This window comes from Muribaculum sp. An289 (assembly GCF_002159555.1).
Taxonomy (GTDB): Bacteria; Bacteroidota; Bacteroidia; order Bacteroidales; family UBA932; genus Merdivivens; species Merdivivens faecigallinarum.
This window is the reverse complement of record NZ_NFIV01000006.1, coordinates 115343-207501: the sequence shown is the minus strand read 5'-3', so window position 1 is coordinate 207501 and position 92159 is coordinate 115343. Positions and strand designations below refer to the sequence as shown.

General features: G+C 49.6%; 68 protein-coding genes and 4 tRNA genes (1 of these 72 cut by a window edge). 27 read left to right on the top strand and 45 right to left on the bottom strand.

The features are described 5' to 3' along the window. Positions 1-198 precede the first annotated feature (198 nt). Positions 199-1581, top strand: coding sequence for a tryptophanase (locus B5F83_RS06870; protein ID WP_087278733.1), 1383 nt, complete (start codon positions 199-201; stop codon positions 1579-1581). 138 nt (positions 1582-1719) lie between these two features. Here B5F83_RS06870 and B5F83_RS10565 read toward each other — a convergent pair whose 3' ends face one another. From B5F83_RS10565 to B5F83_RS06835, 7 genes are all read right to left on the bottom strand, one after another. Continuing rightward, a complete protein-coding gene (locus B5F83_RS10565; protein WP_143822487.1) occupies positions 1720-1911 on the bottom strand; it encodes a hypothetical protein in 192 nt (63 codons plus the stop codon). 410 nt (positions 1912-2321) lie between these two features. Next, positions 2322-2561, bottom strand: coding sequence for a hypothetical protein (locus tag B5F83_RS06860; protein WP_087278739.1), 240 nt, complete (start codon positions 2559-2561; stop codon positions 2322-2324). A gap of 159 nt (positions 2562-2720) precedes the next feature. Beyond that, positions 2721-4451 (bottom strand): ABC transporter ATP-binding protein, encoded by a 1731-nt coding sequence (locus tag B5F83_RS06855; RefSeq protein WP_087278742.1) that lies wholly within the window; start codon positions 4449-4451, stop codon positions 2721-2723. A gap of 13 nt (positions 4452-4464) precedes the next feature. Continuing rightward, positions 4465-5085: a class I SAM-dependent methyltransferase gene (locus B5F83_RS06850; protein WP_087278745.1), complete on the bottom strand. Its 621-nt coding sequence runs from the start codon at positions 5083-5085 to the stop codon at positions 4465-4467. A gap of 7 nt (positions 5086-5092) precedes the next feature. Next, the gene (locus tag B5F83_RS06845; RefSeq protein ID WP_087278748.1) at positions 5093-6895 is read right to left on the bottom strand and encodes an ABC transporter ATP-binding protein; all 1803 of its coding nucleotides are present in this window, start codon (positions 6893-6895) and stop codon (positions 5093-5095) included. Between the two features lie 8 nt (positions 6896-6903). After that, positions 6904-7725 carry a class I SAM-dependent methyltransferase gene (locus B5F83_RS06840; RefSeq protein WP_087278751.1) on the bottom strand — a complete coding sequence of 274 codons (822 nt, stop codon included), beginning with the start codon at positions 7723-7725 and terminating at the stop codon, positions 6904-6906. Between the two features lie 153 nt (positions 7726-7878). Next, complete coding sequence (locus B5F83_RS06835) at positions 7879-8490, bottom strand: TetR/AcrR family transcriptional regulator (protein WP_087278753.1); 612 nt, start codon at positions 8488-8490, stop codon at positions 7879-7881. A gap of 788 nt (positions 8491-9278) precedes the next feature. Between B5F83_RS06835 and B5F83_RS06830 the strand changes: the two genes are divergently transcribed. Continuing rightward, positions 9279-10382, top strand: coding sequence for a hypothetical protein (locus tag B5F83_RS06830; RefSeq protein ID WP_087278755.1), 1104 nt, complete (start codon positions 9279-9281; stop codon positions 10380-10382). 644 nt (positions 10383-11026) lie between these two features. Here B5F83_RS06830 and B5F83_RS06825 read toward each other — a convergent pair. The 9 genes from B5F83_RS06825 to rlmN form a co-directional block, all read right to left on the bottom strand. Then, positions 11027-11422, bottom strand: coding sequence for a YbaN family protein (locus tag B5F83_RS06825; RefSeq protein ID WP_087278758.1), 396 nt, complete (start codon positions 11420-11422; stop codon positions 11027-11029). A gap of 115 nt (positions 11423-11537) precedes the next feature. After that, positions 11538-12968: a hypothetical protein gene (locus B5F83_RS06820; protein ID WP_087278979.1), complete on the bottom strand. Its 1431-nt coding sequence runs from the start codon at positions 12966-12968 to the stop codon at positions 11538-11540. Between the two features lie 46 nt (positions 12969-13014). Beyond that, positions 13015-15918: a TonB-dependent receptor gene (locus tag B5F83_RS06815; RefSeq protein WP_239383837.1), complete on the bottom strand. Its 2904-nt coding sequence runs from the start codon at positions 15916-15918 to the stop codon at positions 13015-13017. 81 nt (positions 15919-15999) lie between these two features. Beyond that, a complete protein-coding gene (locus B5F83_RS06810) occupies positions 16000-17637 on the bottom strand; it encodes a fumarate hydratase (RefSeq protein WP_087278763.1) in 1638 nt (545 codons plus the stop codon). Between the two features lie 9 nt (positions 17638-17646). Then, positions 17647-18730 (bottom strand): peptide chain release factor 2 gene (gene prfB, locus B5F83_RS06805; protein ID WP_143822485.1). Its coding sequence is split into 2 segments (ribosomal slippage): positions 17647-18666 and positions 18668-18730, totalling 1083 coding nucleotides; the frame shifts between segments, so codons are not numbered across the junction. Between the two features lie 14 nt (positions 18731-18744). After that, positions 18745-19191: a ribose 5-phosphate isomerase B gene (gene rpiB / locus B5F83_RS06800; RefSeq protein ID WP_087278769.1), complete on the bottom strand. Its 447-nt coding sequence runs from the start codon at positions 19189-19191 to the stop codon at positions 18745-18747. 105 nt (positions 19192-19296) lie between these two features. Further along, complete coding sequence (locus tag B5F83_RS06795) at positions 19297-19785, bottom strand: regulatory protein RecX (protein ID WP_087278772.1); 489 nt, start codon at positions 19783-19785, stop codon at positions 19297-19299. Then, positions 19760-22093, bottom strand: a complete 2334-nt coding sequence (locus B5F83_RS06790) for a patatin-like phospholipase family protein (protein ID WP_087278775.1) — start codon at positions 22091-22093, stop codon at positions 19760-19762. The genes B5F83_RS06795 and B5F83_RS06790 overlap by 26 nt, the downstream gene beginning before the upstream one ends. 19 nt (positions 22094-22112) lie before the next feature. Further along, entirely contained in the window at positions 22113-23126 is a 1014-nt protein-coding gene (rlmN, locus tag B5F83_RS06785) for a 23S rRNA (adenine(2503)-C(2))-methyltransferase RlmN (RefSeq protein WP_087278778.1), read from the bottom strand. Positions 23127-23218: 92 nt separating this feature from the next. On the opposite strand from rlmN, the gene recA reads away from it, so the two are divergent. From recA to metG, 6 genes are all read left to right on the top strand, one after another. Further along, entirely contained in the window at positions 23219-24250 is a 1032-nt protein-coding gene (gene recA / locus B5F83_RS06780) for a recombinase RecA (protein ID WP_087278781.1), read from the top strand. Positions 24251-24255: 5 nt separating this feature from the next. Continuing rightward, on the top strand, positions 24256-25248 hold the full coding sequence (trpS, locus tag B5F83_RS06775) for a tryptophan--tRNA ligase (protein ID WP_087278784.1): 993 nt from the start codon (positions 24256-24258) through the stop codon (positions 25246-25248). Further along, a complete protein-coding gene (dnaG, locus tag B5F83_RS06770) occupies positions 25248-27251 on the top strand; it encodes a DNA primase (RefSeq protein WP_087278786.1) in 2004 nt (667 codons plus the stop codon). Before trpS ends, dnaG begins: the two co-directional genes overlap by 1 nt. 40 nt (positions 27252-27291) lie before the next feature. After that, positions 27292-28671, top strand: coding sequence for an MFS transporter (locus B5F83_RS06765; RefSeq protein WP_204207343.1), 1380 nt, complete (start codon positions 27292-27294; stop codon positions 28669-28671). An 11-nt stretch (positions 28672-28682) separates the two neighbouring features. After that, positions 28683-30098 carry an MFS transporter gene (locus B5F83_RS06760; protein ID WP_087278788.1) on the top strand — a complete coding sequence of 472 codons (1416 nt, stop codon included), beginning with the start codon at positions 28683-28685 and terminating at the stop codon, positions 30096-30098. Positions 30099-30178: 80 nt separating this feature from the next. Then, positions 30179-32365 (top strand): methionine--tRNA ligase, encoded by a 2187-nt coding sequence (gene metG, locus B5F83_RS06755; RefSeq protein WP_087278791.1) that lies wholly within the window; start codon positions 30179-30181, stop codon positions 32363-32365. A gap of 63 nt (positions 32366-32428) precedes the next feature. Here metG and B5F83_RS06750 read toward each other — a convergent pair whose 3' ends face one another. The 3 genes from B5F83_RS06750 to B5F83_RS06740 form a co-directional block, all read right to left on the bottom strand. Next, a complete protein-coding gene (locus B5F83_RS06750) occupies positions 32429-33211 on the bottom strand; it encodes a hypothetical protein (RefSeq protein ID WP_087278794.1) in 783 nt (260 codons plus the stop codon). 53 nt (positions 33212-33264) lie between these two features. Next, a complete protein-coding gene (locus tag B5F83_RS06745) occupies positions 33265-35208 on the bottom strand; it encodes a hypothetical protein (RefSeq protein ID WP_087278797.1) in 1944 nt (647 codons plus the stop codon). Positions 35209-35433: 225 nt separating this feature from the next. Continuing rightward, positions 35434-35507, bottom strand: a tRNA-Asn gene (locus B5F83_RS06740). Positions 35508-35771: 264 nt separating this feature from the next. Between B5F83_RS06740 and B5F83_RS06735 the strand changes: the two genes are divergently transcribed. After that, entirely contained in the window at positions 35772-36221 is a 450-nt protein-coding gene (locus tag B5F83_RS06735; protein ID WP_087278800.1) for an Hsp20/alpha crystallin family protein, read from the top strand. Between the two features lie 707 nt (positions 36222-36928). Here B5F83_RS06735 and B5F83_RS06730 read toward each other — a convergent pair. Both B5F83_RS06730 and B5F83_RS06725 read right to left on the bottom strand, forming a co-directional pair. Next, positions 36929-37002: transfer RNA gene (locus tag B5F83_RS06730), tRNA-Lys, on the bottom strand. Positions 37003-37024: 22 nt separating this feature from the next. Then, positions 37025-37097: transfer RNA gene (locus B5F83_RS06725), tRNA-Lys, on the bottom strand. Positions 37098-37190: 93 nt separating this feature from the next. Here B5F83_RS06725 and B5F83_RS10555 point away from each other — a divergent pair. The 4 genes from B5F83_RS10555 to B5F83_RS10790 are packed head-to-tail and all read left to right on the top strand — an operon-like array spanning position 37191 to position 42625. Continuing rightward, entirely contained in the window at positions 37191-37721 is a 531-nt protein-coding gene (locus tag B5F83_RS10555; RefSeq protein ID WP_143822484.1) for a hypothetical protein, read from the top strand. A gap of 57 nt (positions 37722-37778) precedes the next feature. Next, the gene (locus tag B5F83_RS06715) at positions 37779-40199 is read left to right on the top strand and encodes a TonB-dependent receptor (RefSeq protein ID WP_087278985.1); all 2421 of its coding nucleotides are present in this window, start codon (positions 37779-37781) and stop codon (positions 40197-40199) included. 57 nt (positions 40200-40256) lie between these two features. Then, positions 40257-41648, top strand: a complete 1392-nt coding sequence (locus tag B5F83_RS06710) for a DUF4374 domain-containing protein (RefSeq protein ID WP_087278806.1) — start codon at positions 40257-40259, stop codon at positions 41646-41648. Next, a complete protein-coding gene (locus tag B5F83_RS10790) occupies positions 41645-42625 on the top strand; it encodes a PepSY-associated TM helix domain-containing protein (protein ID WP_087278808.1) in 981 nt (326 codons plus the stop codon). The genes B5F83_RS06710 and B5F83_RS10790 overlap by 4 nt, the downstream gene beginning before the upstream one ends. Before the next feature lie 214 nt (positions 42626-42839). On the opposite strand, the gene B5F83_RS06700 is transcribed toward B5F83_RS10790, so the two are convergent. Continuing rightward, a complete protein-coding gene (locus B5F83_RS06700) occupies positions 42840-43235 on the bottom strand; it encodes a hypothetical protein (protein WP_087278811.1) in 396 nt (131 codons plus the stop codon). Positions 43236-43664: 429 nt separating this feature from the next. Between B5F83_RS06700 and B5F83_RS06690 the strand changes: the two genes are divergently transcribed. Continuing rightward, positions 43665-44564, top strand: coding sequence for a hypothetical protein (locus B5F83_RS06690; RefSeq protein ID WP_087278817.1), 900 nt, complete (start codon positions 43665-43667; stop codon positions 44562-44564). Here the strand turns inward: B5F83_RS06690 and B5F83_RS06685 are convergent. Then, positions 44482-47172 carry a calcium-translocating P-type ATPase, PMCA-type gene (locus B5F83_RS06685; protein WP_087278820.1) on the bottom strand — a complete coding sequence of 897 codons (2691 nt, stop codon included), beginning with the start codon at positions 47170-47172 and terminating at the stop codon, positions 44482-44484. The two genes, B5F83_RS06690 and B5F83_RS06685, sit on opposite strands and share 83 nt — an antisense overlap. A 104-nt stretch (positions 47173-47276) precedes the next feature. Here B5F83_RS06685 and B5F83_RS06680 point away from each other — a divergent pair, with 104 nt between their 5' ends. Then, positions 47277-48413: an AI-2E family transporter gene (locus tag B5F83_RS06680; protein ID WP_087278823.1), complete on the top strand. Its 1137-nt coding sequence runs from the start codon at positions 47277-47279 to the stop codon at positions 48411-48413. A 60-nt stretch (positions 48414-48473) separates the two neighbouring features. Here B5F83_RS06680 and B5F83_RS06675 read toward each other — a convergent pair whose 3' ends face one another. The 7 genes from B5F83_RS06675 to B5F83_RS06645 form a co-directional block, all read right to left on the bottom strand. Then, positions 48474-50090 carry a fimbrillin family protein gene (locus B5F83_RS06675; protein WP_087278826.1) on the bottom strand — a complete coding sequence of 539 codons (1617 nt, stop codon included), beginning with the start codon at positions 50088-50090 and terminating at the stop codon, positions 48474-48476. Then, positions 50087-52045 (bottom strand): hypothetical protein, encoded by a 1959-nt coding sequence (locus B5F83_RS06670; RefSeq protein ID WP_087325286.1) that lies wholly within the window; start codon positions 52043-52045, stop codon positions 50087-50089. Before B5F83_RS06670 ends, B5F83_RS06675 begins: the two co-directional genes overlap by 4 nt. 34 nt (positions 52046-52079) lie before the next feature. After that, positions 52080-53054 (bottom strand): BACON domain-containing carbohydrate-binding protein, encoded by a 975-nt coding sequence (locus tag B5F83_RS06665; protein WP_087278835.1) that lies wholly within the window; start codon positions 53052-53054, stop codon positions 52080-52082. Between the two features lie 120 nt (positions 53055-53174). Beyond that, complete coding sequence (locus B5F83_RS06660) at positions 53175-56132, bottom strand: UvrD-helicase domain-containing protein (protein ID WP_087278838.1); 2958 nt, start codon at positions 56130-56132, stop codon at positions 53175-53177. 1 nt (position 56133) lies between these two features. Continuing rightward, positions 56134-58947 (bottom strand): PD-(D/E)XK nuclease family protein, encoded by a 2814-nt coding sequence (locus B5F83_RS06655; RefSeq protein WP_158094176.1) that lies wholly within the window; start codon positions 58945-58947, stop codon positions 56134-56136. A 61-nt stretch (positions 58948-59008) separates the two neighbouring features. Further along, complete coding sequence (locus B5F83_RS06650; protein ID WP_087278844.1) at positions 59009-60358, bottom strand: glucose-6-phosphate isomerase; 1350 nt, start codon at positions 60356-60358, stop codon at positions 59009-59011. Between the two features lie 11 nt (positions 60359-60369). Beyond that, positions 60370-60825, bottom strand: coding sequence for a DUF2147 domain-containing protein (locus B5F83_RS06645; RefSeq protein ID WP_158094175.1), 456 nt, complete (start codon positions 60823-60825; stop codon positions 60370-60372). 159 nt (positions 60826-60984) lie between these two features. Here B5F83_RS06645 and B5F83_RS06640 point away from each other — a divergent pair, with 159 nt between their 5' ends. Further along, the gene (locus tag B5F83_RS06640; protein ID WP_087278850.1) at positions 60985-61740 is read left to right on the top strand and encodes an isoprenylcysteine carboxylmethyltransferase family protein; all 756 of its coding nucleotides are present in this window, start codon (positions 60985-60987) and stop codon (positions 61738-61740) included. Here B5F83_RS06640 and B5F83_RS06635 read toward each other — a convergent pair whose 3' ends face one another. From B5F83_RS06635 to B5F83_RS06615, 5 genes are all read right to left on the bottom strand, one after another. Next, positions 61741-61974, bottom strand: a complete 234-nt coding sequence (locus tag B5F83_RS06635; RefSeq protein WP_087278988.1) for a helix-turn-helix domain-containing protein — start codon at positions 61972-61974, stop codon at positions 61741-61743. A gap of 78 nt (positions 61975-62052) precedes the next feature. Next, positions 62053-62128 (bottom strand) — tRNA-Met (locus B5F83_RS06630). Between the two features lie 136 nt (positions 62129-62264). Then, on the bottom strand, positions 62265-63653 hold the full coding sequence (hisS, locus tag B5F83_RS06625; protein ID WP_087278853.1) for a histidine--tRNA ligase: 1389 nt from the start codon (positions 63651-63653) through the stop codon (positions 62265-62267). A gap of 10 nt (positions 63654-63663) precedes the next feature. Beyond that, positions 63664-65055, bottom strand: coding sequence for an NADPH-dependent glutamate synthase (gene gltA / locus B5F83_RS06620; RefSeq protein WP_087278856.1), 1392 nt, complete (start codon positions 65053-65055; stop codon positions 63664-63666). A gap of 15 nt (positions 65056-65070) precedes the next feature. Beyond that, entirely contained in the window at positions 65071-65925 is an 855-nt protein-coding gene (locus B5F83_RS06615; protein ID WP_087278859.1) for a sulfide/dihydroorotate dehydrogenase-like FAD/NAD-binding protein, read from the bottom strand. 107 nt (positions 65926-66032) lie between these two features. Between B5F83_RS06615 and sppA the strand changes: the two genes are divergently transcribed. Next, a complete protein-coding gene (sppA, locus tag B5F83_RS06610) occupies positions 66033-67826 on the top strand; it encodes a signal peptide peptidase SppA (RefSeq protein WP_087278862.1) in 1794 nt (597 codons plus the stop codon). 137 nt (positions 67827-67963) lie between these two features. Here the strand turns inward: sppA and tilS are convergent, their stop codons facing one another. From tilS to proS, 3 genes are read right to left on the bottom strand one after another with little or no spacing between them, the layout of a single operon-like run. Then, a complete protein-coding gene (gene tilS, locus B5F83_RS06605; protein ID WP_087278865.1) occupies positions 67964-69463 on the bottom strand; it encodes a tRNA lysidine(34) synthetase TilS in 1500 nt (499 codons plus the stop codon). Between the two features lie 32 nt (positions 69464-69495). After that, positions 69496-70521 (bottom strand): DUF3078 domain-containing protein, encoded by a 1026-nt coding sequence (locus B5F83_RS06600; protein WP_087278869.1) that lies wholly within the window; start codon positions 70519-70521, stop codon positions 69496-69498. A gap of 54 nt (positions 70522-70575) precedes the next feature. Then, entirely contained in the window at positions 70576-72054 is a 1479-nt protein-coding gene (gene proS, locus B5F83_RS06595) for a proline--tRNA ligase (protein ID WP_087278872.1), read from the bottom strand. 87 nt (positions 72055-72141) lie between these two features. Here proS and B5F83_RS06590 point away from each other — a divergent pair, with 87 nt between their 5' ends. Next, positions 72142-73536 (top strand): hypothetical protein, encoded by a 1395-nt coding sequence (locus B5F83_RS06590; protein WP_087278875.1) that lies wholly within the window; start codon positions 72142-72144, stop codon positions 73534-73536. 15 nt (positions 73537-73551) lie between these two features. Further along, complete coding sequence (locus tag B5F83_RS06585) at positions 73552-75201, top strand: hypothetical protein (RefSeq protein ID WP_087278878.1); 1650 nt, start codon at positions 73552-73554, stop codon at positions 75199-75201. A gap of 1269 nt (positions 75202-76470) precedes the next feature. On the opposite strand, the gene B5F83_RS06580 is transcribed toward B5F83_RS06585, so the two are convergent. From B5F83_RS06580 to lpxD, 4 genes are read right to left on the bottom strand one after another with little or no spacing between them, the layout of a single operon-like run. Then, the gene (locus B5F83_RS06580) at positions 76471-77472 is read right to left on the bottom strand and encodes a WbqC family protein (RefSeq protein ID WP_087278881.1); all 1002 of its coding nucleotides are present in this window, start codon (positions 77470-77472) and stop codon (positions 76471-76473) included. Positions 77473-77476: 4 nt separating this feature from the next. Next, positions 77477-78283, bottom strand: a complete 807-nt coding sequence (lpxA, locus tag B5F83_RS06575; RefSeq protein WP_087278884.1) for an acyl-ACP--UDP-N-acetylglucosamine O-acyltransferase — start codon at positions 78281-78283, stop codon at positions 77477-77479. A gap of 22 nt (positions 78284-78305) precedes the next feature. Next, the gene (gene lpxC / locus B5F83_RS06570; RefSeq protein ID WP_087278888.1) at positions 78306-79226 is read right to left on the bottom strand and encodes a UDP-3-O-acyl-N-acetylglucosamine deacetylase; all 921 of its coding nucleotides are present in this window, start codon (positions 79224-79226) and stop codon (positions 78306-78308) included. A gap of 42 nt (positions 79227-79268) precedes the next feature. Next, entirely contained in the window at positions 79269-80267 is a 999-nt protein-coding gene (lpxD, locus tag B5F83_RS06565) for a UDP-3-O-(3-hydroxymyristoyl)glucosamine N-acyltransferase (protein ID WP_087278891.1), read from the bottom strand. A gap of 219 nt (positions 80268-80486) precedes the next feature. Between lpxD and rimP the strand changes: the two genes are divergently transcribed. The 3 genes from rimP to infB all read left to right on the top strand — a co-directional run bounded on the left by rimP (position 80487) and on the right by infB (position 85155). Further along, on the top strand, positions 80487-80960 hold the full coding sequence (gene rimP, locus B5F83_RS06560; RefSeq protein WP_087278895.1) for a ribosome assembly cofactor RimP: 474 nt from the start codon (positions 80487-80489) through the stop codon (positions 80958-80960). A 15-nt stretch (positions 80961-80975) separates the two neighbouring features. Continuing rightward, on the top strand, positions 80976-82229 hold the full coding sequence (gene nusA, locus B5F83_RS06555) for a transcription termination factor NusA (RefSeq protein ID WP_087278898.1): 1254 nt from the start codon (positions 80976-80978) through the stop codon (positions 82227-82229). 61 nt (positions 82230-82290) lie between these two features. Continuing rightward, complete coding sequence (infB, locus tag B5F83_RS06550) at positions 82291-85155, top strand: translation initiation factor IF-2 (protein ID WP_087278901.1); 2865 nt, start codon at positions 82291-82293, stop codon at positions 85153-85155. A 21-nt stretch (positions 85156-85176) separates the two neighbouring features. On the opposite strand, the gene B5F83_RS06545 is transcribed toward infB, so the two are convergent. Both B5F83_RS06545 and tmk read right to left on the bottom strand, forming a co-directional pair. Beyond that, positions 85177-86361 carry a DoxX family protein gene (locus tag B5F83_RS06545; protein ID WP_087278904.1) on the bottom strand — a complete coding sequence of 395 codons (1185 nt, stop codon included), beginning with the start codon at positions 86359-86361 and terminating at the stop codon, positions 85177-85179. 3 nt (positions 86362-86364) lie between these two features. Further along, positions 86365-87045 (bottom strand): dTMP kinase, encoded by a 681-nt coding sequence (gene tmk, locus B5F83_RS06540; protein WP_087278907.1) that lies wholly within the window; start codon positions 87043-87045, stop codon positions 86365-86367. 52 nt (positions 87046-87097) lie between these two features. On the opposite strand from tmk, the gene folP reads away from it, so the two are divergent. Together folP and purB are read left to right on the top strand one after the other, a co-directional pair. Beyond that, entirely contained in the window at positions 87098-87901 is an 804-nt protein-coding gene (gene folP, locus B5F83_RS06535) for a dihydropteroate synthase (RefSeq protein ID WP_087278911.1), read from the top strand. A gap of 47 nt (positions 87902-87948) precedes the next feature. Further along, a complete protein-coding gene (gene purB / locus B5F83_RS06530) occupies positions 87949-89283 on the top strand; it encodes an adenylosuccinate lyase (RefSeq protein WP_087278992.1) in 1335 nt (444 codons plus the stop codon). Between the two features lie 35 nt (positions 89284-89318). On the opposite strand, the gene B5F83_RS06525 is transcribed toward purB, so the two are convergent. After that, positions 89319-89627, bottom strand: a complete 309-nt coding sequence (locus tag B5F83_RS06525) for a septum formation initiator family protein (RefSeq protein WP_087278913.1) — start codon at positions 89625-89627, stop codon at positions 89319-89321. Positions 89628-89680: 53 nt separating this feature from the next. Here B5F83_RS06525 and B5F83_RS06520 point away from each other — a divergent pair, with 53 nt between their 5' ends. The 3 genes in view from B5F83_RS06520 to B5F83_RS06510 are tightly spaced (at most 52 nt apart) and all read left to right on the top strand, a layout consistent with a single transcriptional unit that may run on beyond the window. Next, positions 89681-90625: a sugar phosphate nucleotidyltransferase gene (locus tag B5F83_RS06520; RefSeq protein WP_087278916.1), complete on the top strand. Its 945-nt coding sequence runs from the start codon at positions 89681-89683 to the stop codon at positions 90623-90625. Positions 90626-90677: 52 nt separating this feature from the next. Beyond that, complete coding sequence (locus B5F83_RS06515) at positions 90678-91547, top strand: CPBP family intramembrane glutamic endopeptidase (RefSeq protein ID WP_087278919.1); 870 nt, start codon at positions 90678-90680, stop codon at positions 91545-91547. Further along, positions 91544-92159, top strand: partial view of a class I mannose-6-phosphate isomerase gene (locus B5F83_RS06510; protein WP_087278922.1) — the 5' portion only. Its footprint extends 437 nt past the window's final position; the window shows 616 of its 1053 coding nt (coding positions 1-616); it begins with the start codon at positions 91544-91546; the stop codon falls past the right edge of the window. The genes B5F83_RS06515 and B5F83_RS06510 overlap by 4 nt, the downstream gene beginning before the upstream one ends.

The window sequence follows — 92159 nt, the reverse complement described above, 5'->3', positions numbered from 1 at the left end:
AGCATTATTATGCCATGGCATGCACGGGTCCGGAAGCGGCTGCAAATATTTTTTTCGCGCATCATTTTTCCTACCGGAAATTTTCAAGATGAATTTTCAAGCGGTTTTTTATTACAATTATTCGGATTTTTCGTAATTTTACAGATAATTTTCAATTTTTGATGATAATTTCAATTATTTACATTTAAAAAATTTTATATGGAATTACCTTTTGCTGAATCTTACAAGATTAAAATGGTCGAGAACATCCGCAAATCGACCCGCGAAGAACGCGAAAAATGGATTGCCGAAGCGAAGTACAACCTGTTCGCGCTTAAAAGCCAGTATGTTTACATCGACCTTCTGACCGACTCCGGAACCGGGGCGATGAGCGACAAACAATGGGCAGCCATAATGGAAGGTGACGAAAGTTATGCCGGAGCAACTTCTTTCTACAAGCTGAAAGATACGATCAAGGACATCACAGGACTCGACTATGTGCTTCCTACGCATCAGGGACGCGCCGCTGAAAACGTTCTGTTCTCGGCAATTGTGAAAGAAGGCGACATCCTTCCAGGCAATTCGCACTTCGATACGACAAAGGGACACATCGAGTTCAGGAAGGCGCATGCAATCGACTGCACGATAGACGAGGCTTCCGACACAGAACTCGAGATACCTTTCAAGGGCAACATGGACCTGAAAAAACTCGAAGACGTCCTCAAAGCAAACCCTAAAGAGAAAATTCCGGCAATCGTGCTGACTATCACCAACAATACCGCCGGCGGACAGCCTGTTTCCATGGAAAACATCAAGGGAGTTTCCGCTTTGGCAAAGAAATACGGTGTAAAACTGCTCATCGACTCCGCACGTTTTGCAGAAAACGCATATTTCATCAAGACACGCGAGGCCGGTTATGCTGACAAAAGCATCATTGACATCTGCCGTGAGATCTACTCTCATGCAGACTACATGACTATGTCGGCAAAGAAAGACGGTATCGTGAATATAGGCGGTTTCCTTGGCTTCAAGGACGAAAAGGACATGCAAAAATGCCAGATGTACAGTATAATGTTCGAAGGCTACCTTACTTACGGCGGTATGGCAGGCAGGGACATGAACGCCCTTGCACAGGGACTCAGGGAAAGCATGGAGTTTGACTACCTTGAAACAAGGATCAAACAGGTCGCTTATCTTGCTTCAAAACTGGACGAGTACGGAGTGCCTTACCAGAGGCCTGCCGGCGGACACGCAATCTTCGTTGACGCGAAGAAAATCCTGACCAACGTGCCGAAAGAAGAATTCCAGGCACAGACACTTGCAATAGAGCTTTACCTTGAGGCCGGCATCAGGGGAGTCGAAATAGGCGCACTCCTTGCAGACCGCGACCCTGACACGAAAGAGAACCGTTATCCTCGTCTTGAGCTGCTCCGGCTCGCAATCCCACGCAGGGTTTACACAAACAACCACATGGATTACATCGCGGCTGCCTTGAAAAACGTTTACGACCGTCGCGAAAGCATCACCAGCGGTTACAGGATTACCAAGGAACTCCCTATCATGAGGCATTTCACGATTGAACTCGAAAAAGTGAAGAGGTAATATCTCGTTTATGAGGAGAAAATCCGTGGTTGCCGAAAGGCCTATGGAGAATATCCCATGACAATTTCCAAAGCCGGGTCCAAGGTCGGAAGACTTCAGGTCCGGCTTTTTTGAATTGCAATCATTATCCTACATATACTATGGAATAATGTATGGTATCTTAGGAGCAGTCACAGGACAAGTAATCCTTATGAACGGAAGTTCGCCATACAGAACGGCATTGTGTAATTCATCATCATGAATAACCAATATTTTCAAATCAGTCCTGTCTCCGTCAGGGTTGCTCCGCACCGTTATAGAATGGCTATTGTCGAACTTCGTAATGGTCATTTCGCTAAGGATTCCCTTACTTGCCGAACCTTTATAAATGAAAGATTCGTTTTGTATGTTAAAATTTCCATCAAGCCGTCCGCAATACAAATTGACACGTATGTCCAGTTTCCAATTACGATTATTGCCGAACGTTGAATTTTTAGTAAGATTCCTGCTATAGTGCCAATTACCATGCATCACACCGTTACGGTATTCACATTCAAATGATTCATACCCATTCAAATATATCCATCCTTCACCCCATCCGGACCACCATCTGTAGTCGTTATAATTATGTTTTGCTGAATATTTGCCATGTTTCACTTCCTCCCCGTCCTTCATATAATAACTGTATGTAATCTTTGCTCCGTAACTATTGGTGAAAGACTTTGTTTTTATCGGAGAATCCGGCTGGTGGAAGTCCGGAGTTATGCTTGCCGGGCATTACGCTCATCCTCTTTCCATTGGCGTTCCTGCTCAGCATTAAGCCTGGCATAATAAGCAGCCCTTTCCTTATCTATGGAGTCCTGCACAAACTCCCTCCTCGCCCGCGCCAAACTATCAGCATATTGCTCATGGAGATAATTCAAATGATAAACGGCATCGCCGTACAGTTTTTTCAACTTGTCTGTAAATTTGGCGTGCTCGCCGGCAATATATTCCGACATGGATATAGGCTCTATTGATTAAATGTTTATACTATTGTGATTGTTTCCTTTTCAGATTTTCTGACAATTATAATGCTGACTTCATACAGTAAGCCAATGCCACCGCACATTCAATACAGAAGTGATGGTAACGAAGTTTGCAATTTAACACATCTTTATCTACAGTTTCCACCCCGAAATACTTTCCTGTATATTCCACAAATGGGCATATAGCCCTTCTTTTCGGACAAGCTCATCGTGTGTGCCCTCTTCCTCTATCCGTCCGTTATCCAAAACGATTATCCGGTCGGCATCCTTGATTGTTTTGAGCCTGTGGGCAATGGCAATGACGGTACGTCCTTTAATCAACGAGTCGATGGCTCGTTGTACCTCCACTTCGTTTTCAGGGTCGAGCGAGGCGGTAGCTTCATCCAGCAGGATGACTTGTGCGTCTTTCAGCATGGCACGGGCAATGGATATGCGTTGTTTCTCGCCTCCGGACAATGTACAGCCTCCTTCGCCAACCATCGTGTCGTAGCCTTGCGGCAAGTGCATGATGAAGTCGTGGCAACAGGCTTTCTTGGCGGCGGCAATGATTTCCTCGTCCGTCGCATTCGTCTTGCCGAAACGGATGTTGTTGCGTATGGTGTCTTGAAACAGATAGACATCCTGGAACACCATAGAAATGTGGCTCATCAGACTTTCGGGAGCTATCTCGTCCATCGGTACACCACCAAAGAAGATGCGTCCCTGCTGCGGGTCGTAGAAACGGGCGCAAAGTTTCATCACGGTGCTTTTCCCACTACCCGAAGGGCCTACAAGAGCTGTCAAGGAGTTTTTGGGGAGCGTGACGGTTATGTCGTGCAGCACTTCCTTGTCCTGATAGGCAAACGATACGTGCTCAAACCGGATGTCGCCTGCCTCTGGGGATTGCCGTTCTCCTTTCATTTCCGGCTCGTTCATTAAGGAAAGGATACGTCCTCCTGCAATGGAAAAGTATCGGAACTCGGTGAAATTGGTCAGGGCGGAAGTCAATGGGTCGAACACACGGGAACCGACTACGAGAAACAGCACGAACACAAGGATAGAAAGTTGTCCTCCCAGCAAGAGGTAAGTGCCGCACAGTACCATCATCGTCAGCCCGGCACGTACCAGAGTAATGCTCAACAGAACAAACGGGCCTAACAAGGCTTCCTGACGGATGCAAGCACGGCGAAGTTCCGCAAAAGCATTGCGCAACCTAACAAAGCGGTCACCTATCAGATTGTACGCTTTCATTACACGAATACCCTGTAAGTATTCTTCCAACCGATTTCCAGCATTTATTTTTGCTTGAATTTGCCTGCCGCTCAGACTTTGCTGCGCCTTTGTGCTTGCCCATAAGACGAGCAAGGCAAGCGGCAAGGCGGCAAACATACTGACCGCCATCCTCCAGTCTATCCATATCAATGAAGCAAAAGCCAGCACTGGCATTACCACTGCGCCCATCAATTGGGGCAGATGGTGAGAGATTCCCGTTTCTGCCATCATGAAATCCGTAATAAGCATGGAGGACAAGTCGCCGGGGTCACGCCTTGAAAGGAAGCCCAACGATAGTTTCCGCAGATGTTCCGCCAGCGACAAGCGTCCCGAAGCACTCATTTCGTATGCTCCACGGAAATTGGCACGGTAAGATGCCCTTTCCGCCAAAGCCATGACCAGCATATAAATGGCCATAACGGCGAATATCCACCACAAGCGGGTCGTATCGAGTGGCTGTCCGCTTCCGTCAAACGCATTGAAAATGATGCGTATCGCCTCTATGGAAAGGCAAAACGGCACGATATTCACCAAGTTGGCAAGCATGGTATAACCCACAGGCTTGTAAAGCCGTTCGGTATGTCCTATTGTAATGTTTTTGATTGCGTTCATATTCTAAATTCTTTCATTTATGTGCTATAATATGTATTTCTTCTTTTTTACGGATTGTTCTGATAGATGAGAATCCGGCTTCATACAACCATTCTTCCAATTCTGCCGGAGTATAAACCACCATTCCGTCTATCCGTTCCGTCCACATTTTTCCAAGTTCGGGGTCGCTCGCTTCCAAACTGATAAGAAAACAGCCTCCTTTTCGGAGCACACGCGCCACCTCAGACAACGCCTTGTTCACAGGCGACCAAAAATAGACCGTTTCAAAAGCTGTGACAGCATCAAACGCTTCCTCTTTATAGGGCAAGGAACAAACATTCCCTTGTTGTATGAAACATCTTTTATTCAAGTCTTTTTCGTTGTACTTTTGGGCGAATGAAACACTTTCTTCTGACAGGTCTATGCCGTAGATATTTCCTTTCGGACATAAATTCAATAAACGTTTCAAATTCGCACCGCCACCGCAGCCTATATCAAGCACATTCCATTCAGGCTGCCATTCCACTTGCTTCATGCCACGATTGGCTAAAGATGCATGAAAACGATTCATCCCTCGCAAAATCATCCGTCCCCAGAATCCTTGCGGACAGCTTGTGTTTTGCAAGACCTTGTTTAAGAAGTTCTTTTTTCTCATATTGCTTTTAGTTTTTGTTCAACGTCCAATGGTATGCGCTCGTATAGGCATCCCACATATTTTTATATACGCCCTCGGTCACGGACAGTTGTTCATGCCTTCCGCACTGTACGATGCGCCCTTCTTTCATTACGACAATCTGATGAGCGGAAATGACGGACGAAAGGCGATGAGCAATCACGATGACCGTCTTGTCCTTTATCAGTGACTGTAAAGCCATCTGCATTTTATGCTCGTTTTCAGGGTCGGCGAAAGCTGTCGCTTCGTCCAGTACCAGTATCGGCGCATTCTTCAATATGGCACGGGCCACACATATCCGTTGGGCTTCGCCGCCGGACAAGAATACGCCTTTGTCGCCTATCCGTGTTTCGTAGCCTTGCGGCAGACACTCTATGAAGTCATGGCATTGGGCGGCTTTTGCGGCAGCTATCACTTTTTCTTTCGTGGCATCCGAAGAGCCGACGGCAATGTTCTCATACAGCGTGTCGTAGAAAAGGAAGGTGTCTTGAAATACGAATGAAACCATGTCCATCAGCTTTGCGGTAGCTATCCGGCGTATATCCACACCACCTATGCAGATTTCCCCTTGCTCCACATCCCAGAACCGGGGTATCAGGTTGGCAACCGTTGATTTTCCGCTTCCAGACGGACCGACAAGGGCGGTTATCTTTCCCTGCGGAGCTATGAAACTGACATCACGCAGGGCTTCCGTCCGTGTTCCCTGTTCCGTGTTTTCGTAGGAAAATGACACGTGACGGAACTCAACATCGTAAGCGGCAGGCACTTGCGGATGTTCCGGTTCCGGCACAGGCTTCTTTTCCAATATGCGGTCAATACGGCTCACCCCTTCGTTGATGTCTCGTGTATTGCCTCCTAAAAAGGTCAGTTTGTAAACGGGTGAAGCCATGCCCGGCCCCATGATGATGAAGAACAACCACACCACAGCCAATGAAAGCGATCGCGGACTGGCTTGCAACAGCAGGATGCCCATCGGTAGGATGAACGTCACCATCGAATTGAGCAGGACGGTAAACGCTATCATCCCGTTCTGATAGGTGTCGCAACATTTCAAGGCGAATGTCTTGTATGCCTGAATTTCGGCGTTGAACTGGCGGAACGAGCGGACACTCTGCCCGAAAATCTTGACGACAGGCATTCCACGCACATATTGCACGGCGGATGCGCTCATCTTTTCCTGTGCATCATAATAGATGGACATGAACTCCCTTGCCCGTTTCCCCATGAAGTTGGAGAATTGCAGGAAAAGGCTAATCACCACGACCGCCAGGCAGACCACTGTCAGCCACACATCCAAAGAGAAAAAGATGACCAGCATTACCGCCACTGTTGCCACTACATTGACCAAGTCCGGAATAGTGTGGGCGATGAAGCCCTCTATCTTTTCGATGTTCTGGTCCATCGTTTTCTTGATGGCTCCCGTGGAAGTGTTGTTCAAATATCCCAAAGGTAACTTGCCGATATGCTCGGACAGGCGGACACGCAACCCATACAGAATGCGGAAAGCAGCCACATGCGAGGACATCAGGGCGGCATATAGCAATACCAATCCGCCAACAAGCCCCCCGAAGGCTATCCATCCCCAACGCATCATGCCCACTCCGTCCGAAGCGGCAGGGTTTACGCCATGAGATAACAGCTCTTTTAAGATTTCATAAACAGCCCAATAAGGCACAAGCATACATACTGCGCTGCCAGCCGACAGCAGACCTGCCAATATAAGCAGCCACTTTTTCTGCCCGGCTATCTCGAACAGGCGGGACAAACCTTCTTTCTTTTTTGATTTCTTCATATATGATGTTATTTTGCAATGATTCTATATCCAAGCAACGAACTAAACTTGTAGCACAGCCGTGTCATCCGCCCCAGTATCTGTCCGAAAAAGAATCCCCAGCGCGGGCGGAAGAATTTCATGTAGTTGGCTTGCTCGATGAGTTGCAAGGCCGGTTCCCATTGTTCCACCACGTGTCCGTCGCTCAGTCCGGAACGGATTTGCGCCTCGTGCTTGCGCAGCGAATCGGGCTTCACGCCGTGCCGGCTCATCATCGTGCCGCACACGTCGAACCACAGTTCCCCGCCTCCGAAGCGGCTCGCCACGTGGTGCAGGAAGCTCTTAACCTGTTTCTCGTAGAAATACATCAGCACACCCTCCACAATGAAGATAAATTCCCCGTCGGGATGCCTGCGGCGCAGGTCGTCCATCCAGTCAGTTTCCAGCAAAGATGCCGCGATATAAGGATTGCCAGGCTGTTCGGGTATCAGTTCCCGGCGAAGGGCGATGACTTCCGGCAAGTCCATGTCATAGAAGATGGCTTTCTTGCCTCCGATGCGCTGGAAACGGGTGTCCAGCCCGCAACCTACATTGACCACGACGGGATTGGGGTGTGTCTCGATGAACCGCCGCACGGCACGGTCGAAATACCAGCCGCGCACCACGCATCCCACTTCGCTCAGTTTTGCCCCGTCAAATTGGGAGTAATCGTATTCCAGACTGTCCGCCAACCGCTCCGCAGCCTTGTCATACAGGATGGGATTATCCCGGCGGCTTTCTTTGGCTCTCATGTATAGCGGAATAAGCAGTGTTTCCGCTACGATGCTCTTAAACTTGTGTTTCTGTTTCATATTTTGAGTATTTAATAGTGAACGTGAGAAAGGCGCGCAATAGCGAACGATATTCAGATTTGTTCATAAAAAAAGGAGGAAACCTCCGTGAAGATTTCCTCCTTGCCAGCCGTCCTGACGTGGCTGATTGTCTGTATGTGCATTGCCTGTATCTCATATCTTGATAATTGCCCTCCAACCTTGAATTTCAAACAGTATGTAATCGTGCAAGATAGCCTCCATTTCCTGCCGGGGCACGGAATGCATCAGCAGTTCCTCGAACATCGTGAACATCCATACCGTATGCAGGTGGATGATAAAATCGGACACTGCCGTATTGATTTCGGGATGCTTCTGCTGCATGGACGCGAACCACGCCTTGACCAATTCTGTAGAACGGTCGGTATAATTCTCGCGGAAGCGTTCCAACGAAGAACCTTGCGCACGGAACAACAGGATTCCCATCAGTGCGCGGTGCTTGTCAATCAATGAAACATATTCGTCTATGCAGGATTTCAGGTATGTTTCCGACCTCATCATCATAATATCCTCGCCCCGTATGCCGTGGTGTTCCTGCAGCATAGCTTCCAAAGCGCACAAGACAGGACGGACTACCTCACGGAACAATTCATCTTTGTTCGTGAAATAGTTGTAGATGTTCCCGACACCGACACCTGCCAACTCCGCTATTTCGCGCATGGAAGTCTTGGAATAGCCTTTCCTCTCGAATTGTTGTCTGGCAACCGTCAATATGCGACCTCGTATGTCCTCTTTCAGCACTTGCATTTATAGTGAACAATGTCTGTTTTTAATTTTTCTGCAAAGGTACAAGGCTTGAAATTGTCGGGCAATACCTATTTTTAGGGATTTAATAATACTCGGATAACAAGATATCTATATAAGCTATGTAGTGGTGCAAATTATTAATGTGATTTCGTTTTAGACGGGAACTTTGCGGTATCAAATTACAATGAGTATTGAATGTATAATTTGATAATCAGAAAGATATAGAATGTTATCCAGTTCAAGTGTGGAGTCATCCGGTTCATCTGACGTGAGGCTCTGGAATGCCCAATAACAAATAAACACAACTCCACACCCGTACGAATATGGAGCTGCACAATAGTGCTACACCTTTATCGATACAAGGTGACGAGTGCTTGCTTATCCCTGTTATTGTCGAAATTTGCCAGATTTCACGTCAAGGACAAAAGCCGAAACACTTTCATCAAATAATATGTAACTATTCCGTGGAATAGTATCGCAAATATAGGAAAAACATTATAATTATATGCATAATTATTCTCATATAATTACTCCTTTTACAACCGCATTGCGAAGTCATCTTTGACCGTAACCCCGCCGCGTTCCCGGTAACGTTTCAGGTAAGGGCCGAACAGGGCTGCGTTTTATCCTGCATTCCGGGATAACAACGCTGTCTTTTTTCACCAAATTATTATTTTCAGACCTTTTGAAAAATTTTTAAACTGCTCCTGACATTCCTTTTATGCAGAAATATCCTTATTTTTGCCGCCTGTTTAAAAAAGACATACGAAAATTCAAAGAAAACAGTCATGAATATCAAGGCCACTGTCCTAACCATAATCCTGACCGCAGCCGCATACATCAGTTCTTCAGCGGCGGCAGACACACTCATTGCCGGCTCAAATGAACCGAAAAGCGGCAAACTTCTCCGCTTCCTTTCGGAAAAAGTAAGTGTCAGCGGCTACGCCCAGGCAGGATATCAATACGACACCTACGACATGGCGCATGAAGGGGCATTCAACAAATTCAATCTCACCAGGGCCATGATAATCGCAGACATCGAGCCGATCAGTCATATTGACCTCTATTTCATGGCCGACCTGGTCAAATTCAGGCTTCATGAACTGTACGTCAGATACTGCCCGGCAGAGGCATTCTATATCCGGATAGGACAGTATAAGACACCGTTTACCATCGAGAGCAATATGTCTCCCTCCGTCCTTGAAATAATAAATGGAGCCCAGGCCGTCCAATACCTTGCGGGCATCGACGGCTCTGACATCTGCTTCGGAGGAGGAGCCGGCAGGGACCTGGGGCTGGAAGTCGGAGGCGCATTTTTCAAAATAGGCCAGGACCGCCGTAATCTCTTTGAATACCGCATCGGCGTGTTCAGCGGAGAGCCATACAATACTGCCGAGACCAACAACAGAAAAGACGTTGTCGCAAGCCTGGCTTTAAGGCCGGCGAGTATTCTCAAGCTGCACGGTTCCGCCTACATCGGAGAGGGTACTGCAAAGGCCGACAATCCCTACGGAGCTTTTATGGCCGGAGACACCTACCGCAGGAACAGATGGAGCGCGGGATTGGAAATAAAAACGGGGCCGGCGTATCTCCGGAGCGAATACATGGAGGGTACTGATGCATCGGTAAAAAGCCGAGGAGCATACGCAACACTGACCGGTTCTCCCGCAAAGTTTCTGGACATAATAGCCTCAGTGGATTACTTAGACCGGAATATCGCCCTCAACGACTGGCAGTGCAACTACATCATCGGCCTACAATGGAACATTTACCGCAAATGCAGGCTCCAGGCGCAGTACGTCTACCAGCAGCGCTCCCGGGGCAGCAAAGGTGTCTACAGCGGCATCCCCTCCTCGCATTTGTTCATCACCCAGCTTCAGGTCGGCTTCTGAAACACATGGATTGGCACGAATCCGGGACACTTTCCGGAACTGACAAGGTAATTTTGCGGAAATTCGCGACAAACTGGTTCACTTTCCCGGCTGATAAGTGAATGTAGTGGAAGACCGGGTGCAGGCTATTTTGTAACAAACTGAATATCAATACGATAAAAATTTATGTGCACATTTCGGTCGTTTAAAACTTTTGAAATGTGCGCCCGTTTTACTAATCAATTGGCTATCAATAGATTCGAAAATTGCCATGCACCGACTGTTCCAAAATTACATGGAAAACTTTCCCCAGAAGTGCGGATGAGGAATAGCGATAGGGACAATATTCCCGGAGGGTGGCATGTGTGGCCATTGTATTGAATGTAGCCCGGGAAAGTGCCGCAGATTCGTGGAAATTTGGTTCACTTTCCCCGGAAAAAACGGCGAAAATGGCGATAAAGCCAATATTTCGAGGGGAAAGTGCCTCAAATTCCCGGCAGATTGGTTCACTTTCCCCCATCAGGCCGAACCCCCATTAGGGCGAACCGTCACGGATAAACGGGATAATAACGTGATAATGGAAAACCGGGAAACAGGGAAAACAAGAAACAGGAAAACCGGAAACCGGACAGATGGACTGGACGTATTTGCAACGGCTAACGATTTTACAGATGGCGCCCATTGCAAGAGGCTCCCGGGACGAAGAATATGACACAGACTGCGCCGGCGATGCCTGCGGAAACGACAATGAGGCGGAGCACAGGCGATTCAAGGAAGAAGATGCAGGAAACCGCGACTACGGAAAGCATCAGAATGACAATCATCGCTTTTCCTTTGACTGTAACTCCGCCGCGTTCCCGGTAACGTTTCAGGTATGGGCCGAACAGGCGGGAAGACTCAAGCCGGGCACAGAGCGAAGGCGAACTTCGGACGAAAAGCCATGAAGCGAGCAACAGAAAAGGCGTTGTCGGCAAACCCGGCAGGACGATTCCCGCCAAGGCAAGAAGAATGCAGATTGTTCCGCACACGATATACAATGCTTTACGTACGCCTTCACCCATAAAATATCATTAACATCAGCTTCTTAGGGAAAGTGCCGCAGATTCGTGGAAATTTGGTTCACTTTCCGGGATAAATCACTTTCCCGGTAAATCACGGCAAAACCATAAGAACCGCCTACCCAAAGAACGGAGCCACGCATTCCGAGGATTTGTTCTCAACGATTATCCTGTTCATGTTGTATGTGATTGTGACCTCCTTGGCAGCTTCGTCCATCGTAAAGTCGTCCATACCCTGGTTCAAGGGGATGAATGGGGGAATCACGGCATCAGTATAACCTGCCGCGGACGGGTTATTGGCGGCCTCAACCTCGCATACGGGCAGACGGATGCCCAAATCCGCGGCACGCCTTCCTTCCGCAAAGAATATCTCCTGCCGCATCAGATAAAGCAGTTCAAGTGTCCCGTCTATGCCGGAAGCATTGTCAATCATCTCATCCGTCACCGAAGTGCCTGAAATATACGGTATGGATATAAGAGCCGGTTTGCGGCGGTCGAGCACCAGACCTTCACGGAACGGTTCGCCAGCAGAGGCGGCCACCTTGTACTCCGGACTGTCCGGATAATGTTTGAAACCTCCGTTGAAGCGTCCCTCCAGCTGGTCATTGATACCATCCTGTACCGGGCGGGACTTCACTAAGGCAAGCAGTTGCCGCATATAATCCTTCGCCCCGGCCTCGTCCATGGCAGCCAGGCTCGCCTCGGCCAGAATAAGATAATTTTCCTCCGCCTTGGCGATATTGATGGGACGCTGCTCGGTTGCGGAGAGCTGGAAATATTTCGGGTCGAGAAAATCAAGTCGCGGAAGAGGCTGGAACCATGTACCCCACACGGCTTCCTGGATAGGATTGTTTACGGCGTTGTCCCCATCAAACTCCACCTGCCGGACAAAATCGGAAGAAAGTCCCAAGGCCACGACGGCCTCGGCAGAAGCGTTCTCCCTATCGCCCAAACGGTAATACACCCGGGCCTTCAGCGTGTGTACGAAGGCCTTTTCTTCGTCCGTGCCGGCATATTCCAATGTCCTGTCCAGCACCTCCAAAGCCGTATGGAGATACTCCTGCCAGGTCCTTATCTCCCCTCCCTCCGTATCGGGAAGTCCGCGGAAATGTTCGCCTCCCAAAATAAAGGAAAACGCCTTGATATAATACAGATTGAACAAATCTTCCTGCGTAGTGGCCGGATCAGCATCGGCGACAGGGCCGAGGCCGTAATCGGCAGTTTCGCGCAACATTCCGACATACCTCTGCAAATCAGCCACATCCGTATCCGTATAGAGGATACGTGGTATATCGAATACCTGGCTGCTCCGGGAATAATTGTTGAAATAATTGTCGGAAAGTATTTCCATCAGCATACAATAGTTGCCCACTGCCACGGCGAAAGAACGGTTGGCCCCGTTTACCCATGCCTGCATCGCATTGTCCGACTCCAGAAACGTATCATCGCTGACATTAGGATTTACAATGCTGCCAGGAAGCAACAGGTCGCATGAACTAAGCGACAGACAGGCGAAAACCGACAAGATTATGTATTTCAAATTCTTCATTTTCATTTTTAAAGTCCGGAAAACGATTCTTCCAAAAGCAATTTTCCTATAATTGTTTAAACAAGATTTTCACACTAAATATGTACTGGCGCGGCGTGGAATAGGTCGAATAGTTGATTCCTCCCGTAGTCACGGCCCCTTGCGACAGACCTCCGGACAAAGTGGCCTCGGGATCCACCGATGAAGCCGTGAATGCAAACGGATTGTAGACATTGAACCCTACAATGACTTTCTCCAGCAATTTACGCGGACTGAATGCATAGCTGATACCGATATTGCGTATTTTCAGAAAATCGGCCTTTTCGACAAAAAAGTTTGTAAAATCGAGCCAGGCCTGGGACTGGGATATCCCCTCAAGGGCCTGCTCCGGAATACTGTCGTCTTTCAGACCTTTTGAAAAGCGGAACTGACGGTCGAAAGAGTGGACATACGAACCGGCCTGATAATCCCCGCTCATGAAGAATGACAGGTTCTTGTAATTCACATTAAGCGAGAAGTTCCCGTAGAACACAGGCAAGGTAGAGCCCAAATCCTGTAGTTGCAGCACTTCCTTCAGGGTCCCGTCAGGATTAAGGACAGCCTTGGAACCCCGTATGAACCCTACAGGCTTCCCTTCCTCCACGACAGTCTGCACGGTACGCGAAGAGAAACCTCCGATGGCAAACGGGACTGTTCCGCCGGCATCGAGCACCTTGTTGTGATTGGTGTTGAAAGATGCGTTCAGCCTCACATACCAGTCACGGGTATCCACAAGCTGGAAAGAAGTGGTGATTTCCACTCCCTTGTTCTCGATTTCCCCGACATTTTTCAGATAGCTGGCTTCCTGACCAGACGAAGGGAGAGACGGCACGCTGAACAATGCGCCCTTGGTAAGCGCATAATAGTATGTGAATCCGATGTTCAGGAAATTGTCGAAAAGCACGGTGTTAAAACCGGCCTCGTAAGAATGTTTCTTCTCCGGTCCGAGGTCGGGATTCCCGTACTGACCGAACGAAGCCGCCTGCTGCCCGAGGAATGAATTGACGTCTATGGTTTTCTGATAAGCGAATGCCGGAGGATAATTTCCGGCGACACCGTAATTCGCGAAAATTTTCAATGACGTCAAGACACGGCTTTCGATAACCGGCCGCATGAATTTTTCATCCGACAACAGGTAAGACAGTCCCACCTTCGGGTACAGCTGCCAGCCTACATTGTCGCCGAAAGCTGTGTTATAGTCGGCACGCAAGCCCAAATCTATGTAATACTTGTCTTTGAATCCTATGTTTTCCTGCACGAACACACCGTAATTGTAAAGAAAGCTCAACCATTCGTCAGATGTCTGGACACCCGCGCCGGTAATAATCTGGGCCCCGTCCCTCACATTGGAACCGTTGTAGACGGACTGATGGTCGTAAGTACTGAAAAATTGGAATCCCGCCGTCGTGAAAGAGCTCAGCAGGTCCTCGTAGCGGTATCTGTACTGGGCGTTCAGGTCTACGGTGACACCCATGTATTTACGGTCAAAATTATTGATGCTTCCGGCATCCGACGTGCCTGCCGGTTTCTGTTGTGTATGAATCAGAAATTCATTGGTAGTAATGACCTTGTTGTTGTTCAGGCGATAGTCCAGGCCGACCGTCCCTTTGAGTGTCAGATTACTCAACGGGGTCAATTTTATCGAATGGGAGGTCTGGAAACGGCGTACCGATTCTTTGTTATACTGCAACGCCTCGGCCTTATCGACAAATGCCTTCATCTGGCTGTATTCGTATTCGTCCGCAGCATCGATGTCGGGATTGTAACTCACGACATCCCCGTCAGGGGTCGTATAAGTAAAATTGGCAGCCGCCGAACCTTCGGTAAACCACAGGCCCGTATATCCGCCCTCATTGCCGTTACGGCTACGCCCGAAATCTTCGAGTGTCATGCCGAAAGAATTCTGGTATTCTATCCACTTGTTTATTTTGAGGCGCGACCCAAAACGCAAATCGTATTTTCTGTCTTCATTGGCATTGTGTATCAACGTACCGGTGTCGTCACTCATGCTGAAACCAAGGCTGAAACCGTATTTTTCGTTTCCAGCGTCCATCGCCAGCCTGTATTTCTGATAAAAGCCGTTCTGATGCAGCAAATCCTTTGTGCGTTTGAAATGATAGAACTGCGAGGAAGCCACCTCTGCACCCAACTGCGCCTCGAAAGAGATGTTCATGCCTCCATAGCCGCCCTTTTTCGTAAAAATCTGAATCACACCGTTTGCAGCATCGGAACCGTACAGCGTAGTAGCCGCACCCCCGGTCACATATTCGATATGGTCGATGTTCTCCATGGGGATGTCGCCGATAGAACCGCTCATGGCAGTATTACCGTCCAACGGATTGTTCAATGCCGCACCGGTATTCATATTGTCAACACGTACACCGTCCACATAGATTACGGGGGTGGATGACGAATAGGCCGATGACAGGCCACGGGACTTAACCAGGGAAGTTGTCCCCGGCTGCCCGTTGGACATGGTTATCTGCACATTGGGAAGTGCGTTCTGCAACATCTGATCGACACGTCCCTGAGGCAGATTTTCCAGTTCCGCTTCGTCCACGGTAGCGACATTCGAAGACAGTCGCCGTCTGGAGATTTCCGCTCCCTGGCCGGTGATAACGGCTTCATCCAGCCTGAAGTTGTCCCTGTCCATCTCAATGACCAGCGGCCATGTTACCGAAGCAAGGTCCACCTCACACGATTCGTAACCCAGATATATGACTTTCAATACTTCCTGCAAATCATCGACAGGAAGCGAGAAGTCTCCGTCCGCATCCGTAATAGTGCCCACCATCGGGTTGTCCCTCAGGATAATGGTAACCCCGACAAGAGGCTCCTGTGTCTTGCTGTCCACGACTTTTCCTCCGACCTGTCCATCAGGCGCGGAGAAAGAAAAGCCGGTCAGCATGAATAATAAAAACAAAAATTTCATATATCGGATATTCAAGCCCGCCGCAGGCATTGCCGTTAAGCGAGTGCGCAAATATAGCGTACAATGACTTGTCCGTCCGGACTATTTCCCGCAAGTGCAGACAGGCCTGAGCTGTTTGAAGAAATCGTTGCCCTTGTCGTCCACAAGGATGAATGCAGGGAAATCGACTACGTCTATCTTCCAAATGGCCTCCATGCCGAGTTCAGGGTATTCCACGCACTCGATGGACTTGATGTTGTTCTGCGCAAGGATTGCGGCAGGGCCGCCGATGGAACCGAGATAGAAGCCGCCGTGTTTCTTGCAGGCATCCGTAACCTGCTGGGAACGGTTGCCTTTGGCAAGCATCACCATGCTGCCTCCGTGGCTTTGGAACAAGTCCACGTATGGGTCCATACGGCCGGCCGTAGTAGGCCCCATGGAACCGCATGCCATCCCGGCAGGAGTCTTGGCCGGTCCGGCATAATATACCGGATGGTCTTTAAGGTACTGAGGCATTTCCTCGCCACGGTCGAGACGTTCCTTGATACGGGCATGCGCTATGTCGCGGGCCACGATGATGGTACCGTTAAGGCTCAGCCTAGTAGAAACCGGATATTTGGTAAGTTCCTTGAGTATCTCGGACATAGGGCGGTCAAGGTCTATCCTGACGGCATCCCCTTCACCTGCGTTGCGGAGCTCCTCAGGAATCCAGCGACCAGGATTGTCATCGAGTTTTTCAATCCAGATACCGTCCTTGTTTATCTTGCACTTGATGTTCCTGTCGGCTGAACAGCTTACGCCGAGTCCTACAGGGCAGCTCGCGCCGTGACGCGGAAGACGGACAATCCTCACGTCGTGGGCGAAATATTTTCCTCCGAACTGGGCACCGAGACCTATTTTATATGCCTCTTCAAGAACCTGTTTTTCAAGTTCCACGTCCCTGAATGCGCGGCCGGTAGCATCCCCTGTGGCAGGAAGGCTGTCATAAAAATGGGCGGAAGCCAGTTTTACCGTCAGAAGATTGCGCTCGGCAGAAGTACCGCCTATGACGAAGGCAATGTGGTAAGGAGGGCAGGCTGCCGTCCCGAGAGTCTTCATCTTCTCTACAAGGAAAGGAACGAGCGTACCGGGGTTCAGTATAGCCTTGGTCTCCTGATAGAGATAGGTCTTGTTTGCCGAGCCGCCGCCCTTGGTGATGCAGAGGAAACGGTATTCCATGCCTTCGGTCGCCTCGATGTCTATCTGCGCCGGAAGGTTGCATTTGGTATTCACCTCTTCGTACATGGTAAGGGGGGCATTCTGCGAATAACGGAGATTTTCTTCCGTATATGTCTTGAAAACTCCGAGCGACAGGGCTTCTTCATCATCGTATCCGGTCCATACCTGCTGGCCTTTTTCGCCATGTATTATAGCTGTTCCGGTATCCTGGCAGAGAGGGAGTTTCCCCTTGCATGAAATCTCCGCATTCCTGAGGAAAGTCAACGCTACGTATTTGTCATTGTCGCTCGCCTGAGGGTCGGCCAGTATCTTGGCGACCTGCGCATTATGCTCGGGACGAAGCATGAAGGAAACATCCCTGAAAGCGGCATTCGCCATAGCGGTAAGGCCTTCCCTGGCAACCTTCAGTATCGGTTTTCCTTCGAATTCGCTTACGGAAACATAGTCTTTTGTAAGCAGATAGTATTCAGTCTTGTCTTCTCCAAGCTGAAACATCGGTGCATATTTAAACTCCATAGCCATAATTATATTTTACTGTTTATTTCCATTTCCCATCAGATAAACTTTCATGAATTCGTTCAAATCCCCGTCCAGAACGGCCTGGGTATCCGAAGTTTCATAACCGGTACGCAAATCCTTGACCATCTTGTAGGGATGGAGGACATAACTGCGTATCTGGGAGCCCCACTCTATTTTCATTTTCTTGCCTTCGAGCTCCGCCTGTTTTTCCTGGCGTTTCTTCAACTCCAAATCGTACAGACGGGACTTCAATATACGCAGGGCCCTCTGCCGGTTGTCCAGCTGAGAGCGGGTCTCGGTATTTTCAACGACTATCCCTGTCGGGATATGGCGCACGCGGACTCCGGTTTCGACCTTGTTGACATTCTGACCTCCGGCACCGCTCGAACGGTACGTGTCCCATTCGAGGTCTCCGGGATTGATTTCTATCTCAATGGTATCGTCCACAAGAGGATAAACGAAGACAGAAGAAAACGTAGTCTGCCTTTTTCCCTGGGCGTTAAAAGGGGAAATGCGGACAAGCCTGTGCACTCCGCTCTCCGCCTTGAGATAGCCGAAAGCGAAATCCCCTTCGAATTCCAGGGTTGCGGATTTGATTCCTGCTTCTTCTCCGTCAAGCACATCCGTAACCGTGACCTTGTAACCGTTCCTTTCGCCCCAGCGGGCATACATGCGCATGAGCATGGCCGACCAGTCGTTGCTTTCCGTACCGCCGGCTCCTGAATTGATAGTCAGAATAGCTCCGAGGTTGTCGCCTTCCTCGCCGAGCATGTTCCGCATTTCGAGGGCTTCGAGCTTGTCCCTCAACTTATCGTAAGTTTCATTGACCTCTGCCGCGGATTCTTCGCCGAATTCGGCAAGAACCTGCAAATCATCGGACATCGACATGAGTTCATCGTATGATGCCACCCAAAATTTTAAAGGGGCCACCTCCTTAAGAAATTTCTCGGCAGCCTTGGGGTCATCCCAAAAGCCCGCTTCCTGCTCCTTTTCAGCGGCCTCCTTTACCTTGTCACGCTTGGATTCGATGTCAAAGACACCTCCCCAGCGTCAGTATGCGCTGCTGCAAGGCAGTGATTTCTTCATTTGATATCATAGCCTTCCAGTATATTAACGGTTTTGCTCGTATTCGGTAATGGTAGCCACCCTATTGGCATGGCGGCCTCCCTGGAACTCGGCAGCAAGCCACTCGTCGACAATCATTTTGGCAAGCTCAATCCCCACGATGCGGGAACCGAAAGCCAGGATGTTCGAATCGTTGTGCTCACGGGACATCTTTGCCGAAAGGGGTTCGGAACATACCACGGCACGTATACCGTTCACCTTGTTGGCGCTGATTGAAATACCTACGCCAGTACCGCAAATGAGTATCCCTTTCCTGAATTCCCCGCTTGCCACCGCCTTTCCTACAGCAATGCCATATTCGGCATAATTGCAACTGTCAGCCGAATACGTACCGAAATCCACGCATTCATAGCCTTTCCCTTTCAGATAATCTATGATTTTCAATTTCATTTCATACCCGGCATGATCCGAGCCTATTGCCAATCTTTCCATATCTTTGCCTTATCATTTACAAAGGTGCAAAGATACGCATTAAAAGGGATAACGGCAATTTATAATGGGGAACTTACCGTCATTACAAAAACAAAATACAAAAAATCACGACTTATTGCGTTTCAGGCTTTCCATCACCTCTCCATAGGAATAGCCGCGCCCTGCCGCAAAGCGAAGGAGACGGGAAAGGCACTCGCCGCGGGAAATCCCGGGATGGCTACGCCGGATTTCAGCCAGCTTTGAAGAAAGGACGGCATCCATCCGCCTGCACGCTGCATCGGAATCTATTTGGGACAAGGCTTCGTCAATGACCGGACCCGGGATGCCTTTCAAGCCGAGGGCATAGCGGATTTTCGCCTCTCCCCAGCCGGACAGACCGGACTTGTCCCGGCAATAGGCCCGCGCATAACGGCCGTCATCGAGATATCCTTCCGACTTCAACGATGACAATATTTTTCCTGACAGTGCTGACGGGGCTCCCGCTGCCGACAGCTTCCGCCTGATATCGGCCGAACAGTACTCACGCCGCGAACAAGCCCGGCGCATCCTGTCCAACAGCCTGTCATAATCAGAAGTAATATCCGATGCTGACATACACACCTACGTTTTTTGTATAATTCGACCAGAAGACGGAACCCGAGATAGGCCCGATCATGGATTTGAACGAATATTCCAGACCAGCCCCTATATAGCCGTCCCCGTTCAGATAATATTTCAACCGCTCGCAGTCCCTGGCATAATTCACCATCAGCGACAGGTAATGGTTGCCGTAGACATTGGCCCTCAGGTCGCACCTCACGGCCGTAAGGTAATTCCGGAAAACGTTCAGATCCTGCGTTCCCACGAAAGCGAACTGCTGGTCGAAATACCTGCCCGGCTCAAGTCCCCCCATGACATTCATATAAGGGAAAGGGATGTTGTTCCCGAAAAGGAAACGTCCGTACAGGGAAGGAATCAGAGTGAAAATCCGTGAAAGCGGGACGGCGACACGGGCATCGAAGCTCACCGAATGGAAAGGATTGAAACTTTTGTAGAATCCTGTAAAATAATAAGAATAATCCAGCCCGGCAGTAAAACCGCGCTTAGGAAAATAGGCATCATCCAGATTGTCAACCCGGAATGAAGCGAAAGCCGAAAGATAACTGTTCAGATTCTGTGTTATATCGTAGTTTCCGACGATATCCGACGAAGTAAGGAACGAGCGGATATAAAAACCGTCCGTCCTCACCCCGAGTTGCATGTCTATATTTTTAAATGAAATATTGGAAATGAAAGCGGAAACATCGAATTTGTAGAATTTCAGGTCCGCACCCTTCTTCCCGTTGCTTATGATATCGGCGCTTTCCGAATAAAGCCCGAGCGAAAAATTGAGCCTCGGAATCTTAGGCGCCATGTATGAATAATCGAACCTGAAATAAGGGTTCATGCTCAGCCTGAGTGTCAGATCGTATTTCGACCCGGTGAGTTTCTTGCTGTTGAAACCTGCATTCAGGAGCACGGCCGCCACTTCTTCCGTATCGAAACGGGCCCCAAGCCCGAGTTTGTGCGCATTGCCCTTCGTGCAGAATATCCTCATTTCGTACGGACTGGTTTTCCCCACAAGCTCGTATGTGACCGAACTGAAGGCCTCCGTACTGTAGATGCTGCTTATCGCGGCATCGATATCATCGCTTGTTATATTTTGATACAAAGGAAGTTCTATATTTTTCTTCAACCATGCGCGCTCGGCCTTGTTCACCCCATGTATCCTGACCGATGCGAGCATGATCGAGTCTGAATAGAGATTGACTGCCGGCGGGGCGTTCAAACGCTGTCCCCCGGAATAATTTTCAGAATAACCCTTGGCGCGCCTTATGTCGGCAAGCATTTCCTTAAGTTCCTTTTCTTTCAGTTTGGCGGCACGGTATCCCCTGTCCACAATCGTGTCTATGCTCGCATCATCGAAACTCATCGTCCCGTACCCTGAAAGCTGGGGCCGTATGTATATGTCCGTATCATCGACATTTCCCTGATATTTCGTATCCCCCATCAATGAAATCACGCTGCCGAGGATGTCCGCGATATTGTTAATCTCCGAATAATCCGATTTTTCGCCGCTGACATCGACACCTATTATAATATCCGCACCCATTTTCTTGGCGACATCCACCGGATAATTGTTCAGCGTACCGCCGTCAACCAGCACGCGGTCTCCGGAACGCACCGGGGCGAAAAACACCGGAATGGCCATGGACGCCCTGACCGCCGTAGGAAAATGCCCCTCATGGAAAACTATTTCGTCCCCCGTAACCAAATCCGTCGCCACGCAGGCGAAAGGGATTGGCAAAGTATTGAAATCCAGCGAATCCTGATAACCTACGGACAACCCGGTAAAAAGATTGAATATATTCTGTCCCGCGACCAAACCCGAAGGAAGGGTACGGAAAAACGCATCGCCGATTACGGGACTGTCCTGATTGGCGACCCCGATGAGCGTATCCAGACGGTCCTTGAAATCGAAAGAAATGGAAAGGAGATATTTTTCCCTGTACTTCTTGCTCGCATAGGACAGATACTTCCTCGGGGTCCTGTCGTTCATCAGCACCGACCAGTCCTGGGCCTTTATCAGCGAATCGATTTCGGTCCCGGTATAACCGAGGGAATAGAGCCCGCCTATTATGGAGCCCATGCTCGTGCCGACCACCATGTCGAAATCATAGCCGAGGGATTCCAGATATTTTATCGCGCCCACATGGGCCGCACCCTTGGCCCCTCCCCCGCTCAGCACAAGGGCGACCACAGGGGATTCCCCCTTATCGGCAGGCATTGCCGGGCCCTCGGAACCGAAACAGGACCGTTGCGGCACCAGGACGAACGCCAGGGCTGCAAATACAGACAATATGCCGGCTGATAAGTTTTTCATAACAGGGACAAAAATACCATTAATCTTTCTTTCCGGCAAGCATTCCGCAGGCCGCCATTATGTCTTCACCTCTCGAAGCCCTTATCGTACAGATGAATCCATGGGAATTCAACTTGTCGCGGAACCGTTCCATCACGACATCCGGAGACGGCAGCAGGTTGGAGCCGGGGATTTTGTGGAAACGTATCAGGTTAATCCTGCATTCCAGGCCCGAGAGCATAGCCATCAGGGCGTTGCAGTGCCTTCCCGAATCGTTTACACCGGCAAACATCGTGTATTCGAAGCTCACGCGGCGCTGTCCGCTGAAATCGTATTTTTTCAGCAGTTCTATGGTTTCGGACACCGGGAACGCCTTTTCGACAGGCATCATGGATTCCCGCTCGGCCGGGAACGGATTGTGAAGGCTTATGGCCAGATGGCACCTGGACTCTTCGAGAAACCGCCGCAGTGCAGGAAGGACCCCTATCGTGGATACAGTTATCCGCTTCGGGCTCCAGCCGAAACCCCAGTCGGAAACGAGGATTTCAAGACAGCGCATCACGGTATCGATATTGTCCAAAGGCTCTCCCATCCCCATGAAAACCGTATTTGTAAGCATGTCGGCCTCGTCCACCGCGATATACTGCGACATTATTTCGGCAGCATCGAGATTCCCCCTGAAACCGCCGCGCCCGGTCATGCAGAAAGAACAGTTCATCTTGCAGCCGTTCTGGGACGAAACGCACAGAGTAGCACGGTCCGGCTCCGGAATCATTACAGTTTCCACGGAACCGCCGCCCGTCACAGGGAAAACATATTTTTTAGTACCGTCCGAAGACCTGTAAACCGCGGAATATTCAGTCACCCCGATTTCATAATCCTCCGACAGCCTTTCCCTGAATTGCTTCGACAGGTTCGTCATATCCCCGATGTCGCGCACCTTCTTTTTATACAGCCAGTCAGCCATCTGTTTTGCAACGTAAAGAGGCGTTCCGTAAGACGATACGACATCCTGCAATTCATATAGATTTTTCCCCAACAGTTTTTTCTTCATATTCTCAATGCAATCGGATTTATAGTGCAAAATTCGATTTTTTTCGATAACTTTGCAAACTTTGTAACACTAATTAAAAACAGACTTTCATTATGGCTAAAGAAGATGTAGAAGACAGGGCTCCTGAAGTCAATGCCGCCAAACTCAAGGCTTTGCAGGCGACAATAGACAAAATCGAAAAGGATTTCGGAAAAGGGACCATCATGAAGTTGGGCGAACAGCCTAAATGGGAAGTATCCGTGATACCGTCGGGTTCAATATCCTTGGACCATGCCCTCGGAATCGGGGGATATCCGCGAGGAAGAGTAATCGAGATTTTCGGACCGGAATCGTCCGGTAAGACCACGCTTGCCATACATGCCATCGCCGAAGCGCAGAAGCAGGGCGGCATAGCGGCGATAATCGACGCCGAGCATGCTTTCGACCGTACATACGCGAAAAACCTCGGCGTGAACGTGGATTCGCTGCTCATATCGCAGCCGGACAACGGAGAACAGGCTCTTGAAATAACCGACAACCTCATACGTTCCGGAGCAATCGACATCATCGTGATAGACTCGGTGGCGGCGCTCACGCCAAAGGCCGAAATCGAAGGGGAGATGGGAGATGCGAAAATGGGCTTGCAGGCAAGGCTCATGAGCCAGGCTTTAAGAAAACTTACCGCAAATATCAGCAAGACGAATACCTGCTGCATATTCATCAACCAGCTCAGGGACAAGATCGGTGTCATGTTCGGCAATCCGGAGACCACAACGGGAGGAAACGCACTGAAGTTCTATGCCTCCGTCCGCATCGACGTAAGGAAGAGCACTCAGATCAAGGACGGCGAAGAGGCCCTCGGGAACAGGACGAAGGTAAAAATCGTAAAGAACAAGCTCGCCCCTCCTTTCAAGAAAGCCGAATTCGACATAGTTTTCGGGGAAGGAATATCCAGGACGGGTGAAATCATAGACCTCGGTGTCGAATACGACATAATCAAAAAGAGCGGTTCATGGTTCAGCTACGGGGACACCAAGATAGGCCAGGGACGGGAAGCCGTCAAACAGATGCTCATGGACAATACCGAGCTGAGCGACGAGATAGAGGGTAAAATCAGGGAAGTCCTCCAAAACATCAAAGACTGACGGAAATGGAAAAAGTAGTAAGCGGGATACGCTCCACCGGACACCTGCACCTCGGCAATTACCTCGGGGCATTGAAAAATTTCGTAAAGATGCAGAACGGCTACGACTGCTATTTTTTCATAGCCGACCTGCATTCGCTTACGACACATCCGCATCCGGACGATTTTCATGCAAATGTAAAAATCATACTTTCGGAATACCTTGCAGCCGGCCTGGACCCGGAGAAATGCGCGCTGTTCGTACAGAGCGACGTGCCTGAAATCTGCGAGCTTTACGTGCTGCTCAACATGATAGCATACAAGGGAGAGCTCGAAAGGACGGCCTCGTTCAAGGACAAGGCGAGGAAAAACCCCGAAAACATCAACGCGGGGCTCCTTACCTATCCCGTACTGATGGCATCGGACATCCTTGTCCATAATGCTGATTACGTACCCGTAGGCAAGGACCAGGAACAGCATCTGGAAATGGCAAGGGTCTATGCAAGGAGGTTCAACAACCTCTATGGCACGGAAGTTTTCAAGGAACCTCATCCGTTCAATTTCGGAAATGAAAAACCCGTAAAGGTCCCGGGCCTTGACGGAAGCGGAAAGATGGGGAAAAGCGAGGGGAATGCGATATATCTTTGCGACGACGAAGCGACCATAAGGAAAAAGGTCATGAAGGCCGTAACGGATTCAGGCCCCAAGGAACCATGCTCCCCGATGCCGGAGGTCATACAGAACCTGTTCACTATCATGGAACTCGTATCAAAACCTGACACAGTCGCCTATTTCAGGGAGAAATGGAACGACTGCTCGATTAGGTACGGGGACATGAAAAAACAGCTGGCCGAGGACATCTGCAATCTGACGAGGCCTATCAGGGAACACATCGATGCGGTTTCTTCGGACGAAGCCTATCTTTCAAAAGTAGTGTCTGAAGGCAGGGACAAGGCGCGGGCGAGCGCATCCGCGACACTCAGGGCGGCAAGGGAAGCCGTCGGTTTCAGAAAATTTTGATGATAAATCAGGAAACCATACAGAAAATACTCGATGCGACACAAATCGTAGACGTAATCGGCGAATTCGTCTCCCTCAGAAGGAGGGGGGCGAATTATGTCGCATGCTGTCCGTTCCATGATGAAAAGACCCCGTCCTTCTCAGTCTCGCCGAGCAAGGGAATATTCAAATGCTTCGGCTGCGGCAAAGGAGGCGATGCGGTCCATTTCATAATGGAACATGAGCATCTTTCGTATCCCGAGGCCCTCAAATGGCTTGCCGCCAAATACCACATCGATGTGGTGGAAAAGGAAGAGACGGCCGAAGAAATAGCGAGCAGGATGAAGAGCGAAAGCATGATGCTCGTAAACGAATTCGCCGCAAAATATTTTGCCAAAACCCTCCTGGACACCCCTGAAGGACGGGCTGTAGGGCTGAGCTATTTCCGGGAAAAAAGGAGGCTGCGCGAAGACACCATCCGCCTCTTCGGCCTGGGCTACTCCCCCGCAAAAAGGGATTCGTTCGCAAAGGAAGCCATAGCCAACGGCTACAAGCCGGAATTCCTCACCGCCACAGGGCTGTGCATCGAAAAGGAGAACGGAGGCGGACTTTATGACAGGTTTTTCGAAAGGGTGATTTTCCCGATACATTCATTGAGCGGACGTGTCATAGCATTCGGAGGGCGTACCCTGAAAGCAGACAAGACCATAGCGAAATACGTCAATTCGCCGGAAAGCGAAATCTACCTGAAAAGGCGTTCGCTTTACGGAATCTACTTTGCGAAGGGGGAAATAAGCAAAAAGGACAAATGCCTGCTCGTGGAAGGCTATCTGGACGTAATCTCCATGCACCAGGCAGGCATAACCAACGTGGTGGCATCGAGCGGGACTTCGCTTACCACGGAACAGATACGGCTCATCAGGCGCTTTACCTCCAATATTACAATCCTATATGACGGGGATTCGGCCGGAATCAAGGCCTCCCTGCGCGGAATAGACCTCGTGCTCGAAGAAGGCATGAACGTCAAGATAGTGCTTATCCCGGACGGGGACGACCCCGACTCATTCTCCATGAAACACACAAGGGAGGAAGTCGAGGAATTCATCAGCGGGCATGAGCAGGACTTCATAGACTTCAAGGCCTCACTCCTTCTCGAAGAGGCCGGAGACGACCCGAGGAAAAGGGCGGGCCTCATAAACAACATATCGACAAGCATCGCCGTCATACCCGATGCCATAGCGCGTTCGCTGTATGCCGAAAGGTGTGCGGCGATGTTCGGCATAGAACCGGACCTCGTCTTCGAAAGGGTAAGGACATTGCGCGAAGAAAAAAAGGCCAGGGAAAGCACGAAAGCGCAATCCCCGGCGATGTCCCGGACCGTACAGGAGACAAAGGCCGACGAGAGCCGGCATGAAGGGAGAAAGGAGGAAACCTATGGGGAAGACGGGCTCATCAACGACCGTTTTTTCGCCCCGTGCGAAAAGGAAATCGCCTATTATCTTGTCAAGTTCGGGGATGAAAAACTGAAATTCCCTCCGGGTTCGGTAGAATACGATCCGGAAAATCCGGACTATACGGTGACAGTGGCCGAATACATAAAAAATTCCATGTCCGAAGACGGATTGGAAATGCGGAACAGGCTGTATTCGGAAATCTACGACGAATATTTCCGGAACGCGCCTGTCTACGGCAAGGAGATAATAAGCTATTTCCTGCACCACCCGAATGAAAACATCGCCGAAGAGACACTCGACTATGTGTACGACAGGCATGTCATAACCATAAAGGAGTTCGCCGATACCGTTCCGGACGAAACCGCCACGCTCTCGGAAACGGTGCCCAAACTCATGTGCATCTACAAATCGAAGGTGGTGGATGCCATGCTGAGGGAAATAACCGAAGAAATCGCCTCGGCGCAAAAGGAAAACGACAGGGAGAAAATAGAAGGGCTTACGGGAAAATTCATGAGGATTTCAGGGCTTAAAAATTATTACTCCAAACTGCTCAAAAGGCTGACTATTTAGAAAATGTTTATAATTTTGCAACAATTAAAAATTTTACATAATGCAAGAAAAGATTTCCAGAATGCTCAATGACAGTGCGGCAGCACGCTGGGCAGCATTGCTTCTCATCGCTCTGATGATGTTTTTCGCCTACATGTTCGTGGACGTCATGTCCCCTCTCAAATCCATAATCGAGACCGCCCGCGGTTGGGACAGCGGCACTTTCGGGACATACGCCGCATCCGAATACATACTGAACGTATGCGGTTTCCTCATCCTGGCCGGAATCATCCTGGACAAGATGGGAATACGGTTCACCGGACTCCTGTCCGCTTCGCTCATGGTAATAGGAGCGGGAATCAAGTTCGTGGGCATCAGCGAATGGTTCCAGGCGACGGCTTTCTGCGGCTGGCTCGACAGCTGGTGGACATCGATGCCTGGTAGCGCGAAAATGGCATCCCTCGGTTTCATGATTTTCGGCTGCGGCTGCGAAATGGCAGGGACGACTGTGTCGAAATCGATAGCAAAATGGTTCAAGGGCAAGGAAATGGCCCTGGCGATGGGACTGGAAATGGCAATAGCCCGTCTCGGAGTCTTCGCCGTAATGTGGCTGGCCCCTATAATCTCCGACAAGTTCGACCAGTCGGTAGTGGCTCCGGTGGCTTTCTGCACAGTGCTCCTCCTCATCGGCCTGATTAATTTCATCGTATTCTCCGTAATGGATTCCAAATTCGACAAACAGCTCATTGCGGCAGGTATGGAGACGGCCGAAAAATCGCCTGAAGACGAGTTCCACATCAAGGACCTCGGAAAGATATTTTCAAGCAAGATGTTCTGGCTGGTGGCGCTTCTGTGCGTGCTCTACTATTCTGCGATATTCCCGTTCCAGAGATACGCTCCTAATTATCTTGAAGTGACCCTCGGAGTCGACAACGGCACGGCTTCCCAGCTGTTCAGTTTCTTCCCTATACTGGCTATGTGCCTCACCCCGCTGCTCGGAATCTTCCTCGACCGTAAAGGAAAGGGAGCCACCATGCTCATGCTCGGGGCAATCATAATGTTCGCATGCCATCTGTGCTTCGCATTCGTACTGCCGCTATACCCTCAGAAATGGTTCGCGGTAACACTGATAGCGATACTCGGCGTAAGCTTTTCGCTCGTTCCCGCCGCACTCTGGCCGAGCGTTCCTAAAATCATAGACGAAAAGATACTCGGAAGCGCATACTGCCTGATATTCTGGGTGCAGAACATCGGCCTGTGCTTAGTTCCACTGCTGATTGGAAAAGTATTGCAGTCCACCGGAGGATACCTCGCACCTATGCTCATATTCTCTTCATTCGGAGTGCTCGCCTTCCTCTTCAGTTTCTGGCTCAAGAGGGAAGACCGCAAGAAGAAATACGGGCTTGAGCTTCCTAACGTAGCCAAGAAACAGGAAGAATAGGGATTTTCCTGATGGGAAAGAAAATATCGGAATTTTTCAGGGATACGGGCAATCTGAGATGGATTGTGCTCGTATCCCTTTCGCTTCCGATGTTCGCATCGTATTTTTTCGATGACATCTTTTCCACGATAAGCCAGGAGTTCGAAAATCCCGGTAACGTGGCCCTCGGCTGGTCCATTGCGGATTACGGATTTTTCAGAAGCGCATATTCGCTGCTCTGCATCTTCGGAGGCCTGATTGTCTGCGGGATGCTCCTCGACAAGTGGGGTGTCAGGATAACGGGCTCCATTTTCGTAGGCCTAATGGTCTGCGGGGCGGCACTGATAACATATTCGATATCCGGCTCCTTTGCGGCAAGCCGTTTCGCCGGATGGCTTTCCGGACTTTTCGAGAAACCTTCGCTCGCTTTGGCATACGCCGGCTGCGCGATATTCGGCCTCGGCAGCGAAATAGCCGGGGTAGCCGTAAACAGGTCTATTGCCAAATGGTTCAAAGGCAGGGAAATGGCATTCGCCATGGGGCTTCAGCTCGCACTGGCAAGGCTCGGTACGGCGGCCGCCCTCGTCACTGTGCCGAGAATCGTAAACCTTGAAGGCTACATCCCGTTTTCAGAAACATCCAGACCGGCACATCTCGGGCTGATACTGATAATGACCGGACTGATACTGTGGGCATTGTTCATAGCCATCGACTACCGGACAGGGCGCAAAGGACCGGGCAAAGGACCGGGCAAAGGGCAGCAGGACAAAGGACCGGCTGCGGAAGAAAAAAACGGCGGCACCGAGGACAGATTCCGTTTTTCCGATGTCTGGAAAATAATCGGCAACCGGCATTTCATACTGATTTCCCTGCTCTGCGTGACATTTTACTGCTGCGTAATATCCTTCCGGAAATTCGCCACGGCCATACTCATCCCCCGGTTCGGGATAGAAAGCGACATCGCTTCCCTGATGGTCGCCATGATACCATTCTTCACCCTTGTATTCGCCCCGCTGTTCGGAGCGGTCGTGGACATGGTAGGCAAAGGGACGAAAATCATGATACTCGGTTCTGCAATGATTCTGCTGTCCCACCTGATGGTGGCATTCGCCCCGGGAATCCCGGCATTCGGCTTCATTGCAATCTCGATTCTCGGACTCGGATATTCCCTTGTTCCGGCGGCCATGTGGCCTTCGCTTCCGAAAATCATCCCCGAGAGCAAACTCGGGACTGCATTTTCATTGGTTTACTGGATACAGAACATCGGACTTTTCTTCACCCCCATCATTGTCGGGAAAATCATCGAAAACACAGCCGAGCCGGCAATGGCCGAATATTTTTTCATCGCCCTGGCATTGTGCGCCATAGCTATCTCGTGCATCCTGAGCCGGTCATCCGACAGGCATCCGGAGCTTTGCCTTGACAAAAAGGCCAAAAGCAAAGGATAAAAATGCGCACACGCACGTCCTTTCCGCTTTTTTTCGTTAATTTTGCATGTTTTATAAACATATTCTAATAAAATTGTTTTATGGAAAAGAATTTCAAACGCACACTCGTAACATGCGCCCTGCCTTACGCCAACGGGCCCCTTCACATCGGACATCTCGCCGGAGTCTATGTTCCGGCCGACATTTATGTAAGGTACTTGCGAATGCGCGGTGAAAAAGTGCTTTTTGTCTGCGGTTCCGATGAACACGGCGTGCCAATAACGATAAAGGCGAAAAAGGAAGGCTGTTCTCCTCAGGACATCGTGGACAAATACCATAAAATGATAAAGGATTCGTTTTCCGGGCTCGGAATCGATTTCGACATATATTCAAGGACGAGCTCCCCTACCCACCACCGCTTCGCGGCGGATTTTTTCAGAAAACTTTATGACGAAGGGAAGTTCATCGTAAAGGAAAGCGAGCAATACTACGACCCGGAAGCGAAAACATTCCTTGCCGACAGATACATTGTGGGAACCTGCCCGAAATGCGGCAATGAAGGAGCCTACGGCGACCAGTGCGAGAAGTGCGGAAGCACCCTCAGCCCTGAAGAGCTCATAAATCCGCACTCGGCTATAAGCGGAAGCGAGCCTGTAAAGAAAAAGACCAAACACTGGTATCTTCCTTTGGACCAATATGAAGGATGGCTGAAAGAATGGATTCTCGAAGAACACAAGGAATGGAAGCCTAACGTGTACGGCCAATGCAAGTCCTGGCTTGACGGAGGATTGCAGCCGAGGGCGGTAAGCCGCGACCTCGACTGGGGAGTTCCCGTACCCGTGGAAGGGGCCGAGGGCAAAGTACTTTACGTATGGTTCGATGCCCCTATCGGCTATATTTCCAATACCATAGAGCTCCTCCCGCGCACATGGGAGAAATGGTGGAAGAGCAAGGACACGAGGATGATCCATTTCATAGGCAAGGACAACATCGTATTCCATTGCATAGTCTTCCCGTCCATGCTCAAGGCATACGGGGAGTTCATCCTCCCGGACAACGTGCCTGCAAACGAGTTCCTCAACCTCGAAGGCGAGAAACTGTCCACCTCGCGCAACCATGCCGTATGGCTGCACGAGTACCTTCAGGATTTTCCTGGCCAGCAGGACGTCCTCAGGTATGTCCTCTGTTCCAATCTGCCGGAAACGAAGGACAACGATTTTACATGGAAGGATTTCCAGGCCCACAACAACAGCGAACTTGTCGCGATATTCGGCAACTTCGTAAACAGGGCGATAGTGCTCTCGCACAAATATTTCGGAGGGAAGGTGCCTGAAAACCTTTCACCGGCGCCTGTTGACACAGAAACCCTGTCGCAGATTCCTCTTATAAAGAAGAACATCGAAGAAAGCATAGAAAACTTCAAGTTCCGCGAAGCCCTCAAAGGGGCCATGGAAATAGCACGGCTCGGAAACAAATACATTTCCGATACCGAACCTTGGAAAACGGCCAAGACAGACATGGACAGGACGGCTTCGATACTCAACGTATCGTTGCAGATATGCGCCGACCTCGCCATAGCCTTCGAGCCGTTCCTCCCGGACAGCTGCCGCAAATTGAGAAAAATGCTCAACGCCGACATAAACAATTACGGCGAACATACTTCCGATGACAATTTCGACAGAGTGCCTGCCATTCCTGCCGTTCCGGCTATTCCTGCCGATTCGGCCACCGGAGACACCAACGGCAATGACGGCCGCATATTATTGTACTGGGACAGGCTCGGAGAGAGCGACCTGCTTCCGGCCGGCCATCAGTTGTCGGCTCCGGAACTTCTGTTTGCAAAGATAGAAGACGATGCCATACAAAAACAGCTGGACAAACTGGAGGAAGCAAAAAAGGCCAATGAACGTGCCGCCTTGGCTGCCAAACAGTCCGCCGGCCCGGCAGTATCCCCACAAAAGGAAAGCTGCACCTTCGACGATTTCGGGAAAATGGATATCCGCACGGCCACGGTACTGGAGGCCGAAAGAGTTCCTAAGACCGACAAACTTCTGAAACTTACCATAGATACGGGCATCGACAGGCGCACAATCGTATCCGGAATAGCGGAATACTACACTCCGGAACAGATGATCGGCAGGCAAATCTGTGTCCTCGCGAACCTGCTTCCGCGTAAAATAAAAGGAATCGAATCCAAGGGAATGATACTGATGGCACGCCAGCCCGATGGAAAAATGAGATTCATAACTCCGGAAGAAGTCCTGGACAACGGTTCCGAAATAGGTTAGCGAACAAACGGTACGGCCTAATCGGTCAACCGCACGACAAAAAACACAAGAAACAGGGCGGGATCATAAAAGTCCCGCCCATTTCAATATCTCGATTTCCTCTTCCGAGTACAGAAGCCCGTTTATAAAGCCACTGTCGGGAAAGATTCTGGCCGATATCGCGAACAACACCAACGCAAGAACTACTATACCCGAAATCGCCAGCCCCCATTTCCATGCAGGGGCCTTCTTTTTCCCGCTTTCCGGAATCGCTGGGGCTTCCGGGGTCGCCGCTGTTACTGGGGTCTCCACGGTCTCCGATACTGCTGGAGCCGCTGGGGCTACTGGCACCGCTGGTGCCGCCGGAACCTCCGGAGTCACTGGTGTCGCCGATGCTACTGGCACCGCTGGTGTTACCGGAACAGATTCCGGAATGTCTTCGCTCTCGCTGCTCTTCAACGATACCGAAACCAACCCGAAACCGTCGGGGTAAATATCCAAATCCTGGTCGGCCACGAAAAACAGAGTATTTTCCTTTGTCGAGCGCAACTTCCCCAACTCGGGAAATTCCACGGAACGTTTCGACTCAAGCTCCTGCCTTATGTCCGAAACCGCATCCTCGACAAATTTTTCCGCAACGTCCTTATCCACCCCGTTCTTCCCTGCATAAAAGGAAACGAGAAGCCCGTCATCTTCCTTCTTGCTCCTGAAATATATCCTCTTGTAAGGAGGGTTTATGACAAAACCCTTATCGGAAAATGAAGCAGGGACATACTCACAGACGAAAACTCCGAGTCCCGGAAGCGAAACCCTGTCGTTTTCGAGCACAAGCTCCTTAATCATACGGGATAAAAGAAGTACGTCCATCCGTGCGTGAATTAGAAATACAATGCTCTTGCAAAATTAGTCATTATTCGCAATCAAAACAAATCAGCTTTAATTATCTTTCCAGACGAATCTTTGCCGATCGGAGGCAATTCTCCCATATCCAAAGATTCGGACGTATCCGCTACGCAGTCAGGCTTATCCTCCTTATGGCACATTATCTTCGGCATCACGCGTTTTAACTCCTCCGGATATCCTGAATACGGCATGAACTGATTAAAATAATAATCAACATTTTCAGGCGGAGCCACTCCATCTTTTGTCATTGTGTATACCTGATGATACATCTCACCGTAATTTCCATCCTCATCCACTGCAATAGTAGTTACAGTATACGGCTGATCGTACATTAATGCGAAAGTAGGTATGCCCACAATGTTCTGCCCCCACTGCGAGCTTTCCAATGTGGATAAGAACACATCATCTTCGCCATACATGGCGACTACGTCTCCTTGGAAAACGGACACGCACCAATCTACAGCCGAATCGTTAGGCTCATATACGATCGGAACGACAACCATGCCCTGATATCCGCCATAAAGAGGATTGTATTCGGCTATTTCATAACCATCGAAATACTCGTCCACTATGCCTGGAACATACGCGTCGGAAGGTACATGTTGCTCTGTAACAAACGGTACGAGAGCCGGTTCCGATAAGAATACACCCTGTTCATCACATGTGGCCGCCCAAACATAATATTCCGTTTCCGGGACAAGGCATTCAGCAGTAAAAGTCGTTTCGCCTGCAACATAAAATTGTTCCACAATTTCTTCCCAAGTATATCCATAGCCCACATAATCTTGGTATAATTCATCTATGAGCTCATCCGAATACCGTTGCAGAGCGTCCTTGTCTCCGCCATAAGACTCATAAAGAGATTTCTGGATGACATTGTAAAGATAAAACACCGACGCGTCCGAAGGTTTTACGGTAATATCTGCAAAATAAGCACTTATCCTGTCGGCAGATATGTCGAAAGTAACCTTGGTCGGGTCACCCGTATTCAATGTAGTGAAAGGTTCTTTGTGGAGATTCGAAGTATACATGAAAGCACTCGGCTCAAAACCGAAAGCCAATGCATAATAATCCGTGTCAGGCTCTAATCCGGTAAAATTCCTCTCGTTTATCCCATAAACCACATATACCTCTATGAACATGGAATATGCATCGATTATACTTTGGATGATATCCTCGTCTGACAATCCTGCACAGTCGGACTGCATAATCGGAAAGACTACATAATTGGCGGTCATGTCGGAAGGAGTCGTAACAACGAAAGCGGTCCTTGCTTCCGGAACTACATCCATGGTAAACGACAAGTCGGTAAGGGTAAACTCCATCGTAAAAAAATTCGCACCTATATAAAATTCGGTAGTGAAATTACACTCATAGTCAAGCCCCACGGCAAAAACGATATGTTCGGTTTCGGGAAGCAATCCCGTATAAGGATAATCCTCGACACCGCTTATCAGGAAAGCCTTCATAAAATCATAGAAAGTCATACCATAACTGTACGCCATGTATTCGAAGGTCTCCCTCAGCCACTGCTGCGCATTATCCACATCTCCTACCTGATATTCGAAATCAGCCTTGGTCATCAACTGGGACGTATAGGTAAGCTCCATGTCGAGCGGCGTGGTTTTCACTTTGGCGGAAGTCGCACCTATTTCATAAACTTCTATCGTAAAAGGATCGTCGTCCGGCTCCGGAGGAAGATCCCCTGCCGCCTCCTGAACAATTTTGACACCGAACTCCAAAGATTCGCCTTCTGAATATTCATATTCCAGAAATATCACGCTTTCGCGCTTGTCTTTCCCGATATTCTCTTCAACCAGGAATTTCACCTCGCCGAAAACTGAATAATCGAAATCCGTGATCCAATCAGCTTCGGTATGCGCCAATACATCCCCGTTTTCCGATGGATTGACGATTTCGTATGCCACTGAAAAAATACCGCCGGAGCACGGAACTGTCATATCCTCAGAAGATACAGGCTCAAAAACAGGCTTGGGGGGGGGGGGATTTGCTCACATCCGTTGATTACCAGAAAAGCGACGGCGGCTGCCGTAAAATAAAAGAAATGTTTCATTGCATCGAGTTTTAAGTTGTTTATAGAAGTTATCGGTTGTAAAATTAAAAAAAATAAACCTATTTTGCAAGAAACAAAAAAAAAGAAATCCGCTCTTACGAGCGGATTTCTGCTCCTCATCTAGGACTTGAACCTAGGACCCTCTGATTAACAGTCAGATGCTCTAACCAACTGAGCTAATGAGGATTGTAATATAAACCTTTATAAAACTCGCTTTTGCGACTGCAAATATAGAGGTTTTTAATGAAACACCAAAATTTTTAAGCCTTTTTAAGAAAATTTGTCACTTTTCGGGTGAAAAATTGTCGTATTAATGACTTTTTGGCGCAAACAGGGCCGTTTTTACAACGATTTTTCCGCTGGCACATCCTTTGACAAAACATACGTCGAATCCGATGAAGGTCGGGTTCAGAGAATAAAAGTTGAATTTAAAATTTGGAGGATATAATTATGGCACTCGTTAGAAGAAATCAGTATTGGTTACCGTCTATATTCAATGACATATTCGACGATGACTTCATGAGTAACAATGTAGCAAGGTTGAACAGCACTTCACCTGCCGTAAACATCATAGAAAACGAAAAGGACTTTACGGTAGAAGTCGCCGCCCCGGGTCTCACCAAATCCGATTTCAAAATCAATATCGCCAACGATGACGAACTGACAATTGAAATGGAGAAAAAATACGAGAACAAGGAAGGGGAAGGCAAGAAGAAAGAAGGAAAATACCTTAGAAGGGAGTTCTCTTACAGCAGGTTCCAGCAGAGCCTGGTATTGCCTGACAACGTCGACAAGAAAGGCATTTCCGCAAAAATGGAACACGGCGTGCTTACCATAGTATTGCCTAAGAAAGAAGAAGAGAAACCCGAAAACTCTATCCATACGATAGATATCGAATAGTGAATCAAACGGTTAAATTGAAGCGGCCCGTTATTTTGCGGACCGCTTTTATTTTGCGTTAATGGACCGCCGCGCCCCATTTCCTTCTGTTCAATCTCCGGCTTGTCAAAAAGAATAAGGGACCAGCGGATAATTCCGGTCGGAAACTTCCGTGGCCTCATTTCTCGCCCGTGACCGGACAAAATCAACTTTTTCTACCCCACAGCCAGCCTGTGTTCTTGTAAAGTGTTGATAATAAGCAGTTTATAAAAATCACATCTGCGCTTGGGTACTTTCTGAGGCACCCAAAGACAGCTTGTGTTTTTGTAAATTACTGATTATCAATCATTTCAGAAGGAACCGGATGGCTGTGGGGTGAAAAATATGCCGGTAAAATCCGATTCGCCCGCCAGTCCCTCGGCAAAGATGTTGTTTCCCTGATCGCCAGAAAACGAAAGTTTGGAGCGAGTTACATTTTGTTAAATCATTAACAATCAATAATTTATCAAAATTAAGCTCGTTTTTGAGGGGTATGAGGACATGGTTGAAAGCGAGTTGCGTTTTTCTAAATAATTGATAATTAGATATTTGTAAATAATTTACTCGCTTCAAGTAGGTTCGGTTCACATTTCCCGCTCCTGTTTCCCACTCCTTGCCCCTGCCCGCCCGTGCTATGGCTGCCCGAAAACAAAAAGCACCTGCAACATCGCTGCAAGTGCTTTTTGAAGTACTTCCTCTGGGGCTCGAACCCAGGACCCTCTGATTAAGAGTCAGATGCTCTAGCCAACTGAGCTAAGGAAGCATGTCCGGCAAACGCCGTCTTGTGATCCGTCTGGGGCTCGAACCCAGGACCCCAACATTAAAAGTGTTGTGCTCTACCAACTGAGCTAACGAATCCAACCTTATTCCCCTTCGTTTTCCGAACGGGACTGCAAAGGTAAACATATTTTTATTACCCGCAAAATTTCTTTCGAATTTTTAGAAGCTTCTTTGAAGCTGTTTAAAATTTTTCAAAAGTTCTTTCTTTTTACTTTTCACTTACGCCGCGAAACATCAGGAAAAGCGAAGCGCAAAACGCCAGAACAAAAACAACCAGGGCAATCATGGCCGCATCCGCCCTTCCGGTACGGTGAAACTCGACTGCGAAAAGCAATAAGACGGCTGGAAAAACAAGTCCGTCCCCTCCGCCATCCCGCACTGCCAAAGTCCTGGCTTCCCCGCACGACAATACTACAACAAGCCTTACGGCAAATGCCAGTAAAAACAAACCGGACACAACCCATGCTGCATGGAAATACAACCCCGACACGGAGTATTGGACGGAAAAACCCCAGACATTTCTCGACGACAATGAAAAAAAACGTCCTGGCCATGTCGTATGCAGGGATGACTATCGAACAAATTTCAAAACGGCTTTGCAAATCCGTTGAATCCGTGAAAAAAATACAGACAAAGCATTTTTTTAAGCCATTTTCCCAAAATCCGGCTACCGGAACGGTGGATTTTCACCAAAAATGGTGATTGTGCGGGAAACGGGAAGTCTGTTACTTTGCGGGCGAAAACGCAAAAAACACAGATATGACATTTTACGGATTACGACGACTCGCCGCAGTGTCCGTCCTGATATTGACAGGCATTTTCACGGCAAAGGCGCAACCCGGCTCCATATTCGGAAAAATATCTTCCACGGAAGGCGAAATCATCGACTACGCCACGGTACTGCTTAAAGGCACGGAATACAACTGTTACACCGACAGGCACGGCCATTACAGGCTTGAAGCCCCTGCCGGCGAATATACCTTGATTGTCTCCGCTCTGGGATTTGAAAAGTATGAACAGACAGTAGACATCCCGGAGGGAGAAGCATTGAAACACAATGTAAGGCTCAGACACGAAGCCACCCGCCTCGAAGCATCCGTAGTCACCGGAAATGCCATCGGAAGGGTAAAACGTTCCGCATTCAACGCCGTGGCAGTCGAGACCAAAGGCCTCAGGAATTCCGCGAAAAACCTCGGGGACGCCCTCACAAGGCTGCCGGGCATGAAGCTGCGCGAATCAGGGGGAGTAGGCTCGGACATGCAGCTGATGCTGGACGGATTCAGCGGGAAACACGTAAAAGTCTTCATCGACGGAGTGCCTCAGGAAGGTGCCGGAACTGCATTCGACATCAACAACATACCGGTAAATTTCGCGGAACGTATAGAGGTGTACAAAGGGGTGGTTCCGGTATCCTTCGGAACGGATGCAATCGGAGGAGTAATCAACATCGTAACCGACAAGGCTAGGCCGAAATGGCATGTGGACGCCTCGTATTCCTACGGGTCGTTCAACACGCACAAGTCATACGTGAATTTCGGCCAGACTCTCGAAAACGGTTTTACATACGAAGTCAACGCCTTCCAGAATTATTCCGACAACAGCTACTATATCGACAACTGGGTAAGGGAATTCGAAACGGACGAAAACGGGAACGTACACAAGCTCCCAGTGGACAAAAACGACATAAAACATGTAAGGCGTTTCCATGACACCTTCCACAACGAAGTCGTGATGGCAAAACTCGGAGTAGCCGGGAAAGACTGGGCCGACAGGCTCATCTTCGGGGTTTCGTATTCCAATTTTTACAAAGACATACAGACCGGAGTATATCAAGAGATTGTTTTCGGACAGAAACACCGCAAAGGCTGGTCGGTCTCCCCATCGCTCGAATACGTCAAACGCAACCTTTTCGTCAAAGGACTCGACGTCACCGTTGCGGCCAATTTTAATTATAACATTACAAGGAACATCGATACTTCCGCAAGATACTACAACTGGTACGGGGAATATTATATCAAGGACACGAAAGGGGAACAGTCTTACCAGAACAGCGAATCGAAAAACACCAATATCAACGCTTCGGTAAACATCAATTACCGTCTCGGCAAGGCCCACACCTTCACCTTCAACCATATAACCAGCGACTTCCGGCGCAAAAGTCGCTCATACATAGGCACTTCATCGGTCCTTACGGCCTTCGACATCCCGAAAGTGACCCGGAAAAACATCACGGGACTCTCCTACCGCCTTGCACTCTCGCGGAAATGGAACGTGTCGGTTTTCGGAAAATACTACAACCAATACAACCAGGGGCCGGTGTCCCAAAGTTCCGACGGGGTTGGAGACTACATAAGCATGGAGCGGACTACCGATTCGTTCGGATACGGCATCGCCGGGACGTACATCCCGCTGAGGGGGTTCCAGATAAAACTTTCATACGAAAAGGCATACAGGCTGCCTACGACGGATGAACTCTTCGGAGACGAAGACCTCGAAGCCGGGAAAACGGACTTGAGACCCGAAAAAAGCGACAACGTGAACCTCAACCTGAGTTACGGTCACGATTTCGAAGGAGGGCACCGCATCTATGCCGAAGGAAGTTTCATCTTCCGCAATACCAAGGACTACATAAAACGCGGGCTCGGCAAGCACGGAAGCACCCAGTTCGGCATCTACGAGAACCACGGGCATGTCCGCACAATGGGCTACAACATCTCCCTGAGATATTCTTATTCCAAATGGTTCGATGCCGGGGTCACGTACAACGATATCGACACGCGGGATTTCGAAAAGACATGGACCGGCGGTTCGCTTCAGGAAAGCATGCACTACAAGGTCCGGCTGCCGAATATCCCTTACAGATACGCCGGCTTCGATGCCAATTTTTATTGGAACGACCTCTTCGCGAAAGGAAATACGCTGACGGTAAGTTACGACAATTTCTGGCAGCACGAGTTCCCGCTTTATTGGGAAAACATCGGGCACAAGGACTCCAAAAACTATGTCCCTACCCAGTTTTCGCACAATATTTCCCTGACTTACAGCATCAGCGACGGTCGTTACAACATTTCTTTCGAATGCAGGAACTTTACCGACGAAAAGCTTTATGACAATTTCAGCCTTCAGAAAGCCGGAAGGGCGTTTTACCTGAAAATCAGGGTCCATTTCGGAAGCAATTGACTATCAAAAGACAAATAAAGATTTTTCAGAAAAACAATAATTAAAAGCATAAGGAAAATGAAGAAAATTATTTTTAAAGGGATTTCAGCGTCCCTCGTCCTGACAGCGGCGCTTGCGGCAAGTTCCTGCGAAAAAGGGAACATCAATGAAGGGCCGGAAAACCCGACCGATGCCGAAGAACTGTATGTCATTGCGGCTCAGGTAGACGGCGTGAGTTATCTCATAACATCGGAAACTCTGGATTCGGGCGAAGTGACCACCCGCAATTCAGGCACCGAAGTAATCGGGGGCACATACTGGATTTACAAAGACATGAACTATGTATTTTCCCTCGCCTACAATGACGGAGGAAGCGGCACGGGCGCATCATATTATCTGAACGCGAGCGGACTTCCGGAAGAAAAATACATCTACGAATTCAACAGGATTACCACATACGGGCTTTGGGGTGAAAACGTAATCACCGCATCCACCGGGGATTCCAACACCACCGACGAAGAAGGCAACATAGCACAGGCCCTGCTGTTCAACTACCTGAACGCCAACGACGGCTCACAGTACGAAAGCTCGACAAATGCCGAGAATTACCTCGGCAACGGGGAGAAAGTGACCTTTGCCGGCTTCGTGGAGGCTAACGGAAAACTTTACACCTCCGTAGTCCCTATGGGAATGAGCAAGTACGGCATCGGACAATGGCCCGACAAAGTGACCGACCCCGAACTCGTAACCACGCAAGACGGCGGGCAGGGAAGCGGGAGCTACACGGCCGGAGTAATACCGTCCACCCAGTTCCCTGATTCGGCCTTCGTGGCAATCTACAGCGGGGACAGTTTCGACGAAACTCCAGTAATAGCGAGAACAGGAAAAATCGGTTTTGCAAGCGGGCGTATGAGGAGCCAGTACTATCAGACCATCTGGGCAGCCGGCAACGGAGACCTTTATGTATTTTCACCAGGTTACGGGCGCACGGCCGTCTCCACTTCCGACTTGAAGAAAGTCACCGGCACGCTTCCTTCGGGAGTAGTCCGCATCAAGGCCGGGGAAACGGAATTCGACCCTTCATATTACGTAAATATTGAAGAACTCGGGACGGGACATCCTATCTTCAGATGCTGGCACATTACCGAAGATTATTTCCTTCTTCAGCTTTACAAGGACGGGGTGGAGAGCATGATAAACGACGGCCGCAACGCCAACACGAACGAGCTTGCCATATTCAAGGGTGAAGACAGGAGCATCACCCCTGTAACCGGCCTGCCGGACGACCTTGCTGGTTTCGGAGGCGAGCCTTACAGCGAGGGCGGCAACATCTATATCGCGGTGACCGTAACCGGCGGAGAACGTCCGGCATTCTATAAAATCGATGCAAGGACAGGACAGGCAAGCAAGGGACTGTCGGTAGAGGCCGATGCGATAAGCCGCGCAGGAAAACTGAAAGTACAAAAATGAGACGTTTTTTCAGGAAAATACACCTGTGGATTTCCGTCCCGATAGGGCTGATTATCAGCATAACCTGCCTTACCGGGGCAATCCTCGTTTTCGAAAAGGAAATTCTCGCACTTGCGCACCCGCATCTATACAGATGTGAAGTTCCCGAGGGCTCCGCAATGATGTCCGGTGAGGAAATAGCAAAAGCTCTCAATGCCTCGGGCGCCGTTGTTCCAGGTGCGGACGGAGCTCCTGGCATGCCTGCCCCTGATAACGCCGTTTCCGGCGCCGACGGCGACAGGCGGGCCGAAGCAAGCGCCCGGGCCGAGGTGGCCGGGCTGCCGGAAACAGCCGGGTCAGCGGGAGTGGCAAAGCGGACCGAGGTGGCAAACGTCAGGCTTCCGGACAGGGAAAACGGTTGCGCAATGGTTACATTCAAGGGCGGCGGAAGAAAGGCCCTGAGCGTAAATCCCTATACTGGCGAAATCAACGGCTGGGTGGAAAGAAGCGGATTTTTCACAGCGGTACGCCAACTGCACCGATGGCTGATGGACATACCGGCAGCCAAGGGAGAAAAGACTGTCGGGAAAACCATTGTCGGCATAAGTACATTGCTGATGGTCGTAATCCTGATCAGCGGTCTTGCGATTTGGCTGCCCAAAGGTTCCCGGATGCTCCGCGCAAGGCTCGGCCTCTCATGCACCAAGGGCTGGAAACGTTTTCTTTACGACAGCCACGTTTCATTGGGATTCTACAGCCTGATTTTGCTCCTTGTCATGGCCCTCACCGGCCTTACATGGTCTTTCGGCTGGTACCGCGAGGCGTTCTATGCAGTCGCAGGCGCGGAACCGGGCCAACTGAAAGGCCTGATATTCTCACTGCACACCGGCACATGGGGCGGAATCTGGAGCAAGATACTTTATTTCATAGCCGCCCTCATCGGAGGCACACTTCCCCTGACAGGCTATTGGCTGTGGCTTAGAAGATTGAAAAAATGACGGGCACACCCCGATTTAATTTTTCCAATTGTAAGATATTATGAATCAATAACTTATAAAGAGAGCACCGAAAATTACCGTGGATTTCAAGGGGTTCGGAACCCTTTGAAATCCACATTCATAAAATATTATTACAACGATAAAACACTGTACATCAGCACAAAACAGCACACTCAGATTAAGTCGGGGCGTGCTTCAAAGAAGGTGGGCATGGTTATTTTTCAGGCTGATTCCGCGACTCCGAAGAATCCTTGATTGCCAGCAATATAGTCCCGAGCAAAGACAGGACGAAAAGGATGAGCGCCACTACGGCCGCCGTCATATTTTCCCTGCAATAAAACTCGACAGTGAAAAGCAGCAGTATGGCAGGAAAGGCGAATCTTTCCAGTCCCGTTCCACTGTCTTTCATTGCCAGGAATCTTGCTTCCTTGCCAAACAACAGGACAAACATCCTTACAAGGAACAGCAGCAGGAACAATCCGGCCACGACCCACATGACGATATTTAAAACATGCAGGCCTTCACTCCTCATGCAAAGCAAAAGTCCGAATAAAGCACCTATGGAGAAAAACCCCATTGCCCGGTCATTGAACAATTTCATGATTTTCATAACTCCAATTGATTAAAAACGATTGTTGCAAAATACAAAAAAATATGACATTTTGCAATTTTTTGGCGGGACAGGTAAACCTTTTTCAGGACGGGACACTTTTTCCGGGAGGCCTGGGAACCTGTATTTCCGCGCCAGAAAATGCCGGCATATTTTCCAACTTCACAGCCAGCCATCATTCTTACAACGTATTGATATTCAATATTTTACCAAAATCACTCCTACGCTTGGGTACATCGGAAAGTACCCAAAGACAGCTCGCATTTTTATAACACACTGATTGTCAGTAATTTCAAAAACCACCTCATGGATATGGGGTGAAAAATTCCAGTGCGAAACAAGCAGGCAAAATCCGCCGCCAGTTTTTTGACATTTACATTTTATTTTCTAAATTGCGCGGCATTAAAACCATTCTGGAGAAGAAAGACAATGAATTTCAGCGATGAAGCCATAGGATTTTTACGGGAAGCCTGCAAGGAAACGGAAATAACACGTCCCTTGCGGGATTTTCCCGAATATGCGCTTGCCACCTGCACCTTCCGGAACATGGAGGCCGGAGACGGACGATGCGGATTCCTGATTGTCCCGAGGCCTCCGAAGACCGAAAGAGGGGAAATCTTCGCGGCACAGATAAGGTCGGACGCCATCCTTTCCTTCGTGGGCCATTTGCGGAAATCCATGGATGCCGCCGTCATATACGAGGACAGATGGTACAGGGAAAACGGGAACATCAGGCTCAGGATAAAAGCACGAATATCGCATTTCGAACAGATAATGGGGAGGAAATGCACGGTAAGGCGCATAACCGGGCCGGAAGCCGATGATTTTCTCGACAGATACCACAGTTACGGGAGTTCCAAATGCAAATACCGCTACGGAACGTTTTCACAGGAGGGACGGCTCATAGCGGTATCCACATTTTCCGGAGCACGCAGATGGCAGAAGCCGGAAGGTACGGTCTCATCATACGAATGGATAAGGTACGCATCCCTTCCCGGAATACGTATCGCCGGGGGCATGGGAAAATCGCTGAACGCATTCATAGCGGAGACGGCACCTGACGACATAATGAGCTACGCCGACCTCGAATGGTCGGACGGGAGGGTTTACGAAACCCTTGGCTTCGCATTCGAAAACGTCACGCCGCCGCAGTCTTTCATCGTAAGCGAAAACAAAAGAGAGCCCATGAAAAGGCTCTCTGAAAAGTCCGCAACGGAAATCATCGGCAATGACCCCGATGCATATATCATCTGCAACCTCGGGAGCGGGAAGTTCCGATTGAAGAGAAAAGCCGAGCAATCTCCCCTACCCAAAGAACCGCCGAGGTAAGCCCTACAATCTTCAGCCAGTCCAAAGGCCTGATAGGGACTACAGAAAACATTTCGCCGCCGAAAGTCGTTATAAGTATCTGGCCCGCAAGTATCACGACGACCATCCAGATAAAACCTTTCGATGAAAACAGGTGTGAAAAAGCGGATTTTCCCGTCATGAACGCCTTTACATTGAACATGTTCCATAACTGTAACATCACAAAGGCAGTGAAGAACATGGAAAGTTCGTAAGTGGTAAGGCCGTCGCCGTCATTCCTGAAATACAGCAGCAGCCACATCAGCACCGCCACGAAAGCCGCGCCCACTCCGAAAATCAGCGCTGCCATATTCCTGCTTATGATGAAATCGCTCCTGCGGCGCGGCTTCTCTTTCAGGACATCCCTTGTCGGAGGAAGCGAAGCAAGCGCGATGGCCGCAAAGGTATCCATTATGAGGTTCACCCAAAGCATCTGCGTGACAGTCAGCGGGGACTGTTCGCCGATGAAGGCGCCGATAAGCACAATCAACGAGGCAACCACGTTGATGGTAAGCTGGAAGAGTATGAAACGCTGGATGTTCTTGTAAAGGGAACGGCCCCATACTACGGCATTCACAATGCTGTCGAAAGAATTGTCCAGGATTGTTATGTCACTGGCTTCCTTGGCAACTGAAGTCCCGTCTCCCATGGACAATCCCACCTGAGCCGCATTCAGGGCAGGAGCATCGTTGGTTCCGTCCCCGGTCACGGCTACCACCTCTCCCTTTTTCTGGAGGGTCTTCACCAGTCTCTCCTTGTCCAAAGGACGGGCCCGGGATATAACCTTCAAATCCGAGACACAGGCCTCCAGTTCCTCATCCGACAATGCGGCGAATTCAGGCCCCGTAATCTGGAATCTCCTGCCGTTGCCGTCAAAGCCGCTCTGTATCTGTTCGAGAGTCACGTCTTCCGGGACAAGCCCCACCTGACGGCCTATTTCGGCCGCCGTAACCGAGGTGTCCCCCGTCACCATCTTCACATCTATGCCGGCATCGATACAGCTGCGGATTGCCGCCGGCACAGTAGGGCGGACAGGGTCGGAAATGGCCGTCAGCCCTATGAAGGTCAGACCTCCGATGACCGTATCAGGGGATTTCGGATCGAGGGCCCCCTCCGGATACGCATCCGCCGCCATGTCCTTATAGGCAAAACCGAGGGTCCTCATGGCCTTTGCCTGGCATCCCCTCAATATCTCCAGGATTTCTTCACGTGAGGCACCTCCGGCAATCTCCGTACACAGGCCGAGGACTATTTCAGGAGCGCCTTTGATCAAAAGGCGCAATTTTCCTTCATGGCGCACGACTGTCGCCATATATTTTCTTTCGGTCGAAAACGTCAGCTGGTCATATACCTCGAAAGAGGCACGCAGGGCCATCGGATCATCCCCGCGTGATTTCAGCCACAGGAGCAAAGCCCCTTCGGTAGGATTTCCCATGACCTTGTCATTCCCGTCCTCCTCCTTGATGTGGGCCGTGGAATTGGCCGCTATGCTTTGTTCCACCAGAACCTTGTCGTCCACAAGAAACCTGGCCTCGGCCACGGTCATGCGGTTCTGGGTAAGCGTTCCCGTCTTGTCGGTACAGATTACGGTAGCCGCGCCCATCGTCTCGCAGGCATGTATTTTCCTGACAAGATTGTTGGAGGCAAGCATCCTCTTCATACTGAGCGCAAGGCTGAGGGTTACGCTCATAGGCAGGCCTTCCGGAACGGAAACCACTATCAGGGTAACGGCTATCATGAAAGTATTCAACAGGTAACTTCCGAAGCCGCTCCACGAAAACGCATCTCCGGAATGCTGGCCGTCAAGAAAATAGACCGCAAGCCGGCCGACTACGATAAGTCCGGCGATAATATAACTCGCTATGGAAATCACCTTGCTCAGCCTGTCAAGCTGCTGGTTGAGCGGGGTCCTCGTCGAAGAGTCGATTTGCGAAGCCACATAGACCTTCCCGTACTCCGAAGCATCGCCTACGGCAAAGACCCTCATCACTCCGCGGCCCTCCGAGACGGTTGTGCCTTTCATCACATGGTGGTAAGGATATGTCGCCTCAAGCCCCTGCGGAGTATCGGCTTCAACGCCTTTGCGTGCAAGCGGCTCCCCTGTAAGCGTGGACTCGTTGACGGAAAGCGAAACCGCTTCGAGAAGTTCCCCGTCGGCCGGGACTTCCTCACCGGTTTCGAGCAGCACGATATCCCCTACTACCACATCCTTCTTGGGCACTTCCACGAGTTCGCCGCTCCGGTATACCTTCACCGGAGTGTCGTCATTGACCTTGTTCAGTACATCGAAAGCCTTGTTCGCCCTGAGTTCGAGTATAAAGCCGACAAGCGTGGCGAGAAGTATCGCGACAAGAATCCCGGCAGGCTCGAAAAACACATTGGCCCCGGCCCCTTCGGCAAAATAATGATAGGCCGATACTCCGAAAGAGAAGAGCAGCGCTATCAGAAGTATCCTGATAATCGGGTCCTTGAATTTGTCCAGAAATTGCAGCCATACCGGTCTGCGTTTGGGAGGTGTCAGAATGTTGCTGCCATGTTCCGCCCGGCTCGCTTCCACTTCTTCGGGAGTCAGTCCTTTGTAATTTTCCATATTTTTATAAAATCTGTTTTCAAAATGCTTTCACCGTCCAGCAAAAAACATACAAAAAATCAACAATTTGCAAAAATAGGAAAATTTTTGCGTATGTTTGTCACATGGAACGATTGGCAAAATACATTATCATAGCGGCATCCATTGCCCTGATAGGGGCATTCTGCTGGTACTTCAGGGAAGTAATATCATACATACTGCTCGCTGCGGTATTTTCACTTGTCGCAACCCCGATAGCAAGGACATTGAGGAAAATACGCATAAGAAAATTCGTTTTCCCCAAGTGGCTGGCATCCATACTGTCGATAGTGACAGTACTCGTGGTGCTCCTTTCTCTGTTTTCCTTCATTATCCCTATCATCAGCAACGTCATAGTCAATTTCGACACGTCCAACCTGCGCACTACCGGCGCCAGCATAGAACTTCCGCTTATGGAGCTTAACAGATTCCTCATAGAGACGTTCCCGGCTCTCGGGCCAGACTTCAAGATTGAGTCAGCGCTGCTCCACCATCTCGGCAACATACTCGATGTCAGCACTTTCACCTCAATCATAGGCTCTGCGGCAGGGACAATCATCAACATAGGCGTAGGGCTTTTCGCCATCGTGTTCATCTCGTTTTTCTTCATAAACAATGACAATATGTTCAAAAACATCATATTGTCGTTCGTAAACGACAAATACACGCAGAAAACGGGAGAGGCGATAGAAGACATGTACAGACTGCTCAGCCGCTATTTCATAGGGCTCATCATCGAAGTCATCGGAGTGGCGCTCATCAACACGATAGGACTGCATTTCGTTGCCGGCCTGACTTTCAGCATGGCTGTCGGCATAGCCTTCATGACCGGACTTCTCAACATCATTCCATACGTAGGTCCATTCGCAGGAGGCGTAATCGGCACTTTCCTCGGCCTGATACTGAAATACTATTCGGCAAGCCCTATGGGGATAGATGTCAGCTTCTGGGGATATACGGCCATACTTGTAGCCATTTTCGTCTTCGCGCAACTCATTGACAATTACATATTCCAACCTATAATATATTCCAACAGCGTAAAGGCCCACCCGCTCGAAATCTTCATCGTCCTTCTTATGGCCGGCTATGTGGGAGGAGTGGTCGGAATGCTCATTGCCATACCGTCGTATACGGTGATAAGGGTATTCGCCGCAAAATTCCTGTCGCATATAAAATTCGTAAGGATGCTCACGGGCAGTGTGCAGGAAAAATCCCAAAAATGACAGGGGTTGTATCAAAAATTTCATTTTGACACAACCCCCCAAGAAAAGTCTTTATATCTGTCAGAATGCCAACATAGGCCTTACAATCGAAGTAGCATATTTAAAGAAACATATATAGTCCACCCAGCCTCCATCGGCGATATCTATATATCTGTAATATTTGTCAGATGCGGTAGCCGCAATCATAACCCCGTTCTGATAATCGCTATACAGTATTTTATTATTGTTGGAAACTTTCTCCATGGCCTTATTCATGGCCGATGCCAGAGCGCCTTGGCCTTCCCATGCCATACTGCCGTTCGCGACACCCGATGCAACGATACCGGTAATATCCAATTCTACATTGCATAGATTGCGGATTGCATCAAGATACTGGCCTCCCGACGGCATGAACCAACCTGTAGTGACACCCTCTGCCGGGCCTCCCACTTCTGAAGCAAAATCATATACCGCCTTAAAACCGGGATAATATCCCTTTGCGAAATCATCCGCCCTTTCGGTATATATCAAATGAGTGGCTCTATATCCATCCAGATTTTCATCTGCCAACGTATACAGTTCTTGCAGATCGGATGTCATCGGGATATTAGGAAAACCTATTTCCTCCTCGTCCCTTGTATAGCTGGCCTCGAAGTCAGTATTCTGAATAGAATAATCGGTATAGAAACGGCGCATATACCCTAAATTATCTGCGCTTAAAAAACCTGCTACCCGCGTAGCCAGAACAATGGCATGCGCGACACCGCCAAGGGCCTCTTTTTCACCATCTGCTATCCTGTCAGGATCAATCTGGCATACAATGCCTATCACATCGGCCGAGGACACCTCTGATGCCGGAGCGTCCTTAGAAATCAGAGAGCCGTCCGCAAGAAAGAAATCACCGACTTGCAGCAAATGCTCTATCACTTCAGGTTCGCCATAGTCTATAGTCACGCAATTGTCGGCTATCGCCTCGCCGTCCTGTTGCCACGGTGTATCCCCGTAACTGCCAGACAGGCTGAAATTCCCCGGCATGATCAAATAAATGTAAAAGTTGCCATCCGTCCACGGCTTAAAGTCATTGAAAACCACATTGCCGGACAAAGAATAGTCAGGAATCTGCCTGTCCGTATTGGTAAAGCGGTAAGTTTTCTCCGGAAGACTTATTTTCACCAATCCCATCGCATGGGACATTTCAAAATCAAGCCTACCCGATGAAGGAGACGCTGTTCCTACAGACAGGTCATAATCTGCAAAACCGTTGCTCTGGTCATCCGGCAAATTCCATCCTGCAATGAAGTCAGCAAAAAATTCCGAAGCCGTGGTCGCAGCCGGGTCTACAGAGGCCCCGAAATTTTCCTGATACGGATAATATGCATAATAAACCGCATTTTCAGGAAATGTCATGACTGAATCCGAAGAAGACCAGACAATGGACCCTCCATTGGATGAAGCCGTAAGACGAAGATTGTCCACAGCTTCTAACACCGTTCCGTTTTCAACCGCAAACAAACCTATCGCATCCCCGTCCGAGAATTCAGCAGGATATACGGCCGCACCGTCCGATGACAGGAAGCCGTCATCTGACACGGAAACAGTCAAAGGCACCAGAACCGATTCCTGCCCGTTCTTTTCACAACCGGCAATCACAAGGATTGCCGGAATCATTATCAACAAGCTGTATATGTTTCTCATCATTTACTTGCTTTAATTGAAAGACTTTCTGTACCAGCCTCTATTTCATTGATGAGGTCTACCAATTCCTGGATATCTCCTCTTTTCGCATACTCTGGCAGAATCATTGTCCTGCCCACAGGCCCCCACATTCCCTGTGAATCCTTTGCGACAGTAAGCATGGTGTAGTACCATCCCAAATAAGTGTATGCATCATAGAAATCAACCGACACGAAAGCGTAGTGGGTGTTTTCGTCAGCCTGATAGAAATACGGATTGGTAGTTATCCAACTCAACAGGTCATCATCGGTCTTGAATTCTTCATCTGGGTTGGAATAGTCTCCGTTCGCCATGTAATAATAGCATTCCACAGCCTCGGACGAACGTTCGAAATGGAACACTGCAATACCTTTGTCTTTCATCAGATGAGGCGAGTCGGCAAACAAGCCGGCCTCCAATGCCTCATTACCGTCATAAACTTTCACGAAAGTACTTGTGAAAGTCGCTGCCGAAACATCCTCCGAACCTGTGGTAGCCGTGGTAGTCAGAACCTTTGCCGCGATACCTTCATTTGAAACGGATACTGCAGCGACAGTATATTCCGTTTCAGGAGTAAGCCCTGACGGTTCAAACCATCCTTCACCTCTGTCGCATACGGCAGTAACGGCATCCAGCATAGAGTATGTAGGATTAAATTCTACCTGCTGGTTGTAATAATCGACTATCGCCTGCTCGACACTCTCTTTTGCGAGTTCTTCCGTATACTCATCGGTAGGAATTGCGACACAACCGTAAAAGATGCTTTCAAACCCGGCTGCCGGAACCACTCTGGCCGAGATACGCTTCGCTGTCGTGGCATCTATGATTATTTCTGCCTCGAAGTCCTCCGGAACGACGCCCCTTTCGCTCATGAACGACACAAGTTCGCATTTGCTTGAAATACCCACACCCGGAGTATATCCGAAAGCGAAGAAATAGTATTCAGTATTCTGCATTATCGAGAAGTTAGGCACGTCCTGATCACCAGTATAAAGTCCTATTCCGGCATCCAAATAGCTTTTAACGCCATCTACATATCTCTGAGCGATTTCATCCGCATCATCTTCTGTCAGATCAGGGAAATTCGCGGATGGAAGGCAGAGGAATATAAACTGTGCTGTCTTGTTTGAAGGAGTCACTTTCAAATGGACAGTCGTGGTTGTAACGTCAGAGTATTCCAAATCGAATGTAAGTTCCGGAGTTTCAGGCACTGTAGATGTTTCTATCCTTGAAAGAGGGGTCGTAGGGGACGCATCTTCTGAAGACATGCCGAATACCGTCAGCAAATATTCGGTTTCAGGGACGAGTTCCGAAACAACACCGGAATATTCTCCCCTATGGAGATTCTGTGAAAGGTATTCCTGCAACGAAATCCCTGCTGCGGAAGCCGCCTGTGCCGCACTTTCGGCCACGGCTTCATATATGGCTTCATCATCAGAGTCCCCGTAAACGGAAAATTCCAAAGCGGCAACATAATAGTCTACATTGTCCATGGAAGGAACTACCGAATACGATATGGATTTGTCCGTAGCGGAAATCACATCAATGTCAAACGAACAATTCTGCCCCGATGTGCCGAACTCCAGAGTCGCCACCTCAGAATATTCGCCGTTTTCCGAAACAGCCGCAGCCGCTATATGATAAGTTTCACCGGCGACAAGGTCGGAAACCGTCACATCCCCGCCGGGAACCTGTATCTTTGTACCTGCGGTCAATATACCCCTTGCTGAAGGCACTTCCGCCGCATCGTTCAACATCATGTATGCCAATTCATTTGCATTTTCAGAAGTTATGCTAAGCGTAGCCGAAGTCATGCCCGAGGACACAAATTCGACACTTACAGTAGGGACTGTCTTCACTTCGTCCTTTTTACAGGAAAAGACCGACATGGCAATCAGTGCCAACACCGATATTTTCAATAAAGTAAATATATTTTTCATTGTTTTCTTTTTTTATTTAAATTTTGATTGTTTTTTACTGCTCATCTTCGTTTTGTGAAAGTTTCATTCTGTACAAAAGATACCCGTAAGGGCAATATGCTTGAGTTCCGTTGTAATTGGTAACATTGAAACCCAAATAAGGCTTGTCACCCCCGTAATAGTCTGCAATAGTCTCAGGCCACCACATCTTGATGATTCTGAACAGAAGGTAATCCCCGTCCTTTGAGACATGTATGGTTACTTCCCTTTCATAGTTCGTGTTGCTCTTGTCGTTTACCGTAATTATACCGGTGCTTTCATCAAACACGTAAGGCCCTGAAAAATCCGTGACCGCTACACCGCCGACAGGATTAGAAGCCCCGTGGACGAACTCTATCTGATTGCCGCCGAAAAGAACATTGGCGTATGACCTGTACTCCGGAGTATCGATGAATTGAAATCCGAGCGCGTCATCCGGAGATATCGGGCTGTCCGGATTTGCCATATTATAGTCAATCGCATACTGGTCAGCAAATTCCCCTGCGGTTATCGTCTGATAACTCAGTTCATTATATTCCGTCAATAGCCTGAATATGGTAGAATCGCGGTCGAATTCACAAACTTCGGCAGTCCAGAGAGTATTATCCAGATCAGATGCCAGAACTTTGGTCGGATCCGCTTGGATTACCGTAAACACAGCAGGTTCCTCCGCATTGGAATACAGAACGGTTACCTCCGTCCTTCTTTCACCGGGAACCGTATTGGGGTCCACATTGAACGAAATAACGCCCGGTTCGCTGACATCGAATTGATTACACCATCCATCGGTGCATATCGGAGTCTCGATTACGCCATCTTCGGCAGGATCGGTTATCGAATAGCTGACAGTATAAGTTCCTCCCGCAGCCTCGACTTCCACGATTCCGGGATCTATTTCAATCACGGAATCCATTGTAGGAACTTCCTCAGTCCCTTTGGAACATGAAAAAATCCCAACTAATAAAACAAATGGTACTAAAAAACGTTTCATTGATTATAAAATATTTAAATTCAAACACAAAGGTACGAAAAAACCGAGAGATATGCCAATAAATTTTGAACCGATTCTCATTGGCCGGTTTTGACCGTAGCCGGAAGCGGAAGCACTTCATTATTCAAAACCAAGAATGTGACCTTGTTCAACGTACCAGAGGAAGCCTTTTACCCGCAAATAGCCCATCGAGGACAAAAGAGACATGTAGCGTCTTATCTGTCTTTCATGGCCGGCTTCCTGTCTCCCGAATTTATAGTCTATCGCAACGGCTTCGTTTCCGGAGACAAGCACCCTGTCCGGGCGGCTTATCCGCCCTCCGGGTTCGATGATCTCTATTTCGGTCAAAACATCGTATTTTCCGGTAAACCAGCCGTATTTTTCTACGGACGAGACCGCAGAATTTATCTCTTCAAGATATTCCGGCATTTCTGCAAGGCTTATGTCCCCTTCCATCACGGAACGGGACAGGGAACCTTCAATGTCCCCTACCGATTTTATGCGCGACATGATCGTGTGCAGTATTTTCCCCCTACCGCGCCTTTGCGGAGCATCGGTGAAATAATCGAAACTGTCATACGCGAGTTTCAGCCTGTTGCCGAATGACAAAGGACGAAAATACGGCACTATGGCATTTTCCGTTTTATTCTGCCTGTTTCCTGATGAAGCGCGCATCCAATCCCCGAAATCGAAAGACATGCCTTCACCCCGGTTTTCACGGCAGAAAGCATACAGGTATTCCGAGATTCTCGAAGGTTCGGACGGATTGGACATAAAAGCTTTTGAGAGCGGATCACATATAATCACCAGCTCCTCCACGCCGCGCGTAAAGGCCACGTAAGCTATATTGAAATTGTCCACTATGGAAAGCTCCGCCTCCTCTCTGTAATCATCTGCGAAAAGCGTTTTTTCAGACTTAGAGTTCAACACGACCGGCACCAACAATCCGGTACCGAAATCGTCTTCGGGGAGTCTCACCCATCTTTTAGAAGCCTTGTACATCGGCACTTCAAGGTAAGGGACTATCACGGCCTTGAAATCGAGGCCTTTTGACTTGTGCACAGTCATAACCCTCACCGCATAATCGTTTTCCGGGGCAGGTACGGTAAATGACTGCGAAAAAGTCTCCCACCATGAAAGAAATCCATGCGGATCATCGCCCTCGGAAGAAACGAACTCATTGACCTTGTCAAGGAAAGCGTATACATGGGCCGTATCCGGAGCCATGGTTTCCTCTGGCAACTCAGCGACACAAGCTTCGCAAAAGGCATACAGAGACATGGCAGGCATGTCGCCGGGAGCGGTTTTCCGGAGCGTATTTATGACATATTTTACCGCAAATGAATTGCCTACAAGTAACGAATCATCTGAAATTACCGGAATACCATTGTTTTTCAAGAGTTCCACGGCCCTTTCGCCGTCCGAGTTGGAACGGACCAGCAAAGTAATGTCGGAAAATACGTACCCGTTGGCGCGCAAACGCGAAATAGAAGACAGCAAGCATTCATCGGCCGATGAAACATCGTCATCCTTCGACAAAAACCTGATATGCACATGCCCGCCTTCGGCCTTCTGCGCACGGAGGGACGGTACTTCCTGCCGTATATCGGCATATACCTCGGAAAGCATACTGCTTCCGCAACGCTCTACCGCAAAAGAAAAAAAATCATTGTTGAATGAAACTATGTTGCCAAGACTCCTCCAGTTTTCCTTCATGCTTTCAAACAAGGCATCTGGAAATCTTTCTTTAATTTCTCCGCCCAAAATACGCCAATCTCCGGAGCGCCACCTGTAGATACTCTGTTTTACGTCTCCGACCACCAATGTTTCACCGCCCTGTGATACAGAATTGGATACAAGAGGCAGGAAATTGTGCCACTGCAACCTCGAAGTATCCTGGAACTCATCCAAAAGGTAGTCGTCATAACGCGTACCGAGCTTCTCGTACACGAAAGGGGTATCGTCATCGGAAATAATCCCTGCCAAAGCCTGGTTCGTATCGTCCAGCATGACAGTGTTGCGTTCTCTCAGAATGCTCGCTATCGCAGACGCTATGTCTGACACGACACCGAGGCGCAACAGTTCCGAAGAGACAGCAACGGCAGTATTGTACAAAACATGATTGTCTTCATAATAAACCTTCATTTCGTGCAGGCAATCGTTAAGAGACGGATACACTGCCGATATGCGGTCTTTGAAGGCAGATGTCCTTGCGTACCATGCCTCGGATGAGGCATCAATCCTGGCCGTCAGAGAATCGGGGATTTCAAAAAGTTTGCCTTCCGCAATATCACGAAGCTTCCTGAAAGGCGAACGGCCCCCTCCGATAAAATCTTCCGGAGCCAGCATCCCTTCCGAGATGACAGACAGCGCACGGGAAGCATAACCGGACATTCCCTGCTCAAAATCTCCCATAATGCGTCCGCACCGTTCACGCACGAGGGCTATGGATTTTTTCGGCAAAGCCCTGTCGTATGGGACTCCTCCGCTCTTTATGCGGAACTCTTCGCTGAAAATTTCCGTTCCGGAATTTTTAAGAAAATCCTTGACATTCCATTTTCCCCCTCTTTCAAAAGAATCCATCGCCATCTCCACCAACCATCCGATCAATGCCGGATCCGTGCTGTCACCGCCTATGGAGTCCACTACGTCATCTATACCCTCCGAATAAACAGCCATCCTGTCCAAATCAACTGAATAGGAGCCGTAAAGCCCGAGTTCGCGGGCAAAAGCCCTCATCGTCCTTTGGAAGAACCGGTCTATGGTGCTTACGGAGAATGTCGTATAATCATTCATTATGCGTTCCAGGACATTTCTTGCCGTTTCTGCGGTTTCTTTGGCGGAAAACCCGCATGCCGAAGCTATGTCCTCATAGTAAGGGGACTTTTCGGGACAAGACGCAAGCACATTCAACTGCTCAAGGATACGGGACTTCATTTCTTCCGTCGCCTTGTTTGTAAAAGTCACGGCAAGTATGTTCCGATAGGCGTATTCATGCCTGAAAAGAAGCTTTATGTATTCTTTTGCCAACCGGAAAGTCTTGCCAGAACCGGCCGAAGCGCTGTAAACCTTTAACATGTCACACCTCCGTCTTTTTACATATAGAAGCGAAATCGCAATATTCGCATTTTGCCGACGGCCCCTCGGTGAAAGGCACCGCCGGGTCCAGAATCTCTTCAATCAGGGACGCGGTCCCTTTGCGCATTGACGAATAGTCACCGTCAGTAAAACAAAACTCCTGAGGTGACGACCGGAATATCTCTTTTAACGAATATATGACACCGGCCATAGGATACCCCATCGCCATGCTTTGGCCCGCATGTTCTAAAAGATAACGGTAAATGAATAGCTGAAGTATGATACCGGGACGCTTCTGCCTCCCTTTGTCGAAAACTTCCGATACGTCCTTGTACTTCAAATCCACGGCACCTGTCTTATAATCTATTATCCTCAACCGACCGTCGCAAATATCCAACCTGTCAATAAACCCTCCAAGCATCACATGGCGTCCGTCATCCAAGCTGAAAGGGGCCGTGAGCCACCTTTCCAGCCCGGCTATCTTCAACGGTGCAAAACCAGCATCCGCTTCCAATGTCTTTTCCACAAGCCTGAGGATTATCTCTCGATTTATCAGATTTGCGCCGCGTATTTCAGTATTCTGCGTTATTTTGGAAAATGATTCGTCCACCACGGCGGAAAGGGCATCCCTGTCGGAAATCATTTTTTCAATGCACTGCCTGGTCATTTCTCTCCCTACCCACGGACCGTACAATGTCTGCATCGCCAAATGATACCAGCGACCGAATGATGAATAATCCACATCGTCCACCAACTCTTCTTCGGGAATTTCCCGGGCAACATGCGCGTAATAGAATTTCAAAGGGCAAGTCACATAATCATTCAGTGAACTGTATGAAAACGGGGTTCTGTCCTCAAAAAAAATCTTTTCCATCAAGGAACTGATTTCAGGAGTCTTGACGACCTGCCCGGACTGCGGTGCCATTCCGGGGCCCGAAAAGAACGAAACATTTTTTCTCGAAAATACCGCCTTGTCAGAATAAAGATATTCTATCTGCTTGACATACCGGCTCTCGCCTCCTCCTTTCAATCCTTCGACACGAGTATCGGATATTAAGAAGACTTTTTCCGCACGGCTGATCAGACGATAGAAATAATAAGCCCATATGGCATCCTCATATTCGTATGTAGGCAGGCCGAAACCTTTCCTGAGCACAAAAGGAATGAATGAAGAATCGTTTTTGTTCGAAGGGAACAGCCCTTCGTTCATGGATGTAATGATAACATTTTTAAAATCCAGGGCCCTTGTCTCCAAAGGTCCCATTATCTGTATCCCGCTCAGAGGTTCGCCCTTGAAAGGCACCGTGGCACCGGCCACAAGCGTGTCTGTAAGACGGAACCACGTGGCCGGACGTACCGGAAGGCGCATGTCAGCGATTTTGACAACGGCCGAAAGATACTTCTTGATAAACTCCCTGTCAATGCTTGGCGCCGAAACTCCGAGTTCCCACAGCACATCCTTGCAATAATCCGCGAGCTGACCGGTATTTTCCGTACTTTCGAAGTCATCGATTACTACACGGAAAACCGTTTTCAACAAAGGCGACGTCCCGGGGAGTTCCGGCTCAACATAGACCATGTTGCACGAAAAAATGGTTTTTATCGTATCCTGTACCCCCGGCTGCGAACACAGATATCTGTGGTGCAGCAAATCGATCACGTTCCGGTGATAAAATTTCATCTTTCCCGATGGCAGTCTGCGCGAATGCAGATGCAATTCCTTCAACGAACGCATAAACGAATACAAGGCTGAACCTCCCATAGGGCATCCCATTGTCACATTTATCGAAGACACATTCTGAGGAATGGCGCTCAAAAGCGGGGCCAGCAGGGAACTGTCAGGAAGCACAACCGCCGTTTCTCGTCCGATACCGTCTCCAAGGGAAGAGAGGATCTCTCCGGCATATTTCGCTTCCCCCACCGCAGAAGGTACGGATACAGCCTGAATACACGGGGCTGTTACATCACTGTCGTCCAAAACATATCTGGAAGGGAAATCTTTAATGTTTTCCTTCATGAAAAGCGATGCTGCATTCTTTTCGTCCCTGAGCATGCTTCCGCAAAAATCCCAATAGAAATCCGCGCGTCCTTCGTCCATAAAATGCTTCAGCAGGACTTTTTCACACTCGTTGAGCGCATTCAGTCCGATAAACACTACTGTGCCATATCCTTCCAACGGTTCCAAAGAACCGGCGCGCAGCTTTTCCGCGACTTGGCGATACAGCATCCCGTCGTATGCGATGCCTTCTTTCCCGAGTAAAGCCCTGAATCTTTCATAAAGGGGGAACAATATGCGCCAATTGCTGCTGAAATTCTTACGCACGCCATCCGAAACAGAAACCCCGTTTCCAAAATAATGGCCCCAGAAGCCCTTTATGGCTTCCCTCTGTTTTTCTGTAAGATAGCTGAAATCATCTTTCAAAGCGTTCAAATCGGACACATTCATGAACAGGCTACGCGCATCTACCATGTATTTGTCCACATCATTGAAATCGGAGACAAGCATGTCCCCCCAGAAAACGAAACTGTCCAAACTTTCCGGCTCCGGTACTATTTCCGAATAACAGGCATAAAGCCGTTGCAGCAGAGTTATTCTGTCCGCCACACGGAGATCGGAAATCTTACCGAAAAGTTCATTTATGGTAATCAGTTCCGGAGAAAAGAACGGCTTGTCCATTATTTCCGAAAGGTACTGACGGAAAAACACAGTGGAACGCCTGCTCGGAAAAACCAGACAGACCCTCGAATTCCGGTCAAGAATCCTGTCTTTGCATATTTCGGCCACTTGCCGCAAAAAAGGTTTTATTTCTCCCATGGATAGAGATTTTCCTCTGTTTTTTCTTTTGCAAGTCTGCCGGCCGCAAACCTGCGATTTCTCAGAAACCGATTGGAAGCCTTTCGCGCAATGCAACGGCATCCGCCTCGTATCCGGGCTTGCCGAGAAGGGCAAACATGTTCTTCTTATAAGCCTCTACCCCCGGCTGGTCGAAAGGATTCACGCCGAGTATGTAGGCGCTGATTCCGCACGCCATTTCGAAAAAATAGAAAAGCCCGCCGAGGTTGGCCTCATCCACACGCTCTATCGAAACCTGCATCTGAGGCACGCCTCCGTCGATATGTGCGAGCCTGGTTCCGAGCTCCGCCATCCTGTTGCACTCCTCCACCCTTTTCGCAGCAATGAAATTGAGCCCGTCGAGATTTTCGGGATCCGTATTTATCATAAGCTTCCTGCCGGAATTTTCAACAGAAACAACGGTCTCCATAAGGGTTCGTTCCCCGTCCTGGATATATTGCCCCATGGAGTGCAGGTCGGTGGTAAAACTGGCCGATGCCGGGAAAATCCCCTTGCCGTCCTTGCCTTCGGACTCTCCGAAAAGCTGTTTCCACCATTCTCCGAGATAAGTGAGTTTCGGGTTGAACGAAACCAGCATCTCTATCTTATAGCCTTTCGAGTACAAAAGGTTCCTCATCGCCGCATATCTCAATGCAGGATTGTCTTCCGTGGCTTCGGAACAGATTTTCTCCGACTCTGCCGCCCCTGCAAGCAATTTTCGCGCATCATGGCCTGCAAGCACTATCGGAAGCAGCCCTACCGGAGTCAGCACGGAAAAACGTCCCCCCACATTGTCTTCAATGACGAAAGTCCTGTATCCTTCCGTATCCGACAGTTTCTTCAGAGCGCCCTTCGCCTTGTCCGTCACCGCCACTATCCGGCTGGCTGCGGCCTTTTTACCGTAACGGTCCTCTATGAAGTTCCTGACCAGACGGAAAGCTATTGCCGGCTCGGTAGTAGTGCCGGATTTGGAAATGACTACGGTGGCCACGGAACGGCGGAGCATCAGATCGAGCAGCTCGGCCAGATAGTCCTCCGACAGGTTGTTTCCGGCAAAAACCACATCCAGACTGTTTTCCTTGCGCCCCAACCGGGACTGGAACGAATGCGACAGGGCTTCTATCGCGCACTTGGCGCCGAGATAGGAGCCGCCTATGCCTATGACTACCACGGTGTCCACCCCGGCCTGCAACCATTCGTCCCTGATATCTTCGAACTGTTTCAGAAGGGACTCCGGAGTCTGCGAAGGAAGATGTTTCCATCCGAGAAAATCATTCCCCGCGCCCGTTTCCTTATCCAATATGCCGTACGCCTCAAGGGCTTTTTCAAGATAAAAACTGTAATCGCCTTCATAAACGAAAGGCATGCAGCCGTCGAGATTTGTTTTAAACATAATATGAAATTTTAATCGATTCTTTTCCACTTCTGGGTTTCACTGAAAGGGCCGACATAGCCTTTCACAATCAGTATGTCCGGGTCATCCCCGTCCACTTCCATCGTCGTTCTGAACAGTCTGGCCCTGTCGGGGCTGAGTATCTTCCCCTTGAATACGCCGTCCTCATAGCGCAGGCCCTTGGCTATGTCCATACCGATTACCGGTTTGTCCTCGTATTCGCCCGGACAGCCTGCACACAAAGGACTGCCGTAGGCCTCGAATTCACCGAGAAGTCCGGTTATCTTGCAATTGTAGCCGTCATCCACCTTATATATTATGACTTCGGATTGCGGATTGCCGTGTTTGTCGCAGGTCTCCCACTTGCCGAGTATGGCCTCTTCCGGGCCGGGCCCTCCGGCCGCCGCGGCGGCAAAGGAGCTGAGACAGGATGACAGGATGAAAACAGACAGGAACAAAACTCTCATATACACATACGATTTAACCACACGCGCATGCCGGAGCAAAACCGGCATGACATACAAAGATAGCAAGCAGTTTTTGATTTTTAAAAAGTGTTTCCTACTTTTGTGCGATTTTTACTAATTTTTACTGAGATTATTCAAAAACAATTTTTATAACAAACTATGGCACTGCAAGAGACTTTCGAAAAACAGGGCAACTGGCTGTTCAAGCGCAGGGGAGTGCTCCCCATATTCGTTTTGGTAGTAGGACTCGGAATATATCTGCTTACCCTCGAAATGCAGGGGATGATGTTCTCGGCTCTCGCCCCGTACTGGATATACTATGAATTTTTCTGCCTGCTCGTCAGTCTCCTCGGAGTCTTTGTCAGGGTATACACGGTCGGACATACACCGGCCAACACTTCCGGAAGGAACACGGAAAAACAGGTGGCAGACAGCCTGAACAAGACGGGAATCTACTCGACTGTGCGCCATCCGCTATACCTCGGGAATTTCCTGATGTATTTCGGGATAGCCCTGCTCACCTGCAACATTGCGTTCATCCTCATGTTCATCCTCATTTTCTGGCTGTATTATGAACGCATCATGTACGCGGAAGAGCAGTTTCTCCGCAGGAAGTTTTCGGAAGAATACCTCGCATGGTCTGAACACGTCCCTGCCTTCTTCCCGAAATTCAAAGGCTTCGTAAAGCCGTCACTTCCTTTCTCATGGAAGAAGGTGCTGAAGAAAGAGAAGAACGGAGTTTTCTTCCTTTTCCTGATTTTCTGCATATTCAACCTCTGCGGATGGTGGCTCTGCCCGCAATACATCCATCTGAACTGGGCCATAATAGTACTGGCAATCTTCACCGGACTTTCCTACATAGTCCTGAAGATTCTCAAGACGAAGACGAAAGTGCTCGACGAGGAAGGAAGATAATCACTTGCCGGACATATAGGCTTTCGGGGAAACGCCCGACTCCTTTTTAAAATAAGTGCCGAAAAACGACTGATTCGGAAAATTCAGCATGTCACTGACCTGCTGTACCGTATATTTTCCGCTTTTCAGCAGGGCTTTCGCATCCAGCATTACATAGTCCCTTATCCATTCTACCGGACGGACGGCCATATCACGCTTATACCGGTAATCCCTGTCGGATATCTTCTTTTTCATCGCGACGTACACCACGGCTCAGAAATCCAGAATTGGGATGGCAAAACAAAAAAAGCGGCCTGAATGGTCGCTTTGTCTTGGTAGCGGGAGGAGGACTCGAACCTCCGACCTCCGGGTTATGAGCCCGACGAGCTACCAACTGCTCTACCCCGCGGTATTGGACTGCAAAGATAGATATAATTTTCAATTCAGCAAAATTTATTTTCAAAAGCGGGCGGAAGCAGCTGGAAAGTTGGCAAAGCAGTCGGGAAACTGACGGAAAGCAATCAAAAGCCGGCGAAAACAGCTTCTCAATACATGCACGAAACAAGGTCGGCGACACAGTCCATAGGCGCCTCCTTCTGTTCTCCTGTTACGATGTTTTTGATATTGACCGCATGGCGCTCCATTTCATCGCTTCCGGTGATAATCATATACGTGATATTGCGTTTGGCCGCATAATCGAACTGCTTTTTCAGTTTCACTGCATCAGGGTATATCTCACAGGAAATACCGTTGTCCCTCAACTCTTTCACGACCGGCAGCAAATAAGCCGTCTCGGCCGGACCGAGATTTGCGACAAGCACTTTCGGCCCTGAAAGCACGGACGAAGGGAATTTTTCAAGCCCCGACAACACATCATAAATCCTGTCGGCACCGAAAGAAATGCCCACTCCGGAAAGCCCCGGCATACCGAAAATCCCAGTGAGGTTGTCATAACGTCCTCCGCCGCAGATACTCCCTATCGGGAAATCCAAAGCCTTGACCTCAAAAATTGCCCCGGTATAATAATTGAGTCCGCGGGCCAGGGAAAGGTCGAATTCCACAGGAGAGGAAATCCCGGCCGCGGAAATCAGCCCGAAGAGTTCCTCGACCTCGTCCAAGCCCTTATTGCCTATTTCAGAACCGGAAAGGACAGTCCGCATGGCCTCCAGTTTGGAAGCGGTATCTCCGGAAAGCGACAGGACAGGCTCTATGACTGCAATAGCTTCAGGTGTAAGCCCTCGCCCGGCCAGTTCCTGTTTTACCGCCTCTATACCTATCTTGTCTATCTTGTCTATGGCGACGGTGATGTCCGTAATCCTGTCCGGGAAACAGCATGCCTCCGCCAGACCGGCAAGCACCTTGCGGTTGTTGATTTTGACCGAAACCCGGATGCCCAAACGCCTGAAGACAGTATCTACTATCTGGACAAGTTCAAGCTCGTTCAGCAATGATTCCGAACCCACGATGTCGGCATCGCACTGGTAAAACTCCCTGTACCTGCCCTTCTGAGGCCTGTCGGCACGCCAGACCGGCTGGATCTGAAACCTTTTGAACGGGAAAACGATATCGTTGCGGTGCTGGACTACGAATCTCGCAAACGGGACAGTAAGATCGTACCGCAACCCCTTTTCGCATGTCTTCAGGGACAGTGCCTTGCTGTCATACTCCAAACCTTCCCCTTCCGTCCTGTATCGGGAAAAATCAATCCCTGAAAACGCATCGCCAGAATTAAGGATGCGGAAAAGCAGCTTGTCGCCCTCTTCTCCGTATTTTCCGAGCAGGGTGGAAAGGTTCTCCATGGCAGGAGTCTCGATACGGGCATAGCCGAAAGTCTCGAATACGGAACTTATCGTATCGAAAATATACTGCCTCTCGGCACATTGGCGGGGAAGAAAATCCCTCGTACCCTTTGGTATGGAAGGTTTCTGTATCATGTAATCCTAATTATTTTTCCTTGCTTCTGATATATTCGTCTATCGATTTCGCCGCCTTGCGCCCGGCTCCCATTGCAAGTATGACGGTCGCCGCACCGGTAACGGCATCTCCCCCGGCAAAAACCCCCTCACGGGTGGTTTTCTCGTCTTCGGAGGCCACAATGCGGCCGCGTTTGTCGCTCTGGAGCCCCGGGGTCACGCGTGAAAGCAGCGGATTAGGGGAAGTCCCGAGAGCCATTATCACGGCATCGCACTCTATTTCAAAATATGAATCGGGGATTTCGACAGGGGAACGCCTCCCGCTTTCGTCAGGCTCTCCGAGTTCCATCCGTATGCATTTCAGGCCGCGCACCCAGCCTTTCTCGTTGCCGAGTACTTCCACAGGATTCGAAAGCAATTCGAAATGTATCCCTTCATCCTTTGCATGATGCACTTCCTCGGCCCTTGCCGGAAGCTCCTTCTCGGTACGCCTGTAAACGATTGTGACCTCGGCGCCGAGCCTCAATGCCGTCCTCGCGGCATCCATGGCCACGTTTCCTCCGCCCACTACGGCGACCCTGTTGCCCGTATAGATTGGTGTCATGTAGTCGTCGCGGTAAGCTTTCATCAGATTGTTCCTCGTCAGGAACTCATTCGCCGAAAATACCCCGTTGAGATTCTCGCCGGGAATGTCCATGAATCTCGGAAGCCCTGCTCCGGAACCTATGAAAACTGCCTCGTATCCTTCATTGTCGAACAATTCGTCTATGCTTATGGTCTGCCCAACCACGGTATCGGTCTCTATGCGGACCCCCATGGCTTTGATATTGGCTATTTCGCCGGCCACCACGGTATCTTTCGGAAGCCTGAACTCGGGAATGCCGTATTCAAGCACGCCGCCGGCCTTGTGCAAGGCCTCGAACATAGTCACCTGATAACCGAGTTTTGCAAGGTCGCCCGCACAGGCCAACGAAGCCGGGCCGCTTCCCACTATGGCGATGCGGTGCCCGTTGGATGGGGCGCATTGGGTAAAACGGACTCCGTTTTCACGGCTCCAGTCCCCTACGAAACGCTCCAGTTTGCCTATCGAGACCGGCTGCCCTTTCACACCGAGGATGCAGCGGCCTTCGCACTGCAACTCCTGAGGGCAGACCCTGCCGCATACCGACGGCAGTGAACTGTCCTGCGAAATCACCTCGGCCGCCCCCTTGATATCGCCGGCGGCGACACGGGCTATGAACTGGGGGATTTTCACATTGACAGGACACCCTTCCACGCAACGCGGGTTCTTGCAGTTCAGACATCTTGAAGCCTCAAGCAAGGCTTCTTCCATATTATAACCATAGCATACCTCGTCGAAATTGGCAGCCCTGACCTTGGGATCCTGCTCCCTGACAGGTACGCGCGGAATATTGTTTGCCATAATATTTTTATAAAATTATTTTCCCAATCCCAAATGACACTTATGATCTTCCTCTATTTCTTGAGGACGGTACATTCCCTGGCGCCTCATGGCCTCATCGTAATCGACGGCATAACCGTCGAACTCCGGACCTTCGACACAGGCAAAACGGGTCTTTCCCCCGACGGTGACACGGCAGGCCCCGCACATTCCGGTTCCGTCCACCATCAGCGTATTGAGGCTCACGGTAAGCGGGATATTGTATTTTTTCAATGTGAGGGATACGAATTTCATCATGATCATCGGTCCTATCGCGACAGCTTCGTCATATTCATGTCCGCCGTCCAGAAGTTCCTCGGCACAGGCCGTGACCATTCCCTTGAAGCCGGCCGACCCGTCATCGGTGCAGACATAAAGATTGTCGCACAAGGCCCTCATCTTATCTTCAAGGATAACAAGGGAAACGTTCTTAGCCCCCATTATCACATCTACGGCAGCACCGTGGGCCTTGAGCCATTTGACCTGCGGATATACGGGAGCTGTCCCTACTCCGCCTGCAATGAAAAGATACCGGCGGCCTTTCAGTTCTTCCGGGGTCTTCGATATGAACTCCGAAGGCACTCCGAGGGGGCCCACCACATCGGCAAAACAGTCACCGACATTATAAGCGCACATTTCCTTTGTGGATGCGCCAATAGTCTGTATCACTATGTCTACAGTACCGGCCTGGCCGTCATAATCGCATATCGTAAGCGGGACCCTTTCGCCCTTCTCGTTGTCTCTGACAATCAGGAACTGCCCCGGTCTTGCGGCTTTTGCAAGGCGCGGCGCTTCGACCGACATGCGGCATATATTGTCGGCAAGCCACTCTTTCTCAACTATACGAAACATCTGTCTTTTAATTTATCGGAGCGCAAATTTAGAAACAAAGTCCAATTTTTCAAAAAGTATCAGTAACTTTGTAGACAGTTTGAAAATCGCACTAATTGTATACTGTTATGAAATTTTTAAAAACACTCTTGGCTTCCTTCTTAGGATGCGCGATTGCATTGTTCATCGCAATCATGATATGTATCGGAGTCATAGGCTCGCTGGCCTTTCTCGGACAATCCTCGACTCCTGTCATTCCGAAAACGGGAATTTTGAAAATCGATTTTAAAAATGTCATTTCGGAAAGGAGCATCCCCGCCTCCCTCAACCAGATAATAATGGGGGAAAACAGCGGAACGACAACGCTCTACGATGCCATCAAGGCGATAGAGAAGGCCGCAACCGACCCGGGAGTGAAATTCATCTATATGGAACCCGACAATTTTTCCGGCCCGATAGCCGCGATGGAAGAGTTCCGCACCGCCCTTGAAAGATTCCGCGCAAGCGGGAAGGCCATCATATCCTTCACACAGACACCTACGCTCGGAAGCTACTATCTGGCATCCGTTTCAGATAAAATATACATGGCCCCTTATGGAAACGGAATGATACTCGGCCTCGGAAGCCAGATGATTTATTTCAAGGACCTTCTGGACAAGATTGGAATAAACATCCAGCTTATCCGCCACGGAAAATACAAATCGGCCGGGGAACCTTATATCAAAAGTGAAATGAGTCCGGAAAACAGGAGGCAGAACGAGGAGATGCTGGATGCAATCTGGGAGAGCCTCGGTGAAAAAATGGCCTCGGCAAGGGATATCACCATAGAAGAACTTGACGGCATGATCAACGGGCTCGAACTCGATTCGCCCGAGGATTTCATCGAAAACGGGCTGATTGACGGGACCGCTACAAAGGACCAGATGAGCGAAAAACTCTGCACCCTTTACGAGGTCGAGGACGAAAAGGACCTGAGTTTCATCCCATTCGACGACTATGCCGCGAACAATACAGTAAAATCAGTATCGGCCAACAAGATAGCCGTCATATACGCCGACGGTGAAATCGTCGAAGGAAAATCTTCCGAAAATATCGGCGGGGATTCTTTCTCCGGGCAACTTGCCGAAATAAGGAAAGATACGACCATCCGCACCATCGTCTTCCGTGTTAATTCTCCTGGCGGAAGCGTGAGCGCGGCTGAGAAAATCAAGCGCGAAATAGACCTCATGAAGGCCCAGGGCCGTACAATCATCGCTTCATACGGTTCATACGCGGCTTCCGGAGGCTACTGGATTTCTGCCGGCTGCGATTACATCTTTTCGGATGCTACGACACTGACGGGAAGCATCGGAGTGTTCAGCATGATTCCAGAAATAGGAAAGGCCGTGAAAGAGAAGGCGCACCTCAACGTATACACAATCAAGACCCACGAGCATGCCGACATGTTCAATCTCATGAGGCCTCTCGATGCTGCCGAAGAAAGGTACATGCAGGCATCCGTGGATACCATCTACACAAAATTCACGAAATTGGTGGCACAGGGCCGCGGGATGGATGTGGAAGACGTGGATGAAATAGCACAAGGGCGTGTCTGGGCCGGAACCGAAGCCCTTGAAATCGGGCTTGTGGACCAGATTGGAGGACTTTACGATGCAATCGAATATGCAGCGGCCGTTTCCGGATACACCGACTACACCGTGGTACAGTATCCTAAACCTCTGACACAGTTAGAAATGCTTATGGAGCAGTTCGGCGGGATGGGTGCCGTGATAGACGCCCTGTCAGGCACTCCGCTTCCTGAAGGCCTCACCATTGAAGAAGCCATGCTGGGACACCGTATAGAAAGCGCATACGGCAATCTTCAGGAAATCTCCGGAAAAATCTACGCAAGGCTTCCTTGGGACTACGGCTTCACGTTCTGAAGCCGTAATTCTGAGACGTAGTTCTGAGGCCGTAATTCCGGAGCAGCGGAAAATCATAACACTTTAATAACGTGGCCGTCAGCTGGTTTTTCAGACTGGCGGCCACAGTTTTACGGCTCAGGATACTATTTTACAATTCAGGATACTATTACAAGCACCCTGCGGGTTTTCTCCGTTACCCTGAAATCCTCGGAGCTTTTAAGTCCGGCTATGGCAACGACCGCCCCGGAAGCATCTTCGATGACTGGAAGCGTATGCTTTTCGACAAGAGGGATTTTTGCATCCGAGAAAATGTCGCTCAGCTTCTTCCAGCCTTTCATACCGAAAGGCCTCATCCTGTCGGACGGGCGCCATTGCCGTATTTTTACCGGAAATTGCACCTTGTCTGCATCGGCATAGAGGCTGACAGCCGAGAGCCGGGCACCATAGTGACCCGCACCGGCGGAACCGGCATCCGGAACTCCTGCATAAGAGAACCCCGCACCTGCACGTTCCATTCGGGGACCTGCCGTATTGAAGGGCAGCTCAGCCGAATCGGACGGAAGGAACTTCAATGAAAATTCCCTGGAGAAAAACCGGAAAGACAAGTCACTTGCCCCTGCATCGATTTCATCCTGCACAGCCCCGCCACCCAATGAAACGGGGACCTTGCAAAGCGGGTAAAACAGAAGGCGGCCTCTGTCGGCAAGGGCAAAATGCGAACGAGAAAGAAAATATTTTCCCGTAGGACAACCGTCATTATCCGCATAAAGCACCTTCTCCATATCGCGGCACTGTGCCGAAGCAAAGCCATAACGGGAAGCGACAGCGAACAGCGAATAAGAGGACAAACGACTGTTTTTCAATACATTTACAGAATAAGCCGACTCGCAGGCAATACTGTCTGTATCCGCAACTGGCAAGGCCGCAGCACGGATGGCATCCTCAACAGCACGGTCAGCCAAAGCCGATACCTCGGAAAAATAATCCATATCGGAAACAAGGGTTTTCAGAAAAGACGGATTGATTTTGCCCAAAATCGGAAAAACCTCGTTCCTGATGCGGTTACGCTTGTATTCTGAAGAAAAATTCGTACTGTCGTTCCTGTATTGAACGGAATGTGCCGAAGCGAAACACTCTATTTCATGACGGGAAAATATGAGCATCGGCCTCAGAATCCGGCCGCTTCTTGCCTTCATCCCCGAAATGCCCTTTATGCCGGTGCCCCTGAGCAGATTGAGGAACAGCGTTTCCGCATTGTCGTTCATGTTATGGGCAACGAAGACATAATCATAACCTTCCTTCGAAAGCAAATCCATGAACCATGCATACCTGAGCTCCCGAGCGGCCATCTCTACCGAAAGCGACTTTTCCCCGGCGTACCCGACAGTATCGAAACGGATGCGGTAAAACGGGAGTGAATGCTCTTCCGCCCACTTCCGCACCAGAGCCTCGTCACCATCGCTCTCCTTCCCTCTGAGCGAAAAATTGCAATGGGCCACGGCTGATTTCGCGATATACGGGCAGGTCGAAGCCATTTCGGCCATGGTCATTGAATCCACGCCCCCGCTTACAGCAAGAAGTACGCGGGGGCATGTCTCATCCTGTCCGAAAAGTCCTGACAGATTTTTATTGAATCTATACTGTAAATCAGCCATTACATTACAAATCCGTTAAACGTCGGAATCCGTTAGGCCCCGAACGAATAAGTGAAGCCGATTGTGAATATTTCCTTGAACTGCACACGCTGCTTTGCAGGGGCCTCAGGGTTCCTGAAATCGGTTATCATTATATCATCGTCATATATAAGGTATGTCCTGAAATTAATCGAGAAGAATTTGCTTATGTTGAAATCCGTAACCGTATCCCAGTTCACCCTGATATTCTGCGGTTTGTCCAAATAATCCGAAAAGAGCGTAAGATAGGAGGCGAAATCGATTTTCGAACCTATTTTGAGCTTAATATCCATTTTCACCTGGGCACCGAGCTCGAACTTGACCGGCATGGTTATCTTGCTGCCGTCCTCGGCCGTCTTGTAGTTGCCGTATTTTTCCCTCAATGCAGGATCGTTCACGATAACGACACCTCCGGTGAGCGGAGCCACATTGAGACTGAGCCATTTCCAAGGCTTGTAATCGATACCGAGGGCAAGATTGGTATAGCCCGGGGACAGGAAGGCCGACTCTTTCTGGACAATCGTATTCCCATCGTATTTGTAACCGTTTGAGAACTGGGTCTTGAAAGAATACTGTGCCGAAAGATACAGGTTTTTGGATATGTTATACCCGAACTTACTGTCCAACTGGATGTTATCATCTGTTTTCTTGGTAAAGCCGTCATCGATATCGGTTATGATTCCGTATGCAAGCTGCAACCTCGTTTCCCAGATAATCTTGTCCTTGGCATAATTGGCAAAGGCATCGATAAACGAGTTGAACGAAATCGACTGGTTGGCACCGTCGGCCCATTGGGTGATTCCCACCTGCGAGAAACCCAACTGCGTGGACAGTCCCGTAGTCCAGTACTTAGGTTTTTCGACCTGAGGCTCTACCTCCTTTGCCGCCACTACTTCTTCTGCCATTTCGGCAGCCACCTGATACTCTTCGGCCAAAACCGTATCCGCTGCCGCACTGTCGGTTTTCACCGTATCGGCCTGGGCGAATGCACAAACCGGGCAAACGGCAAGCACAGCGAATAAAACAATCAATTTTCTCATAATGTCAAAAATTAGTTAACGGCTATTATATCGTTTTTTGTTTTTCCAACAGCCTTAATATGCTATCGCGAACAACACCCTTCTGTGCGAAGGCCTGCCGGAATAGACACACCTGCCTTCCTCCTCGCAAACGGCAGTATCTATTGGTATGCACCTGATTGTAGCCTTGGTCTCTTCCTTTATGCGCTCCTCGGTCTCGACCGTACCGTCCCAATGGCAGGAAAGGAAGCCTCCCTGGGTGATTTTCTCTTTGAAATCCTCCCACGTATCCACCTTTATTATATTTTTATCCCTGAAAGCCAACGCCTTGGCATAAATGTTTTTCTGAATGTCGTCCAAAAGCACGGAAATCCTTTCGGCAAGACCTTCCTGAGGCACGCTCTCTTTCGTCAGTTCGTCCCTGCGTGAAAGTTCTACCATGCCGTTTTCCAAATCGCGCGGACCGATTGCTATTCTTACGGGAACGCCCTTGAGCTCCCACTCGGAGAACTTGAATCCCGGACGGAGATTGTCCCTGTCGTCTATCCTATAACTTATCCCCATAGCTTTGAGCGATACCGCTATCTCATTCATTTTCGCCAAGATGCCGTTCAACTCTTCTTCGCTCTTGAAAATAGGTACCATCACTACCTGGATAGGGGCGAGTTTCGGAGGAAGCACGAGTCCGTTGTCATCTCCGTGCGCCATGATGAGGGCACCCATAAGCCTTGTGGATACGCCCCATGACGTTGCCCATACGTATTCGAGCTGGCCGTCCTTGTTGGCATACTTCACATCGAAAGCCTTCGCAAAATTCTGCCCGAGGAAATGCGAGGTGCCTGCCTGAAGGGCCTTTCCGTCCTGCATCATGGCCTCGATGCACATCGTATCCACCGCCCCGGCAAAACGCTCGTTCTCGCTCTTGTGACCGACCACGACAGGCATCGCCATATAGTTGCGTGCAAAGTCGGCATAGACGTTCACCATCCTCTTAGTCTCTTCAATCGCCTCCTGCTCGGTCGCATGTGCGGTATGGCCTTCCTGCCAAAGGAACTCGGCGGTACGGAGGAAAAGCCTCGTACGCATTTCCCATCTTACCACATTCGCCCATTGGTTGCAAAGTATCGGCAGGTCGCGCCATGACTTTATCCAGTTTTTATATGTATTCCATATTATCGTCTCCGATGTCGGACGCACGATAAGTTCCTCTTCTAATTTTGCCGATGGATCCACTACCACTCCCGGCCCGTCAGGATTGTTCATGAGCCGGTGGTGCGTAACTACGGCGCATTCCTTGGCGAAACCTTCGACATGCTCGGCCTCTTTGCTGAGAAACGATTTGGGTATGAAAAGCGGGAAATACGCATTGGAATGTCCGGTTTCCTTGAACATCCTGTCAAGTTCATGCTGCATCTTTTCCCAAATGGCGTATCCGTAAGGTTTTATCACCATACACCCGCGTACTGCCGAATTTTCAGCCAAATCCGCCTTTACAACAAGATTATTGTACCATTGGGAGTAATTCTCCGCCCTGCTCGTCACCTCTTTTGCCATTGTATACAAAAAATTTGAAAAAAATATTTAAATTGCACGATTATTGGAATTAGGTGCAAAAGTACAAAAAAATAGGAGATTACAATTATGAGAAAGTATCTTTTCGCGGCAACGTCCGTCATAATGGCTCTGTCCTCTTGTTCGGTACGCTCATATACGGCATACTCGGACATGAAATACGAGGACGGGCTCTATTACCGTAATGAATCCCCTCTGGAAAATGACAACGGCTATCTTGCAGAGCTTACGCAGGAGACCAACGAATCCGACATATATCTTATAGGTACCGGAAGCGGCACGGACACCCTTGCCGTACCTGCAGGAAAAAACGCACAGTTCAGATTCATAGAGGATACGGCGCTGGTAGCTGTCTCTGACGGCTTCCTTTCGGAAGACGGGACAATCAACCAGTTTTATTTTTACAACACCCCGTTTTACAATTGGGGATATTACCACTATCCTTACTGGGCAGACCTGCGCATAGGCTGGGGCTGGGGCAATCTCTTCGGCTACTATGGCTGGTACGGAGGGTTCTACAATTACTGGGACCCGTGGTGGGGCGGCTGGGGATACGACCCTTACTTCGCTTCCATCTGGTGGGACCCTTGGTTCAATCCGGTATTCGGATACAGACCGCTCTACGGATATTATCCGTTCTACCACCACCATCATCACCATTATCCTATCTACGGACCGGACCATCATCATGGACCTGACAGGTATTACGGAAGCAGGAACTCGACAGGCTACGGTTCAGGGTCGAGAGGAGGAAGTTCGTCTTCCATTTCGACAGCCATTACATCCAACCGCAGGGACGCCGTCAGCGCTGGAAACCGCAACTCGACATCCTCTTCCGGCACTTCCGTACAGGGAATGAGGATTACGAGGACGACAAATACGGCCGCCAATGCGACGAAAGGAACGGCTACATCTTCAGGCAGCGTAAACAGGGTATTGCGTACAAGCGGGGCGGCCTCAACGGCAACCCGGACTTCAGGCCTGAATGCAGTGAACAAAGTGACGAGCAGCAAATACGCGACTTCTTCGACAAGAAAACAGGCAATGACCGCCGGGGAGAATCCATCCCGGAACAATACGGCATCAAGAGTGTCAAGGGTTTCAGGTGCAAACCGGCAGGCCGCTTCCATCCGTAGCGGTTCCACGTCCTCATACAGGCAAAGCGCTACGTACAGGCAAAGCGCCACGGTGAACAGTTTCAGGCCTTCAAGGACCACATCGTCCGACAGGCAGTCATACAGCACTTCCTCAAGTAGCAGTTCAAGAAGTTTTTACAATACATCAAGCTCGTCGAACAGGAATAGCGGCAGCACGTTCAGGAAGAGCTCATCGACTTCGCGGCAAAGTTTCACCCCATCGAGAAGCTCGTCATCATACAGACCTTCGGGAGGAACCGTTTCGAGGTCGTCAGGGACAACGAGATCTTCCGGAGGAGGAGTTTCAAGGTCATCGGGAAGGAGATAATAAAAATTCATCGACATGGACAGGAGTAAAATCATTTCAAGCATAATAGCCGCAGGGATTATCGGAGCCGTCACATCGATGGCTCCGGCCACTGCCGGAGCACAAAGCGCATACGACGCCTACAATTATTCGTACACGGATTATTACGGCACGGCAAGAAGCATAGCCCTGGGCAACGCCTTTACCGCCCTCGGAGGCGACATCGGCGGAATAACCGTCAACCCGGCAGGCTCGGGAGTCTACCGGTATTCAGAAATCGAGCTGACCCTCGGCGGAAGTTTTTCACGCACTGCATCCAGCATCTCTGGAGATGGAATAAGCCTTCCTGCCGGCATGGGGAACAGTTTCCGGGACGGCCAGAACAGGTTCACCATGCCTAATTTCGGATTCGTCCTCAATTTCGACACATACCGTTCAAGAGGCCTTAAATCCGTCACTGTCGGACTTGTCTACAACCGCACCCATGATTACAACATGGCCTTCAACGGAAGGGGCATAAATTCGGCGACTTCCTGGGCAGGGGCACTGGCGGCAAATACCATGGGAATCAGTTCGTCGTTGTTGAACGGAGAAGACCCCTATTTCAAGGGGCTTCCTTGGGCATCCGTACTCGGCTGGGAAACGGGAGCGATATCTAATTTCGGCAATGCGCCCGATACCGAATATGCGGGCATAACCGAAAACATCGAGCAGACGGGCGACGGCTACAATATCTACACCGGAGGCCCGCTCGACCAGCGCATTTCATACAGGACTTACGGAAACAAAAGCGACATCATTCTGAACGCCGGCTTCAATTTTTCAGACATTATTTATGCCGGGGTGAATCTGGGCTTCGTAATGATGGACTATACGATGGACAGCAGGTTCTCGGAATTTGCGGTAAACAGTTCCGACTTCCAGACGGGATTCATATCCCTTCATGACAGATACGTGCTGCAAAGTTCGGGAAGGGGATTTTATGCAAAATTCGGTATCATCGCCGCCCCTGTAGCCGGGCTGAGGATAGGCGCAGCCATCCAGACCCCTACCGGGACAACGATATCCGAAAGATGGTTCGAAGATCTGGAAGTGACCACCGAGACCAAAAGGGACGAGAACGGGAATATGACCGGAGGCCGTGTTTCCAGGGGAACACCGGAGGGAAATTACACCTACAGGCTCACCTCCCCGTTCAAGTATAACGTCGGAATAGCCTATACCTTCGGCCGCTTCGGACTGTTGAGCATCGACTATGAAGGCGTAGATTACGGTTCCATGAGGTTTAAAAACACTGATGGCTCCCGTGACGGATTCGAATATGCAAACAGCGACATAGTCTCACAGTACGGCGTTTCGCATAACCTCCGTGCCGGCCTTGAAATCAATGTCACTCCATACGTAGCCATCAGGGGCGGTTTCAACTTCATTACTCCGGGAGAGATTGCGGCAAAGGATGCGAAGGCATATACGTTCGTCTACTCAGGAGGACTCGGCTTCAAGACAAACGGCTCGTTCTATGCGGACGTGGCATTCAGGTACGGAGATTATCCGGACTTGATTTACAGGCCTTACGCTGACTATGTTCCGGACTCCGATAATCCAGACAGATTCATTGCTTCGCCGCAACTCAGAGTAAAGAACTACCTCATGTCGTTTGTGGCGACCATCGGGTTCAGATTCTGAGAAGGGCCGTTCCGGTTGAAGAGACATTCCAGTTGAAGGTCCGCTACGGCTAAAAGCCTGCTCAGGTTGAAGGTCCGCCCCAATTGAAGGTCCGCTCAAGTTGAAGGCCCGCTCCGTTCCGGTTGAAGGTCTGCTCAGGTTTAGGGGCGGGGCTTTGCTACCCGCTGGAGAAGTTATATCGGACCAGCGGATAATTCCGGTCGGAATCTTCTGTGGCTTCATTTCTCGCCCGTGACCCGAACAAAATCAACTTTTTCTACCCCATAGCCAGCCACTGTTCTTGTAAAAGGTTGATAATTAGCAATTTACAAAAACCACATCTGCGCTTGGGTGCTTTCTGAGGCACCCAAAGCCAGCTTGTGTTTTTTGTAAGTTATTGATTATCAGTCATTACGAAGAAATCCAGCTGGCTGTGGGCTGGAAAATGACACGACAAAATCCTATTTTTCCTCCTCATTCCGCTTCCATCCCACTTCCATCCCGCTTCCTGTCATTCTTTAGGCAGAGATGTTGTTTCTCGGGCCACCGGAAGCATAATCGTGGCATGCAAGAATAGTGTCAAACCGGGAACGCCTCAGCTTAACTATATCGCCCATAAACGGCTATATATCAACACATTATCGGAATGTAATCAAAAAATCCTTATTCCCGTTTGTGCAAAATTATCCGCTGATCCGTTATATCCCGTACAACCGTTATTCTGCACAACCGGGAGCAGGGCAATTTACTTGTAAAGTTTTCCATGTAATTTTGGAACAGTCGGCGCATGGCGATTTTTGAATGTATTGATAATCAATTGATTAACAAAAACGGGTGCACATTTCGGCAGTTTAAAACTTTCGAAATGTGCACTTAAATTTTTATCGCATTGATATTCAGTTTGTTACAAAATTGCCTGCACCCGGACTTCCACTACATTCAAAGAAGCCGGGAAAGTAAACCGTATTTCAACAAATTCACGGCACTTTCCCACCGGAAATGTTGATTTTACCGTCATTTTCGCCATTTCTTCCCGGAAAGTGAACCAAATTTCCACGAATCTTGGGCACTTTCCCCCTATGATTCACACACTACAGGGCACTATAGGGGGGGCTACACAGGGTAACTGCCGGAAAACCACAGGGAAAGTGAACCAAATTTCCACGAATCTTGGGCACTTTCCCCGGGAACAGAGAAGACATTATTAACACCGGCACTGCCGTCGGAATATATGGCCTCACCTCCGGCGGCTTACGGCGGATAAGAGGCTGACCCAAATGCTCAGGCGGGTTACTTCAGGAATGAGATGGCGTTGGGGCCTTCGTTGAAAAGCAGGTCTACGGCAGACAAATCCGGAATGAAGCCCAGCCTGTCGGCAAAAACCTGATAGTATTCACCTCCTTTTAAAAATCCCGTAGGAAGAGGCCGTTTCGGATGTATGCAATAACGAAAATCAATTGAAGCCCGGCCATCGTCTTGGAGAACAGTGTCGTCATGAAGAGAAGTGCTGTCCTGCAAAGTAGCGCCAGCATTAAAAGCAGTGTCAGTATGAAGAAGATCGTTAGCATCGGAAGAAGCACCAACATTGGCAGAAACACCAGTATTGGGAAAAGCACCAGCATCGGAAGAAGCAGAAGCGACAACAGCATCGGAAGCAGCGGCAGCATGAACGACACCGGAAGAAGCAGAAGCGGGAACGACACCATGAACGACACCGGAAGAAGCAGAAGCGGGAGCGGCAGCAGAAACGACACCGGGAACGGCAGCAGAAACGACACCAGGAACGGCAGCAGAAACGACACCAGGAACGACAGCAGAAACGACACCGGGAACGACACCAGAAGCAACATCGGCAGGGGCGACGTAACTGTCCGTAAAACGGATCTCGCACCTTATGCCGAGAAGTCCGGCAAGGACACGGGTAAGGCTGGTATTCAAATCGAGTAGAAACCGTGGACGGCTGTCGAGGACGGAAAAAATATCATCCTTATAGTATATATAAAAAGGTGCTGAACCGTAACAGGACATCAAGGCCCGTTTGTGCGACAACACCCAATCGCGCTTATAATCTATTTCTATCTCCGATATGGGCCTTTTATGGCCTTCACCCTTCAATATGGGGACGGAAATGTATTCCGTACCCGAAGAGGAGGCTATGCGGGCCCTTGTACGATAAGACTGTTTCTGAAAATTTTCATAGGCTTCTATCGACACTGCCCCGTATTTCGCCATTACGGTAAAATAACTTACAGGCGGAAGATATGCCGTGGACAACAGCCCTACCCGGTGCATGAAATTATTCGATAGGCCCGTTGGTCGTATGCTTGACTATGCCCCTCTTCGAAGCCCTGATGAATCTCAGGATGATATCGCGCTCTTCGCATGCTGGGAAGTCGGCCTCAATCCGGTCACATGCATCAGAGGTGTTCAGACCGCTGAAATAGATGACATGGTACATGTCCTTTATCATCTGTATGGTCTCGTTCGAAAAGCCTCTGCGGCGCAAGCCTATTACGTTGATACCGCCATAGGCAATCGGAATACGTCCTGCAAGCACGTAAGGCGGGATATCCTGATTGATTCTGGAACCGCCGCCTACCATGGAATGCGCACCTATTTTCGAGAACTGGTGGACTACCGTCCCGCCGCTGACTATCGCCCAGTCATCGACATCGGTCTCACCGGCAAGGCCGACGAAACTTACGAGGATGCAGTTGTTGCCGATTCTACAGTCATGGGCTATGTGAACATACGACATGATAAGTACGTTGTTGCCAATCTTGGTAACGCCTTTTCCGCTTGCATTGGTACCCCTGTTAATCGTGGCGCACTCCCTTATTGTCACATTATCCCCTATCTCGACATACGTCACTTCTCCATTGAATTTGAGATCCTGCGGGGTAGCCCCGACTACCGCTCCCGGATAAACCGTGCAGTTCCTGCCCATTTTCACATACTGGAGAATATTAGCATGAGGGAAAAGTTTGCACCCATCGCCTATCACGACATCGCTCTCGACATAGCAGAAAGGCCCGATCTCGACGTTGTCTCCAATCTTGGCACCCGGATGCACAATAGCTGTAGGATGTATTTTTTGCGCCATTTTTACAATGTTATATTAAATACTACTTATTATCATTTAAAATCTTGTCTCTCAATATACGTGCTGCTTTCGTATTGATTCCGTGGCCGGGCCTTGTCGCAACTACACGGGCCTTCACCCGCCTCCCTACAAGGGCCAAATCGCCCATAAGGTCCAGGAGTTTGTGACGGGCGCACTCGTTAGGATACCGGAGAACCACATTGTTCAGATATCCGTCCGGATTCCGCACCAGCCTCGGCATATTGAAAAGTGCGGCCATCCTGTCCAGTTCGTCCTGCACCACGGGATGCTCCACGATTACTATCGCGTTGTCCACATCGCCTCCTTTGATAAGGTTCTTGCTGAAAAGGAAGGCTATTTCATGGAAAAACACGAAAGTACGGCAAGTACCCACCTCGCATGCATAATCTATTGCCGGATCCCAATGGGCCGTCTGCACGCCGAGAACCTTCGAGTTGTAATCCACGGTAACATCGAAAGATGTCTCCGGAGCCGGATAAAAAATGATTTCCGAACCCCTTTCGGCATCTGTCACATGAATCTCCTCATCGAGATTGTAATATTCCCGCAAAGCCTCCTGTTCCATCAGGCCGTCGGCCGAAATGGCATCTATGTACGGCTTGGCGCTCCCGTCAAGGATAGGCACCTCATCACCGTTTATCTCTATAAAAGCATTGTCGACACCCAGTCCGTACAATGCGGACATCAGGTGCTCTATGGTTATCACGGCCACGCCGTCTTTCTCTATCGTAGTACTCCGCGCCGTAGAGGTAACATAATCTGCCAAAGCCTCGATTATGACACCGCCTTTGTCGGTACGGCAGAATCTTATGCCTGCCCCTTCGGGAGCCGGGTTTATGGCCATCCTGGATATACGCCCCGTATGAAGGCCCTTCCCCTCGAATATATAGCTCCTTTTCAGGGTATGCTGTCTTATATGCATGACTATATCAATTTACTAACAAGTATTGGGGCGCGAAGTTAATCATTTTTTTTGTTTTTCTGCACTTTTTCTGAATAAAGCGTAAGCACGGTAATATTGATGGAAATCTATGGCCGGTGTTCCGAGCAGAGCCTGATCCTCTTTTTTCACAGCCGTAATGACCCCTGCCTGGCCTCCTACCTTGGTTCCGTTGGCAATGGAAATGTGTCCCGATATGCCCGACTGGCCGCCGAGCACGCAACGTTCGCCTACCGTCGAAGAACCGGCGATGGCGCTCATCGCGCACATTACGGTATTGGCTCCCACTTCGACATTGTGCGCCACCTGGCAAAGATTGTCGATTTTCACACCTTTATGGATAATCGTAGAACCCAGGGTCGAGCGGTCCACCGTGGTATTGGCTCCGATTTCGACATCGTCCTCGATTACCAGATTGCCCGTATGCTCAATTTTTTTATAGGTCCCGTTCTCTTCATGAGAATAGCCGAAGCCGTCGCTGCCGAGAACCACATTCGCATGTATGATGCAATTGTCGCCGATGACAGTACCGGGATAAATCCTGACACCGGAATAAATTATGCAGTGTTTTCCTATGGTCACGTCCTCACCTATATATACTTGGGGATAAATTATCGAGAAATCCCCAATCGAAGAACGGCGGCCTATGTACGAAAAATCCCCGAGCGAAACACGTTTTCCTATTTTCGTGGAAAAAAAACGTCTTACGAACCAGCCGCGGTGCCTGCGGTATTTCTTCTTTTTAGCAGACACATATTCCAGCAGTGAGGCTATTGCGCTGTACGCATTGTCCACGCGGATTACGGTCATATCCAAAGGCTGCTTCAACTCGTAATCCCTGTTTATAATCATGATATCGGCCTTGTTGCCGTATAGGAAATGCTCGTATTTCGGATTTGCGAAAAAACACAACGTACCTTTCTTGCCTGCCTCTATGCGGGCGAATCCGCTCACTTTCACATTCGGGTCGCCGCTTATGTCGCCTTTCAAATATTCAGCTATCTCTTTTGCAGTAAATTCCATGATTGAAGTATTTATCGTGCAAAAATAAGAAAAATCAGAAAGCAGAGCAAACAAACTTGGATTACCCGCTTTTTGGCAGAGTCAACGAAGTATCCGATATCCAAAGAATCCGATGAATTTGGATATTATATTAAAAATATTTATCTTTGCGGCGGGATGAGGATAAGGGGACAGAATTTGTCCCCTTACATTTTGTAAAACCTACATGATTTTCTCCGCATGATTAACAAAGAGGACATAAGGCAGTGCGCCGCACAGGCACTGGAAGGCAACGAACGGCTGTTTTTGGTGGACGTATCGGTAAGCAAGGACAACGTTATCGACATAACGATAGAGTCTTCCCGGGACAACGTGACGATTGACGACTGCATGTGGCTGAACGGGAAAATCGAAGAAAAATTCGACCGCGACAAGGAAGACTACGAACTGACGGTGGGTTCCGCCGGAATCGACATCCCGTTCAAGGTTCCGGGGCAGTACGCGAAAGCCGTCGGCAGCAAGGTAGAAGTCCAGTTGAAAGGAGGAAGGAAGCTCACCGGAACGCTCGAAAAAGCAGGTGAAGACGGAATCGAGCTGAGCTACGAAAGGCTCGAAGCCGTCGAAGGGAAGAAAAAGAAGGCCAGAGTGCAGGTTACCGAAAAATTCGGGAAAGAGGAAGTGAATTCAGTTAAATACCATATAACATTCGAATAATTTTAATTTTTATAAATGGAAACGATAGATCTTAAAAGCGCATTCGCGGAATTCAAAGAGACGAAAGGGATTGACAGATCGTCAATGATGAGTGTATTGGAAGACGTTTTCCGCACACAGTTGGCGAAAATCTACGGAACCGCCGACAATTTCGACATCATCATAAACATCGACAAAGGGGACTGCGAAATATGGTGGAACAGGAAAATCGTAGAGAATGTGGAAGATCCGAACACCCAGATTTCCCTTGAGGAAGTTTCCAAAATCGACGATTCATACGAACTCGGCGAAGACTATGTGGTACCTGTAAGCCTCGCAAGTTTCGGCAGGCGCGGCATACTCAATATCCGCCAGAACCTTGCGGGAAGGATAATGGACATCGAAAAAGGGCAGCTTTTCACAAAATACACCGAAAAAATCGGACAGATTATCGTCGGGGAAGTTTATCAGGCATGGAAGAGGGAAGTGCTCGTCCTCGATGAAGACGACAACGAACTGATACTCCCGAAGACAGAGCAGATTCCAAGCGACTTCTTCAAGAAAGGCGACACCGTGAAAGCCATCATAAAGAGTGTTGAAATGAAAGGCAATTCGCCTCTTATCACCCTTTCGAGGACTTCGGAGCTTTTCCTTGAAAAACTATTCGAGCAGGAGGTTCCTGAAATAGCCGACGGGCTCATCACCATAAAGAAAGTGGTCCGCATTCCGGGCGAAAGGGCCAAGGTGGCCGTCGAATCATACGATGAGAGAATCGACCCTGTAGGCGCATGTGTCGGAGTAAAAGGTTCAAGGATACACGGAATCGTAAGGGAACTCAGAAACGAAAACATAGACGTCATAAACTGGACGAACAATGTACAGCTCCTTATCCAGAGGGCGCTCAGTCCGGCCAAGATTTCTTCCATCAAACCGAGCGAAATACCCGGCCATATAAACGTTTTCCTCAAACCTAACGAAATATCCCTGGCAATCGGAAAGGGAGGCTGCAACATCAAGCTCGCCAACATGCTTTCAGGCAAGGAAATAGACATTTTCAGGGAGCTCGATGCAGCTGAAGCGGCAGCACAGGAAGTCGAAGAAGACGTACTCCTTACCGAATTCGAGGATGAAATAGAGCCATGGGTAATAGAAGCCCTGAGAGGCATAGGCTGCGACACTGCGAAGAGCGTACTCGCCCTTTCCGTGGATGAAATCGCAAAACGCGCCGACCTTGAGACGGAAACCGTCGAGGAAGTGCAGGAAATACTCAGGAAAGAGTTTGAAGACTGATTTTAATGGACCTATTGACAACAAAGAAAGCTAACCAACAATTAAACAGCGGAATCAAGATATGGCAGAACAGGGAGATGTAAGAGCGAGCAAGATTTTGAAAAGGTACAACATCGGGTTACAGACCTTGGTGGATTTTCTCAGGGAAAAAGGCTTTGAAATGGAACAGACACCCAACGCATGGGTGCCTTCCGGCGCAATTCCCCTGATTGAAAACGCATTCAAGGGAGAGCACGACATCAAGGAACAATCGAAGAAAGTAGCGACAAAAATAAAGGAAATCACCGACAAGGTAAAGAAGGACAGCCTCGAAGACACCGAGGAGACCGAAGAAGAAACCCTGATGGTGCGCACGACTATTATCGAGAACAAGTCGAATGCCCCTGCCGCTCCCGAGAAAAACGAACCTGCCAGCAATATTCCGCAAAACGAGACTGCCGCCCCTGCCCCTGCCGAAGAGAAGGCATCCGGGCAACAGGCCAATACGGCCGGCAGCCAGCTCAAAATACTCGGTAAAATAGAACTCGACGAAAAGGGGAACGTAAAAAAGCCGCGTAAAGAAAAAGAAGAGGCAAAACCGGTCCCTGCCCCTGAGAAGGTGAAGGAAACGGCTGTCAAGGCAGAGGAAACGCATAAGGAAAGCCCTCAGGCGACAGGAGAGCCTGAAAATGCCGCAAAACAGCAGCCTGCCGCCGAAACCGCAGCACCGGCAACCGAAAGCAAACCTGCTGCGACAGGCATCAAGGAAGGAATCGAAAGGCTCCCTGGGCCTAAAATCATAGACAAGATAGACCTGTCGCAATTCGAAAAGAAAAGCGACAAGAAAAACAAGAACAAGTCCAAGCGCGAAAGAATCCACAAGGGCGTTTCGCCTGCAAACCAGAAAGTGGACATAACCAAGGAAGGGGAAAACGTCAAACGCAACGGTTCCCAGCAACCGAAAGGCGGAAAGCAGGCATTCCAGAACGGCGGAGGCAACAAGAAGAAGAACGAAAAGTTCAAACCTGCCGCAACCGTAGAGATAGACGAAGACGCTATCCAGAAGCAAATCAAGGAAACATACGCCAAGATGACCGAGAGCAGAGGCAAGACCAAGGGGTCCAAGCACCGCAAGGAAAAACGCGAGCATGTATCCCAGAAGCTCCAGGAGGAAATCGAAAGGACGGAGATGGAGAGCAAAATCCTGAAAGTTACGGAATTCGTAACCGTAAACGACCTCTCCACCCTGATGAATGTCCCTGTAACGAAAGTCATCGAAGCGTGCATGAACCTCGGACTCATGGTTTCCATAAACCAGAGGCTCGATGCCGAAGCGCTTGTGCTCGTTGCCGAAGAATTCGGATATGAAGTCGAATTCGTAACGGCGGAAGTCAATCAGGCAATCGAACAGGAAGTGGACAAGGAAGAAGACCTCGTTCCACGTCCTCCTATCATAACCGTCATGGGACATGTCGACCACGGAAAGACATCCCTCCTTGACTACATAAGGAAATCCAATGTCATAGCCGGAGAGGCCGGAGGCATCACGCAGCATATCGGCGCATACAACGTCGAACTTCCGGACGGAAGGAAAATAACCTTCCTCGACACCCCGGGACACGAGGCCTTCACCGCCATGCGTGCCCGCGGAGCGAAAATTACCGACCTCGCCATCATAATCATCGCGGCGGACGATGCCATCATGCCGCAGACGATAGAGGCGATAAACCACGCCCAGGCCGCCGGAGTCCCTATGATATTCGCAATAAACAAGATAGACAAGCCGGGAGCGAATCCGGAAAAGATAAGGGAACAGCTTGCCAACATGAACATACTCGTCGAGGACTGGGGAGGAAAATACCAGTGCCAGGAGATTTCGGCGAAGAAAGGCATAAATGTGGACAAACTGCTCGACAAAGTCCTGCTCGAAGCCGAATTGCTCGACCTGAAGGCCAATCCCAACAAAAAGGCTGTCGGTACCATCATCGAATCGTCCCTCGACAAGGGGCGCGGTTATCTCGCGACAATACTCGTCCAGGGAGGCACCCTGCACGTAGGCGACATAATGCTGAGCGGCAGCTATACCGGAAGGGTCAAGGCCATGTTCAATGAAAGGGGACAGAAAGTCCAGACAGCCGGTCCGTCGACACCTGTTTCCGTACTGGGACTCAACGGAGCCCCTACGGCCGGCGAGAATTTCAACGTCCTCGATGACGAAAAGGAAGCGAGGGACATAGCCAACAAGAGGGAGCAGCTCCTGAGGATACAGGGGATAAAGACCCAGAAACATATCACTCTCGAAGAAATCGGAAGAAGGATAGCAATCGGAAACTTCAAGGAACTCAACATCATAGTAAAAGGTGACGTGGACGGTTCCATCGAGGCCCTTTCCGATTCATTGCTCAAGCTTTCGACCGAAGAGGTGCGCGTGAACGTAATACACAAGGCCGTAGGCCAGATTTCCGAATCGGATGTCCTGCTTGCCGCCGCCTCGAATGCCATCATCATAGGATTCCAGGTACGTCCTTCCGCCAACGCAAGGAAGCTGGCAGAAAAAGAGGAAATAGAAATCAGGCTTTACTCTGTCATCTATGACGCCATAAACGAAATCAAGAGCGGTATAGAGGGTATGCTCGCACCTGTAGAGAAAGAAGAGGTTACGGCGACTGCCGAAGTCCGTGAAATATTCAAGATTTCGAAAGTCGGAACCATTGCAGGATGCATGGTCAAGGAAGGAAAACTCACCCGCACGGCAAAGGTACGGGTAATCCGGGACGGCATCGTAGTATATACAGGGGAACTCGGTTCACTGAAACGTTTCAAGGACGATGTCAAGGAAGTCATGGCCGGATATGACTGCGGCCTCAACATCAACGGCTACAACGATGTAAAGGTAGGCGACATCATCGAGGCATACCAGATAGTGGAAATCAAGCGCACGCTTTAGAAGCCGTTTCCCGGTCAGACATCAGACTATCATCAGGACTATATATGCAAGGGCGACGATACGCATGAACGAATTCCGGCGTATCGTCGCATGCATTAACATCACATCGGGATCTTCCACGGCTATCATGGCCGGGGCCCCGGTTTCCATGAGACGATAAGCCCACTTTCCTACAATCGTAGGATATGAAAGATTGGCCACGTATGTGAATCCACCGTTTGAACGGTTCAAGGTAATCAGGGTCTTGTAATCGCTGTAGCAGACCGGATACCGTATCATTTCCGAAATCCTGCGCCCCTCCTCCTCCGTCGCGGCAAGCGCGACAATCACCGACATGCCGGCGGCCGAAACCGAATCACCGAAAATCTTCACGGTCATCCAGTCGTCCATATCGAATGCGGCAGGGTCATACACGGATATGAGCATCGTCTTTTCATGAGCGAACAAATCGGAGACATATTTTCCTTCTTCATCCCTCAACGGCAGAGGCATGCCGTCATCACCCTGGTCTTCGACCGGGACAGTTACCGTTTCGACATAGGTCCAGGTGGAATCCGGAAGATTGTCGAGGCCGAAAGAACGCCTCTCCCCTCCCTTTTCATAAACGAAACTCATGGCCGACGAGTAATCGGCCTGCCCAGAAACGCCGTCCGATAAGACCGTAGAAGGCTTGTAGTCGGTAAAATCCAGAAACGGACGGTAAAGCAGGGACTGCAACGGAAGGCCTATGACCGGAATGGCAAGCAGGACGAGCCTGTAGACGACATGCCATTTGCGGCAGGTATATTCTATCGAATCCCTTTTGAAAAACGGTGGGAGGCAAATCAGGCCGAGCACTATGTTCTTTATGAAAGTCTGCAAATGGGTAAGGTGCACGGCCTCCCCGAAACAGCCGCAATCCATTGGAGGATTGAAGATTGCGAGAAAAAGTGTCAGCAGCATGTAGAATGCCATCATCACCAGAGCGGCGACTGCGGTGAAGCGCATCTTGAAACGTATCACCAACAATCCGCCCAGAATGAATTCTACGGCGGAAACCGCTATGCCGGCGGCGACTGCAATCCCCCGGAGAAAACCCAGATGAAGGAATCTGAAATATTCCTCCATTATGAATCCCGTCCCTATGGGGTCCAAAAGCTTGAAAAAGCCGGATACGATAAAGGCCAGTCCGGCAACATACGAACACAGAATTGAAAACCTTCTCATGGCCTACCCGTTTTTTCTTGAAAGGACTGAAAGTATTTTGCCGAAAATGACATCCGGCGGCAGCATCCTTCCGGAAGAATCCGAACAATCGACCCTTATGAAAGTATCGTCCGCCCCGCACTGCTCCAGATAGATTTTCCTGACCCTTCTCTGAAAATCGATATCGGCCTCGTGGATATCCCTCTTGCCGGCCAGATATTCGCGGTCGCTCCCCTTTCGCGAAGCCCCCAATTTTTCCGACACGAAATCGACCGGGACATCGAGGAAAATGTTCACGTCCGGAACGGGAATCCCGAAATGACGGTACTCCGTATCGAAAATCCAGTCCCTCAGCTCATCCCGTTCCGCCTTGTCTTCCAATTTCGCACACTGGAAGGCTATATTGGAATATACGTAACGGTCCAGCAGAACCGTCCTGCCAGCCGCAAGGGCCTCCCTTATCGACGGGGCGGCAGCATTCCTGTCCTCGGCGAACAGAAGGGCCACCAACCGCGGATGCACCCTGTCTATCGAACCAAGCTCGCCTCTGAGGAAACGGGCCAGAAGGTCTCCGTACAAAGGGGTATCGAAACGGGGGAAATGTATATATTCGAGAGCACGTCCCGACCGGGCTATGTATTCCTTCAATTTCCTTACCTGTGTGGATTTTCCCGAACCGTCGAGACCTTCGATAACTATCAACATATCTTAAAAAATTATATTTTTGTACGATTATGATTACGCAAAATTAAAAATAATGGCAAGAAATATCAAGATAATGGGCATCATAAATGTCACCTGGGATTCGTATTTTCCTGAAAGCAGATGCCCAGATGCGGCCTCGGCCGTAGAAAGAGCGGGAAAACTGGTTTCCCAGGGAGCCGACATACTGGACATCGGGGGATGCTCCACAAGGCCCGGCGCCAAAAGCGTGGACGAAAAGACCGAATGGGAAAGACTGTACCCGGCAATCACCGCCATACGGAAAGAATTTCCGTCGGTACCCCTGTCGATAGACACTTTCCGCTCGGGGATAGTCGTGAAAACCTATGACTGCATAGGCAAGCACATCGTCAATGACATATCCGCCGGGACAGCCGACCCGGAAATGCTCGGCACCGCAGGCCGTCTCGGACTTACATACGTGGCCATGCACATGAGGGGGACTCCCGAAACGATGGCCGGGCAGTGCGACTACGGGGACGTTACCGAAGATATAGCCGCTTACTTCAGAGAACTCCTTCCGAAAATCGAGGCGGCAGGAATCAAAGAATGCATAGTGGACCCGGGATTCGGATTCGCGAAGACCATAGACCAGAATTACAGCCTTCTCCACGGCATAGACAGGATAAAAGAGGCCACCGGGAAACAGGTCCTCGTAGGAATATCCCGGAAAAGCATGATATACAGATTATTCGGTATCTCCCCGGAAGAAGCCCTGCCCGCGACCCAAGCCCTGCACCTCGAAGCTCTGATCAGAGGAGCAGACATATTGAGGGTACACGATGTGGCGGAAGCGGTACAATGCAGGACTATATATGGAAAACTTTACGGACGATGAGAATTTTTTAGTAATTTAGCGCCCTGCAAATACCTTATTTAATAATGATGACACTTAATCCATTGACGGCCGTCTCCCCGATAGACGGAAGATATGCCGGAAAAACCGCACCGCTCAGAGAGTACTTCAGCGAATTCGCCCTCATCAGGAACCGCGTAAAAGTGGAAATCGAATATTTCATATCCCTGACCAAGTTCGGGCTAAGCCAGCTCGAAGGGATGGAAAACGCCGAAGAACTGAGAAAGGCATATACCGGCTTCACGATAGAAGATGCCGGAAGAATCAAGGAGATAGAGAAGACGACAAACCATGACGTCAAGGCTGTCGAATATTTTATCAAGGAAAAATTCAGGGAGGCCGGACTGGAAAGATATTCTGAATTCGTACATTTCGGGCTGACTTCCCAGGACATAAACAACACGGCCACACCGCTGTCCGTCAAGGAAGCGCTGCACGATATCATTTATCCGAAGATGGACGAAATCATAAGGGAGCTACAGGAAAGGGCCGATGAATGGAAGGACATCCCGATGCTTGCAAGGACACACGGGCAACCGGCGTCCCCGACACGGCTCGGAAAGGAAATCGAGGTTTTCGTGGCAAGGCTCAGGGAACAAAAGTCACAGCTTGAATCGATTCCGGTACCGGCAAAATTCGGAGGGGCCACCGGAAACATGAACGCGCACAAGGTTGCGTTTCCGGACAGGGACTGGAAGACATTCGCCGACAGCTTCGTGGCGGGGCTCGGGCTGAAACGCTCCTGTCCTACGACCCAAATCGAGCACTACGACAATCTTGCGGCCATTTTCGATGCCTTCAGGAGATTCAACACAATCCTCATAGACCTTTGCCGGGATATCTGGACTTATATCTCCATGGAATATTTCAGACAGCGTGTCATAAAGGGGGAAGTGGGTTCTTCGGCCATGCCGCACAAAGTGAATCCGATAGACTTCGAAAACGCGGAAGGCAATCTCGGAATGGCCGACGCAATATTCACCCACCTGTCCATGAAACTGCCTGTTTCACGGTTGCAGCGCGACCTTACCGACTCTACGGTGCTGAGGAACATAGGCGTACCTTTCGGCCATTCGCTCATAGCCTTCGAATCCATACTGAAAGGTCTCGGCAAACTGCTGCTGAACAGGGAGGCGATAGACCGCGACCTGGAAAACAACTGGGCCGTCGTGGCCGAAGCCATCCAGACCGTTCTGCGCCGCGAGGCATACCCGAATCCTTACGAAGCCTTGAAAGCGTTGACGAGGACTGGCGGCCACATATCGCAGGAAAGCATAGCGGCATTCATAGATTCGCTCGATGTGGATGACAGGGTCAAGGAAGAGCTGCACGCAATAACCCCGATGAACTATACGGGCATCTGAGGATTCCGGTAAAACCCGATTCCGGAAGTCCGCCTTCACTCCGGCATGCAGACGAAAACGTCCTCGCCGGGTTCATGAAAATAGAAATCCTCCCGGGCGAAAGTCTCAAGAGTATCGAGGTCGGAGCCGAGCGCTTCAAGCCGGCGGCCGGCCTCCTTTATGTTTTTGCGGTATTCCGAGATGATTTCCTCCTGACGGGAGATTTCAAATCTGGTGTTTATCCAACGGATGACATTGTTTTCCGAAAAGAAAAAAACGGACAGGACGAAAACGGCCGTCACCGCATAATATTTCGTGCGGTCCGACCCCCAAAGCCACTTCCATTTTTCAAGTAATTTTCTCATAATAATGCAAATTTAATTATTTTTGCGTAATCATTGAATAAAAGAAGAAAAATATGAGACCCACATTACTTGTATTGGCGGCAGGAATGGGCAGCCGGTACGGAGGACTGAAACAGATGGACCCTATCGGCCCCGCCGGGGAGACCATCATCGACTATTCGGTTTACGATGCTGTAAAAGCCGGTTTCGGCAAAGTCGTCTATATCGTAAGGGAATCTTTCAGGGACGAATTCGAAAGGGAAGTACGCCGGAAATATGCCGGTGCGAGGACTCCTGACGGAGAAAAAGTGGAATTCGGCTTCGTCACACAGGAACTCGGCAAAATTCCGGACGGCTTCACGTTCAACAGCGAAAGGGTAAAGCCATGGGGTACTGCACATGCCGTGCTTATGGCAAAAGACACCATAGACACTCCGTTTGCGGTAATCAACGGCGACGACTATTATGGAAAAGAATCATTCAAAATATTGGGGGACTGGCTCCGCTCGCCGGAATGCGGAAAAGACAGATATTCCATGGTAGGGTTCAGGCTGGCCAACACGCTCTCGCCTTCGGGAGGAGTATCAAGAGGAATCTGCCGGACCGACACCGAAGGCTTCCTGAGCGGTGTCGTTGAAAACCACGAGCTGTCGAGGAAGAGCGACGGAAACATTACAGGACATCCGACCGGAGAAGAAGACAGGGCATATCCCGATTCGACATTGGTGTCGATGAACATGTGGGGCTTCACTCCGGATTATTTCGAAGAAAGCGAAGAAATGTTCAGGGACTTCCTGAAGGAAAAGGGCGGCGAGCTGAAATCGGAATTCTACATACCTACGGTAATCGACAGGCTCATCCACAGCGGAAAAGCGACCTGCAAGGTACTGGAAACCCCGTGCGAATGGTTCGGGGTCACATTCAAGGAAGACAGGCCGATGGCTGTCGCCAAATTCAAGGAGTTGACGGACAAAGGGCTCTACCCTTCCCCGCTTTTCAACGCCAGTGCTTCCGAATAACAGCCAGTACTACTTCCGAATAACAGATTGAAAACATAATATCCTTAAAGAAATGTTCAAGAAACTTTCATATTACCTGCCCGGACTGGGACAAAGCTGGATACTCGTACTGCTTCTGCTTGCGGGCAATCTCGTAAGCTCCGCCGTCACATTCGCCCTGTCGGCCCTTTTCACGCCGATTATCCCACCGGAACAGTTCATAAACGACTATTTTTCACCTGTTGCATACCTGATAATGATGCTGTTCCCTATCCTCTATGCCATAAACATGGGAAAGAAGTCCATGCTGAAGAACAGCATACATTCTTCGAGGAACATTCCGATAGACAACAACTCTTTCGGAAAGGCAGGCTGGGTGCTGTCCGCACTTCTCGTTGCATTGATGATTGTATGCTCATCGATGGTCATCGATCCGATAAACAGCATCATGCCGGAACCGTGGGACTGGGTGAAACAGTCCCTGGACGCCCTTATCAACGGGCCTAAGGCCACTGCAATAATCAGCGTGGCAATCCTTGCCCCGTTGCTCGAAGAACTGCTTTGCAGGGGAATCATACTGAGGGGCCTGCTGAAACACACATCCGTGTTCATGGCCATTTTCTGGTCGTCGCTTATTTTCGCGGTAATCCATCTCAACCCGTTCCAGGCCATACCGGCATTCCTGATAGGCATACTGATGGGATGGGTCTACTACAAGACAGGCTCATTGAAACTGACTATCCTCATGCATTTTACCAACAATTTCCTTTCCCTGCTCATATCCTGGAATTTCCCGATGCTTTCGGCTTCGGACACGTTCAGGAACCTGATACCGGGGAACGTCTACTGGTATGTCATCGGCGGCTGCGCATTAGTGCTCGTACTTTGCATCATTGCCCTGGCAAACAGTTGGAAAGGAATGAGCGTAATTAAAAGAAGATGAAACTTTATCCATTAAAATTCGGTCCCGTTCCAGTAGAACGGGAATGGGGAGGCACAGCATTATTCGACAAACTCGGGAAGACCTTCAAGGTAAAGGACGAGGACGGGAATGAATGCATGCTTTCACCGGAAACTCCCGTAGGGGAAAGTTACGAGGTGGCCGACCTCGGGGAATGCGGGGAAAGCATTGCGGCAAACGGCTTCCTTGCGGGAAATACGCTGGAAGAGATTACGGAGACCTATATGGAAGACCTTATCGGGGACAATCCGAGCCAGTATTTCGGGACACAGTTCCCCCTCCTCGTAAAGACCGTGGATATCCAAGGAAGCCTGCCGGTACATGTACACCCGGACGACCGCACGGCATTCGAAAGATACGATGCCCTCGGAAAAAAAGAGTTCTGGTACATAATGGAAGCGGACCGGGATGCCGCCATATACATAGGCTTCAACAGGGATCTGAGCGCGACCGAGCTTTTCGACAGATGCCTTGACGGCACCATCAAGGAAAGCATGCACAGGATAAGGCCCGAAAAAGGCGACATGATAGAGATACCTGCCGGAATGGCCCATTGCGCCGAAGGGAAAATACTCGCAGGAATCATAGAGGAGC

Bases quoted from the DNA above. Each gene is read 5' to 3' on its own strand.
- B5F83_RS06790 (WP_087278775.1), bottom strand. From the start codon at position 22,093: ATGAAAAACTTATCAGCCGGCATATTGTCTGTATTTGCAGCCCTGGCG.
- B5F83_RS06685 (WP_087278820.1), bottom strand. From the start codon at position 47,172: ATGGAAAATTACAAAGGACTGACTCCCGAAGAAGTGGAAGCGAGCCGG.
- B5F83_RS06860 (WP_087278739.1), bottom strand. From the start codon at position 2,561: ATGTCGGAATATATTGCCGGCGAGCACGCCAAATTTACAGACAAGTTG.
- B5F83_RS06515 (WP_087278919.1), top strand. From the start codon at position 90,678: ATGTTCAAGAAACTTTCATATTACCTGCCCGGACTGGGACAAAGCTGG.
- B5F83_RS06810 (WP_087278763.1), bottom strand. From the start codon at position 17,637: ATGGCTATGGAGTTTAAATATGCACCGATGTTTCAGCTTGGAGAAGAC.
- lpxC (WP_087278888.1), bottom strand. From the start codon at position 79,226: ATGCATATAAGACAGCATACCCTGAAAAGGAGCTATATATTCGAGGGG.
- B5F83_RS06735 (WP_087278800.1), top strand. From the start codon at position 35,772: ATGGCACTCGTTAGAAGAAATCAGTATTGGTTACCGTCTATATTCAAT.
- hisS (WP_087278853.1), bottom strand. From the start codon at position 63,653: ATGATACAGAAACCTTCCATACCAAAGGGTACGAGGGATTTTCTTCCC.
- B5F83_RS06545 (WP_087278904.1), bottom strand. From the start codon at position 86,361: ATGAGAAGGTTTTCAATTCTGTGTTCGTATGTTGCCGGACTGGCCTTT.
- B5F83_RS06850 (WP_087278745.1), bottom strand. From the start codon at position 5,085: ATGAGAAAAAAGAACTTCTTAAACAAGGTCTTGCAAAACACAAGCTGT.
- rpiB (WP_087278769.1), bottom strand. From the start codon at position 19,191: ATGGAAAGATTGGCAATAGGCTCGGATCATGCCGGGTATGAAATGAAA.
- infB (WP_087278901.1), top strand. From the start codon at position 82,291: ATGGCAGAACAGGGAGATGTAAGAGCGAGCAAGATTTTGAAAAGGTAC.
- B5F83_RS10790 (WP_087278808.1), top strand. From the start codon at position 41,645: ATGAGACGTTTTTTCAGGAAAATACACCTGTGGATTTCCGTCCCGATA.
- B5F83_RS06680 (WP_087278823.1), top strand. From the start codon at position 47,277: ATGGAACGATTGGCAAAATACATTATCATAGCGGCATCCATTGCCCTG.
- B5F83_RS06820 (WP_087278979.1), bottom strand. From the start codon at position 12,968: ATGAAGAATTTGAAATACATAATCTTGTCGGTTTTCGCCTGTCTGTCG.
- B5F83_RS06815 (WP_239383837.1), bottom strand. From the start codon at position 15,918: ATGAAATTTTTGTTTTTATTATTCATGCTGACCGGCTTTTCTTTCTCC.
- B5F83_RS06710 (WP_087278806.1), top strand. From the start codon at position 40,257: ATGAAGAAAATTATTTTTAAAGGGATTTCAGCGTCCCTCGTCCTGACA.
- tmk (WP_087278907.1), bottom strand. From the start codon at position 87,045: ATGTTGATAGTTATCGAAGGTCTCGACGGTTCGGGAAAATCCACACAG.
- B5F83_RS06590 (WP_087278875.1), top strand. From the start codon at position 72,142: ATGAGAAAGTATCTTTTCGCGGCAACGTCCGTCATAATGGCTCTGTCC.
- recA (WP_087278781.1), top strand. From the start codon at position 23,219: ATGGCTAAAGAAGATGTAGAAGACAGGGCTCCTGAAGTCAATGCCGCC.
- B5F83_RS06765 (WP_204207343.1), top strand. From the start codon at position 27,292: ATGCAAGAAAAGATTTCCAGAATGCTCAATGACAGTGCGGCAGCACGC.
- sppA (WP_087278862.1), top strand. From the start codon at position 66,033: ATGAAATTTTTAAAAACACTCTTGGCTTCCTTCTTAGGATGCGCGATT.
- B5F83_RS06700 (WP_087278811.1), bottom strand. From the start codon at position 43,235: ATGAAAATCATGAAATTGTTCAATGACCGGGCAATGGGGTTTTTCTCC.
- B5F83_RS06650 (WP_087278844.1), bottom strand. From the start codon at position 60,358: ATGTTTAAAACAAATCTCGACGGCTGCATGCCTTTCGTTTATGAAGGC.
- B5F83_RS06750 (WP_087278794.1), bottom strand. From the start codon at position 33,211: ATGGACGTACTTCTTTTATCCCGTATGATTAAGGAGCTTGTGCTCGAA.
- B5F83_RS06835 (WP_087278753.1), bottom strand. From the start codon at position 8,490: ATGCAAGTGCTGAAAGAGGACATACGAGGTCGCATATTGACGGTTGCC.
- lpxD (WP_087278891.1), bottom strand. From the start codon at position 80,267: ATGGAATTTACTGCAAAAGAGATAGCTGAATATTTGAAAGGCGACATA.
- rimP (WP_087278895.1), top strand. From the start codon at position 80,487: ATGATTAACAAAGAGGACATAAGGCAGTGCGCCGCACAGGCACTGGAA.
- B5F83_RS10565 (WP_143822487.1), bottom strand. From the start codon at position 1,911: ATGACCATTACGAAGTTCGACAATAGCCATTCTATAACGGTGCGGAGC.
- B5F83_RS06840 (WP_087278751.1), bottom strand. From the start codon at position 7,725: ATGAAACAGAAACACAAGTTTAAGAGCATCGTAGCGGAAACACTGCTT.
- trpS (WP_087278784.1), top strand. From the start codon at position 24,256: ATGGAAAAAGTAGTAAGCGGGATACGCTCCACCGGACACCTGCACCTC.
- B5F83_RS06670 (WP_087325286.1), bottom strand. From the start codon at position 52,045: ATGAAAAATATATTTACTTTATTGAAAATATCGGTGTTGGCACTGATT.
- metG (WP_087278791.1), top strand. From the start codon at position 30,179: ATGGAAAAGAATTTCAAACGCACACTCGTAACATGCGCCCTGCCTTAC.
- gltA (WP_087278856.1), bottom strand. From the start codon at position 65,055: ATGGCAAACAATATTCCGCGCGTACCTGTCAGGGAGCAGGATCCCAAG.
- B5F83_RS06645 (WP_158094175.1), bottom strand. From the start codon at position 60,825: ATGAGAGTTTTGTTCCTGTCTGTTTTCATCCTGTCATCCTGTCTCAGC.
- purB (WP_087278992.1), top strand. From the start codon at position 87,949: ATGACACTTAATCCATTGACGGCCGTCTCCCCGATAGACGGAAGATAT.
- B5F83_RS06580 (WP_087278881.1), bottom strand. From the start codon at position 77,472: ATGCACCGGGTAGGGCTGTTGTCCACGGCATATCTTCCGCCTGTAAGT.
- B5F83_RS06655 (WP_158094176.1), bottom strand. From the start codon at position 58,947: ATGGGAGAAATAAAACCTTTTTTGCGGCAAGTGGCCGAAATATGCAAA.
- B5F83_RS06825 (WP_087278758.1), bottom strand. From the start codon at position 11,422: ATGGGTGAAGGCGTACGTAAAGCATTGTATATCGTGTGCGGAACAATC.
- dnaG (WP_087278786.1), top strand. From the start codon at position 25,248: ATGATAAATCAGGAAACCATACAGAAAATACTCGATGCGACACAAATC.
- nusA (WP_087278898.1), top strand. From the start codon at position 80,976: ATGGAAACGATAGATCTTAAAAGCGCATTCGCGGAATTCAAAGAGACG.
- B5F83_RS06830 (WP_087278755.1), top strand. From the start codon at position 9,279: ATGAATATCAAGGCCACTGTCCTAACCATAATCCTGACCGCAGCCGCA.
- proS (WP_087278872.1), bottom strand. From the start codon at position 72,054: ATGGCAAAAGAGGTGACGAGCAGGGCGGAGAATTACTCCCAATGGTAC.
- B5F83_RS06855 (WP_087278742.1), bottom strand. From the start codon at position 4,451: ATGAACGCAATCAAAAACATTACAATAGGACATACCGAACGGCTTTAC.
- B5F83_RS06870 (WP_087278733.1), top strand. From the start codon at position 199: ATGGAATTACCTTTTGCTGAATCTTACAAGATTAAAATGGTCGAGAAC.
- B5F83_RS06635 (WP_087278988.1), bottom strand. From the start codon at position 61,974: ATGAAAAAGAAGATATCCGACAGGGATTACCGGTATAAGCGTGATATG.
- B5F83_RS06845 (WP_087278748.1), bottom strand. From the start codon at position 6,895: ATGAAGAAATCAAAAAAGAAAGAAGGTTTGTCCCGCCTGTTCGAGATA.
- B5F83_RS06585 (WP_087278878.1), top strand. From the start codon at position 73,552: ATGGACAGGAGTAAAATCATTTCAAGCATAATAGCCGCAGGGATTATC.
- B5F83_RS06745 (WP_087278797.1), bottom strand. From the start codon at position 35,208: ATGACAGTTCCGTGCTCCGGCGGTATTTTTTCAGTGGCATACGAAATC.
- B5F83_RS06520 (WP_087278916.1), top strand. From the start codon at position 89,681: ATGAGACCCACATTACTTGTATTGGCGGCAGGAATGGGCAGCCGGTAC.
- B5F83_RS06795 (WP_087278772.1), bottom strand. From the start codon at position 19,785: ATGTCAGCATCGGATATTACTTCTGATTATGACAGGCTGTTGGACAGG.
- folP (WP_087278911.1), top strand. From the start codon at position 87,098: ATGGCAAGAAATATCAAGATAATGGGCATCATAAATGTCACCTGGGAT.
- B5F83_RS06600 (WP_087278869.1), bottom strand. From the start codon at position 70,521: ATGAGAAAATTGATTGTTTTATTCGCTGTGCTTGCCGTTTGCCCGGTT.
- B5F83_RS06690 (WP_087278817.1), top strand. From the start codon at position 43,665: ATGAATTTCAGCGATGAAGCCATAGGATTTTTACGGGAAGCCTGCAAG.
- B5F83_RS06665 (WP_087278835.1), bottom strand. From the start codon at position 53,054: ATGAAACGTTTTTTAGTACCATTTGTTTTATTAGTTGGGATTTTTTCA.
- B5F83_RS06715 (WP_087278985.1), top strand. From the start codon at position 37,779: ATGACATTTTACGGATTACGACGACTCGCCGCAGTGTCCGTCCTGATA.
- rlmN (WP_087278778.1), bottom strand. From the start codon at position 23,126: ATGAAGAAAAAACTGTTGGGGAAAAATCTATATGAATTGCAGGATGTC.
- lpxA (WP_087278884.1), bottom strand. From the start codon at position 78,283: ATGGCGCAAAAAATACATCCTACAGCTATTGTGCATCCGGGTGCCAAG.
- B5F83_RS06675 (WP_087278826.1), bottom strand. From the start codon at position 50,090: ATGATGAGAAACATATACAGCTTGTTGATAATGATTCCGGCAATCCTT.
- B5F83_RS06760 (WP_087278788.1), top strand. From the start codon at position 28,683: ATGGGAAAGAAAATATCGGAATTTTTCAGGGATACGGGCAATCTGAGA.
- B5F83_RS06525 (WP_087278913.1), bottom strand. From the start codon at position 89,627: ATGAGAAAATTACTTGAAAAATGGAAGTGGCTTTGGGGGTCGGACCGC.
- B5F83_RS06615 (WP_087278859.1), bottom strand. From the start codon at position 65,925: ATGTTTCGTATAGTTGAGAAAGAGTGGCTTGCCGACAATATATGCCGC.
- B5F83_RS06660 (WP_087278838.1), bottom strand. From the start codon at position 56,132: ATGTTAAAGGTTTACAGCGCTTCGGCCGGTTCTGGCAAGACTTTCCGG.
- B5F83_RS06640 (WP_087278850.1), top strand. From the start codon at position 60,985: ATGGCACTGCAAGAGACTTTCGAAAAACAGGGCAACTGGCTGTTCAAG.
- tilS (WP_087278865.1), bottom strand. From the start codon at position 69,463: ATGGCTGATTTACAGTATAGATTCAATAAAAATCTGTCAGGACTTTTC.